The organism is Streptomyces sp. NPDC014801 (assembly GCF_043082085.1).
GTDB lineage: Bacteria > Actinomycetota > Actinomycetes > Streptomycetales > Streptomycetaceae > Streptomyces.
Window position 1 is genome coordinate 1 of sequence record NZ_JBIBXG010000013.1, and the last position, 114,995, is coordinate 114,995.

The following is a 114,995-nucleotide window of genomic DNA, read 5'->3' on the forward strand; positions in this document are numbered from 1 at the left end:
CCGCTACGACAAACGCGCCCGCCACTACGAAGCCATGGTCACCCTCGCCTGCCTACTGCTCTGGCTGCCCTGACTTTGCGGACACGACCTAGGGCCCGCCGGTTGTGCGGCGGGTGCGGCCGTGTGGGTGGCTGGTCGCGCGGTTCCCCGCGCCCCTGAGGTCGCCACCGGCGCCCCGCGCTTCGAAGCCGACGCCGGCAGCAGCCGTCCGGCTGCCGCCGGCGTTCGCGTGTGTGCGTTCGCTCAGGGGCGTCCGCGTTGCGTTCGCAAGTGTTCCGCGATGGGCTTGAGGGCCTTGTCCAGCTCCGACAGGGCCTCCGGCGACAGCAGGTCGATGAAGTGGCGCCGGACGGAGTCCACGTGGTGCGGCGCGACCTTCCTCATCGTCTCCATGCCGTGCTCGGTGAGTACCGCGTACAGCCCGCGCCGGTCGGACTCGCAGTTCTCCCGGCGCACGAGGCCCGCGTTCTCCATGCGCGTGATCTGGTGCGAGAGCCGGCTCTTGGACTGCAGCGTGGCGGAGGCGAGGTCACTCATCCGCATCCGCCGCTCGTCCGACTCCGAGAGATTCACCAGGATCTCGTAGTCGTTCATCGTCAGGCCGAACGGCTGCAGATCCTTTTCGAGCTGGTACGTCAGCAGCTTGTTGACCTCCAGATGGGTACGCCAGGCACACTGCTCCGCATCCGTCAGCCACCGCGTGGCCGTCTCGGTCTCCATGAATGAAGTCTACCTAAGAAGTTGAAAGGCGAACTACTGGGGGCGGTGTGACGGTGCGCACGCGTTCGACCCGTCACACTCCGCAGACTACCGCTCACAGCCCGAAGCGACGCTGGAGGTCACCCAGCTGTCCGGGAAGGCGCGGTACCCCCGGTTGTCCCCCGGCCGGACTGTGCGCCCCACCGGAACCCGGTACTCCGGCCTCCGGCGGAACCGCCCCCGTGGGCTGCTCCGCCATCAGCGTCTCGGTGGACTGCAGCAGCACCGTTCCGGCGCCGACGAACTCGAACTGGTGCTCCTCACCGGAGGCCCCGCCGAGGCCCGTCATCGCACGTAGACCGCCCATCACACCCGTCAGGTACCCGTGGTCGTAGTGATGGCACGGGGACGGGCAGTCGGCCCACCCGACGAGCGCCTGCGGGTCCACCCGGATCGGGGGTTCCATGAACACCACCGGCCCGTTAGATGCGGCCACGAACTTTCCGGTTCCGATGAGGGTCAGAAAGCCCGGCACGATCGACTGTTTGAGCGAAAGACTTGGCTGAAAAGCGAGCAGATTGCCGGAGCGAATGGTCAAGTTGCCGTCGTCCAGGTCGTACGAGTTGACATCGAAGGCCCGGTCGGCGAGCAGCATCTTGCCCGAGCCCTCGGCCACGACCCAGTCGCTCGCGTGCAGAGGCGAATGGAAGGACGTGCGCACCAGACGGTCCAGCCGCCCGTGCCCGATCCCGTTGAACTCGATCGCCCCGTAGTAGGCGATCATCTTCCCCTTCTGCAGGAACCACTGGCTCCCCTTGAGCTCCACGCAGAAGGTGTACGCGTTGACGTTGTCGTCGACGGGCAGAGTCGCCGGGTCGTGCACGACCGGCCCGGCGCCGTACGGGGTGCTCACAGCTTCTCCTCCGAGGCCTGGACGTACACCGAGCCGCTGCCGCTGAGCTCCAGCTGGAAAGCCTCGCCGGAACCGCGGCCCACCATGTCCCGCCAGCCGAGCGCGGTCGACAGCTTGTTGCGCACGTCGCCGTGGTGGGCGACGTAGGCCTGCGGGTCCACATGCACCGGCCGCTGCGGGGTGATCGGGATCTCGAAGACCCCGCCGTGCGCCATCACGGCGACCGCCCCGTGGCCCTTCAGCGACGTGGTGAACAGCCCCTGGCCGCTCACCTGACCCCGGACCATGCCCATGACGCCGCCCTGCGCCCCCAGGAACACGGTGCCCTGCGTCAGGGTGCCCTCGAAGGCGAGCAGCCGGTCGGCCTCGACGTACAGGGTGTCGCCGGTGAGGTGGATGACCTGGACGTGGTGGCCGCCGTGCCCGAACAGCACGGTGCCGCTGCCCTCGACCGTCATCAGCGGCGTCGCCTCGTTCGCGATGCGCCGCCCGATCATCGACAGGACGCCGCCCTGGCCGCCCTGCACGTTCGGGGTGAAGGACACCTCGCCCCGGTAGGCGAGCATCGCGCCGCGCTGGCTGTACAGCCGCTGCCCCGGCACCACGGTCGCCTCGACCATCTTGGAGTTGATCTCGCGGAAGGCCATCTCAGACGTCCCCCGCGATCGTGTTGCGCTCGCTCGGCTGCACGTACACCAGCCCGTCCCCCTCGAAGCGGATCTGGAAGGCCTCGCCGCCGCCCTCGCCCAGGAACGTGCGGAACGTCACACCCGACTGGGCGGACTGGCGCAGGTTGCCCTGATGGGCCACATAGGCGCCCGGGTCGACGCTCAGCGGGTACTGCGGCGACACCCGCAGCACCACCGCCGGCCCGTCCGAGGTGATCGCCGCCTGCCCGTGCCCCTCCACCGTCGTGGTGAACAGCCCGTTGCCCTGCGAGGCGCCGCGCAGCCCGGTGAACGTCGTGCCCGTCCGCAGGCCCGCGTCCGTCGCGAGCAGATTGCTCGACTCGACGTACAGCTTGTCCCCCTGGAGCGTCACCAGGTTGATCTCCGCCGCCCGGTCGGCGAACCAGCAGGTCCCGTGCCCCTTCACCTCCATCACCGTCATCTGCTCACCGGTGAGGCGCCGGGTCACCATCCCCCGCAGGCCCTCACCGCCACCCGTCAGCTTCTTGAAGGCCATCTGTCCGTCGTACGCGACCATGGAGCCGTTCTTCGCCTTCACGGTGTCCCCGGTCATGTCGACGGCGAGCACCTTGCTGCCCTGCAGTCGGAACATCGCCACGCAAGGAAAGTAGCGGCCGGTGGGAAGGGCGGACAGAGCCCCTGGGCGGAGAACGACCCTGAGCGGACCCCTACGGGGCGTGTTTGCCACAATGGGCGCACGCTTGTGCTTCCGTTCACAAACCGCAGTGCCCCCACGACCGAAGGTGACCCGTGGACCTCAAGACCGCCACCGCCCTCCGACGCCTCCGCCTGGTCTCCGCGCCCGAGGCCGTGTCCTTCCTGATCCTGCTCGTCTGCTCGGTCCTGAAGCGGACCACGGACTTCGACGCGGTCCCCGTGATGGGCATGGTCCACGGCGTGCTGTTCGTCCTGTACGTGCTCTTCTGGGCGGACGCCTGGAACCGCGCCAAGTGGCCGCTGAAGACCGCCGCGCTCTACTTCGTGCTGTCGGTCCTGCCGACCGGCGGCTTCTTCGCCGAGCGCAAGCTGCGCCGTGAGGCCGAGGACGCCGTCATCGCCGCCCGCGCCCGCAAGGAAGGGGTCGTCAACGCATGATCGTCGCCTTCTCCGTGACGCCCCTCGGCGTCGGCGAGGACGTGGGGGAGTACGTCGCCGACGCCGTCCGTGTGGTCCGCGAGTCCGGGCTGCCCCACCGCACCGACGCGATGTTCACCTCGATCGAGGGCGAGTGGGACGAGGTGATGGACGTCGTCAAGCGCGCCGTCGCCGCCGTCGAGGCCCGCGCGCCCCGCGTCTCCGTCGTCCTCAAGGCCGACATCCGCCCCGGCGTGACGGACGGCCTCACCTCCAAGGTGGAGACGGTCGAACGCCACCTGTCGCCTGCGGCGCCTGACCGGGTGGATTCCTGATCATCGCCGGGTGCGGGCCGGCGGTGGGCCGGCCGCGCAGTTCCCCGCGCCCCTGAGGGGGTCGCCGTCACCCCCTGTCGCCGTGGCAAGGCGCCGGGCGCCCCGCACCCGCCTGCGTCAGTCGTGCGGGGTGCCCGCCGTCAGGGCCATGCCCAGCGGAGTGCGTTCGTACAGGACCTGATGGCCGTAGCGGCGGCCGACGAGCAGGCCCGCGTCGCGCAGGGTCGTCAGGTGGGCGGAGACCGAGGACGGGGCCAGGCCCAGCCGGTGGGCGAGGGCCGTGGTGCTCGCCGGCTCGGCCAGCGCGGTCAGGACGGCCGCCCGGCCCCGGCCCAGCAGCCGTACCAGCGCCCCGGGCGCGTCACCGGCGGGCTCGGTCCACAGCCCGCCGATCCCGCGCGCCGGATAGACGAGCGTCGGCTGCCACGGCGGCTCGAAGGTGGACACCACGTCCGGCCAGACGAAGACGCTCGGCATCAGGACCAGGCCCTGCCCGCCGAGGTGCCGCTCGTGCTCGCCCTGGTACTCCACGGTGAGCGTCCCCGCGTGCCAGCCGAAGCGCCGGTTGATCTCCGGCAGCAGCCCGCCGAGACCCACCTCGGCCAGCCGCCGGGAGTGAAAGGCGATGTCCGCCTCCAGCAGGGCCCGCAGCCGCGGCCAGTGCGGCTCCACCAGGGCGTGCCACACCGCCTCCAGCGCGTCCGCCAGCTCCCGCACCATCCGCTCCGGATCCGCCAGCCAGGCCCGGCCGCGCGCGGACTGAAGCGCGCCCGGGGTGTCCGCCAGGGAACGGGCCGTGTCCGCGCGGGCGGCCACCGGGTCGGCCGCACGGACCGCGGCGATCTCCTCCTCGAAGCCGGCCGCGGGGCCGATCGGCGGCGGGCACAGCCAGTCGGGGGAGTGGCCGCGCCGCGGCATCAGCAGCCACAGCGCGGACAGGTCCAGCCCGTCGGCCGCCGCGCCGATCCCGCGCAGCCACCGGACGTGGTAGCCGTGCCGCTCCGTCCGCTTGAGGGTGCGGACCACCTCCTGCGTCTCCCACAGCGGCGACAGCGCGAACCGGCAGCGCAGGAAGTCGTCCTCCCCGAAGTGCAGCAGAGACGGCACGGGCACCTCGCGAAGATTCGGCTGGAGCCGAAAGTCTAGAACCGCCCTTGCCGCCCGGCGACCCTGCTGCGCATGCCCGACCAGACCACCGCCCCGCCCGCCCCCACCGGCTATCTGCGCCTTTTCCAGGTCCGCGAGTTCCGCGCCGTCTTCGCGGCGCACGCCCTGTCCCTGCTCGGCCTCGTCGTCGCCGAGATCGCGCTGTCCGTCCTGGTGTACGACCAGACCGGCTCACCGCTGCTCAGCGCGCTCGCCTTCGCGCTCGGCTTCCTGCCCTACCTGATCGGCGGGACACTGCTCGCCTCCCTCGCCGACCGCCACCCGGCCCGCCGCGTGCTCGTGCTCTGCGACCTGGTGTGCGCGGCCTGCGTGGCACCCATGGCGGTGCCCGGCACCGGCATCGCCGTCCTGCTGGCGCTGCGCTGCGGTCTCGCCGTCGTCGCGCCGGTCTTCCAGGGCACCCGGATGGCCACGCTCGCCGACATCCTCGGCGACGGCGACCTGTTCGTGCTGGGCCGCTCCCTGCTGCGGATCGTCTCGCAGAGCGCGCTCCTCACCGGCTTCGGCCTCGGCGGCGTACTGCTCACCGCCGTGTCGCCGCGGCACGCGCTGCTCATCACCGTGGGCACCTTCCTCGGCTCGGCGGCCCTGCTGCGGTTCGGCACCCCTCGCCGGCCCGCGCGGACCCGCGCCGGCGGGGCGCTGGTCGCCGACTCGCTGCGCGGCGCCCGGCAGGTGCTGGCCCACCGGCGGGTGCGCGTCCTGCTGCTGCTCTTCTGGATCCCGCCGCTCTTCGCCGTCGTCCCCGAGGCGCTGGCCGCGCCGTACGCCGCCGGGCTGGGCGCCGGCTCGGCGGGCCTCGGCCTGCTGATGTGCGCGCTGCCCGTCGGCACGATCGCCGGCGAGCTGTTCGCGGGCGCCCGGCTGCGCCCCGCCACGCGCGAGAGGATCGCGCTGCCCCTGGTCTGCGTCACCCTGCTGCCGTACGCCGGATACGCCCTGCGGCCGGGCCTCGCGGTGTCCCTGCTGCTGCTCGTCCTCTCCGGGGCCGGCGCCGCCTACACCCTGGGCCTGGACCAGTGGCTGGTGCGGGACGTGCCCGGGGAGCTGCGCGGCCGGGCCATGACCCTGCTCACGGCGGGCCTGATGACGCTCCAGGGCGTGGGCATGGCGCTGGCCGGGGTGGTGGCGGAGTTCGCCGGGGTCACCGCCACCGTCGCGGGGGCGGGGCTGCTGGGGACGGCGGTGTGCGCGGTGCTGGCGGGGGAGGCCCGGCGCACCCGTCACGCGGCGCCGGCGACCGAAAGGCGAGACAGTGCTGACCGCCATATGACCGGCGGGTAGGGTCTGATGACGTGCCGAAGCCACTCAGCCTCCCGTTCGACCCCATCGCCCGCGCCGACGAGCTGTGGAAGCAGCGCTGGGGCAGCGTCCCGGCCATGGCCGCGATCACGTCGATCATGCGCGCGCAACAGATCCTGCTGTCCGAGGTGGACGCGGTGGTCAAGCCGTACGGGCTGACGTTCGCGCGGTACGAGGCGCTGGTGCTGCTCACCTTCTCCAAGGCGGGCGAGCTGCCGATGTCGAAGATCGGCGAGCGGCTGATGGTGCATCCCACCTCCGTGACGAACACCGTCGACCGCCTGGTCACGGCAGGTCTGGTGGCCAAGCGCCCCAACCCGAACGACGGTCGCGGCACCCTCGCCTCCATCACCGACAAGGGCCGCGAGGTCGTCGAGGCCGCCACCCGCGACCTGATGGCGATGGACTTCGGCCTCGGCGTCTACGACGCGGAGGAGTGCGCGGAGATCTTCGCCATGCTGCGGCCGCTGCGGGTCGCGGCGAAGGACTTCGACGAGGAGTAGGGTTTCCGCGGGTCAGCGCGCTGCTCTCCGCCGGTGCGGAGGTGTCCCGAAGAGGGTGCTTACCCGATGCCGGGTGATGGACCGCTCCCCCGCTGCCGCGGGGGTTTTTCGGGCGGTTACGCTCGTATGCATGAAACGAAGCGTGCTGACCCGCTACCGCGTCATGGCCTACGTCACGGGCGTGCTGCTGGTTCTGCTGACCCTCGGCTGCATCGCCAAGTACGGCGCCGACATGAACGGGGCGGACAGCTTCGTCAAGATCGTCGGTATCGCGCACGGCTGGCTCTACGTCGTGTACCTGATCTTCGCCTTCGACCTGGGCTCCAAGGCGAAGTGGCCGGTCGCCAAGCAGCTGTGGGTGCTGCTCGCCGGCACCATCCCGACGGCCGCGTTCTTCGTCGAGCGCAAGGTCAGCCGCGAGCTGGAGGCCAAGGTCGCCGACCCGGCCCCCGCGGTCGCCAAGGCCTGACGCCGCCGCGCCTCCCGGCGCCGGCCCCCACCGCCGTACACCTGTACGGCGGTCAGCCATCGACATTTACTAGGACGTCCTAGTAAATTCGAGGGTATGGACGCTGACGCCATCGAGGAGGGCCGCCGCCGCTGGCAGGCCCGGTACGACGCCGCACGCAAGCGCGACGCAGACTTCACCACGCTCTCCGGCGACCCCGTGGAGCCCGTGTACGGGCCCCGGCCCGGGGACACGTACGAGGGCTTCGAGCGGATCGGCTGGCCCGGGGAGTACCCCTTCACGCGCGGGCTGTATCCGACCGGCTACCGAGGGCGGACGTGGACCATCCGGCAGTTCGCCGGGTTCGGCAACGCCGAGCAGACCAACGAGCGCTACAAGATGATCCTCGGCAACGGCGGCGGCGGCCTGTCCGTCGCCTTCGACATGCCGACGCTCATGGGCCGCGACTCCGACGACCCGCGCTCGCTCGGCGAGGTCGGGCACTGCGGTGTCGCCATCGACTCCGCCGCCGACATGGAGGTGCTGTTCAAGGGCATCCCGCTCGGGGACGTCACCACCTCCATGACCATCAGCGGGCCCGCCGTGCCCGTCTTCTGCATGTACCTGGTGGCCGCCGAGCGCCAGGGCGTCGACCCGGGCGTGCTCAACGGCACGCTCCAGACCGACATCTTCAAGGAGTACATCGCCCAGAAGGAGTGGCTCTTCCAGCCGGAGCCCCATCTGCGCCTCATCGGCGACCTGATGGAGTACACCAGCGCGAGGATCCCCGCCTACAAGCCGCTGTCCGTCTCCGGCTACCACATCCGCGAGGCCGGCGCGACGGCCGCGCAGGAGCTGGCGTACACCCTCGCGGACGGCTTCGGATACGTCGAGCTGGGGCTGTCGCGCGGGCTGGACGTGGACGTGTTCGCGCCCGGCCTGTCCTTCTTCTTCGACGCGCACGTCGACTTCTTCGAGGAGATCGCCAAGTTCCGCGCGGCGCGGCGCATCTGGGCGCGGTGGATGCGGGACGTGTACGGCGCGAAGTCCGAGAAGTCCCAGTGGCTGAGGTTCCACACGCAGACCGCGGGTGTCTCGCTGACCGCCCAGCAGCCGTACAACAACGTCGTGCGCACGGCCGTGGAGGCGCTCGCCGCCGTCCTCGGCGGCACCAACTCGCTGCACACCAATGCCCTCGACGAGACCCTCGCCCTGCCCAGCGAGCAGGCCGCGGAGATCGCGCTGCGCACGCAGCAGGTGCTGATGGAGGAGACCGGCGTCGCCAACGTGGCCGACCCGCTGGGCGGTTCGTGGTACGTCGAGCAGCTCACCGACCGGATCGAGGCCGACGCGGAGAAGATCTTCGACCAGATCAAGGAGCGGGGGCTGCGGGCGCACCCGGACGGACAGCACCCGATCGGGCCGATCACCTCGGGCATCCTGCGCGGGATCGAGGACGGGTGGTTCACCGGGGAGATCGCGGAGTCCGCGTTCCGGTACCAGCAGGCGCTGGAGAAGAGCGAGAAGCGGGTCGTGGGCGTGAACGTCCACACCGGGTCCGTGACCGGGGACCTGGAGATCCTTCGGGTGAGCCACGAGGTGGAGCGCGAGCAGGTGCGGGTGCTCTCCGAGCGGAAGGCGGCGCGGGACGAGGCCGCGGTGCGGGCGGCTCTGGACGGGATGCTGGACGCTGCGCGGTCCGGGGCGAACATGATCGAGCCGATGCTGGACGCGGTGCGTTCCGAGGCCACGCTCGGGGAGATCTGCGGGGTGCTGCGGGACGAGTGGGGGGTGTACACGGAGCCGGCGGGCTTCTAGGCGCCCGGCGCCTGGGTGAACGCCGTGGGGTGCGCGGCCCGGCGTTGCGGGGTGCCGCTGCGCCCACCCGTGCCGCCCCAGCGGCACGACTGCCCGCGTCTACGGCGCTGGCGCGTCTACGGCGCTGGCGCGTCTACGGCGCAGACGCAGCTACGACGCTGACGCAGCTACGTCGGGGCGGCGGCCCGGGCGGCCCGCGGCTGCGTCGGCTGGGCGCCCCGGCGTCACGGGAGTTGGGTCAGGCCCAGGAGCAGGATCTTCGTGAAGTTGTGGACCCACGTTTCGTCGGCGGGTTCCGCGCTGAAGAGGGTGCGGTGGACCACCGCGCCCGCCACCACGTCGAAGATCAGGTCGGCGGTGCGGGCCGCCTCCGCGGGATCCGTCTCGGGGGGCAGCTCGCCGCGTTCCCTGGCCCGCGCCCGGCCCTCCGTCACCAGCCGCTTCTGACGCTCCACGACGGACTCGCGGATGCGGGCGCGCAGGGCGTCGTCCCGGGTGGATTCGGCCACCACCGCCATCAGGCCGCTCTTGGCCTCCGGGCGGGCCAGGATCGCCGCGAACTGCAGGACCACGCCCTCGATGTCGGCGGCCAGGCTGCCGCGGTCGGGCAGCTCCAACTCGTCGAAGAGTTCCGCGACCGCGTCGACGACCAGTTCGTTCTTGCCCGACCAGCGGCGGTACAGCGTCGTCTTGGCCACCCCGGCCCGTGTCGCCACGTCCCCCAACGTCAGCTTGGACCAGCCCAGTTCGACCAGCGCCTCGCGTGTCGCGGCCAGGATCGCGGCGTCCGCGGCGGCGCTGCGCGGGCGGCCGGGGCGGGCGGCGGGGCTGCGGCTGTGCATGCCTCGACCATATCCGGCCGTTTCCGCGGCGTCGTGAGGGAGATCACCGGGAGGTGGTGTCGCGCGGCGCCCCGATGCCATTACGCTACGACTCGTAGCGAAAGCCCGTGAGGGACGTACACGGGCGACGACCACAGACGCGTGGGTGGGGACCCGGCGTCACCGTACACAGGGGCCGGGCCCGGGGCCGGGACCGGCTTTTCGGATCGTTTTCACGCAGGCGCGCGGACGGGGGAGGATAGACGCATGCAGCCACGGAACATGTCCATGAGCGGCGTCGTCGACCTCGCCGCGGTGAAGGCGGCCCAGGAGGCCAAGGCCAAGGCCGAGCAGGCGCGCGCCGAAGCGGCCCGGCAGGGTGGGGCCGGCGCCGTATCGCCCGCTGATCTCGTCATCGACGTCGACGAGGCCGGCTTCGAGCGCGATGTCCTGCAGCGCTCCGCCGAGGTGCCCGTCGTCATCGACTTCTGGGCCGAGTGGTGCCAGCCCTGCAAGCAGCTGAGCCCGGTGCTGGAGCGGCTCGCCGTCGAGTACAACGGGCGGTTCCTGCTCGCCAAGATCGACGTCGACGCCAACCAGATGCTGATGCAGCAGTTCGGGATCCAGGGGATCCCGGCCGTCTTCGCGGTCGTCGCGGGGCAGGCGCTGCCGCTCTTCCAGGGGGCGGCCGGCGAGGAGCAGATCCGCCAGACCCTCGACCAGCTGGTGGCCGTCGCCGAGCAGCGCTTCGGTCTCACCGGCCTGACCGTCGACCCGGAGGCCGAGCCGGGCGGCCCGGCCGCCGACGCCGTGCCGGCCGGTCCCTACGAGGCCGCGCTGAACGCGGCCGCGCAGGCGCTGGACGCGGGCGACCTGGGCGGTGCGATCCAGGCGTACAAGAACGTGCTGGCCGACGACCCTGCCCACCCGGAGGCCAAACTGGGCCTCGCCCAGGCCGAGTTGCTGCAGCGGGTGCAGAACCTGGACCCGCAGCAGGTGCGCAAGGAGGCCGCCGAGAAGCCCGCCGACCCGCAGGCGCAGATCGCCGCCGCCGACCTGGACCTGGTGGGCGGTCACGTCGAGGACGCCTTCGGCCGGCTGGTGGAGACGGTGCGGCGCACGGCGGGCGACGAGCGCGAGGCCGTACGGCTGCGGCTGCTGGAGCTGTTCGAGGTCGTCGGCGCGGAGGATCCGCGGGTGGCGGCGGCCCGGCGGGCGCTCGCGCGGGCGCTGTTCTGAGCCGCGCGGGGACCCTCGCCGCGACCAGTCGCTAAACGCCCGGGCATGTGATGCCCGAGTGAAACATTCGGCCAGACGGCTTCACTGCGGCCGCGCTTTACCAAATCTTGGTAATCGCGGCCGCTGTTACTGCGAGTAAGTCCAGGCAGTGGTTCTGTCGGATTCTGTCCAACGATCAATCGTTTTGTCCGGGCCCTCGGAGACACCGTCCGTCGCCGCCCGAGACCTCTGGGTCGCCGGGCGGTGATCCGGCCGTTACTAGCGAGTAACGAACCCCCTTGTGTCGGCGGCGAGAATGCACCACGATCGGCGACGCTCGGTCCATTCCCGTAGCCCGACAGCCAATCGGGTGGCGGGACTTCCTGGGTCCCCACCGAGCAGAGCCGGCGGCAGTGGCGCCGGCTCTTGGACAGGGGGGTCTTCGCCCACCGCGAAGCCTGTCCAGCAAGGTTGTGCGTGATGCGTGTCAGGCGCGACCAGTGGTTGTCGCTCGGGGGTGATCGCCGGTGATTCGGGCGCGTTCCAGCGCCGCCGAGCTCAGGCGCTTCTTCCCGAGGACGTAGCACTTCTCCCATCCCTGCCCGGCTGAGCCGCCGTCGAGGGGCTGAGGCGGTCAGGAGATGTACGTCCGAGAAGGAGGAAATATGGAGTCCCAGGTGCGTGGCGGGACCAGATGGAAGCGGTTCGCCGTCGTCATGGTGCCCAGCGTGGCAGCCGCGGCGGCGATCGGGGTCGGCCTCGCGCAGGGCGCGCTCGCCGCGTCCTTCAGCGTGTCCGGCCAGGAGTTCAAGGTGTCGGCCGGTCACCTGCACGGTGAGGGCTTCGCCCAGTACGGCGGCATCGACACGGGCTACACCACGACCGAGGGCAAGGACAAGACCGTCCGCCCGGTCGCGATCTCGTCGTTCCAGGACGCCGAGATCACCAAGATGTGTCAGTCCGTGAAGACGGAGATCCCCCTCATAGGGAAGACGATCTACCTCCGTCTGGACGCCGGCCCCGACGACGACCACAAGGTCGTGGCGAAGAACCTGTACATCGACGTGGCCCAGCTCAAGGCCGACGCCACGTTCAACAACATCGACATCGGTGTTGCGGTCAAGGACCAGACCAAGGGTCCGAAGGTCAAGGCGGGCGACAACGTGCTGCCGGGCGGCTTCGCCCAGCAGGCGGACTCGGCCGACCTCTACGGCGTCGAGCAGACGGCCTGGGCGACCACGGCCGGCACCTTCAAGCTGAGCGGCCTGCAGATGCATCTTGGCACCGACCCCAAGATGGAGTGCTACTGACGGTCGCCGCCGCAGGGTGACCTGGCACAGCTGAGCTGACCAGGTGGGGCGGGGGAGTTCCCGCTTCTCCGCCCCGCACCACCCGGCCCGGCGCCGCCCCGCCCCGACTCCACCTTCCGGCTTCTGCACGCCCGCGGCCGAGCCGGTACGTACTTCCACCGGACCCAGGGAGCTGTTTTCCATGAGTGCCGAGACTCCGGTCCAGAGCGCCGGGAACCTCACCCGGCTGCGTCTGCGATTCCGTGACTGGCGGCGCACCCGGCCGTTCTGGGCAGGCCTGTTCACCCTGCTCGGTGGGGTGCCGATCGCCTACTTCCCCTACGCCACGCTCAAGCTGGGCACCATGTCGATCGCCATGGCGACCACCGCCGGCGCCGGCTCCCTCATCATCGGCGTACTGCTGATCACGCTGGGCCTGACCATGTGGTTCCAGAAGGCGACACGGGTCTTCGCCGGTGTCGCGGCGATCCTGCTCGCGCTGGTGTCCCTGGTCGTCTCCAACATCGGCGGCTTCCTGATGGGCTTCCTGCTCGCCCTGATCGGCGGCGCGCTCGCCGTCTCCTGGGCGCCGGCCAAGCCGCGGCCCGCGGCCGCCGAGACCGACGCCGCGCCGCTGGACCCGGACGCGCCGCAGCCGGCGGAGCTGCCCGACGGGGGGCGCCGTGTCGGCTGACGAGGTCCGCACCGAGCGTGCCGCCGCGTCCGACGCCACGGGCCCGCGCCACGCCGCTCCCCGCAAGCCGCTGTTCACCCGCTTCCACCTGCCGGCCGGCAAGGCGATAGCCGTGGCCGCGATGCCGACCGCGGTCCTCATGGCGATGGGGATGACCCCGACGCTGGCCGTCGCCGACGACCACGCGCCCAGTTCGACGTCCAAGCTGGCCGACGACTACAAGGACTGCGTCGACGCGCTGGGCAAGGACGGCAAGGACGCCTCGGCCACCGCGTCGCCGTCCGCCTCGCCGAGCGAGACGGCCCAGGGCACGAAGGACGACGCGACCCCGTCGCCGTCCGCCACCGGCGGCTCCTCCGGCACGTCCTCTTCGTCGGGTTCAGGTTCCGACGACAAGGGCGGCGCCACCGGGAGCACGCCGACCGCCCCGACCTCCTCCGCGCCGAAGTCGGGCGGGAGCGGCGCCTCGACGCCCACCCCGACGCCGTCGCCGTCCGCCACGGACAAGAACCTGCTGGACGGCATCGGCGACGCGCTCGGCGGACTGCTCGGCGGCGGGCAGAAGGACACGCCCTCGCCGTCCGCCTCCGCCACCCCGTCCGCTTCCCCCTCGCCCTCGGCCTCCTCCGCCGGCACGGTGAAGGACACCACCGACAAGGTCACCGGCACCGTCAAGGACACGACCGACAAGGTCACCGGGACGGTCAAGGACACGACCGACAAGGCGACCGGGACGGTCAAGGACACCACCGACAAGGTGACCGGCACCGTCGAGGACACCACCGACGCGGCCGGCAAGGCCGCCGGCGAGGCCACCGCGAGCCCCTCGGCGAGCGCCACGCCGGACGACTGCAAGGTGGCCACCGACGCCGAGGGCGGCGTCGACAACAAGATCCCCGTGGCCGAGGCGCCCTGGCGCCTGGAGGCGAGCTCGCTGCTGCTGAAGGGCGCCGACTACCAGGGCGTCGTCGAGGTGCGGACGAGCAGCGGCAAGACCAAGAAGGTGCTCAAGTACGTCATCTCCGGCGGCACCGACATCGGCGACCTGCACCAGATCGTCAAGGACCCGGGCTCCAGCACGACCTACCACGTGCAGGCGGCCAAGGGCTCGACGTCGACCATCCGCAACGGCGACACGGTGATGTACACCGAGTCCATCTCCGGCAACCTCTTCGGCCTGATCCCGATCACCTTCAGCCCGGACAGCCCGCCGCCGCTGAACATCCCGCTGATCTACTTCACCAACGTGAAGGTCACCCAGGCCGCCCAGTTCGGCGGCACGCTGCACGTGCCCGGCATGCACCTCTACACGGACTGACCGGGCACCCGGACCCCTCAGGCGCGCGCACGCCGGGCGAGCGCGCCCACCAGCCCGTCCGGGAGCCGCACAGACGCCGAGGGCGCCCCCTGTCGCAGGGGGCGCCCTCGGCGCCGTACAGCGGTGTCCGCGGGGATCAGTCGCGGTGGGTGGTCTCGCCGAGGTGGTGGACCCGGACCATGTTGGTGGTGCCGGGGACGCCGGGCGGGGAGCCGGCCGTGATCACGACGACGTCGCCCTCGTTGAAGCGGCCGAGCTTGACCACTTCCTGGTCGACCAGCTCGACCATCTCGTCGGTGCTGTTGACGAACGGCACCACGTACGGGTCGACGCCCCAGCTCAGGGTGAGCTGGTTGCGGGTGCTCTCGTCCGTGGTGAACGCCAGGATCGGCTGGGCCGCGCGGTAGCGGCACAGACGGCGGGCGGTATCGCCGGACTGGGTGAAGGCGATCAGGCCCTTGCCGCCGAGGAAGTCGGCGATCTCGCAGGCCGCGCGGGCCACCGAACCGCCCTGGGTGCGCGGCTTCTTGCCCGGCACCAGCGGCTGCAGGCCCTTGCTCAGCAGCTCCTGCTCGGCCGCCCCGACGATCTTCGACATCGTCTTGACGGTCTCGATCGGGTACGCGCCCACGCTGGACTCGGCCGACAGCATGACCGCGTCCGCGCCGTCCAGGATGGCGTTGGCCACGTCGGAGGCCTCGGCACGGGTCGGGCGGGAGTTGGTGATCATCGACTCCATCATCTGGGTCGCCACGATCACCGGCTTGGCGTTGCGCCGGCACAGCTCGATCAGGCGCTTCTGCACCATCGGGACCTTCTCGAGCGGGTACTCGACGGCCAGGTCGCCGCGGGCGACCATCACGCCGTCGAACGCCATCACGACGTCCTCCATGTTCTGCACCGCCTGCGGCTTCTCCACCTTGGCGATGACGGGGACGCGGCGGCCCTCCTCGTCCATGATGCGGTGGACGTCGGCGACGTCCTTGGCGTCCCGGACGAAGGACAGCGCGACCAGGTCGCAGCCCATGCGCAGCGCGAAGCGCAGGTCCTCGATGTCCTTCTCGGACAGGGCCGGGACGTTGACGGCCGCGCCGGGCAGGTTGATGCCCTTGTGGTCGGAGACGACACCGCCCTCGATGACGATCGACCGCACCCGCGGACCCTCGACCTCGATGACCTTCAGCTCGACGTTGCCGTCGTTGATGAGGATCTGGTCGCCCTTGGCTACGTCGCCGGGCAGGCCCTTGTAGGTGGTGCCGCAGATGTGCTTGTCACCCGGGACGTCCTCGGTCGTGATGACGAACTCGTCACCGCGCTCCAGCTCGACCGGACCCTCGGCGAAGGTCTCCAGGCGGATCTTCGGGCCCTGCAGGTCGGCGAGGACACCGATGGCCCGGCCGGTCTCCTTCTGCGCGGCACGCAGCCGGTCGTACCGGCCCTGGTGCTCGGCGTGGGTGCCGTGGCTGAAGTTGAAGCGGGCCACGTTCATGCCGGCTTCGATCAGCGAGACGAGCTGCTCGTGGGAGTCGACCGCGGGGCCGAGAGTACAGACGATTTTCGAACGGCGCATGGGGCGATCCTATCGGTTTGTTTCGCTCCGGAATATTCCGTCTGGCGGAAAGTACAAATGAGTGCCCTATTGCTCAGGTGCGCTCAGTTGTTGTTCTTTCCGACCAGTGCGTAGGTCTGCGTCGCGATCTCCAGTTCTTCATCCGTGGGTACCACCGCGACCGCCACCCGTGCCCCCGGGGGCGAGATCAGCCGCGGCTCGTCGCCGCGCACCGCGTTCAGCTCCTCGTCGACCGCCAGCCCCAGGCCCGCAAGGCCCTCGACGGCCGCCTGCCGCACCGGCGCGGCGTTCTCCCCGACCCCCGCGGTGAAGGCGACCGCGTCCACCGTGCCGAGCACCGCGTAATAGGCGCCGATGTACTTCTTCAGCCGGTGAATGTAAATGTCGAAGGCGAGTTCCGCCTGCTGGTCGCCCTCGTCGATGCGGCGCCGGATCTCCCGCATGTCGTTGTCCCCGCACAGTCCGAACAGACCGCTCCTCTTGTTGAGGAGAGTGTCGATCTCGTCCATGGACATTCCGCCGACACGAGCCAAATGGAAGATGACGGCCGGGTCGAGATCACCGGAACGCGTACCCATCACGAGCCCCTCCAAAGGCGTCAGCCCCATGGAGGTGTCCACGCACACCCCGCCCCGCACGGCCGAGGCCGACGCCCCGTTGCCCAGGTGGAGCACGATGACGTTCACCTCCTCGGGGGACTTGCCCAGCAGCTTCGCCGTCGCCCGGGAGACGTAGGCGTGCGAGGTGCCGTGGAAGCCGTAGCGGCGGATGCGGTGCCGGTCGGCGATCTTCGGGTCGATCGCGTAGCGGGCCGCCGCCTCCGGCATCGTCGTGTGGAACGCCGTGTCGAAGACCGCCACCTGCGGCAGGTCCGGACGCAGCGCCCGCGCGGTGCGGATCCCGGTGAGGTTGGCCGGGTTGTGCAGCGGCGCGACCGGGATCAGCCGCTCGATCTCGGCGATCACCTCGTCGTCGATGACGGTGGGCTCGGTGAAGAACATCCCGCCGTGCACCACGCGGTGCCCGATCGCGGCCAGTTCGGGGGAGTCGAGGCCGAGCCCGTCCTTGGACAGCTCCTCGGCGACGGCCTTCAGCGCGGCGTCGTGGTCGGCGATCGGGCCGTTGAACTCGCGGGTCTCGCCCCCGGCCAGCGGCGTGTGCCGCAGCCGGGAGGTCTGCTCGCCGATCCGCTCGACCAGCCCGACCGCCAGCCGGCTCTCGTCGCGCATGTCGAGCAGTTGGTACTTCACCGACGAGGAGCCGGAGTTGAGGACGAGGATGCGGGTGCCGGTCACTGCTGGTGTGCCTTCTGGACGGGGGACTGGGCCTGGATCGCCGTGATGGCGACGGTGTTGACGATGTCCTGGACGAGCGCGCCCCGGGACAGGTCGTTGACGGGCTTGTTCAGGCCCTGCAGCACCGGCCCGACCGCGATCGCGCCGGCCGAGCGCTGCACGGCCTTGTAGGTGTTGTTGCCGGTGTTGAGGTCCGGGAAGATCAGCACGCTGGCCTGGCCGGCGACCTCGGAGCCGGGCAGCTTGGTCGCGGCGACCGACGGCTCGACGGCGGCGTCGTACTGGATGGGGCCCTCGATCTTCAGGTCCGGGCGGCGCAGCCGGGTCAGCTCGGTCGCCTCGCGCACCTTGTCCACGTCGGCGCCGGAGCCCGAGGTGCCGGTGGAGTACGACAGCATCGCGATCCGCGGCTCCACGCCGAACTGCGCGGCCGTGGTCGCCGACTGCATCGCGATGTCGGCGAGCTGCTCGGCGTCCGGGTCCGGGTTGACCGCGCAGTCGCCGTAGACGAGCACCTTGTCGGCCAGGCACATGAAGAACACCGACGACACGATCGAGGCGTCCGGCTTGGTCTTGATGATCTCGAAGGCGGGACGGATGGTGGCCGCGGTGGAGTGCACCGAGCCGGACACCATGCCGTCGGCCAGGCCCTCGGCGACCATCAGGGTGCCGAAGTAGTTCACGTCGGAGACCACGTCGTAGGCCAGCTCGACGGTGACGCCCTTGTGGGCGCGCAGGGTCGCGTACTTCTCGGCGAACCCGTCGCGCAGCTCGCTCGTCGCCGGGTCGATCAGCTGCGAGTCGCCGAGGTCGATGCCGAGGTCGGCGGCCTTCTTGCGGATCTGGTCGACCGGGCCCAGCAGCGTCAGGTCGCACACCCCGCGGCGCAGCAGCACCTCGGCGGCGTGCAGCACCCGCTCCTCGGTGCCCTCCGGCAGCACCACCCGGCGCTTGTCGGCACGGGCCCGCTCCAGCAGCTTGTGCTCGAACATCATCGGCGTGACGCGGTCGCTGCTGGGCGCCGAGACCCGCTTGTTCAGGTCGGCGGTGTCGACGTACCGCTCGAACAGGCCGAGCGCGGTCTCCGCCTTGCGCGGGGTGGCCGCGTTCAGCTTGCCCTCCAGGGAGAACAGCTGCGCGGCGGTCGGGAAGCTGTTGCCGGACACCGACAGCACCGGGGTGCCCGGGGCGAGCCGGGCGGCCAGGGTGAGGATGTCCTCGCCGGGCACCTCGTCCAGGGTGAGCAGCACCCCGGCTATCGGCGGGGTGCCGGCGCTGTGCGCGGCCAGTGAGCCGACGACCAGGTCGGCGCGGTCGCCGGGGGTGACGACCAGGCAGCCCGGGGTCAGAGCGGCGAGGAAGTTCGGCAGCATCGCGCCGCCGAAGACGAAGTCCAGCGCGTCCCGGGCGAGCCCGGAGTCGTCGCCGAGCAGCACCTTCGCGCCCAGCGCGTGCGCGATCTGCGACACGGTCGGCGCGGACAGCGCCGGCTCGTCCGGGACGACGTAGCACGGCACCGGCAGCCGCCCGGCGAGCCGTTCGGCGATCGTGTCGCGGTCCTCGCGGGCCACCCGGTTGGTGACCATCGCCAGCACGTCGCAGCCCAGGCCGTCGTAGGCCCGGTAGGCGTTGCGGGTCTCGGCGAGCACCGAGTCCGCGGCCTGCCCCCGGCCACCCACGACCGGGATCACCGAGGCGCCGAACTCGTTGGCCAGGCGCGCGTTCAGCGACAGCTCGTCGGGCAGCTGGGTGGCGGCGAAGTCGGTGCCGAGGACCAGGACCACGTCGTAGTCGCGGGCCACCAGGTGGAAGCGGTCGACGAGGGCGGCGACCAGCTCGTCGGTGCCGCGCTCGGCCTGCAGCGCGGACGCCTCGTCGTAGCCCATGCCGTAGACGGTCGCCGGGTCCTGGGAGAGCCGGTAGCGGGCGCGCAGCAGCTCGAAGAGCCGGTCGGGCCCGTCGTGCACGAGCGGGCGGAAGACGCCCACCCGGTCGACCTGCCGGGTCAGGAGTTCCATGACCCCCAGCTCGACGACCTGGCGGCCGTCGCCGCGGTCGATACCGGTCACGTACACGCTGCGCGTCACGTGTGCTCTCCGTTTCGTCTGTGGGATCTACGGCTGGTTCGTCGGTGGGATCCACGGCCGTCTCCGGCGGCGGGAGCCGCGGCTGCGCGGTCCCCGTCCGCGTCGTCCGTCCCAGGCTTGCACCACCGTGTACAAAAATCGCCCACGGAGGTGAGCGGAACCCTCTTGACAATACCCCTGGGCACAGATAAGGCGCCCGTCAGGACGTTCCGTGGCCGGGGACGTGGAACAATCGGGAGGAGCTCACCGGTACCCACAGCGAGCAGGAGACACAGCACGATGCGCATCGGAGTTCTCACCGCAGGCGGCGACTGCCCCGGCCTGAACGCCGTCATCCGGTCGGTCGTGCACCGGGCGGTGGACAACTACGGCGACGAGGTCATCGGCTTCGAGGACGGCTACGCCGGCCTGCTCGACGGGCGCTACCGCGGCCTCGACCTGAACGCCGTCAGCGGCATCCTCGCCCGCGGCGGCACGATCCTCGGCTCCTCCCGGCTGGAGCGCGACCGGCTGCGCGAGGCCTGCGAGAACGCCGCCGACATCGTCAGCGACTTCGGCATCGACGCGCTCATCCCGATCGGCGGCGAGGGCACGCTGACCGCGGCCCGCATGCTCTCCGACGCGGGCCTGCCGGTCGTCGGCGTCCCCAAGACCATCGACAACGACATCTCCTCCACCGACCGCACCTTCGGCTTCGACACCGCCGTCGGCGTCGCCACCGAGGCCATGGACCGGCTGAAGACCACCGCCGAGTCCCACCAGCGCGTGATGGTCGTCGAGGTGATGGGCCGGCACGCCGGCTGGATCGCCCTGGAGTCCGGCATGGCCGCCGGCGCCCACGGCATCTGCCTGCCCGAACGCCCCTTCGACCCGGGCGACCTGGTGAAGATGGTCGAGGAGCGCTTCGCGCGCGGCAAGAAGTTCGCCGTCGTCTGCGTCGCCGAGGGCGCCCACCCGGCCGAGGGCACCATGGACTACGGCAAGGGCGAGATCGACCAGTTCGGCCACGAGCGCTTCCAGGGCATCGGCACCGCGCTGGCCCACGAGCTGGAACGGCGCCTGGGCAAGGAGGCCCGCCCGGTCATCCTCGGCCACGTCCAGCGCGGCGGCACGCCCACCGCGTACGACCGCGTCCTCGCCACCCGCTTCGGCTGGCACGCCGTGGAGGCCGCGCACCGCGGCGAGTTCGGCAAGATGACCGCGCTGCGCGGCACGGACATCGTGATGGTGCCGCTGGCGGAGGCGGTGACCGAGCTGAAGACGGTCCCCAAGGACCGCATGGACGAGGCAGAGTCGGTCTTCTAGGCCCCCTAGGGGGTGTCTCGTCGATCACGCCGGGCTCGCGGCGCCTGGCACCGCACCTCGCCGCGTTGTCGTCGGTCCCCGATGCTCCGCATCGACTCCCTCCTCCGCCTTGCGATGCACGGCACCAGACGCCGCTCCCTGATCCGCCCTGATCGACGAGACACCCCCTAGGCGGTCCTCTTCCGCACGGCCGCCCAGAAGTGGTCCACGATCGCGTCCAGGAAGGCACGCCCGCTCTCCTGGGAGTCGCTGCTGCCGCCACCCCAGCTGAGGGTGGCGGCCATGTGGCCCTGGTAGTCCTCGTGCAGTTCCTGCAGGACCTCCTCCAGGACGCCCTTGTCCAGCGGCGCGATCTTCGCGACCGGGCGGACGTACGCCTGCCAGCGGGTGGTCGCGGCGCTGCGCAGCAGCTCGGCGAGGCGCTCGACGCGCCCGGTCACCGCCACGAAGTCCGGCAGCGACAGCCGCAGCACGTCGGCGAGCGCCGCGGCCTGGCGCTCGTTGCCGCGCCAGTCCCCGCTGTCCTCCATGCGCAGGTAGGAGCGCAGGTCCAGGCCCACCGCCCGGGCCACGTCCTCGGGGGCGACGCCCCGGGCCAGGCGGTGCTCGCGCAGGGTGCGCGGGCTGCCGAGGAGTTCGGCCGGAGAGGCCCACAGCACGCCCGCCAGCGCGGTGAGTTCGGGGTTGCTGGGGGCCGCGATGCCGCGTTCCCAGGCGATGACGAGGTCCGGGGTGACGTAGGGCAGTCCGTAGGAGACCCGCATGCCGTGGGCGACGTGCTCGGGACCCATGCCGAGGGCGGCGCGCAGCCGCCGCGCGGCGAGGGCGTCGAACGGGGGGCCGGGCTGGTACGAGGGGTTCGAGGGGTGCACGCGGCACAACCTAGAGCGGCGCTCAAGCGGTGACTACGGTCGGTTCGGACAGGATCACGGATCGTACGAAGCTACGGTTCCGTAGGTTTTACCGTTCTGGGCACGTGTCACCCCTTGACGGCCCCGGCCAGCGCGAAGCCGCCGCCCAGCCGGCGCGCGATCAGCACGTACAGCAGGATCACCGGCGTCGAGTACACCACCGAGAACGCGGCCAGCTGCCCGTAGGCGACCATGCCCCGGTTGCCGAAGAACTCGTTGATGCTCACCGACGCCGGCATCTGGTCCGGGCTGAGCAGCAGCATGAACGGCACGAAGAAGTTGCCCCACATCATCACGAACGAGAACACCGTCACCACGGCCAGTCCGGGGCCCATCAGCGGCAGCACGATCCGCACCAGCGACTGCGCCGAGGACGCCCCGTCCGTCCAGGCGGCCTCCTCCAGCTCCTTCGGCACGCCGTCCATGAAGTTCTTCATCAGCCAGATGGCCATGGGCAGCTGGGACGCGGCGAAGAAGAGGATCGTCCCCTGCATCGTGTCGATCAGGTTCACCTGCACGAAGAGGGCATACACCGGCACCATCACGGCGGTGATCGGCAGACAGGTCGCGAACAGGACGGTGAGCAGGAACGGCCCGGCGAAGCGGGAGCGGAAACGGGAGAGCGGGTAGGCGGCGAGCGCGGCGCACACCACGGTCAGGGCGGTCGCCCCGCCGCACAGGATCAGGCTGTTCAGCAGCGGCGTGAAGGTGATCTCGGGGGTGAGGACCGCGTCGAAGTGGGCGAACGTCACGCCGCCGGGAGCCTTCACCCGCAGCCCGGCGTCCGGGTCCACCGAGGACAGCACCACCCATACCAGCGGCAGCGCGAAGGCCGCGGCGGCGACCAGCAGCGCGAGGTCGGCGGCGAGCCGGTGCCGGGCCCGGCGGACGGCGAGGGTGCGGGAGACGACGGTGCGGCGGGAGGGGGCGGTCCGGGGCCGGGCGGCGCCGACAGCGGTCCTGGCCATGGGCGCTACACCTCCGTCCGCAGCAGCCGCAGGTACACGACGGAGAACAGCGAGCCGACGACGAGCAGCAGCAGCGCGACCGCGGTGCCGTAGCCGATCATGCTGTTCTGGAAGGCCTGCTCGTACATGAACAGCGGCAGGGTCTCGCTCTTCCCGCCGGGCCCGCCGCGGGTCATCACCCAGATCAGCCCGAAGACGGACAGCGTCTGCAGGGTGTTGAGCATCAGGTTGGTCGCGATGGACCGCCGGATCATCGGCAGCGTGATGTGCCACAGCCGGCGCGGGCCGCCGGCGCCGTCGACCTCGGCGGCCTCGGTGATCTCCTGCGGGATCTCGGCGAGCGCGGCCGAGTACACCAGCATGGAGAACGCCGTGCCGCGCCAGACGTTGGCGAAGGACACGGCGAGGATCGGCAGCGTGAACAGCCAGTTCTGCGACGGCAGATGCAGCCAGTGCAGCACGGCGTTGAGCGTCCCCTCCTTCCGGAAGAACGCGTACAGCAGGAACCCGGCCACCACCTCCGGCAGCACCCACGCCGTCACCACGATCCCGCCGGTGAGCGTGCGCACCGGCTTCGACGCCCGCCGCATCAGCGCGGCCAGCGCCAGGCCCAGCGTGTTCTGCCCGAGCAGCGACGACACGACGGTGAACACCAGGGTCAGCCATACGGCGTTGAGGAACTCCTCGTCGGCGAAGGCCCGGCGGAAGTTGTCGAGGCCGACGAAGGAGGAGTGGGCCTGGCCGGTGAGCTGGAGGTCGGTGAAGGCGATCCAGGCGCAGTAGGCGATCGGCCCGGCGAGGAAGAGCAGCAGCAGGGCCAGGGCGGGGACCAGGGGCAGCGTGCGGGGCAGCAGCCGCGCGTTCATTTCCGGACCACGCGGTTGCCGGTGACGTCCGCCAGGGCCTCGTCGTAGGCGGCCGCCGCCTTCTCCACGCTCGCGTCACCGGTCGTCACGCTCTCCATCGCCTCCTGGATCGCCGTCGACACCTTCGGGTACGCCGGGTAGGCGGGCCGGTAGTGGGTGCTGGCGACGAGGTCGGTGAAGAACTTGATGCCGGGCTGGGCGGTGGCGTACGCGGGGTCGGCGGCGACGTCCTTGCGCACGGCGATCCCCGAGTTGGCGATGTACCACTTCTGCGCGTTGGCCTTGGTCTGCATCGTCTTGACGAACTCGAAGGCGAGGTCGGGGTTGCCGGCCTTGGCGGGGATCGCCCAGGTCCAGCCGCCGGACATGCTCACCTTGCCCGGTGCCTGCCCGGCCTGCGTCGGCATGGCGGCGAGCCCCAGCTTCTGCGACCACTGCGGCCACGCGTGTCCCGCCCCCGGCAGCCAGTCCTGCGGCAGCCAGGAGCCGTCCAGGTCGATGCCGAGCTTGCCCTGGGGCAGCAGCTCACCGCGCACGATGGTCTGGATGTTGGGGTCGAGGGCGGTGGAGACGTCGGGGCCGAGCTTCTCCCGGTAGACGGTCTCGACGAACTTCAGCGCGTCCTTGAACCCCTGGCCGCCCGCGATCCACTTCTTGCTGCCCGCGTCGTACAGCGGGTCGGAGCTGCCGTCGTTCGTGCCGTACAGCAGCATCTCGAAGCCCTGCATGGTGGCGGCCTCGCCGGCCGGTTTGCCGGTGTAGACGTTGAGCGGGGTGACGTCCGGGACCCGCTCCTTGATGGCGCGGGCGGCGGCGAGCACGTCGTCCCAGGTCCTCGGCTGCCAGGGCACGGGCAGGCCGGCCTTGCGGAAGATGCCCTTGTCGTACCAGAGTCCGCGGGTGTCGGTGCCGTCCGGGACGCCGTACGTCCTGCCGTCCTCGCCCTTGGCGGCGGCCTTGGCCGTGTCCAGGAACTGCTGCCAGTCGGGCCACTGCGCGAGATAGGGGTCCAGCGGCTTCAAGTACCCGCTGGTGATGTCGGAGTTGATGAGGAAGGTGTCCTCGTAGACCAGGTCGGGCGCGGTCTTGGGGGAGCGGAGCATCTGCTGGAGCTTGGTGTAGTACTCCGAGTCCGGCGCCTTGACCGGAACCAGCTCGACCTTCTTGCCGGGGTGGCTCTTCTCGAACTGCTTCTTGATGTCGGCGAGATAGTCGTCCATCACATGGACGGAGTTGTCGGTCGACTGCTTGAAGGAGACCTTGACGGTGTCGGGACCGCTGCCGGAGCCGCCACCGCACGCGGTGAGCGCGGTCGCGGCGAGGGTGGCGGTCAGCAGGGCACGGACGGCGGCGGTGGGGCGCACGGGCATGACCTCCAGCGGGCTCACGATGCTGTGACGCGGAGATTGCTGCGGTGCGAACGTAAGTTGAGTGGTCTAGTCAGGTCAATGCGTGTGCGCCGGTTCGCCCGCGAGCGGCGGGCCCGGTCACCGGCTCGCGGTGCGCACCCACTGGTACACCAACTCCGGTCGTCCCACCGTCCCGTACTGGGGTCTGCGGGCCGCACGGCCGGTGTCGACCAGGTGTTCCAGGTAGCGGCGGGCGGTGATGCGGGAGATGCCGACCGTCTCGGCGAGGGCCGTCGCCGTCAGGCCGTCCGTGACCTCCCGCAGGGCCGAGGTGACCCGCTCCAGGGTCGGTGCGCTCAGGCCCTTCGGCAGGGACGCCGGGGCCGGGGCGCGCAGGGCTGCCAGGGCGCGGTCGACCTCCTCCTGGCCGCTGGCCTCGCCGGCCGCGGCGCGGAAGTCGGCGTACCGGACCAGCCGGTCGCGCAGCGTGGCGAAGGTGAACGGTTTCAGCACGTACTGGACCACGCCCAGCGACACGCCCTCGCGGACCACCGCCAGGTCCCGCGCCGACGTCACCGCGATCACGTCCGCGTGGTAGCCGGCGGCCCGCAGCGTCCGCGCCAGCTGGAGGCCGTGCACATCCGGCAGGTGCAGGTCCAGCAGGAGCAGATCGACCTGCGTGCGCTCCAGCGCGCGGCGGGCCTCCGCCCCGGTGTGCGCCTTGCCGACGGCGACGAACCCCGGCACCCGGCCGACGTACATCACGTGCGCGTCCGCGGCGACCGGGTCGTCCTCGACGACCAGGACCCGGATCGGCGGCCGGCCGGCGCTCATGCCTCGCCCCCCTGGGCCACGGCGCTCGTCGGGGTGCCCGCGTCCGCGCGCAGCGGCAGCCGCACCTCGAACTCCGCGCCGCCCCCCGCGGCCTCCCTCACCGTCAGCGTGCCGTCGTGGCGGTGCACCGTCTGGTGGACCAGGGCCAGGCCCAGCCCGCGGCCGCCCGGGCCCGCGGGCTTGGTGGTGAAGCCGCGCTGGAAGACCAGACCGGCGTGCTCGGGATCCACGCCGGGGCCGGTGTCCGCCACCCGCAGCACCAGGTCCGTGGCGTCCGCGTACGCCGTCACCGTCACCCGCGCCGGCACCCCGCCCTGTGCCGCGTCCACCGCGTTGTCGATCAGGTTGCCGAGGACGGTCACCAGGTCCCGGGCCGACAGGGCCGGCGGCAGCAGACCGTCGTCGAGGCGGCTGTCGTCCGACACCACCAGCTCCACGCCCCGCTCGTTGGCCTGGGCCGTCTTGCCCAGCAGCAGCGCGGCCAGCACCGGTTCGCTCACCGCCGCCACCACCTGGTCGGTCAGCGCCTGCGCCAGCTCCAGTTCGGCCGTGGCGAAGTCCACCGCCTCCTCGGCCCGGCCCAGCTCGATCAGCGACACCACCGTGTGCAGACGGTTCGCCGCCTCGTGCGCCTGGGAGCGCAGGGCCTGGGTGAAGCCCCGCTCCGAGTCCAGCTCGCCCATCAGCGACTGGAGCTCGGTGACATCGCGCAGGGTGACGATCGTGCCGCGCCGCTCCCCGCCGGACACCGGTGAGGTGTTCACGACGACCACCCGCTCCGCCGTCAGATGCACCTCGTCCACCCGCGGCTCCGACGCCAGCAGCGCGCCCAGCAGCGGTGGCGGCAGCTCCAGCTCCGCCACCGGCCGGCCCACCACGTTCCCGCTCACGCCCAGCAGCTCCCGTCCGCCGTCGTTGATCAGCGCCACACGGTACTGCCCGTCGAGCAGCAGCAGCCCCTCGCGTACGGCGTGCAGCGCGGCCTCGTGGTAGGCGTGCATGCGGCTCAGCTCGGTGGCGTTCATGCCGTGGGTGTGCCGCCGCAGCCGGGCGTTGATCACGTACGTGCCGATCGCGCCCAGCGCCAGCACGCCCGCCGCGACGCCGAGCAGTGCCGTCACCTGGTCCTGCACGCGCGCGCTGATCGCCTCGACCCGGATGCCGGCGCTGACCAGGCCGACGATCCGCTTGTCGTCGTCCTCGACCGGTGTGACCGCGCGGACGGAGGGGCCGAGCGTCCCGGTGTAGGTCTCGGTGAAGGTCACCCCGCGCAGGGCGGGCGCGGTGTTGCCGAGGAACCGCTTGCCGATCTGGTTCGGGTCGGGGTGGGTCCAGCGGATGCCCTGCGGATTCATGATCGTGACGAAGTCGACGTCGGTGTCCCGCATGATCCGCAGCGCGTACGGCTGCAGCTCGGCCGTCGGGTCGGGGGAGCGGATCGCCGAGCGGACGGACGGCGAGTCGGCCACCGACCGGGCCACCGCGGTGGCCTGCCGTCCGGCCGCCTCCTCGGCCTGGCCGCGGTCGCTGACGTAGGAGAACAGCGCGTAACCGGCCACCACGACCGCGAGCAGCACGGCCTGCATGGCGAAGAGCTGGCCCGCCAGGCTGCGGGGTCTCGGCAGGGTGAGGCGCATGCCGCCAGTCTGCCTCCCGGTTCGACGGTGAACTAAATGAACGGAAGGGTGACCGCTCTCACAGGGCGGGAGATAGTCACGGCAATCCCCCAAAAGCCCGGACGTGAGCCGCACGCCGGTGATGCCGACGAAGACGTCAAGGAGGGCAGCCGTGGCCGCCAGCACATCCCCAACGGCACCTGCCGCGCCCGCTGCGAAGCGGGACCGCACCCACTACCTGTACATCGCGGTGATCGTCGCGGTCGCCCTCGGCATCGTCGTCGGGCTGGCCGCGCCCGACTTCGCCGTCGAGCTGAAGCCCATCGGTACGGGCTTCGTGAACCTGATCAAGATGATGATCTCGCCGATCATCTTCTGCACGATCGTGCTCGGCATCGGCTCGGTGCGCAAAGCCGCGAAGGTCGGCGCGGTGGGCGGCATCGCCCTCGTCTACTTCCTGGCGATGTCCCTGGTCGCGCTCGCGATCGGCCTGATCGTCGGCAACATCCTGGAGCCCGGCTCCAGCCTCGCCGTCACCGACGCCGTCAAGAGCGTCGGCCACGCTCAGGTCGACGCGGAGGCCAAGGACACCACCGACTTCCTGCTCGGGATCATCCCCAAGACGATCGTGTCCGCCTTCACCGAGGGCGAGGTGCTGCAGACGCTGCTGGTCGCGCTGCTGTGCGGGTTCGCGCTGCAGGCCATGGGCAAGGCCGGGCAGCCGGTCCTGCGCGGCATCGAGCACATCCAGCGGCTCGTCTTCCGCGTCCTGGCGATGGTCATGTGGGCGGCGCCGATCGGCGCGTTCGGCGCGATGGCCGCGGTCGTCGGCTCGGCGGGCGTGGACGCGCTGAAGTCGCTGGCCGTGCTGATGCTCGGCTTCTACGTCACCTGTGCGCTGTTCGTGTTCGTCGTCCTCGGCGCGCTGCTGCGGATCGTCGCCGGGCTGAACGTCTTCTCGTTCTTCAAGTACCTGGGCCGTGAGTTCCTGCTGATCCTGTCGACGTCCTCCTCCGAGTCCGCGCTGCCGCGGCTGATCGCGAAGATGGAGCACCTGGGCGTCAGCAAGCCCGTCGTCGGCATCACCGTGCCGACCGGCTACTCCTTCAACCTCGACGGCACCATGATCTACATGACCATGGCGTCCCTGTTCATCGCCGACGCGATGGGCACGCCGATGTCGGTCGGCGAGCAGATCCCGCTGCTGCTGTTCCTGCTGGTGGCGTCCAAGGGCGCGGCGGGCGTCACCGGCGCGGGCCTGGCCACGCTGGCCGGCGGTCTGCAGTCGCACAAGCCGGCGCTGGTCGACGGCATCGGGCTCATCGTCGGCATCGACCGCTTCATGAGCGAGGCCCGCGCGCTGACCAACTTCGCGGGGAACGCGGTGGCGACGGTCCTGATCGGGACGTGGACGAAGGAGATCGACACGGTGCGCGTCCGCGCGGTGCTGGCCGGTGAGATCCCGTTCGACGAGAAGACCCTGCTGGACGACGGCGAGCCGGAGCCGGCGGTGGAGAAGGAGCTGGCCAGCGCATAGCGCCGCGGGGGCCGGGGCGGTTGCGCGGGAGCGGGCCGTCCGTGGCCCGTCGCGCCCACGCGGCGGAGCCGCATATCGCTACCGCCCCGCGCCCCCCAGGGGACCGCACCCCCGCCTTCGACCAGGGCACCCGGCATCGCCTGAACCTTTGCCGGGTGCCCTTCGCGTTTCTCAGGCCTGTGCCGTCAGCTTCTGCACCAGCTCCGTCGCCCTCGCCGCCGGTACTCCCACCGCCGTCAGCACCGTGACCGCCGCCGAGGGGCCCGCGTCGGCGGGCGGAACCAGACCGTCGTTCACGGCCTCCATCAGGCCGAAGAGGATCTGCTCGTGGACGTACGCCAGCGCCGGGGCGGGCAGGGCTGAGGCGAAGACGCCCTCGTCCAGGCCCCGCTGCAGCAGCCGGACGCCGTTCTCGCGGACGGGGGCCAGGCGCTCCCGGATGCCCTGCATGGTGACCGTGCGCTGGGCCAGTGCGACGAGCAGGCGGTAGCGGTCGGCGATCTCCCACACCGCGAGCACCGAGCGGGCCACGGCCTCGGCCGGGTCCTCCACGCCCTCGCGGCCCTCGGCGTGCGCGGTCGCCAGTGCCTCGACCGCGTCGTCGACCAGCGTGCTGATCAGCGCCTCCCGGCTCGGGAAATGGCCGTACACGGTCCGCCGTACGACGCCCGCGGCGCGCGCGATGTGGTCCATGGAGGCGTCGGGGTCGCGCAGCAGCTCCGCGAGAGCGACGTCGAGGATGCGGCGCCGGTTGGCGTCGGCGCGGCTGTTACCCGTGGTCATGGCAGCCATTCTGCCCTCCTCCCGTACGCCCGCTTCCCGTCGACTTGCACAGCGCTGTGCAACGGACGTACATTGCACATGGTTGTGCATTTGCACTCCGTTGTGCAAGTTTCGACGTCGAGGAAGGCGATCCCTGCCATGCGACTCGTGAAGAACGAACCGGTCGAGAGGATGGAGGGCCCCTACCCCCGGCGCTGGTGGGCGCTCCTCGTCCTGTGCCTGAGCCTGCTGATCATCGTGATGGCGAACACCGCCCTCACGGTGGCCGCGCCCGACATGACCCGCGACCTCGGGCTGTCCAGCGCCGACCTGCAGTGGGTCATCGACGGCTACACCGTCCCCTACGCCGCGCTGATGCTGCTGCTCGGCGCGATCGGCGACAAGTACAGCCGGCGCGGCGCGCTGGTCCTCGGGCTCGTCGTCTTCGGCGGCGGCGCGGTCGCCGGCTACCTCGCCGGCAGCGCCGGCGCGGTCATCGCCGCCCGTGCCGTCATGGGCGTCGGCGCCGCGCTGATCATGCCCGCCACGCTGTCCCTGCTCGCCGCGACCTTCCCGCGCCGGGAGCGGGCCAAGGCGATCACCCTGTGGACGGCCACCGCCGGTCTCGCCATCGCCGCCGGCCCGGTCGTCGCGGGCGCGCTGCTGCGCGACCACGGCTGGGCCTCCACGTTCCTGATCAACGTGCCCATCGCGGCCGTCGCGATCGTCGCCGCGTTCGTCCTCGTGCCGCCGTCCAAGGCGGGACACCACGACCGGATCGACTACGTCGGCGGTCTGCTGTCGGTGATCTGGACCGGCGCGCTCGTCTACATGATCATCGAGGGTCCGCACTTCGGCTGGGGCGCCAAGGCCGTCACCGCCGCGGTCGTGGCCGGGGTCGGGCTGATCGCCTTCGTCCTGTGGGAGCTGCGCCACCCGCGTCCCATCCTGGACGTGCGCCGCTTCACCGAGCGCCGCTTCGCCGGCTCCAACCTCGCCGTGGCCCTGTTCTTCCTGGCCGTCTTCGGCGCCTTCTACTACCTCACCCAGCACCTGCAGTTCGTCCTCGGCTATGACGCCCTGGACACCGGCGTGCGCATGCTGCCGCTGGCCGGCGCGGTCTTCGTGGGCTCGGCGCTGACCGGGTACCTCACCCCGCGGGTCGGCATGAAGTGGACGGTGAGCGCGGGCATGGTCGGCGGCACGGCCGCGCTGGCCCTGCTGACGCGGGTCGACGCCGGTTCCTCGTACGGCGACTTCGTGGCGCCCCTGATCATCCTCGGCCTGGCGATCGGGCTGGCCCTCTCGCCCTGCACGGACGCCATCATGGGCTCCTTCCCGGAGGCGGAGCTGGGCGTGGGCGGCGCCGTGAACGACACCTCGCTGGAGCTGGGCGGCTCGCTCGGCATCGCGATCCTCGGCTCGCTGCTCGGCACCTCGTACTCCGACCACCTCGCCGACGCCACGCGCGGCGGCAGGCTGCCCGCGGACGCGCTGGCCACCGCGCAGGACTCCGTCGGTGCCGGGTACGCCGTCGCGCAGGGCATCGGCGACAAGGCCCGCGCGCTCGCCGAGCAGGCGGCGCACGCGAGCAGCCCCCAGCAGGCCGCGCAGCTCAAGGCGCAGGCGCAGCAACTGGCCGAGGGCGCCGGGCAGATGAGCCACGCCGTCGGTTCCTCCTTCGCCGACGCGGTCGCCCACACCAGTCTGGTCGGCGCGGTGATCCTCGGCGCCGGCACGGTGCTCGTCGCGGTGCTGCTGCCTCGCCGGGACAAGGCCCGGGCCGAGCAGCCCGAGCAGGAGAAGGAGCCGCAGCTCAGCGACGCCGGCTGACTCTCACCGAACTCTTAACCGACTCCACTAGCGTGCCGCGCCGATCATTGGGTGCGGCACGTTCATACAGGAGGCTCGGGGGATGAGGATCGACTGGAACCGGCGCACGTGCGCCCGACGAGGGCACGTCACGTACGCGCCGGACGACCCCCGGCTCAGGGTGCGGCTGCACGCCGAGACCGCGCTCGGCGAGGTGTGGCGGTGCCTGCGCTGCGGCGACTTCGTGCTCGGCGAGCCGCGCGGCGCGGGGCCGGCCGCCGACGCCCCGCTGGTGCCGCGCGGCAAGGTGCTGCGGGACCTGTTCATCCTGCGCTTCCTCGCCATCGAGCGGGTGCTGCGCGGGGTGTTCATCGTGCTGGTCGCGGCGGCCGTGTGGAAGTTCTCCAACAGCCAGGACGCGGTGCGGCGGCTCTTCGACGAGAACCTCGACGTCTTCCGCCCGGTCTTCCGCCACTTCCACTACGACCTCGACCACTCTCCGGTCGTCGGTTCCGTGCAGAAGGCGTTCGGCTACAAGCACTCCACGCTGCTGCTCGTCGCCGGGCTCCTCCTCGCCTACGCGCTGATCGAGATCGTCGAGGCGGTCGGCCTGTGGTACGCCAAGCGCTGGGCGGAGTACCTGACGGTGGTCGCCACCGCCGCGTTCCTGCCGCTGGAGGTCTACGAACTCACCGAGCACGTCAGCGCGCTGAAGATCGCCACCCTGGTCCTCAACATCCTCGCCGTCCTCTACATCGCCCTGGCCAAACGCCTCTTCGGCCTGCGCGGCGGCCGCCGCGCCTTCGACGAGGAACGCCGCAGCGAGTCCCTGCTGGAGGTGGAGGAGGCGGCCGAGGTCGCCCCCGGCGCGAGGGGCCGGTGATCCCGCGCGGCGGGGCCGGGGCCGCGCGCGCTTGCCTTGACGTCGGCGTCAAGCCGTACGGTCGAGGACATGCGAATCGGCGAGCTGGCCGCACGGGCCGGGACCACCACGCGGACGCTGCGGTACTACGAGGCGCGGGGGCTGCTGCCCGCGCGCCGGGACGAGCACGGGCACCGGGCCTACGACGAGCACGACCTCAGGCTGCTGGAGCAGATCCGGACCCTGCAGGACTTCGGGTTCGAGCTGGAGGAGACCCGGCCGTTCGTGGAGTGCCTGCGCGCCGGGCACCCCGCGGGGGACGCGTGCCCGGCGTCGGTGGCGGTCTACCGCAGCAAGCTGGCGGAGCTGGACGCGCTGATCGGCGAGCTGAGCGGGGTCCGGGCGACGGTCGCCGCGCAGCTGGCGAAGGCCGAGCGGGCCATGGGCGAGCTGGCCGCCGACGCGCTGGTTCCGGGGGGTCCGGAGCCGCGGTGCGAGCTGGGAGGACAGGAACAGTGATCAAGGCCGACGGTGTGACCGAGGTGACGGACGGCAGTTTCGGGGCGGAGGTGCTGGCGTCCGACCTGCCGGTCCTGGTGGAGTTCACCGCCGACTGGTGCCCGCCGTGCCGGCAGATGGGCCCGGTGCTGAGCGCCCTCGCCGAGGAGGAGGGGGAGCGTCTGAAGGTGGTGCAGCTGGACGTGGACCACAACCCGGAGACGACGAACGCGTACAAGGTGCTGTCGATGCCGACCTTCATGGTCTTCCGCGCCGGTGAGCCGGTGAAGGCGATGGTGGGCGCGCGGCCGAAGCGCCGGCTGCTGGAGGAACTCGCCGACGTGCTCTGAGGGCCCGTCCACGGCCGTACTCCGCGGTCCGCCACAGCAGAAATCCCCCGGGCAATTGCGCCCGGGGGATTTCTTTGCGTATATTCGTTCATTCGTGACTTCCATGAAAAGAGGTCACGAAGAAGATTGGTGAGCACAGTATATCCGGGCGGGAGCGGAATTGTCAAACACCGAATTTCCGGACGATGAATTGCGGCGGGAACAGGAATTCATCGACGGGCTGTACGCGCGCGTGGACGCGCTGCGCGGGGACACCGAGGCCGCCGTCCACGACGCGCTCGCGCAGGGCGACAAGCCCATGCAGGCCCGGCTGGAGCGGGACATCCTGGTCGCCGAGCGCTCGGGGCTGCTCGCCGCGCTGAACGCGGTCGACGGCTCGCTGTGCTTCGGCCGGATCGACTTCACCGACGGCTCCAGCCACCACATCGGCCGCATCGGGCTGCGCGAGAACGACACCGAGCGCACCCCGGTGCTCATCGACTGGCGCGCCGAGGTCGCCCGGCCCTTCTACGTGGCCACCGGGCACACCCCGATGGGCCTGCGCCGCCGCCGGCACATCTCCACCGAGGGCCGCCGGGTCACCGATCTGCACGACGAGTTCCTCGACGTCGGCGACCGGGAGCGCACCGGCCACGAGGACCCGAGCGGCGACGCCGTGCTGCTGGCCGCGCTGAACTCCGCGCGCACCGGCCGCATGAGCGACATCGTGCAGACCATCCAGGCCGAGCAGGACGAGATCATCCGGGCCCCGCACCGCGGGGTGCTGGTCGTGGAGGGCGGCCCCGGCACCGGCAAGACGGCCGTCGCCCTGCACCGGGCCGCCTACCTGCTCTACGAGCACCGCGAACTGCTCGCCAAGCGGGCCGTGCTGATCGTCGGCCCGAACCCGGCCTTCCTCGGCTACATCGGCGAGGTGCTGCCCTCCCTCGGCGAGACCGGCGTGCTGCTCGCCACGGTCGGCGAGCTGTTCCCCGGCGTGAAGGCCACCGCCGCGGACACCCCCGAGGCGGCCGCGGTCAAGGGCCGCGCGGACATGGCCGACGTGCTCGCCGCCGTCGTCCGCGACCGGCAGGCGCTGCCCGACCCGGTCCTCGCCGTCGAGCACGACCGCGAGGTGCTGATGCTCGACGACGGGCTGGTGAACGTCGCCCGCGAGAAGACCCGCGCCACGAAACTGCCGCACAACACGGCCCGCGAGTACTTCGAGGGCCACATCCTCAACACCCTCACCGAGCTGTACGCCGAGCGCGTCGGCACCGACCCCTACGACGGCTCCAGCCTGCTCGACGCGAGCGACATCACCCAGATCCGCGACGAGCTCGCCGAGAACCCCGAGGTCTGGTCGGCGATCGACCGGCTGTGGCCGGTGCTCACCCCGCAGCGGCTGGTCGCCGACTTCCTCGCCGAGCCCGAGGGCTTTCTGGGCGAGGAGGACGCGGCCGCGATCCGCCGTCCGGTCACCCGGCACTGGACCACCGCCGACGTCCCGCTGCTGGACGAGGCCGCCGAACTCCTCGGCGAGGACGACCGGCAGGCCCGCGCCCGCGCCGAGCGGGAACGCGCCACGCAGATCGCCTACGCGCAGGGCGTCCTCGACGTCTCCTACGCCTCCCGGACCTACGAGTTCGAGGACAAGGAGGAGGACGACCCGGAGGCGTCCGAGGTGCTGTCCGCGCACGACATCATCGACGCCGAGCGCTTCGCCGAGCGCCAGGAGGAGGCCGACCACCGCTCCGCCGCCGAGCGGGCCGCCGCCGACCGCACCTGGGCGTTCGGGCACATCATCGTCGACGAGGCGCAGGAGCTGTCCCCGATGGCGTGGCGGCTGCTGATGCGGCGCTGCCCCACCCGCTCGATGACCCTGGTCGGCGACCCGGTGCAGACCGCGGAGGCGGCCGGCGTCGGCTCCTGGGAGGGCATCCTCGCCCCCTACGTCGAGGACCGCTGGGAGCACACCCGGCTCGGCGTCAACTACCGCACACCGGCGGAGATCATGGAGCTGGCCGCAGCGGTCGTCCGCGCCGAGCAGCCCGGCTTCGAGCCCCCGCAGTCCGTGCGCTCCACCGGCGTACGGCCGTGGGTGCGCGGCACCGACGACCTGCCCGGCGCGGTGGAGAAGGCCGTCGCCGAACTCACCCCGGCCGAGGGCCGTCTCGCGGTGATCGCGCCGCGCGCGCTGCACCGCCGGCTCGCCGCCCGGCTGGACGGCGTGACGGCCGGCGCCGAGCCCGACCTGACGCGGACCGTCGTCCTGCTCGACCCGCGCCAGGCCAAGGGCCTGGAGTTCGACTCCGTCCTGGTCGTCGAACCCGCCCACTACGGCACGAGCGACCTGTACGTCGCCCTCACCCGCGCCACCCAGCGCCTCGGCATCCTGCACACGGGGGAGCTGCCGCCGGGGCTCGCCACGACGGCCGCCGGGTGACGCACGCGGTGGGGTGACGGGGGCGGCGCAGGACGTCCGGAGGCGCGGCGGACGGGCGACCACACTGCCCAGGGGCGCGGCGGCCGCGTGAGGCACGCGGCGGGGTGGCACGCCCGGCGCCCGGTGCCGCTGCCGCGGCGACTGGTCGGCCCGCCCGGTCAGGCCGGCCATGGCGACTGGTCGGCCCGCCCGGTCAGGCCGGCCGCGGTGCCCGGTCGGCCCGCCCGGTCAGGCCGGCCGCAGCCACACCGTGGCCAGCGGGGGCAGGGTGAGGCGGATGCTCGCAGGGCGGCCGTGGCGGCCCTGGGGCTCCGGCTTGACCGGGTCGGGGCCGGTGACGTCGCTGCCGCCGTAGCGGGCCGCGTCCGTGTTGATGACCTCGTGCCAGGCCGGTATGTCGTCGGGGACGCCGAGGCGGTAGTCGGGGCGCACCACGGGGGCGAGGTTCGACACCGCCAGCAGGGGGCTGCCGTCGGCGTCGTAGCGCAGGAACGCGAAGACGTTGTCCTCGGCGGCGTCGCCGACGATCCACTGGAAGCCGTCGGGGTGGATGTCCCGCTGCCACAGCGCCGGCGTCTCCCGGTAGCGGGCGTTCAGGTCGCGGACCAGGTCCAGGACGCCCCGATGGTCGGGCTCGGCGCCGTAGGACGGGTCCAGCAGCCACCAGTCCGGGCCGCGCGCCTCCGACCACTCCGAGCCCTGTGCGAACTCCTGCCCCATGAACAGCAGCTGCTTGCCGGGGTGCGCCCACATGAAGGCCAGATAGGCGCGCAGGTTGGCGCGCTGCTGCCACCAGTCCCCGGGCATCTTCGACACCAGCGACTTCTTGCCGTGCACCACCTCGTCGTGCGAGATCGGCAGCACGTAGTTCTCGCTGTAGGCGTACACCATCGAGAACGTCATCTCGTGGTGGTGGTACTTGCGGTGGACCGGGTCGTGGCTCATGTACTGCAGCGAGTCGTGCATCCAGCCCATGTTCCACTTCAGCCCGAAGCCGAGCCCGCCGAAGCCGCTCGGGCCCTTGTGGTGGGTGGCCCGGGTGACCCCGTCCCATGCGGTGGACTCCTCCGCGACGGTCACCACGCCCGGCACCCTGCGGTACACGGTCGCGTTCATCTCCTGCAGGAACGCCACCGCGTCCAGGTTCTCCCGGCCGCCGTACCGGTTCGGCGTCCACTGGCCCGACTCGCGCGAGTAGTCCAGATAGAGCATGGAGGCGACGGCGTCCACGCGCAGGCCGTCGATGTGGAACTCCTCGCACCAGTACACCGCGTTGGCGACGAGGAAGTTGCGGACCTCGGTGCGGCCGTAGTCGAATTCCAGCGTCCCCCAGTCCGGGTGCGCGGCGCGCAGCGGGTCGGAGTGCTCGTACAGCGGCCGCCCGTCGAACTCGGCCAGCGCCCACTCGTCGCGCGGGAAGTGCGCCGGCACCCAGTCCATGATCACGCCGATGCCCGCCTGGTGCAGCTTGTCCACCAGATAGCGGAAGTCGTCCGGCGTGCCGAGCCGGGCCGTCGGCGCGTAGAAGCCGGTGACCTGGTAGCCCCAGGAGCCGCCGAAGGGGTGCTCGGCGACCGGCATCAGCTCCACGTGCGTGAACCCGAGGTCCTTGACGTACGCCGGAAGCTGCTCGGCGAGCTGATGGTACGTCAGCCCGGGGCGCCAGGACGCCAGGTGGACCTCGTACACGGAGAACGGCGCCTCGTGCGCGGGCACCTGCGGCCGGCGCTCCAGCCACTCCGCGTCGCCCCACTCGTAGTCCGAGGACGTGATGATCGACGCCGTCTCCGGCGGGACCTGGGTGCGCCGCGCCAGCGGGTCCGCGCGCAGCGTCTTGGAGCCGTCCGGGCGGGTGATCTCGAACTTGTACAGCTCGCCGTCGCCGATGCCGGGCACGAACAGCTCCCACACCCCGGTCGAGCCCAGCGAACGCATGGGGAAGGCCGTGCCGTCCCAGAGGTTGAAGGTGCCGGCCACCCGCACCCCGCGCGCGTTCGGCGCCCACACCGCGAAGCGGGTGCCCGGGACGCCCTGGTGGGTCATCGGGTGCGCGCCGAGCGCCTGCCACAGCTGCTCGTGCCGGCCCTCGCCGATCAGATGCAGGTCCAGGTCGCCGAGCGTGGGCAGGAAGCGGTAGGCGTCCTCGGTCTCCAGTTCGGTGTCCTCGTACGCCACCAGCAGCTTGTACGCCGGGACCTCCCGCAGCGGCAGCAGCCCCGAGAAGAAACCGTCCCCATCGGGGTGCAGCTCGGCGCGCACGCCGTCGGCGACGACCGTCACCGACCGGGCGTACGGCCGCAGCGTCCGCACGACGACGCCGCTCTCCGCCGGGTGGGCGCCGAGCACGCCGTGCGGGTCGTGGTGCGTGCCGGCCAGCAGCCGCTCCCGGTCACCGGCGTCCAGCGGGGGCGCGAGCGGCACGGGGACGGTGACGGGCGGCTCGGGGACGGTGGCGGGCGGCTCGGGGACGGTGGCGGGCGGCTCGGCGGGAGCGGACGCCGCGGGGCGGACCGTGGCCTTCTTGGTCACCGCCTTCTCGGCCGCGGTCTTCTTGGCGGCCTTCTTGGCCTTCTTCGGATCCGAACCGCTGGGCTGTCGACGGGGGGTCACGGGCGGAGCCTCCTGGAAGGGACGTCGGTCGGAAGGCGCATCGGGTCAGCTGGGCTGGGACGCGGCGGCGAGGTCCTCGATCGCCGCCATCGGCACCGGCAGCCAGTCGGGGCGGTGCCGGGCCTCGTAGACGACCTCGTAGATCGCCTTGTCGGTCTCGTAGGCGCGCAGCAGCACCGGGTCGGTGCGCGGGTCGAAGCCGCTCGCCTCGGCGTATCCGGTGCAGTACGCGGCGCGGCAGGCCCGCGCCCACTGCGGCGCCGGCGGTGTCGCCGAGTGCGCCGCGTAGTCGAAGGAGCGCAGCATGCCCGCCACGTCCCGCACCGCCGGCTGCGGCATCCGCCGCTCGGCGAGCGGCCGGGCCGGCTCGCCCTCGAAGTCGATCAGGGACCACTCACCGGCGGGCGAGCGCAGGCACTGCCCCAGGTGCAGATCGCCGTGCACGCGCTGCGCGGTCCAGGTGTGCCCCTCGGCGGCCAGGGCGGCCAGCGCCTCGAACGCCGTGCGCAGCCCCGGCGCGTACGGGCCGAGCGCCGGCACCTGCTGGACGGCGCTGTCCAGCCGCTCGATCATGCCGTGCACCATCGGCTCCAGCTGGGCGTGCCCGAGGGTGACCGTGGGCAGCGCGCGGGCCAGCGCCGTGTGCACCTCGGCGGTGGCCCGCCCCAGGGCCCGCGCCTCGGCGGCGAAGTCCTCGCCCTTGGCCAGCTGCCGCAGGGCCAGCTCCCAGCCGTCGGCCGCGCCCTGCACGAAGGGCTGCAGCACCCCGAGGACGTACGACTCGCCGGCCGGGCCGGCCGCGTCGTGGGTGTCCGCCTCGATCCAGGCGGTCGGCGCCGGCACCCGTGCGCAGCCCTCGCGGGCCAGGGCCAGCGGCAGCTCCAGGTCGGGGTTGATCCCGGGGACGACCCGGCGCAGTACTTTCAGGATGAACGTGTCCCCGTAGACGACGGAGGAGTTCGACTGCTCCGCCGTCATCACGCGGGGCACCAGGTGGGGCCGTATCTCCGCGTGCGGGGCCTGCTCGAAACGCAGCCCGCCGATGCGGGCCTGGGAGCGCAGGGCCTCCAGGAGCACATCGGCGGGCCGGGGGTCGTACAGGGCGTCGTACACCGTGCGTCCGGTGAGCGGGCCCTCGGTCACGTGGCCTATCAGCGCGGGCGCCAGCCGGGGCGGCAACGCCTCGCGCACGCCTATGAGCAGCTGGTAGCAGTCCCCGGGGTGGGTCTCGGCGGACCCCAGGGTGAGCGGCTGGTGGGCGCGCACGAGCAGGTGGTACAGGCCCAGGCGGCCGCCGGACGGGAGCAGCTCGGTGGCCTCGACCAGGGAGAACCCGGTCACCGGGCGTCCCTTGCCCGCGAACCAGCGCTGCCTCGGCAGCCACTCGCGCAACAGTGGATCCAGTGACGCGAGCAGGCCGGGGCTGGTGGTGCCCGAGACGGTGACCGTTTCCGCCATGGCGTCACGTCCTTTCCCCGGGGGAGGGGGCTGGGGCGGGGGGCTTACTGTTGCGTGCCCCGGGCGGGGCGGGGGAAACCGACCCGCCCGGGGTTGCGGTGTGCTTCTAGGCGCCTTCCCTGCGCAGCCGGAACCAGTAGAAGCCGTGCCCGCCCAAGGTCAGCAAGTACGGCAGGTCCCCGATGGCCGGAAAGCGCACCCCGCCGAACAGCTCCACCGGATGGCGCCCGGCGAAGGCCTGCAGATCCAGCTCGGTGGGCTGGGCGAACCGGGAGAAGTTGTTCACGCACAGCACGAGGTCGTCCTCGTACTCGCGCAGGAACGCCAGCACCGCCGGGTTCGACGACGGCAGCTCGATGTACGAGCCGAGGCCGAAGGCGGGGTTCTGCTTGCGGATCTCGATCATCCGGCGGGTCCAGTGCAGCAGCGACGAGGGCGACGCCATGGACGCCTCGACGTTGGTGACCTGGTAGCCGTAGACCGGGTCCATGATCGTGGGCAGGAACAGCCGCCCCGGGTCGCTGGAGGAGAAACCGGCGTTGCGGTCCGGGGTCCACTGCATGGGCGTGCGGACGCTGTCGCGGTCGCCGAGCCAGATGTTGTCGCCCATGCCGATCTCGTCGCCGTAGTAAAGGATCGGCGAGCCGGGCAGGGACAGCAGCAGCGCGGTGAACAGCTCGATCTGGTTGCGGTCGTTGTCCAGCAGCGGCGCGAGGCGGCGGCGGATGCCGATGTTCGCGCGCATCCGCGGATCCTTGGCGTACTCCGCGTACATGTAGTCGCGCTCTTCGTCGGTGACCATCTCGAGCGTGAGCTCGTCGTGGTTGCGCAGGAAGATGCCCCACTGGCAGCCCGACGGAATGGGCGGGGTCTTCGCCAGGATCTCGGAGACCGGGTAGCGGGACTCGCGGCGCACGGCCATGAAGATGCGCGGCATGACGGGGAAGTGGAACGCCATGTGGCACTCGTCGCCGCCGGCGGCGTAGTCGCCGAAGTAGTCGACCACGTCCTCGGGCCACTGGTTGGCCTCCGCCAGCAGCACCGTGTCCGGATAGTGGGCGTCGATCTCCTTGCGGACCCGCTTCAGGAACTGGTGCGTGGCGGGCAGGTTCTCGCAGTTCGTGCCCTCCTCCGCATAGAGATACGGCACCGCGTCCAGCCGGAAGCCGTCGATGCCGAGGTCCAGCCAGAACCGCAGCGCGGAGATGATCTCCTCCTGCACGGCCGGGTTCTCGTAGTTCAGGTCCGGCTGGTGGGAGAAGAACCGGTGGAAGAAGTACTGCTTGCGCACCGGGTCGAAGGTCCAGTTCGACACCTCGGTGTCGACGAAGATGATCCGCGCGTCCTGGTACTGCTTGTCGTCGTCGGCCCACATGTAGTAGTCGCCGTAGGGCCCGTCGGGGTCCTTGCGCGACTCCTGGAACCACGGGTGCTGGTCGCTGGTGTGGTTCATGACGAAGTCGATGATCACGCGCATGCCGCGCTGGTGGGCGGCGTCCACGAACTCCACGAAGTCCGCGAGGTCCCCGAACTCGGGCAGCACGGCGGTGTAGTCCGAGACGTCGTAACCGCCGTCCCTCAGCGGTGACTTGAAGAAGGGCGGCAGCCACAGGCAGTCCACGCCCAGCCACTGCAGATAGTCGAGCTTGGCGGTCAGCCCCTTGAGGTCGCCGACGCCGTCGCCGTTGCTGTCCTGGAAGGACCGGACGAGGACCTCGTAGAAGACGGCACGTTTGAACCAGTCGGGGTCCCGGTCCTTCGCCGGGGTGTCCTCGAATTTGTCCGGGACGGGTTCGTTGACGATCATTGTGTGGGTGACCCTCCGATCTGCGGGGTGGACGGTCGCAGGACGGTGAAGACATGCGCGGGCCTGAAGCCCGGTTCGAGTCGCACGTAGTTGGTCCTGCCCCAGTGATAGGTCTCGCCGGTGAGCTCGTCGCGCACCAGCACCGACTCGTGCCAGTCCAGGCCGAGTTGCGGCATGTCCAACGAGACCGTGGCCTCCTGGGTGTGGTGGGGGTCGAGGTTGGCCACCACCAGAACCGTGTTCGAACCGCTTCGCTTCGAGTATGCGATGACCGCGTCCTGGTCGGCGTGGTGGAAGTGCAGGCCGCGCAGCCGGCGCAGGGCGGGACTGCGGCGCCGGATGTCGTTCAGCCGGGTGATCAGCGGGGCGATGGTGCGACCCTCGCGCTCGGCCGCCGCCCAGTCCCGGGGCCGGAGCTGGTACTTCTCCGAGTCCAGGTACTCCTCGCTGCCCTCCCTGAGCGGCGTGTTCTCGCACAGCTCGTAGCCGGAGTAGATGCCCCAGGCGGGGGAGAGGGTCGCGGCGAGCACCGCGCGCACCTCGAACGCCGGACGGCCGCCGTGCTGGAGGTAGGCGTGCAGGATGTCGGGGGTGTTGGTGAAGAAGTTCGGCCGCATGTAGCTCGCCGCCTCACCCGAGAGTTCGGTGAGGTACTCCGTCAGCTCCTCCTTCGTATTGCGCCAGGTGAAGTACGTGTACGACTGCTGGAAGCCGATCTGGGCGAGGGTGTGCATCATCGCCGGCCGGGTGAACGCCTCCGCCAGGAAGATCACGTCCGGGTCGCTCGCGTTGATGTCCGCGATCACCCGCTCCCAGAAGACCACCGGCTTGGTGTGCGGGTTGTCCACGCGGAAGATCCGCACCCCGTGGTCCATCCAGTGCCGCAGCACCCGCACCGTCTCCGCCACCAGGCCGTCCATGTCGGCGTCGAAGGCGATCGGGTAGATGTCCTGGTACTTCTTCGGCGGGTTCTCCGCGTACGCGATCGTCCCGTCCGGCCGGTGGTGGAACCACTCCGGGTGCTTCTGCACCCACGGATGGTCGGGGGAGCACTGCAGAGCGAAGTCCAGGGCGATCTCCAGGCCGTGCGAGCGCGCCTCGGACACGAACCAGTCGAAGTCCTCGATCGTCCCCAACCGGGGGTGCACCGCGTCGTGCCCGCCCTCCGGCGAGCCGATCGCCCACGGCACACCGACGTCGTCCGGCTCGGCGGTGAGCGTGTTGTTCTTCCCCTTGCGGAACGTCGTGCCGATCGGGTGGATGGGCGGCAGGTAGACGACGTCGAAGCCCATCTCGGCGATCTTCGGCAGCCTGCGGGCGGCCGTGCGGAACGTGCCGTGCGGCTGCTCGGGCGTCCCCTCCGAGCGCGGGAAGAACTCGTACCAGGAGCCGAACAGCGCCCGCTCCCGCTCCACCAGCAGCGGCAACGGCTCGGAGGCCGTGACCAGGTCGCGCAGCGGATGCGCGGCCAGCACCGCGTCCACCTCCGGCGTCAGCGCGGCCGCCAGCCGGGACGCCGAGGGCCGGGACTCGTCGCGCAGCCCGGCCACCGCCTCCAGCAGCACCTGCCGCTGCCGCTCGCCCAGGGGCTCGGCGGCCCGCTCGTACAGCCGCGCGCCCTCCTCCAGCACCAGCTCGGTGTCCATGCCGGCCGGGATCTTGATGGTGGCGTGATGACGCCAGGTGGTGACCGGATCGCTCCAGGCCTCCACCGTGTACGACCACCATCCCGGCTCCCCGGCGGTCACGGTGGCCCCCCAGCGGTCCGTCCCGGGTGCCAGCTCACGCATCGGCGTCCACGGGCCCGGACGGCCCTCGGGGTCCCTGAGGACGACGTTGGCGGCCACGGCGTCGTGGCCCTCGCGGAACACGGTGGCCGAGATCTCGAACGACTCGCCGGTCACCGCCTTCGCCGGCCGGCGGCCGCGCTGCACGACCGGCCGGACGTCCAGGACGGGTATCCGGCCGACGACCGGGCCCGGCGGCGCGGCGGGGGCGGCGGCCGGTGGTGGCGCGGGCGGGGTGCCGGCGGCCGTGCGCGCCGCGGACGGAGGCGCCGCGGTGCTCGGGGTCGGGGGTGCTGACGAGTGGTGCGTGGCGGGCATGACCGCTCCTGTCCGCGTCAACGTGGGTGGGCGGATGGCTGTGGGATGTGGTCCTGCGGTTGTGCCTCAAGGGGTACCCCGGGGCTACCGGAGGAGCCTTCCCACACTCTTCGGGTGGGCAATCCGGCACGTTGTTAACTACTCACGCGTATGTCTACACACAATCCCGGCCTGGTCCAAGACGGCGGCGATCGGTATCCCCGTGGTCCGGATCGGGCCGATCGGGGGTCTGCGCGCCAAGTCCCCGGCGAGGTGGGCACCCGCGCCGGTACCGTCGTAAGGGACGAGCCGGTACATCTCGTGGGTGTGCCGGCGGCAGCCACTCGCGTCGAGGTGACTTGTGAAGGCGATCCGTCGATTCACCGTCCGACCCGTCCTCCCCGAACCGCTCCGGCCGCTCAGCGACCTGGCGCGCAATCTGCGCTGGTCCTGGCACACGGAGACCCGTGACCTGTTCCAGTCCGTGGACCCCGAGCAGTGGGCCGCATCCGGCGGCGATCCGGTGCGGCTCCTGGGCAGCGTGCGCCCGGCACGGCTCGCGGAGCTGGCCGAGGACCGCCGCTTCCTGCGCCGGCTCGCCGCGGCCGCCGGCGACCTGCACGACTACGTGAGCGGAGAGCGCTGGTACCAGGCCCAGACCGGGGACCTGCCCGCCGCCGTCGCCTACTTCTCGCCCGAGTTCGGCATCACCGCCGCGCTGCCGCAGTACTCCGGCGGCCTCGGCATCCTCGCCGGGGACCACCTGAAAGCGGCCAGCGACCTCGGCGTCCCGCTGATCGGGGTGGGCCTGCTCTACCGGCACGGCTACTTCCGGCAGTCCCTGTCCCGGGAGGGCTGGCAGCAGGAGCACTACCCCGTGCTCGACCCCAACGAACTGCCCGTCACCCTCCTCGAGGAGGCCGACGGCACGCCCGCGCGGGTCACCCTCGCCCTGCCCGGCGGCCGCTCGCTGATCGCCCGGATCTGGGTCGCGCAGGTGGGCAGGGTGCCGCTGCTGATGCTGGACTCCGACGTCGAGGAGAACGACCTCGGCGAACGCGGGGTGACCGACCGGCTCTACGGCGGCGGCAGCGAGCACCGGCTGCTGCAGGAGATGCTGCTCGGCATAGGAGGGGTGCGCGCGGTCCGGACGTACTGCCGGCTGACCGGGCACCCCGAGCCGGAGGTCTTCCACACCAACGAGGGGCACGCCGGGTTCCTCGGCCTGGAGCGCATCGCCGAGCTGTGCGACACCGGCCTGGACTTCGACGCCGCGCTGGAGGCGGTGCGGGCGGGCACGGTGTTCACCACGCACACGCCCGTGCCGGCCGGCATCGACCGCTTCGACCGGGAGCTGGTCGCCCGGCACTTCGGGCCCGGCGCGGAGCTGCCGCGCATCGACGTGGACCGGGTGCTGCGGCTGGGCATGGAGACCTACCCCGGCGGGGAGCCCAACCTGTTCAACATGGCCGTGATGGGACTCCGGCTCGCCCAGCGCGCCAACGGCGTGTCCCTGCTGCACGGGCGGGTGAGCCGGGAGATGTTCTCCGGACTCTGGCCGGGATTCGACCCCGAGGACGTGCCGATCACCTCCGTCACCAACGGGGTGCACGCCCCGACCTGGGTCGCCCCCGAGGTGTTCCGGCTCGGCGCCCGGCAGATCGGCGCGCAGCGCGCCGAGGACGCGCTGACCGTGGGCGGCTCCGACCGCTGGGACTCCGTCGCGGACATCCCCGACCAGGTGATCTGGGACCTGCGCCGGGATCTGCGCGAGCAACTGGTGACCGAGGTGCGGCAGCGGCTGCGGGCCTCTTGGCGGCAGCGGGGCGCGGGCGAGGCGGAGCTGGGCTGGGTCGACGGAGTCCTCGACCCGGACGTGCTGACCATCGGGTTCGCCCGGCGGGTGCCGTCGTACAAGCGGCTGACGCTGATGCTGCGGGACCGGGACCGGCTGATGGAGCTGCTGCTGCATCCCGAGCATCCGATCCAGATCGTGGTGGCGGGCAAGGCCCACCCCGCCGACGACGGCGGCAAGCGGCTGGTGCAGGAGCTGGTCCGGTTCGCGGACGACCCGCGGGTGCGGCACCGGATCGTGTTCCTGCCGGACTACGGCATGGCGATGGCGCAGAAGCTGTACCCCGGCTGCGACGTGTGGCTGAACAACCCGCTGCGGCCGCTGGAGGCGTGCGGCACGTCCGGGATGAAGGCCGCGCTGAACGGCTGCCTGAACCTGTCCGTGCTGGACGGCTGGTGGGACGAGTGGTTCCAGCCCGACTTCGGCTGGGCGATCCCCACGGCCGACGGCGCCGGCACCGACGTGGACCGGCGGGACGACCTGGAGGCGGCCGCGCTGTACGAGCTGCTGGAGCAGCGGATCGCTCCGCGGTTCTACGAGCGGGGGCGCGGCGGGCTGCCGGACCGCTGGATCGAGATGGTGCGGCAGACGCTGACGCATCTCGGGCCGAAGGTGCTGGCGGGCCGCATGGTCCGGGAGTACGTCGAGCGGCTGTACACGCCGGCCGCCCAGGCGCACCGCGCGATGACCCCGGACGTGGCGCGGGAGCTGGCCGAGTGGAAGTCCCGGGTGCGGGGCGCCTGGCCGGCGGTGTCCGTGGACCACGTGGAGACGTCGGCGACGAGCGCGACCGCCGAACTGGGGACGACGCTGACGTTGCGGGTGCGGGTGGCGCTCGGCGCGCTGGACCCGGACGACGTGGAGGTGCAGGCGGTGTCCGGCCGGGTGGACGCGGAGGACCGGATCCGGTGCGGGGCGGCGGTGCCGCTGAAGCCGGTGGGCGGGCCGGACGGGGAGGGCCGCTGGAGTTACGAGGGGCCGCTGTCCCTGGACCGGACGGGACCCTACGGGTACACGGTGCGGATCCTGCCGGACCACCGGCTGCTGGCGTCGGGGGCGGACCTCGGTCTGGTGGCGGTGCCGGCGGAGGAGATGGGGGAGGGGGCGGGCGTACTGCTCCGGTGACCCGGGCGCGCCGCCGCCTGAGGGGCCGGGGCGTGGGTGCGGGGCCGGGCGGGCCGGGCGGGTGCGGGTGGATTGTGGCTGGTCGCGCAGTTCCCCCGCGCCCCTCAGGGGCGCCCCGCCCTAGGACTCGTCCTGGGGTGCGCAGAGTTTGCGGAGGACCGTGCCGCAGCGGCGGGCGTAGGCGTGCTGGAAGCCTCGCGTGGCGGCGCCGCCGGCCTTGGCGTACCACTTGGCGGGGCGGCTGAAGGCGGCCACCGTCAGCCAGACCGTGCCGTCCCCCGTGCGGTCGACGACGAAGGCCTCCTCGCCGCATTCGGGGTGGCCGGGCAGGGTGCCGTAGGCCCAGCCGGCCCGGCGGGGTTCCTCGACGGCCCACACGACGCGGCAGGGGGCCTTGATCATGCCGGCGAGGGTGACCGTGACGTCGACACCCTCGGCGGCGCGGTCCGCGCTCGCGTCGATGCCCACGCCCATGGCCCGGTGCATCTCCCAGGTGAGGACCGCGTCGGCGGCCCGGCGGAAGAGGGCCTCACCCTCGCCGAGGCGGGTGGGCACGTACAGGGAGCGGAAGCCGGGCGGACAGGCGGCGAGGTCCTCGCGGGTCGCGCCCACCGCGTCGTACGTGAAGGACATGGGGCCCAAGAGTACGGCGGCACCCGGGACGCCTCCTTCCCGGGTGCCGCCGTGTCCGTGTGGCGTCAGCTGACGTTGACCGCGGACCAGGCGGCGGCGACCGCCTTGTACTCGGTGCTGGTGGAGCCGTACAGCGCCGACGCCGCGTTCAGGGTCGCCGTGCGGGCGCCCTTGTAGTTCGTCGTGGACGTCATGTACGTGGTGAGCGCCTTGTACCAGATCTGCAGCGCCTTGGCGCGGCCGATGCCGGTGACCGTGGAGCCGTTGTACGTCGGCGAGTTGTAGGTCACGCCGTTGATCGTCTTCGAACCGCTGCCCTCCGACAGGAGGTAGAAGAAGTGGTTCGCGACGCCGGACGAGTAGTGCACGTCCTTGGTGCCCACGGTGGAGGACCAGTAGTCGGCGGAGCCGCCGTCCTTGCTGGGCTTGTCCATGTAGCGCAGCGGGGTGCCGTCGCCGTTGATGTCGATCTTCTCGCCGATGAGGTAGTCACCGGGGTCGGAGGCGTTGTTGGCGTAGAACTCCACGCCGGTGCCGAAGATGTCGGAGGTGGCCTCGTTCAGGCCGCCCGACTCGCCGGAGTAGTTCAGGCCGGCGGTGTTGGAGGTGACGCCGTGGCTCATCTCGTGGCCGGCGACGTCGAGGGAGGTCAGCGGGTCCGCGTTGCCGGCGCCGTCGCCGTAGGTCATGCAGAAGCAGCTGTCGTCCCAGAAGGCGTTCACGTACGCGTTGCCGTAGTGGACGCGGGAGTAGGCGCCGACGCCGTTGTTCTTGATGCCGTTGCGGCCGAAGGTGTTCTTGTAGAAGTCCCAGGTCTCGGCCGCGCCGTAGGCGGCGTCGGCGGCCGCCGTCTGGTCGGAGGACGAGGTGGAGGCGGTGCCGGTGCCGAAGACGTTGGTGGAGTTGGCCACCAGGGTGCCCGTGCCGGACGTCTTGCGGGCCAGGTTGTACGTCTTGTGGTTGCCCCGCGCGGTGTCGGTGAGCTGGTACGTCGAGCCCGACTGCACCGAGTTGAGGGTGACCGTGCCGGAGTAGAGCGTCTTGCCGGTCGCGTTCTCGATGCCCTGGTACTCGAAGAGCTTGGCGCCGGTGGCGGCGTCGGTGATGACGTGCAGCTGGTTCGGGGTGCCGTCGTCCTGCAGGCCGCCGACGACCGTCTCGTAGGCCAGGACCGGCTTGCCGGTCGCCGCCCAGATCACCTTGCGCGAGGAGTCGGCCGCCGTCTTCTGCGAGCCGGCCGCCCGGGCCGCGGTCAGCGCCTGCGTCTCGGCCTTGGCCGGGGTCAGGGCCGGGGTGAGGGAGGCCACCTTGATGGCCGCGTTGACGGCCTTGGTGACACCCTTGGCCGCACCGGAGGGCGCCTGGTGCACGACGAGGTCGCCGCCGAGGACGGGCAGTCCGCCGTAGGTGCGCTCGTAGCGGGTGTGCGTGGTGCCGTCGGCGTCCTTGACGACGTCCTTGACGACCAGCTTCTCCTGGGCGCCGAGGCCTATCTGCCGGGCCGTCTCGGCGGCGTCGGCCTGCTTCTGCTGCAGCAGGGAGGTGCGGGCCGCGGCGGAGAGCTGGACGGGCGCGGCCGCGGGTGCGGAGGAGTCCGCCGGGGTCTGGGCGGCCGCGGAACCGGTGGTCAGACCGGTGGTGAGGAGAGCTCCGGCCGCGACGGCGGTGGCGATGGCCAGAGTGGTGCGCTTGTGACGCGCGAAGCGGGGTGTCACACAAGCTCCTTGTGGGGGAGACCGGCGGGTTGTGGGGCAACCGGCCGGGGTGGTCGTGAGGTTGTGCGGCGGGTGAGGGAAGACTGGCACTTAGGGCGCGTACATGTCATGCCCTCGACGTGATGTTGGCCGAAAGTTGACTGTCCGGGAAACGTTGCAGGAATGTAAAAAGCGGGCGCCGCCCCGGGAGTTGCACCACCGGGGCGGAACCCTGCTCGTGCGACGGCGGTTTACGGGAAGGTCAGCTTCCAGCCGTCGATGTAACCCGTGTCGTAGGTCGCCACGTCCTGGACACGCAGCTTCCAGGTGCCGTTGGCCACCTCGGACGAGGCGTTGACCGTATACGTCGCGTGGACGTCGTCCGCCGAGTCCGAACCGCTGGAGTTCTTCAGGCGGTAGGCCGTCCCGTCGGGCGCCAGCAGGTCGATCACCAGGTCACCGCGCCAGGTGTGCACGATGTCCACCGTCACCTGGAGGTTGGACGGCGCGTTGCCGGTGCGCCCGGTGACGTTGATCGAGGACGTGACCGCCGGGCCGTTGTCCGGGATGGAGACGTCGGTGGTGTTCTCGAAGGAGGTGCCGGTGCCGCCGCCACCGCCCGAGCGGGAGCCGACCGCGACGGCCGCCCACGCGTCCTGCACCGCCTTGTACTCCGCGGAGGTGGTGCCGTACAGCTCGCCGGCCGCCGCGAGGGTGCCGGTGCGGGCCGCCGCGTAGTTGGTGGTGGAGGTGAACTTCGTGGTCAGCGCCCGGTACCAGATCTGCAGCGCCTTGTCCCGGCCGATGCCGGTGACCGGAAGCCCGTCCGCGGTCGGCGAGTTGTAGCTGACGCCGTTGATGACCTTGGCGCCGCTGCCCTCCGAGAGCAGGTAGAAGAAGTGGTTGGCGACGCCGGACGAGTAGTGCACGTCCAGGTTGCCGACGCCCGAGTACCAGGAGTCGGCGGAGCCGCCGTCCTTGCTGGGCTTGTCCATGTAGCGCAGCGGGGTGCCGTCGCCGTTGATGTCGATCTTCTCGCCGATGAGGTAGTCGCCGACGTCCGAGGAGTTGTTGGCGTAGAACTCCACACCGGTGCCGAAGATGTCGGAGGTGGCCTCGTTCAGGCCGCCCGACTCGCCGGAGTAGTTCAGGCCGGCCGTGGCGGAGGTGACGCCGTGGCTCATCTCGTGGCCGGCCACGTCCAGGGAGGTCAGCGGGTCGGCGTTGCCGGACCCGTCGCCGTAGGTCATGCAGAAGCAGCTGTCGTCCCAGAAGGCGTTCACGTAGGAGTTGCCGTAGTGGACGCGGGAGTAGGCGGCCTTGCCGTCGTTGCGGATGCCGCTGCGGCCGAAGGTGTTCTTGTAGAAGTCCCACGTGGTCGCGGCGCCGTAGTGCGCGTCGGCGCCCGCGGTGGCGGCGTTCGACGTGGTCCCGTTGCCCCAGGTGTTGGAGGTCTGCGAGAACAGCGTGCCGGTGCCGGACGTCCCGTGGTTCAGGTTGTACGTCTTGTGGCCGCCGCGGTCGCCGTCGGTGAGCGTGTACGTCGAGCCCGACAGGGTCGTGGTCAGCGAGACCGTGCCGCTGTACTGGGTGTTGCCCGTACCGGTCGCGTTCTCGATGCCCTGGTACTCGAAGAGCTTGGCGCCGGTGGCGGCGTCGGTGATGACGTGCAGCTGGTTCGGGGTGCCGTCGTCCTGCAGGCCGCCGACGACCGTCTCGTAGGCCAGGACCGGCTTGCCGGTCGCCGCCCAGATCACCTTGCGCGAGGAGTCGGCGGTGGTCTTGGCCGAGCCCAGGGCCTTGGCGCGCTGCACGGCCTGCCGCTCGGCGGTCGCCCGGGCGACCTTGCCGGTGAGGTCGGCGACCTTCAGCTGGGCGTTCGTCGCCTTGATCACACGCTGCGTCTGTCCGGACGGCGCGCTGTCGACGACCAGGTCGCCGCCGAGCACGGGCAGCCCGCCGTAGGTGCGCTCGTAGCGGGTGTGCGTGGTGCCGTCCGCGTCCTTCACGACGTCCCGGACGACCAGCTTCTCCTGGGCGCCGAGACCGATCCGCGCGGCGGTCTGCGCCTTGGCGGCGTCGGCGTCGCGCAGCAGCTCGGCGCGCTGCGACGGGGAGAGCTTGACGGCCATGTGGGCGGGGTTCGCCTTGCCGGCCACGGGGGCGGCGGGGGCGGCGCTCGCGGCGCCCGACTGGACCGCGGCGGCGAGCAGGGCGGAGACGCCGACCAGGGCGACCGAGGCCGCCCGGCGGTGCAGGGTGTGGGAGGTGCGTCTGCGCGAGGAACTGCTTCTCAACACTGACTCCTTCTGCATGACCGCGGGTCGCGCGGCCAGGGGGAGACCGGGCGGCCGATCGAGCCGTCCGGGCAGAACAGGGAGGTGCGCGTTTCAGGTGCAGGCAGTGCGGTCGCCGACGGCACAGCGAGGAACTGTGGGGTTGCTGTGCAGTGGCCGTGGGAAGAGTGGCAGGAGATCTCGACCCTTGTCAGGAGCGCGTCAGCAACTTGGCTGGAAATCGTCCGTTGTCCGGATGTTCATGTTCGGTATGCGAACCGGCGAGGTGCGGGCCACCTGCGAGGGGCGGTGCAGACCACCTGCCGGGGGGCGGTGCAGACCACCGGCGGGGGCGGTGCGGGCCGTCTGCGGGGCGGACTCAGGCCTCCCACCGCGCGGGCAGCCGCCGCTGCGCGCGCAGCGGTGACAGCAGGAGCAGCACCAGCGGTACGGCCATGACCAGCGCACCCGTCCACAACGCCGCACCGGTGGACCAGTGCCCGGCGACCAGCCCGCCGGCCAGCGCGCCCAGCGGGGTCACCCCCTGCACGACCACGCCGTAGGCGGCCGTCACCCGGCCCAGGTACGCGTCCGGGGTGACCCGGGCCCGCAGCCCCGCGGTGGACACCGCCCGGCCCACCACGGCCACCCCGATGAGGACTTCCGCCGACGCCATCAGCGGCACCGCGGCCCCCCGGAAGACCTCCGCGAGCGGCGCCGCCACGACCGCGAGCGGGGCCAGTGCGGAGAACAGCAGCGTCATCCGGATCTCCCCGTACCGGCGCCGCAGCCGGGGCGCCAGCAGGGAGGTGGCGAACCCGGCCAGCGCCCCCAGCGAGGACAGCAGGCCGAACATCCAGGCCGCCAGACCGAGTTGATCGAGGAGGAACACCGGCAGCATGGCCAGGACTGCCCCCGCGCCGAGGTTGTTCAGCGCCGCCTGCTGCAGCAGCAGGCGCAGCAGCGGCTGCCGGAACAGCAGCCCCAGCCCCTCGGCCACCTCCCGTCCGAACCGCAGCTCCTGCCCGTCCCCGCCCCGGGCCACGTCCCCCTGCGGCTCCAGCCGCCGCAGCAGCAGCACCGACACCAGCTGGCCCAGCGCGGCGACGCCGTACAGCACCGGCGCGGCCACGCCCTGCGTGAGCGCGCCCGCGACCCCCGGCGACACCGCCCTGAGCGCGGTCTCCGAGGACTGCAGACGGGCGTTGCCGTCCGCCACCCGCCGGCGCGGCAGCAGCCGCGGCAGCACACTGCTGTGCGCCACGTCGAAGAAGACCCCGGCCACACTCACCACCAGCGCCACCACCGCCAGCTGAGCCACCGTCAGCACACCGAGCCCGTGGGCCACGGGGATACTGGCGAACGCGGCGGCGCAAGCCACGTCCGCCCCCACCAGCACCGGCTTCTTGCGCAGCCGGTCGACCCACACACCGGCGGGCAGGCCCACCGTGAGATAGCCGGCCCGGCCGCACACGAAGACCACGCTCATCGCGAGCGGCGAGGCGTGCAGCAGCACCAGCGCCGTCACCGGCAGCGCGAAACCGGCCACCTCGGACGCCGCGAACCGGAAGGTGTTGGCGGCCCACAGGCGCCGGAAGCCCGGCGCCCGTAACACCTCGGAGTCGTCCGTGACCGGGTCCTGGCCGGTGGCCGCCGTCACGCCAGGCTGTCTCGCCAGGCCCGGTGCAGGGCGGAGAAGCGGCCGGTGCCCTCGATCAGCTCGGCCGGGGTGCCGTCCTCCACGATCCGGCCATGCTCCATCACCAGCACCCGGTCGGCGATCTCCACCGTCGACAGCCGGTGCGCGATCACCACGGCCGTGCGCCCCTGGAGCACCGTCGCCATCGCCCGCTGCACCGCCCGCTCCCCGGGGATGTCCAGCGAACTGGTCGCCTCGTCCAGGATCAGCACCGCCGGATCGGCCAGCAAGGCCCGAGCGAACGCGACCAGTTGCCGCTGCCCCGCGGAGATCCGCCCGCCCCGCTTGCGTACGTCGGTGTCGTAGCCGTCGGGCAGCGCGCTGATGAACTCGTGCGCGCCGATCGCCTTCGCGGCCCGCTCGATATCCTCCCGGCTCGCCTCCGGACGCCCCAGCGCGATGTTCTCGGCGACCGTCCCGGAGAACAGGAACGCCTCCTGGGTCACCATCACCACCCCGCGCCGCAGCTCCGGCACGGCCAGGTCACGCAGGTCCACGCCGTCCAGCAGCACCCGCCCCTCGGTCGGGTCGTAGAACCGGGCGAGCAGCTTGGCCAGCGTCGACTTGCCCGCGCCGGTCGAGCCGACCACCGCCACCGTCTGCCCCGCCGGCAGCGTCAGATCGAAGCGGGGCAGCACCTCGCCGCCGGTGCGGTAGGCGAAGCGCACCCCGTCGAAGACGACCTCGCGGCCGGGGTGCTCACCGGCGAGCGGCGGCAGCTCCCTGGGCCGCTCCGGCTCCGGCACGGTCGGCGTCTGGGCGAGAAGGCCCGCGATCTTCTCCAGGGACGCGGCCGCCGACTGGTAGGAGTTGAGGAACATCCCCAGCCGGTCGATCGGGTCGTACAGCCGCCGCAGATACAGCACCGCCGCCGCCAGCACCCCGAGCTCCAGCGAGCCGCCGGCCACCCGGTAGGCGCCCCACAGCACGATTCCGGCCACCGCGGTGTTGGCGACCAGCCGGGAGCCGACGACGTAGCGGGCCATCTCCAGCAGCGCGTCGCCGTTGGTGCGCTCGTGGCGCCGGTTCAGCACCCGGAACTCGGCGTCGTTGGCCGCCTCGCGGCGGAACGCGCGCACCGGGCGGATGCCGTTCATCGTCTCCACGAACTTCACGATCACCGAGGCGATCGCGGTCGAGCGCCGCCGGTACACCTCGCCCGCCCGCCGCTGGTAGACGCGCACCAGCAGGTACAGCGGCACGAACGAGGCCACCGCGACCGCGCCGAGGCCCAGATCCAGCCACAGCAGCATGGCCGAGATGTACACGAACGACAGGATGACCGTGACCAGCTCCTGCAGGCCCTCGCTGAGCAGCTCCCGCAGCGACTCCACGTCCGTGGTGGAGCGGGAGATCAGCCGGCCCGAGGTGTACCGCTCGTGGAAGTCGATGCTGAGGGCCTGGGCGTGCCGGAAGATCCGGCCGCGCAGATCCAGCAGCACGTCCTGGTTGACCCGCGCCGAGGCGGTGATGAACACGAACTGCAGCGCCCCCGAGACCGCCGCGCACAGCAGATAGCCGACGGCGACCGCGACCAGCGGACCGTGGTCGCCGGCCCGGAACGCCGGAACGGCCCGGTCGATGGCGTACGCCACCAGCAGCGGGCCCGCCTGCACGGCCGCCTGCTGGAGCAGCAGCACCAGCGTGGTCAGCGCGACCCGCGCCCGCATCGGCGCCAGCAGGGAGCGCAGCAGCGCGGCGGTGGCGCCCGGCGGGGAGGGCAGGACGTCCCGGTCGAAGGGGTCGCCGTCCCCCTTGCGGCGGGGCGGCTCGTCCTCGCCGGCGGCGGGGACGGACGTCGTGGGGGCCGTCATTCCTGATCCTCCTCCGGGCCGTCCAGGCCCGACATCAGATGCGCGTACTCGGCGTTGGTGTGCAGCAGTTCCTGGTGGGTGCCGACCGCGGCGATCCGGCCGCCCGACAGCAGGGCGACCCGGTCGGCGAGCAGCACCGTGGAGGGGCGGTGCGCGACGATCAGCGCCGTGGTGCCGTCGAGCACCTGGCGCAGCGCCGCCTCCACCGCGGCCTCCGTGTGCACGTCCAGCGCGGACAGCGGGTCGTCCAGCACCAGGAAACGGGGCCGGCCGACGACCGCACGGGCCAGCGCGAGACGCTGACGCTGACCGCCGGACAGGCTCAGGCCCTGCTCGCCGACCTGGGTGTCGGTGCCCTCGGGGAGCGCGTGCACGAAGTCGGCCTGGGCGACGGCCAGGGCGCGCTGAAGATCGTCGCGGCCGGCGGCGTCGCCGGCGCCCATGAGGACGTTCTCGCCGACGCTCGCCGAGAACAGGGTGGGCTCCTCGAAGGCGACGGCCACCTTGGCGCGCAGCTCCTCGCGGTCCATCGCGGTGATGTCCTCGCCGTCCAGGGTGATCCTGCCGGAGGTCACCTCGTGCAGCCGGGGGACCAGCGCCGTGAGGGTGGTCTTGCCGCTGCCGGTGGCGCCGACCAGGGCCATGGACTCGCCGGGGCGGATGTGCAGGTCGACGCGGTCCAGGACGGGCGGGGAGTCCGGCGGCGCGTCCGGGTAGCGGAAGGTGACCTGGTGCAGCCGCAGGCCCTCCTCGTCGTACCGCCTGCGCGCGGCGGCCGCGGTGGAGGACTCCGGGACCTCGTCCATCACCTCGAAGTACCGCTCGGTCGCCGTCGCCGCCTCCTGGCTCATCGCCAGCAGGAAGCCGATGGACTCCACCGGCCAGCGCAGGGCCAGCGCCGTGGACAGGAAGGCCACCAGCGTGCCCGCGGACAGCCCGCCGTCCGCGACCTGCACGGCCCCCACGACCAGCGCCGCCCCGATCGCCACCTCCGGCAGCGTCACGATGACCGCCCAGATCACCGCCAGCAGCCGCGCCTTGTGCAGCTCGGTGCCGCGCAGGGTGCGCGAGAGGTCGCGGAAGGCACGGGCCTGGCTGCGGTGGCGTCCGAATCCCTTGATGATCCGGATGCCGAGCACGCTCTCCTCGACGACCGTCGTCAGATCGCCGACCTGGTCCTGCGCGCGGCGCGCCACGTCGGCGTACCGCTTCTCGAAGACCACGCACATCACCATCAGGGGCACCGCCGGACCGAGGATGACCAGGCCCAGCGTCCAGTCCTGGGCCAGCATGATCAGCACGCCGACCAGGATCGTCACCCCGTTGACCAGCAGGAACGTCAGCGGGAAGGCGAGGAACATCCGCAGCAGCATCAGGTCGGTCGTGCCGCGCGAGAGCAGCTGCCCGGACGCCCACCGGTCGTGGAAGGCCACCGGCAGCCGCTGCAGATGCCGGTAGAGGTCCGCCCGCATCTCCGCCTCGACGTGCGACAGCGGCCGCGCCACCAGCCACCGCCGCAGCCCGAACAGCAGCGCCTCGGCGAGCCCGAGCAGCAGCAGGTACAGCGCGCCGAGCCACACCCCGGCCGGGTCCCGGTCCGCGATCGGGCCGTCCACCATCCACTTCAGCACGAGCGGGATCACCAGCCCGACCAGGGAGGCGAGGATCGCGACGAAGGCCGCGGTGAACAGCCGCGCCCGCACGGGCCGCACATACGGCCACAGGCGCAGCAAGGTCCGCACGGCGGACCGGTCCCGGGTGGTTGCACGTGTCGTGGACATCAGCAGCGAGCCTACGGATCGCCACTGACATCGCCCACCGAGTTTCGGCCGGACCCCCCTCGGCCGCTGGTCCTACGACCGGCCGGACGACGTCGCCGGGCGGCCGGTTCGTACCGGCCGGAGGACGCGCCGGGCGGCCGGGTCGTACCGGCCGGGGGACGTCGCCGGGCGGCCGGGTCGTACCGGCCGGGGGACGTGGCCGGGCGGCCGGGTCGTACCCGCGCATCAACCGATCGGCTGATGCCGTTTCGAGCGCGACGGCCGATGCCGCGCACGGCGCCGCGCCGCGACGCTGGTGCCATGCCCGACATCCCCGTCATCGAGGTCACCGACCTGCGCAAGTCCTACGGCGGCCGCCCGGTCGTCGACAACGTCTCCTTCACCGTCCAGGAGGGCGAGATCTTCGGGATCCTCGGCCCCAACGGCGCCGGCAAGACCACCACCGTCGAATGCGTGGAGGGCCTGCGCGTCCCCGACGCCGGCCGGGTCCGCGTCGCTGGCCTCGACCCGGTCGCCGACCACGAACAGGTCGCCCGCCTGCTCGGCGCCCAGCTCCAGCAGAGCGAACTGCAGCCCAAGCTCACCGTCCGCGAGGCCCTGGAGCTGTACGCCGCCTTCTACGACCGCCCGCTCGACTGGCGGCCGCTCGCCGAACGCCTCGCCCTGACCGAGAAGCTCACCACCCGCTTCGCCAAGCTGTCCGGCGGGCAGAAGCAGCGGCTGTTCATCGCGCTCGCCCTGATCGGCAACCCCCGCGTCGTCGTCCTCGACGAGCTCACCACCGGCCTCGACCCGCGGGCCCGCCGCGACACCTGGCAGCTGATCGAGGACGTGCGGGCGAGCGGGGTCACCGTCCTGCTGGTCACCCACTTCATGGAGGAGGCCCAGCGGCTGTGCGACCGCATCGCGGTCATCGACCGCGGCCGCGTCGCCGCCCTGGACACCCCCGACGGGCTCATCCGCCGCTCGGCCGGCGCCACCGTCATCAGCTTCACCCCGTCCGCGCCGCTCGACGAGCACGCCCTCGCCGCGCTGCCCGGGCTCGCCGCCGTCGAGCACAAGGACGGCCGGGTCACCCTCTCCGGCACCGACGCCACCGTCAACGCCGTGATCACCCTCCTCGCCCGCCACCACATCACCGCCCACCAACTGCGCGTCACCGACGCCACCCTCGACGACGCGTTCCTGGACCTGACGGAGGCCGCCCGATGACCGCCCTGAACCCCGCCGTGCTGCGCACCGAGGTCCGCCTGTTCCGCCGCGAACCCGGCGCCGTCTTCTGGATCCTGCTCTTCCCGACGCTGCTGCTGGCGATCCTCGGCTCCGTCCCGTCCTTCCGCCGGCCCGACGACTCCCTCGGCGGCCTGCGCACGGTCGACGTCTACGTGCCGGTGGCGGTGCTGCTCGGCCTGATCGTCGGCGGGGTGCAGAGCATGCCGCAGACCCTCACCGGCTACCGCGAACGCGGCATCCTGCGCCGCATGTCCACCACCCCGGTCCGCCCCGCCGCCCTGCTCGCCGCCCACACCGTGGTGTACGGCGGTGCCGCCCTGCTGTCCGCGCTGCTCGCCCTGGCGGTGGGCCGCATCGCCTTCGGCGTGACCCTGCCCCGGCAGGCCGCCGGATACCTGCTCGCGCTGCTGCTCGCGGTCCTGGCCGCCCTCGCGATCGGCGCGGTGGTCTCCGCCCTGTCGCGCACCACGAAGATCGCCGGAGCGATCGGGTCGGCGGTGTTCTTCCCGATGATGTTCTGCGCGGGCGTCTGGGTGCCCGTGCAGGCCATGCCGGACACCCTCGCCCGCATCGTGGGCTGGACGCCGTTCGGCGCGGCCGCGCAGGCCCTGAACCAGGCCGCCGCCGGCCACTGGCCCGGCTGGGGCCACCTCGGGGTGCTCGCCGCCTGGACCGTCCTGCTGACGGGCGCGGCGACGCGCTGGTTCCGCTGGGAGTAGGCGGGCGCATGCGAGGCAGGAGCGGCGGCCACGGGCAGACTGAGGGCATGGCCGCCAAGGACACCCAGCTCGACCAGCGGTGGGACCAGTTCCACCGCTGGGGCCCCTACGGGATGCTCGCCATCGCCACGCTCATCGCGGCGGCCACCCAGGAACTCATGGCCGGACCCGGCCGGCGGTACGCGGCCGCCGCGCTCGTCGGCGCCGCGCTCATCCTCCACCTGTACTGGGACCACCGCGCGCACACCCCCGCCGCTCCCGCGGGCGGCCGCCGCCGCCGGGTCCCGTCCCGCGCGGGCACCGTGTTCTACGCGGTGCGCTGGGCGATCGCCTTCGCCCTGACCTGGCTCAACCCGTTCTTCGCCCTGTACGCCGTCACCGGCTACTTCGACGCCGACGAGCTGATCCCCGGCCGGCGCCGGCACCGGATCGGCCTGTTCGCCACCTCCCTCACCCTGGCCGGCTCCCAGTCGGGCGGCATGCCGCCGAAGAACGCCTCGCAGTGGGGCGTGTTCTTCGGGATGCTGGTCGTCAACAACGTGCTGTGGATGGTCGTCGGCCACCTCACCCACCAGGAGGAGGAACGCTCCCGGGCCCGCGCCGACACCATCGTCGCACTCGAACGCACCAACACCGCGCTCCAGCAGGCCCTCGACGAGAACGCCGCCCTGCACGCCCAGCTCCTCGTCCAGGCCCGCGAGGCCGGCGTCGCCGACGAACGCCGGCGGCTCGCCGCCGAGATCCACGACACCCTCGCCCAGGGGCTCACCGGGATCATCGCCCAGCTCCAGGTCGTCGTGAACACCCCCGACGCGGACCTCGCCCGCGCCCACGCCGTGCGCGCCATGGACCTGGCCCGGCACAGCCTCGGCGAGGCGCGCCGCTCCGTGCACAACCTCGCGCCCGCCGCGCTGGACCGCGACGACCTGCCCGAGGCGCTGAAGAAGACGGTCGCCGCGTGGGGCGAACGCACCGGGATGCGCGCCGAGTTCACCGTCACCGGCACCGCCGAGCCGCTGCACGACGAGGTGTCCGCGACGCTGCTGCGCATCGCCGAGGAGGCCCTCGCCAACACCGCCCGGCACGCCGGCGCCACCCGCGCCGGGGTCACCCTGTCGTTCATGGGCGACGAGGTCGTCCTCGACATCCGCGACGACGGCCGCGGCTTCGACCCGCTCACCGTGCCCGAGCACAGCGACACCGGCGGCTTCGGCCTCGGCGGGATGCGGGCCCGCGCCGAACGCATCGCCGGCTCCCTCACGGTGGAGTCCGAGCCGGGGTACGGCACGGCGCTGTCGGCTCGCGTACCGTTGGTCCGCCATGACCGATGAGACGTCCATCTCCCTGCTGATCGTCGACGACCACCCGGTGGTGCGGGACGGCCTGCGCGGCATGTTCGAGTCCGCGCCCGGCTTCACGGTCCTCGGGGAGGCCGCGAACGGGGTGGAGGTCGTCGAACGGGCCGCCGCCCTCGACCCCGACGTGATCCTGATGGACCTGCGCATGCCGGGCGGCGGGGGAGTGGACGCGATCCGCGAGCTGACCCGGCGCGGCGCCCGCGCCCGGGTGCTCGTGCTGACGACGTACGACACGGACTCGGACACCCTGCCGGCGATCGAGGCGGGCGCCACCGGCTACCTCCTCAAGGACGCCCCGCGCGAGGAGCTCTTCACGGCGGTCCGCGCCGCCGCCGAGGGCCGCACGGTCCTCTCCCCGGCGGTGGCCTCCCGCCTGGTCTCCGCGGTCCGCGCCCCGAGAACCCCCGGCAACGAACCCCTCTCGGCACGCGAACGCGAGGTACTGGCCCTGGTCGCCAAGGGCACCTCCAACAAGGAGATCGCCCGCGAGCTGTTCATCAGCGAGGCCACGGTGAAGACCCACCTCACCCACCTCTACGGCAAACTCGGCGTCAACGACCGCGCGGCGGCGGTGGCAGCGGCGTACGACCGGGGGATTTTGGGCTAGGTGACGCCAGCAGGGCCGCGCCCGCCTGCCACGGCGAAGCCCCGCCGGGTGACACCCGGCGGGGCTTCGTGTCGGCGGCGGGAACACCGTCGCCGTCAGATCTCCTCCGACTTCAGGTCCCACGGGAGACGGTCCCCCGCGGCGGCCTGAACCGCGCGGAGCCGGTCCAGGTCCTCCTCGATCAGCATCAGCGCTTCGAAGGCGTAGGCGGCGCCGGCCAACGACTCACCGTGCATCACTTCGGCGTACAGGACCCACAGACCCTGCCGTGCCGCCGTCACACATGCCTCGGCGACAGCGCTGTCCGAGTCCACGGCGGGCCCGACGATCCGCAGGATCCAGCCGAGTGTCTCCCTCCGGGCGGGTTCGGACAGCGTCCCCGTCAGGGCGGCACAGGCCACCGAGACGAAGGCGGCGGACACCGGCAGCAGTCCGTCGGCCGGAGTCATCACATGGTCGTGCAGTGCGGTGAGGAACGCCTCTCCGCGGCCGTGCCCCTCGTCGAGGCTGATCAGTTCCCTGATCCTGGCCGGAAGATGCGCGGCGCTCTCACCACAGCCGCACTCCATCTGCTCCCAGTCGAACCTCTGGAGTTCGATCTCGAGGAGATTCACTGCTTCTACCTTCCCCACGCGCCACCCGGTTCGGCGGTGATACCGGGTACGAAGTTGCCGAGGTTGGGATAGTCCACCTGGCAGTTGACGCACACCGGCTTCAGGACGGCCTGCCAGTTCCGCTGCGCGTCACGCTCCAAGGTATACGCATGGGTGAAGATCACCTCGTCCACGTTCCCGCCCAGGGCGAGCAACGCGTTGCCCTCCGCGCAGTACCCACCGCCGGAGGAGGCGAGCACCGTGTCTCCGGTCCGGGTGTTGATGGCGCCGACGTAGGTACGGCTCCTGGTCCGGGCGCTGGAGGCGAACAGGGCGAAGGTCGGCACACGCTGCGAGACCTCCTCGAGGCGTTCCGCCTGGTTCCAGTTCGCCGGGGCGCGGTCGACCTCGACGACCGGAGGCCGGTCACCGGCTTCACCGCGTGTGCTGGGCACCTTGCCGGAGCCGCCGCCTCCGCTGGATCCTCCGTTGCTGTGCGAGGAGCCGCCGGCCGAGCCGCCCGGCTTGGAGCCGCCGCCCTTCGAGGAACCGCCGCCCTTGGAGCCGCCGCCCTTGGAGCCGCTGCCACCGCCGCCGGATCCGTGGGAGGAAGCGTGCGGAGCGGCCTTGGCCTGGGCCCGCTTCTGCACGGGATTGCCGGTCTTCTTGGTGACGCTGACGGCCTTCTCGGTCGTCCGTTTCGCGGCTTCGGCCGCCCTTTTCTTGGCCCGTTGCGCGGCTGCCTTCTTGGCCTTCTCGATCGCGAGTTTCTTCGCTCTCAGAGCCGCTGCCTCGGCTGCCTTCGCCGCCTTGAGGACGATCTCCGCGGCCTTCTTCGCCGCCTTGAACGACTCGATGGCGCTGATGGTGCGCTTGACCGCCTTGATGACGGACGGGATCTTGCCGAGCTTCGTCCACGGGATGGCGTCGACCACGATGCCGACGCACGACCACATGTCACCGCCGAAGCAGGCGAGTGCGTCGTTGATCCCGATGAAGTCCTTCAGCGTCTCCCACGCCACGGCCAGGATGACCGAGGTCAGCGACTTGCCCTGCATCGCCTGCGCCTGGGCGACCTGCGCCGCCGACAGACCCGCGCCCGCCAGGGCCGCGGCCCGCTCGGATGCGGTCAGCGAGATGGCGAGGCCCGACGGGTCGGACATCGTCACCGGGTTGTTGTGAGCGTAGGCGTACCCGTTGGACTGCAGGACGTCGTTCAGGTTGAGCACCGGGTCCGCGGACAGGAACCGTCCGGTCACCGGGTCGTACAGACGGGCGCCCAGCGGCTGGAAGCCGGAGGCGTCGTCCCTGGTCGCACCCAGGAAGCCGGTGTGGCTCTGGGTGTTGACGCCGGTCGTGTCCGCGCCGCGCTGGTTGCCGAACGGGTCCTGCTTGCGGATCCGCACCGCCATGCCGCCGCTCAGCGCGACCTCGGTGTAGGTGCTGCCCTGGTGGTCGGCGGTCAGGGCGACGAGGCTCTCGCCGCCGTTGCCGTAGGCGTAGCGCATGACCGCCCCGCCGGGCGAGGTGTACGTGCGCTGCGTGTTGACCAGGACGCCGCCCTTCTGGACGGTGACCTCGGCCTCACCCAGGCTGAGCGTGGCCTGCTTGCCCTTGATCGACAGCAGGCGCGCGCCGTCGGGGCCGTAGATGTAGCGGGTGTCGTTCTGCGGCTCCCACAACTGCTCGGCCTTGGTGGCGTCACAGCCGGCGAGCACGATCGGGGTCGAGTTCGCCGAGTTGGCGCCCTGGACCGACAGGCACAGGCCCGAGGCCACGTGGGTCAGCTGGCCGGAGGCGTTGCGCTTGAGCTCCTGCCCGGCCGAGCCGTCGCACTTCTGCAGCTGGACGGCGGACCCGGCGGTGTTGCCGGCGGGCTGGACGCACCACTTGTCGTAGACGTTCAGCGTGCCCTGGTCGGGGTTGGTCCCGCCCGGGGTCTGGCTGAAGCGCCAGTTCTGCGCCGGGGAGGCGTTGCAGCCGTAGAGCTGGATCGCCGTCCCGGCGACCGCGAGGCCGCTCTTGAGGTCGAGGCACTTGTCGGCCAGACCCACGTACGGGGTCTTGCCACCCGAGCCCGCGCCGGTGATCCGGTCGATCTGCCCGTCGTAGGTCCAGCTCAGCGACTGCTTGTCGCCGTTCTGGAGCGAGGTGATCGTCTTGGTCTCACCGGTGAGCTCGTACAGCCGCTCCACCTCGGCCTTGACCTGCGCGCCCTGCGGGGTCGTGTAGGTCTTGGACACCTTGGTCAGCGTCTGCGGCTGGGAGCCGTCGGCCTTGCCGTAGGCGTAGGTGGTCGTGGCGTCCTTGGCGGTGTTGCCGGTCAGGTCCTTCTCGGTCAGCTTGGTGCGGTTGCCGAGCAGGTCGTACTCGTACTCCTGCCAGTAGCCGGAGTTGTCCTTCCCGGGCACCACGTTCAGCGAGCCGTCACTGTTCTTCGGAGCGGTGCAGGCGTTCTGGTCCTTGGAGGTCCAGGCCGTCTTCAGCTGGCCCAGCGGGTCGTAGGCGAAGCACTGGCGCTCGTCGATGCCGGTCGCCGACTCCTTGATGGAGGTGACGTTGCCGGACGGGTCGTAGGTGTACGACCGCTTGGAGACCAGGTTGCCCCCGACCAGGGACTGGTCGTCGCTCTTCTCCCGGTAGACCTGCTGGTCCTTCAGCTCACCGCTGGACTCGTCGTACGTGTTCTGCGCCCACACCCGGTAGGGCTGTGCGCCGAGCGTGGAGCGCAGCACCTGGCCGTAGGGGTCGTAGACCGTCTCGGAGCCGTACCAGTCCTTGCCGGAGATGGAGAGCGGCTTGCCGTCCTTGTTGTAGCGGACGACCACCTTCTCCTCGGCGAACTTGCCGACCTTCGGCAGCGTCGACTCCTCCAGCATGCCGTTGTCGGCGTACTTGTAGGAGTACGTGTACGACGCGTCCAGGCCCCAGGTGGAGGCCAGGGTGGACGGCAGCGTCAGCGTCGTCGACGTGGGTTCGTAGTCCTTGGTGTAGCCGTTGACCTGCTGGGTGTAGGCCTCACCGTCGGTGTAGCGGGTGGCGGTGTAGGGCATGCCCTTGCCGCCGGGCGCCAGGTCGTAGGTGAAGTTGGCCAGCAGCGTGCCGTTGGCGTCGTTCAGGCGCTGCTCGGTGGGCCGGGACAGCTGGTCGTAACCGTTCCACACCGTGATGCCACGGGCGTTGGTGGTGGTCAGCGGCCGGTCGTGGTTGTCGAAAGTCATCCGCGTCGTGCCCGTGTCCGGGTCGGTGGCGGAGTCCTGACGGCCACGGTGGTCGTACGTCCACGTCCACGGGTGGGCGGTGTCGGCGGAGTTGGTCGCCTTCACGAGCTGACCGCGCGGGTCGTACTCGTACTTCATCGAGGTGAAGCCGGCGGGCGCCGCCGGGTTGAAGGTGTCGACCCGCTGGGTGCGGCCGAGGGCGTCGGTGTAGACGCGGTAGTCGGAGGCACCGGTCGGGTTGTCGACCTTCGACCAGTCCAGGCCGTACTCGTACTTGGTGGCCCGCTCCGGGACCTCCTTGGAGACGGTCTCGTTGGTCACCGGGTCCGTGACCTTGAGGACCGGGGTCTCCTGGATCACGCGGCCGGAGCCGTCGTAGGTGTAGCGGGTGATGTTCGGGACCTGGGTGTCGGCCTCCGGGGTGAACAGCTCGCCCGGCGTGGCCTCGTACGTCAGGTAGGCGTTGTTGGTCTGCCAGACCTCACCCGAGCTGTTGTACAGCGTGTCGGTGATCAGCCAGCCGCCGCCGTCGGCCTGCTCCTGCTGCTGCCGCTCGCGGCCGAGGCCGTCGTAGAGGGTGACCGAGGTGTCGATGCGGTCGTTGTAGCCGCGCGTGTACGTGGTGACGTAGGACGGCTTGCGGTCCTTGCCCTCCTCGTACTTCGGCACGGTGTAGACGGCCTTGAAGTCCGGCACGGCCGTGTCGGACGGGGCGCGATCCGCCGCCCAGGCCTTCTCGAGGCGACCCAGCGGGTCGAACTCGGCCTGCGTGACGTGGTTGTTCGCGTCCGTGGACTTCAGCGTCGTGCCACGGCCCGGCTCGATCTCACGGATTTCGGACTGGCCGACGGCGTTGGTCTCCGTGATCTTGAAGACCTGGCCGGTGGCCGGTTCGTAGGTGAGCAGACCCGAGGTCTTGTAGTCCTGATCGGTCGTGCGGGTCACGCGTCCGATCGCGTCGAACTCGGTGGTGCCGTTCGTCTGCCAGCCCGTGCCCGCGCCGTTGATCGACCAGGTCTCCGATGCCTCGCCCTTGGTGGTGTCGGCGAGCGCGACGCCGTATGCCTGGCCGTCGTAGGCGGTCCGGGTGCCACCGCTCAGGGTGGACAGATTCGCGAAGTCGGCGGCGGCACAGGTGGTCGGGGAGACCAGGACCTGCTTGGACAGGCCGATCAGGTTCTTCGCGGTGTTGTGGACGTACTCCGACTTGGTGCACGACTCGTCGCCGGTCTTGCCGGTGTCGCCGAGGGACTCCACCAGCACGGGCAGGCCGTAGGTCGGCTCGTACGTGGTGTGGGTCTTGACGATCCGCTCGGTGCGGGGGTCGTCGCTGTTGCTGCCGGAGGACTTGGTGTAGGCGATCTCGTCCGGCTCGGTGACGCGCCAGGCGCGCAGCGGGTCGAGGCCGTCGTCACGGTCGCGGTGGGCCAGCTCGGTGGCCTCCGGGACGGTGATCGAACGCGACACCCAGGCGGTGTCGGCGTCGTCGGCCTCGTTGTAGTCCAGCTCCTCCGCGATGCGGCCGGCGAAGGCCTCGCGGTCCTTGGCGATCTCCGCGCCGGTGATGTCCTTCACCGAGACGGTGTCGCCCATGCCGCGGAAGTACCGCGTCACGGCCTTGGACCGCTTGGAGCCGATGGACGCGTCGTCGGTGCCGGTGATCACCGTGGTCTGCTCGACGCCCGCGAACGTGGAGTACGTCCGCGTGGACTTCTTGGTGAACTCCTGGTCGGAGAGCTTCCAGCCCGGGTTCTTGTACTCGTACGCCGTCTTGGTCGCGAACGCGCCGTCGACGTTGGGGAGTTCCTCGATGGTGTCCACGACGTACTTGTGGAACCAGTCGATGTCCTCGACCTCGGGGTCCGGGGACCAGAACGCGGGGTAGCACAGCCGCGTGTTGGCCTTCAGGGCCGCCTTGTCGGTCTTGCCGGGCAGGCCGGTGCCGGTCGCGCAGTCGCCCTCGGGCTTCTTGTACGTGACGACGGTCTCGCCGCCGTACTCGTTGATGACGCGCGCGATGCGCAGCCGGGAGAAGCCCGGGCGCGGGTCGTTCGGGCGCATCACCCGGTTGGGCATGTCCTCGGCGTTGGACTCGAAACGCACCGCGTTCATGGTGACGCTTCGGTCCGTGCTGCCGTTGCGGGCGTAGCCGGTGCGCTGGACGGACTCCAGCCACAGCGCGGTGTTCGGGCCGGTCTTGAGGACCGGGAAGCTCTGGGTGAGCGTGTAGCGGTCCACGACCTGGCGGGCGGTGGTGTCGGTGCGGCGCTGCGCGGAGGTCTGGATCTCCACCAGCCGCTTGCGGCTCCAGAACGAGGGGCCGGCGTTCCAGCACTTCGTCTTGTAGGTGTCCGTGACCTTCTTGCAGTTCAGGTCGGCCGGGGTGTCGTACCAGATGCGGTACTTGCCCGGGTCCTTGTCCTCGAAGTTGGCGTCCGAGCAGGTCAGCGTGCCCTCGGGCAGGCAGCGCTCGGCGACGGTGAAGTTGACGCGGGCCGGGGCGGTCGCGGAGAACAGCGTGCCGGCGCGCTGACCGTAGTCGATGTGGTCGAGCCAGCCGTCGCGGTCGTAGACGACCGGCGCCTTGAAGTCGAAGTTGCGGGCGTAGTAGTTCTGCGCCTTCTTCCACCACAGGGACATGGCGTTGCCGTGGATGTCCTCGACGTAGTCGAGGTTCCAGCGCCAGCCCTGGGTGCAGGCGGAGCCCTTCCAGTCGCCGGCCTTGTAGCAGTCCTCGCCCTCGTGGTTGCCGTACACCGGCACGGTCAGCACCGAGTCGGTGGTCGGCTGGCCCGAGGTCCAGCCCGGCAGCTTGTTGAGGCCGAAGTAGTAGCGGGTGCCGTCCTTGGTGGTGACGCGCCAGTGCTCACCCTTGTAGGCGCCGTTGTCGGCGTCGGACAGCCGCTCCACCTTGGAGCCGTCGCCGTTGGCGGTGAACCACTTGCCCTGGTCCTTGTCCCAGACCAGCTCGGTGGTCATGCCGCCCAGCGACAGCGTGGCGTTCATCGAACCCCAGCACAGGTCCGCCGTGCGGTGGGTCTTGTTGTTGGACCCGTCCTTCTTGGAGTCCTCGCGGCAGTTGGCGTACGTCCGGGTGATGGAACCCGGGTTGTAGTCCCAGCCGTCGCCGATCCAGGAGGCCTGGTTGTTCGTCGCCGAGGTACGTCCGTCCACGGACTGCGAGGAGTAGCCCAGCGAGATCTTCGGCATCAGACCGCCGGCGGTCTCGGGCACCTGCACGTCGTAGTTGTAGGTGAACGCGCCGGAGGACGAGCCCGCCGCCCACGCGCCGGACGACAGCAGCGGAGTGGCGGTGAAGTCGCCCGAGGACGAGGCGCCGGTGTCCATGGCGCCGACGACCTGGGGGCCGGAGGCGTCCACGACGGGCAGCACGTCACCGCTGCGGTAGGCCGCGGTGCGCGCACCCGAGGGGGTGGCACCGGCGTCGCCGCCCAGCAGGTCGCCGACCGGCACCGAACCGGTCAGGATCTTGCGGCTCTTGGCCTTGGCGGCGGCCTTGTTCTTAGTGGGCGCCTTGTCGGCGGAGACGACCTTGACCGAGGAGCGCAGCCGCTCGGGCTGGACCTCGGTCTTGCCCGCCATGGTGGTCGTGCCGGCGTCGGGGGCGCAGTCACCGGTGTCCGGGGCGTCCATGACGCAGTTCGGCAGCAGGACCAGGCCGAAGCGGTCGGCGGCCTGCGGGCCGTACAGGTCGGCGAAGCTCGTGGTGTCGACGGCGATCGCGACCTGCGCGGTCGGGTCGGCGTCGGCCGGCGGCGTGACTTTCATGATCAGGCCGGAGACGTTCGCGTCCTGGGACGCGGCCGGCGCGGCCAGGTCGACCTTCCAGGTGCCGTCGATCGCGGCCGGGTCGGTGCCGGCCGGCACGCCGACGGCGATCGGCAGATCGTCGACCGGGACCGTGGTGCCCGGCTGGGCGTCGGCCGCCAGGGTCGCGACCCCGCTGTCCGCCGCCCAGGGCGTGACGGCCTGGGGCGCATAGGGGTCGACCGGTACCTCGGGCGCGGTGGTGAGGTTCTTCTCGGCTTCCTCGTCCGCCGGCAGCGCGGTGGGCTCGGGCAGGTCGGGGAGCTTGACCTCCTCCCGGCTCATGCCGGGGCCGGGTATCGCCCAGGCCTCCGTGCCGAGACTGCTCACCAACAAGGCCGTGGACAGCAAAAGGACGGTCGCCACGCGGCTTTGCCGGCGGCGCCGTCGTTGTGACTCCGTCGTGACCGGGCGTATCAACCCAGGCCACGGCGGTGGACTTTGAGCGCGCATATGCGTCGACCCCACCCAGGCATGCAAGGAAAAACGACAGATGGACTCCGCACCCTCTGTCATGACCCGCACACGCTTCAACAGCGATTCCGGGAGGTTCCCGGGAGTGCCGTGATCTCTGTCACGGAACAGGGCTGACGCATCGTCACCTTCATGTACAACTCGACAAGAGCGGATGACTCACCCGTACGGACGCACTTCCGGTGCTCAAAAGCCGCACTTGAGACATCGTCAAGGCGGAGTCAAGCATTCCCCACTCAATCGTCACAGCTTCATAAATTCTTCATCTGTGGACTGGGTGTGGCGAACGTGTGATCGTGTGCGCGACCTTGCCCCGCGGCCCGCCGAACGGGGCTGTTCGTGCTGTCCGTATCCGCCTGGTTCACACGGGAGTAGACCGCCGCCGTGTCCGCGCCGCCTCGTTTTCTCAGCCCCTTCGTGCGCACGCGCACCAGGCTGGCTGTCACCCTCGGCCTCGTCCTGGCCGCCCTGACCGCAGCTCTGTTGCCCTGGTGGCAACCCGACGACACCTCACCACCCGAAGCCGGCAAGGCCACGGACGCGCGCCAGGCCTCGACCGGCCCGCGCGACGAGAAGGCCGCGCAGGCCGAAGCCAAGCGCACCCGCAAGGAGGTGCTGGTCGACACCGCGACCACCGCCACCTCCCAGACCTGGGCCCTGCCGGACGGCAAGCTCCGCACCCGGATGACCGCCACACCGGCCCGCGCGAAGACCGCCACGGGCAAGTGGGCGCCGATCGACAACCGGCTGCGCCGCGTGCAGAACGCCCCGCGCAACCTGGGCGTCCAGCCCGTCAACGCCGCCCAGCCGATCCGCTTCGCCAGCGGCACCAAGGCAGCCCACGCCGACCGCTCTCTCGCCCGCGCGCCGCTGACCGCAAACGCCCAGGACACGGTGCTGGCCGAGGTCGACATCGACGGGCACACCGTCGCCTACACCTGGCCCGGCACCCTGCCCGAGCCCGTCCTCGACGGCCCCCGCGCCCTGTACCCCGAGGTGCTGCCCGGCGTCGACCTGCTGCTGGTCGCCCGTGAGGAAGGCGGCTTCGCCCAGCTCCTGATCGTCAAGAACAAGGAGGCCGCGCAGTCGCAGGCGCTGGCCACCGTGGCCTACGGCCTGCGCTCGCGGACCGCCGTCTTCCGCCACGACGAGAGCACCGGCCGCATCCTGGTCCAGGACAAGGCCGGCAAGGAGATCGGCTCCATCCCGACGCCGTTCGCGTGGGACTCCGCCGGCCGTGACCCCGAACTCGACGAGGGCAAGGGCGCCCCGCGCACCTCGGTCGACACCCCCGCCGACGTGCTGAAGCTGTCCGGCCTGACCGGCATCGAGCCCGGCGCCCACAGCGCGCCGATGCCGGTGAAGCTGAACGGCGACGGCACCGGGGAGACCCGCCTGGCACTGAACGCCGCCACGACCGGCCTGTTCACGGCGGCGGACACGAAGTTCCCCGTCTTCGTCGACCCCACCCTGAACAGCGCCTGGCTGGCCTGGACGGTCGCCTACAAGCCGTACCCGAACACCAGCTTCTGGAACGGCACCAACTTCTCCTCCGGCACCTCCGACGCCCGCGTCGGCCACGAGAACGACACCGGCGGCACCGCCCGCTCCTTCTGGCGCATGAACTACAGCACCAGCCTCAAGGGCGCGACGATCTCCTCCGCCAGCTTCAAGGTGCTCAACAACCACTCCTGGTCCTGCACCGAGCGCGAGTTCCAGTTCGCCATCACCGGGGCGATCTCCTCCGGCACCACCTGGAACAAGCAGCCGAGTTGGTCCACCGTGCAGGAGAAGAAGTCCTTCGCGCACGGCTGGTCCTCCACCTCCTGCCCGGACGAGTACGAGTCCTTCAACGTCAAGGACGCCGCCCAGAAGGGCGCCGACAGCGGCTGGTCGAACATCACCTTCGGCATCCGCGCCACCACCGAGACCGACACGCAGACCTGGCGCAAGTTCAAGGCCACCAGCGCCGCCATGGAGGTCGTCTACAACCGGCCCCCGTCCGAGCCCACCGGCGGCAAGTCCACCCCCGGCGGCACCTGCTCCGTCGGCGGCAGCGGCCCGACCGTGGGCAAGACCAACATCGTGCTCTCGGCCACCGCCAAGGACGCCGACGGCAACCTGAGCAAGCTGCGCTTCCGCTTCTGGAAGACCGGCGGCACCGTCCCGTCGGGCACCCTGGTCACCCCCAACTCCAGTGGCACCGCCACCCTGACGATCCCGTCCACGTTCCCGCTGGAGGACAAGGCCACCTACTCCTGGGACGTGCGCGCCGAGGACTCCGGCGGCCTGGTCTCCTCCTACTTCCCGCCCGGCACCGACCCCTGCCGGCTCAACGTCGACGCCAGCGCCCCGCCGCAGCCCACCGTCGACAGCGACGTCTTCCCGGAGGCCACGCCCGACGGGCAGACCTGGTCCACGGTCAAGTTCGGCGGCAAGGGCGCCGTCACCTTCACCTCCGAGGGTGCCGCGAAGTTCCGCTGGTCCATCGAGGGCAACAACCCCGTCTACGTCACCGCGACGAACAACACCGCCACGGTGCCCGACCTGGCCCCGGCCCACGCCGGCCCCAACACCCTCCAGGTGTACGCCTACGACGCCAACGGCAACGCCAGCAAGCGCACCGACTACAGCTTCTTCGTGCCCCCGCGGGACACCGCCGACGCCCCGATGGACACCACCGGTGACTCCACGCCCGAGGAGGCCAAGCCTGACCTGCTGATCGTCAACGCGGACGGCAACCTGCGCAACTGCGTGGGCGGCCCGGACGGCGACCTGTACAACTGCCTGGCCGCCTCCTACGGCGCCGACAAGAAGCCCGACCCGGCCGGCCACTGGTTCGACGCGGCCACCGGCAAGGCGGCCCTGATCACGCACTACCAGGACGCCTACCCCGGCGACGGCTCCACCGACCTGTTCGCGGTCACCCCCGACGGTCACTTCTGGCTCTACCCCGGCGACGGCTACGGCAGCTTCGACGTCACCCAGCGCCTGGAGGTCCGCCTCCCGTCCAACGCGCCCGCGCCCTCGACGTGGACGCAGATCAAGGCCGTCGGCGACATCACCGGCGACAAGCTGCCCGACCTGGTGCTGCGGGCCGGCCCCGCGTTCTGGACGCTGTCCGGCTACACCGGCGCCACCTTCCAGACGGCGACCCTGATGGAGGGCACCGCCTGGGCCCGCCGGGACATCGTCAACGTCGCCGACATCAACGGCGACAACACGCCCGACCTGCTGTGGCGCAACCTGGACAACGGCAACATGTACCAGCGGGACGGCAAGCCCGGCTCCGTGGCCGGCAGCGTCGACCTGGAGTCGATCAAGGTGGCCGCCAACAGCCTCACCGGCAAGGACGAGGCCTACGGCACCAGCTGGACGGAGGCCAACGTGCCCACCGCCATCGGCATCCCCGACGTCAACAACGACGGGATCCCCGACATCTGGGCCCGCCTCGCCTCCGACGGCTACACCCGGATCTACCACCCGTCGCGGACCAACACCAACGCGCCCGTGCGCGTGGTCCTCACCGTGGACTGGAACGCGGTCAAGTCCTTCGGCTGACCGGCACGGCACCACCGGGCCCCGGTCACCCCTCAGGGGGTGGCCGGGGCCCCGCCGTACCCGGACACGCCACCGCTCAGTGCACCCGCAGCAGCAGCACCGAACGCCCCGGCACCCTGATCGGCGCCCCCGCCTCATGCGTCAGGGCCGGCGCCGCCGCCTGCTCCTCCCGCGAGGTGTCCACGACCACCTCGTACCGCTCCGCCCACGGCGGCCCCGGCAGGACGAAGTCCACCGGAGCCTCCCCGGCGTGCAGGACGGCGAGGAAGCTGTCGTCGAGGATCGGCGCGCCCCGCTCGTCACGGCCCGGGATGTCCCGGCCCGAGAGGTACATGCCGAGCGTGGCGGCGGGCGCGTACCAGTCCCCTTCGGTCATCTCGGTGCCGCGCGCGGTGAACCAGGCCAGGTCCCGCAGCCCGTCCGCCGCCTGCGGCCGGCCCGAGAAGAAGGCCCGGCGGCGCAGCACCGGGTGGCGGTGGCGCAGGGCGATCAGGCGGGAGGTCAGGTCGAACAGCGCCTTCCAGCCCGGCTCGTCCAGCAGCCGCCAGTCCACCCAGCCGATCTCGTTGTCCTGGCAGTAGGCGTTGTTGTTGCCGCCCTGGGTGCGGCCCATCTCGTCGCCCGCGACCAGCATGGGCACGCCGGTGGACAGCAGCAGCGTGGTCAGGAGGTTGCGCAGCTGGCGGCGGCGCAGGGCGTGGACCGCGGGGTCGTCGCTCTCGCCCTCCGTGCCGCAGTTCCAGGAGCGGTTGTCGTCGCTGCCGTCACGGTTGCCCTCGCCGTTGGCCTCGTTGTGCTTGCGCTCGTAGGTGACCAGGTCGCGCAGGGTGAAGCCGTCGTGCGCGGTGATGTAGTTGACCGAGGCGTACGGCCGGCGCCCACCCCAGGCGTACAGGTCGCTGGAGCCGGACAGCCGGTAGCCCATCTCGCGCACGTCGGGCAGCGCGTGCCGCCAGAAGTCGCGCACGGCGTTGCGGTAGCGGTCGTTCCACTCGGTCCACAGCGGCGGGAAGGCGCCCACCTGGTAGCCGCCGGAGCCCACGTCCCACGGTTCGGCGATCAGCTTCATCCGCCGCAGCACCGGGTCCTGGGCGATGACCGCGAGGAACGGCGAGAGCATGTCGACGTCATGCATGGAGCGGGCGAGGGCCGCCGCGAGGTCGAAGCGGAAGCCGTCCACGCCCATCTCGGTCACCCAGTAGCGCAGCGAGTCGGTGATCAGGCGCAGCACCTGCGGCCGGACGACGTGCAGGGTGTTGCCGCAGCCGGTGTAGTCGGCGTACCGGCGCGCGTCGGACTGCAGGCGGTAGTAGCCGCGGTTGTCGATGCCCTTCAGCGACAGGGTGGGCCCGTACTCGCCGGCCTCGGCGGTGTGGTTGTAGACCACGTCGAGGATGACCTCGATCCCGGCGGCGTGCAGCGCGCGCACCATCCGCTTGAACTCGCCGACCTGCTCGCCCGTGGTGCCGGAGGCGGCGTAGGCGGCGTGCGGGGCGAAGTAGCCGATGGAGTTGTAGCCCCAGTAGTTGCGCAGGCCCCGCTTGAGCAGATGGTCCTCGTGGGCGAACTGGTGCACCGGCAGCAGCTCCACCGCCGTCACCCCGAGCCGTGTCAGGTGCTCGATCGCCGCCGGGTGGGCGAGCCCGGCGTAGGTGCCGCGCAGTTCCTCGGGGATGCCCGGGTGCAGCTTGGTGAAGCCGCGCACGTGCAGCTCGTAGATCACCGAGTCGGCCCAGGGCGTCTTCGGTCGCCGGTCGTCCGCCCAGTCGTCGTCGTCGTGGACGACGACCCCCTTCGGGACGTACGGCGCCGAGTCCCGGTCGTCGCGGACCGTGTCGGCGACCTGCTGGTCCGGCCAGTCCCGCACGTGCCCGTACACCTCCGGCGGCAGCCGGAACTCTCCGTCCACCGCCCGCGCGTACGGGTCGAGCAGCAGCTTCGCCGGGTTCCAGCGGCCGCCGGTCCACGGGTCCCAGCGGCCGTGCACCCGGTAGCCGTAGCGCCGGCCGGGCAGCACCCCCGGCACGAACCCGTGCCAGATCTCGTGCGTCAGCTCGGTCAGCCTCAGCCGCGTCTCGGCACCGTCGTCGTCGAACAGGCACAGCTCGACGCCCTCCGCCCCGCCCGCCCACAGCGCGAAGTTCGTCCCGGCCACCCCGTCCGGGCCGACCCGGAACCGGGCGCCCAGCGGCGTGGGCGTGCCCGGCCACACGGGCGGACGCCGCGTCCCGTGCACGGCGGCGGCCGCGCGCCCCTGCTCGGCGGCGCGCCCCGCCGCCACCGCCTCCTGCTCGGCTGCGCTGGACACCGTTCAGCCTCCCGCGGCTCGTGCCGACAACCCGCCGGCAGGGGCGTACGGCGTCCCGGACCGTGCTCCCCGTCGTGTCGTCCTCCCACAGTTCTGCCCAGAGCGCGGCTCGCACTCACGTTTCCCCGGGGTGACCCCGCTCGTTGGACTGCTCGTGAGGCATGCACACGGGCGCGCGCGGCGCGCGGGGGCCGCGCTGGCGGCCGTACTGACATGGGCAGGACTGCTGGCGGGAGCCGCCGGCTGCACCTCGGACGGCTCCGGCCCGGGCGGCGTCTTCGGCAAACCCGGCGCCGCCCAGGACACCATCCGGATCTCCCCCGACGACGGCGGCAAGGGCGTACGGCCCGAGAAGAAGCTGCGCGTCACGGTGCCCGACGGCCGGCTGGAGTCGGTCAAGGTCGTCGTGTCCCAGGACGCCCAGGACACCCCCGTACCCGGCCGGCTGTCCGCCGACGGCCGGACCTGGCGCCCCGACGACGACCGGCTCGCGCTGGCCGCCCGCTACACCGTGGACGCGGTCGCCGTCGACGGTGACGGCGACCGCTCGGCCCGGCACGCCACCTTCACCACCTTCGTCCCCGGCGAGCGCTTCATCGGCTACGTCACCCCGGAGAACCGCTCCGTCGTCGGCACCGGGATGATCGTCTCGATCCAGTTCAACCGGGAGCTGGAGCACCGGGCCGCCGTCGAGCGGGCCATCCGGGTGCGCGCCGAGCCGCCCGTGGAGATCCGTCCCCACTGGTTCGGCAAGGACCGCGTCGACTTCCGTCCCGAGCACTACTGGAAGCCCGGCACCAAGGTCACCGTCGATCTGGCGCTGCGGGACGTGGAGGGCGCCCGCGGGGTGTACGGGCTGCAGTCCCGGACGTTCTCCTTCACCGTCGGCCGCAGCCAGGTGTCGCTGGTGGACGCCGCCGACCACACCATGGAGGTGCGCCGCGACGGCGAGCTGGTGGCGACCGTGCCGATCACCGCGGGCGCGCCGAAGAACACCACCTACAACGGGAAGATGGTGGTGATGGAGATGCTCGAGGTGACCCGCATGAACGGGGCGACGGTCGGCTTCCGGAAGACCGACGGCAAGAGCGAGTACGACATCCCGGACGTACCCCACGCCATGCGGCTGACGGACTCCGGCACCTTCCTGCACGGCAACTACTGGGCCGACGAGGACGTCTTCGGCCGCACCAACGTCAGCCACGGCTGCGTGGGCCTGCGCGACAGCAAGGGCGGCGGCTCCGACACCCCGGCCGGCTGGTTCTTCGACCGCAGCCTCGTCGGGGACGTCGTCGAGGTGGTCAACAGCAAGGACAAGCAGGTGGCTCCCGACAACGGTCTCGGCGGCTGGAACATGGAGTGGAGCCGGTGGAAGGCGGGCTCCGCGGTCCGCTGACCGCCGTCCACCTGCGACTTGGGACGGAACGGTGACATTCCGGAGTCTCCGGCGCTCCTGACCGGGCAGTTAATATGCGCCGTACGCGCGTGCGACGTGCGGCGCGTGGGGCCTGTCCGGCCCGGGGGAGGGGAGACGCAAAGTGAACATCCGGCCGATATCGGGGGCATCGGTTGCGGGGCGCGGCAGGGGCCGCGCGGGGCTGGCGCTGACCGCCGGCGCCCTGCTGTTCGCCGTCACGGCGTGCGGCGGGGGCGGGGGCGGCTCGGACGCGGAGGACGGCAAGGGGGGCGACGCCTCCGCCGCCGCGAGCAAGCAGTCCGAGGCGGTCGTCACCGTCGCGCCCAAGGACGGCGCCACGGCCGTCGACACCAGCGGCGCGCTCAAGGTCAGCGCCGCCAAGGGCAAGCTGACCGAAGTGGTCGTCCAGGACGCCAAGGGGACGAAGGTCGACGGGACGCTGGCCGCCGACGGCGCCTCCTGGACGCCCGCCACGCACCTGGCCGCCGCCACCCGTTACCGGGTGCACGCGGTCGCCAAGGACGCCGAGGGCCGTACGGCGGCCGAGGACTCCTCCTTCACGACGCTGACCCCGAAGAACACCTTCACCGGCATCTTCACGCCGGAGGACGGCTCCACCGTGGGCGTCGGCATGCCGTTCTCGCTGCGTTTCTCGCGGGGCATCACGCACCCGCAGGACGTGGAGAAGGCCATCAAGATCAAGACCGAGCCGGCGGTCGACGTCCAGGGGCACTGGTTCGGCAACGACCGCCTGGACTTCCGGCCCGAGCACTACTGGAAGTCCGGCACCAAGGTCACCGTCACGCTCAACCTGGACGGCGTCGAGGGCCGCCCGGGCGTGTACGGCAAGCAGAAGAAGACGGTGTCCTTCACCATCGGGCGCAACCAGGTCTCCTACGTGGACGCCAAGAAGCACACCATGCAGGTCACCCAGGACGGCAAGGTCGTCAAGACCCTGCCCGTCACCACCGGCAAGCCCGGCTACGACACCTGGAACGGCCAGATGGTCATCAGCGAGAAGCTGACCGTGACCCGGATGAACGGCGAGACGGTCGGCTACGGCGGCGAGTACGACATCAAGGACGTCCCGCACGCCCTGCGCCTGACCACCTCCGGCACCTTCCTGCACGGCAACTACTGGGGCGGCGACGCCTTCGGCAACTACAACGCCAGCCACGGCTGCGTCGGCCTGCGCGACGTGCGCGGCGGCTACGACAGCTCGGTGCCGGCGGCCTGGTTCTTCAACCACTCGCTGATCGGCGACGTGGTGGTCGTGAAGAACTCCCACGACGCGACGGTCGCCCCGGACAACGGGCTCAACGGCTGGAACATGCCGTGGGCGGAGTGGACGAAGTAGTTCCCCCGCGCTGCGGACCCGGTGCTGTGACCTACGGCACCGGGTCCGATGCCGTTAGTGGTGGTTAACCTGCTGGCATGACCGTACATCTCGAAGTCGCCGAAGGCGTCGGCACGCTGCGCCTCGACCGCCCGCCGATGAACGCGCTGGACGTCGCCACGCAGGACAGGCTCAAGGAACTCGCCGAGGAGGCCGGCCGCCGCGACGACGTACGCGCGGTCGTCGTCTACGGCGGCGAGAAGGTGTTCGCGGCGGGCGCGGACATCAAGGAGATGCAGGCCATGGACCACACGGCGATGGTCCTGCGCGCCCGCGCCCTGCAGGACGCCTTCACCGCGGTCGCCCGCATTCCCAAGCCGGTCGTCGCCGCGGTCACCGGCTACGCCCTCGGCGGCGGCTGCGAGCTCGCGCTGTGCGCCGACTACCGCATCGCCGGCGAGAACGCCAAGCTCGGCCAGCCGGAGATCCTGCTCGGCCTGATCCCCGGCGCGGGCGGCACGCAGCGGCTGTCGAGGCTGATCGGCCCGTCCAAGGCGAAGGACCTCATCTTCACCGGCCGTATGGTCAAGGCCGACGAGGCGCTGGCGCTCGGCCTGGTCGACCGTGTGGTGCCGGCCGCCGACGTCTACACCGAGGCGCACGCGTGGGCGGCGAAGCTGGCCCAGGGGCCGGCGATCGCGCTGCGCGCGGCGAAGGAGTCGATCGACACCGGTCTGGAGACGGACATCGACACGGGCCTGGCGGTGGAACGCAACTGGTTCGCGGGGCTGTTCGCCACCGAGGACCGGGAGCGGGGGATGAAGAGCTTCGTGGAGGAAGGTCCGGGCAAGGCGAAGTTCCTCTGAACACGCCGCCGGACACTTGCAATTGACGCGGTGTCTGATCCGGGGTCCCTCGATGGGGCGGTTTATGGGAACCTTAAGGCGACCTTAAGCCTGCCTTGTCGAGGGAGCCTGTCGATTGCCTCCGGCCGAGCCGTCGCCGCAGGTCAGACCGTCTGCAGCGGCCTCCGAAATGCCTTTGGCATATGCCGATCACACCCTGGGAATCGGGGGCGTCCGGGGGGCGTATTCCAGCAGAACGCCCCCCGGCGAGGCCGCCGACGGCCATGATGGGGGCATGGCGGGGCTGGAGGGCATCGAACAGCCGCGGGGACACGGCCGTGCTGTGGCTGCGGCGCGCTGGTCGCCCGCGGTGGAGGACGAACGAGCGCTCAAGGCACTGGAGTTGTTCGGCAACCCGGCGGAGCAGGACGTGCCGCTGCCGTCCCGCCCGGAGTCCGCGGCCACCGCGCGCCGGCTGGCCCAGGTGGTGATCCTGCGCCACTGGGGCCTGACCCCCAAGCTCACCGAGGACGCCGTCCTGCTGGTCTCCGAACTCGTCGGCAACGCCGTACGGCACACCGGCGCCCGCGTCTTCGGCCTGCGCATGCGCCGCCTGCGCGGCCGCATCCGCGTCGAGGTCCGCGACCCCTCCCGCGGCCTGCCCTGCCTGATGCCCGTCCGGGAGACCGACATCAGCGGCCGCGGCCTGTTCCTGGTCGACAAGATCGCCGACCGCTGGGGCGTGGACCTCCTGCCCCGCGGCAAGACCACCTGGTTCGAAATGCGAACAGGCGACCGCTGACACCTGGCCACGGCCGGTTACCCCGCGCATCCGTACGCCTGGGCGACCGAACTTGGCCACGCCACCCCACGCGCTCACCGCCCGGTGAGGGTGATCGTGCCCCGCATCGCCCCACGCACCCGCCGGCCGCTGCCGGTCCCCGGCACACCGGCTGTTGCGGGCCGGCTCCGGCGTACTCGCCTGCCGCTGTCCGGCCCGCCCCATGCGCCTGTCGGCCGCCTGCCGCCGGGGGCGCCGACTGCTGCGCGCCTCCCCTCCCCGCCGCGAGCGGCACCCCGTATCGCCGGGCCGCGCACCCCCGGCGTTCACCCCGGCGCCGGGCGCCTCACCACGCGGGCACCGTCCCGGTTCTGGCGTACTTGCCTGACGCCGGCCCGTGCGCGCCCGCCCCCTGGACCGCCCGCCGCAAGTTGCCTGGTGCGACCGGCTCGTCCGGACCCCGCGACCCGTCCCCCGGCGCCGACTGGGTGAATCGCCTGATTTTCTGCCGTTTGCCCCTTTAAATGGTGAGGTGACCGCACCCGACCGCCGTACCGCCCTGCGTACCGGCACCGGTCTTCTCGCCGGTGCCGCCTTCGGTTCCGCCTGCTCCGCGCAGGGCGGTGCCGTGCATCCCGTCGCGGCCCGCCCCGCGCCCTCCTCGTCGACGTCCAGCGCCTCGCCGCACGCCGCGGCGCCCGCCCCGCGCCGCTACCCCGGCGTGCCCGCCCAGATCACCCACGGCCCCCGCACCCGGCCCCGGGTCGCGCTCACCTTCCACGGGCAGGGGGACCCGGCGATCGCCCGCGCCCTGCTCACCGAGGCCGAGCGGCGCGGGGCGCGGGTGACCGTCCTCGCCGTCGGGACCTGGCTCGACCAGCACCCCGAGATGGCCCGCCGCGTCCTCGACGGCGGCCACGACCTCGGCAACCACACCCAGCGCCACGTGGACATCAACGCGCTGCCGGAAGCCGAGGCCCGCGCCGAGATCACCGGCTGCGCCGACCGGCTGAAGAAGCTCACCGGCTCCATCGGCACCTGGTTCCGCCCCTCGCGCGCCCCGCGCGCCTCCGCGCTCGTCACCCGGCTCGCCGCCGAGACCGGCTACCCGCACGTCCTGTCCTACGACGTCGACTCCCTCGACTTCACCGCGCCCGGCGCCGCCGCCGTCACCCGCACGGTCCTCGGCGGGGTCCGCAACGGATCCGTGGTGAGCCTGCACTTCGGCTACCGGGACACGGTCGCCGCGCTCCCCGCCGTACTCGACGAACTCGACCGCCGCGGGCTGCGCGCGGTCACCACCACGGAGCTGATCGGCTGATGCACCTGAAGCGAACGACCCGCACCCTGATCGCCGCCGCCGTGCTCGCCGCCCTCGCCGCCTGCGGCGCCCCGGGCGGCGGGCACCCCGCCGACGAGACCACCAAGGCGGCCCACCCCGCCCCGGCGAAGAAACAGAACACCGTGCCCGGCCTGCCCGGCATGCCGCCCGTCCTCGACCCCAAGGACGTCTACGCCGCCGACCGGCCGAACAAACTGTCGCCGGTCGTCAAGGACTTCCCCTCCCGGGTGTACGTGCCCAACACCGAGTCCGACACGGTCACCGTCATCGACCCCAAGACGTACAAGGTCATCGAGACCATCCCGGTCGGCCGCCAGCCGCAGCACGTCGTGCCGTCCTGGGACCTGAAGACCCTGTGGGTCAACAACGACCGGGGCAACACCCTCACCCCCATCGACCCGCGCACCGGCAAGGCCGGCAAGACGGTCGACGTCCACGACCCGTACAACCTGTACTTCACGCCCGACGGCAAGTACGCCGTCGTCATGGCCTCGCTCGACCGGGAGCTGGTCTTCCGCGACCCGCACACGATGAAGCGGATGAAGACCGTCCCCGTCTCCTGCTACGGCGTCAACCACGCCGACTTCTCCACCGACGGCCGCTACTTCATCGTCTCCTGCGAGTTCAGCGGCGAACTGCTCAAGGTCGACACCGCGAAGATGCAGGTCGTCGGCCAGCAGAAGCTGCCGTTCCGCGGCGCCATGCCGCAGGACGTCAAGATCTCCCCCGACGGCAAGAGGTTCTACATCGCCGACATGATGGCCGACGGCATGTGGGTCCTCGACGGCGACAAGTTCACCACGCCCACGCTGCTGCCCACCGGCAAGGGCGCCCACGGCCTGTACGTCAGCCGCGACTCCCGCGAGATGTACGTCTCCAACCGCGGCGAGGGCACCATCTCCGTCTTCGACTTCCGGCAGAACAAGCTCACCAAGAAGTGGCGCCTGCCCCAGGGCGGCAGCCCCGACATGGGCGGCGTCTCCGCCGACGGCAAGGTGCTGTGGCTGTCCGGCCGCTACGACGCCGAGGTGTACGCCATCGACACCCGCACCGGCGAACAGCTCGCCCGCATCAAGGTCGGCAGCGGCCCGCACGGCCTCGCCGTCTACCCGCAGCCCGGCCGCTACTCCCTCGGCCACACCGGCATCTTCCGCTGACCCGCCCTCACCGCGGGCGCAGCAGAGCCTCCGCGCCGACCTGCCGGTAACCGGCCGCCTGGAACGCCCGCGCACTGCGGGCGTTCCCCGGCGCGACCTGCGCCCACAGCGGCTCCCCGGCCAGCTGCCGCGCCGCCCGCACCAGCGCCCGGCCCAGCCCCCGGTGCCGTACCCGCTCGTCGATCTCCACCGACACCTCCAGGCGCCCCGCCACGCCCCGGCCCGTCACCAGCACCCCGCCGTCCGCCGCCCAGGCGCGCACGTCGTCCCGCCGCCGGCGCGCGTACGCGACGCGGGGATGGTCACCCGCCATCTCCGTCAGCGCGATCTCCGGTTCCCCCGGCAGCGGCGTGCCCACCAGCAGCGCGTCGATCGTCTCGGCGGTGCGCCCGGTGCGCTCCATGAGGGCGGCGAGGAAACGCGGGTGCATCGTCGCGGCCAGGGCGTCGCAGTCCAGGGCCCGCAGGGTGTGGTGCACCCACGCCGGGTCCTCGTCGGTGAAGACCACCGAGTGGGCGGTGAAGGACAGCACCCCGGCGTCCCGGGCACTCTCCTGCGGTACGACCCGGGTGGTGCCGTCCGGCGGCGGGAGGACTCCGCGCGCCGCCGCGTCGAGTACGTCCCGCAAGGTCCCCATCGCCGTGCTCCTTGAGTCTCCACCCGCTGGAGGGCCCAGACTCGCAGACATGATCGAAGAGAGCACCGGTCTTTTCACCATCGGCGAGCTGGCCCGCGCCACGGGCCTGACCGTGCGGACCATCCGCTACTGGTCCGACGAGGGCGTCCTGACCCCCGTCGCCCGGTCCGCCGGCGGCTACCGGCTCTACGACGCCGCATCCGCCGCCCGCCTGGAGCTGATCCGCACCCTGCGCGAACTGGGCCTCGGCCTGGACGACGTCCGCAGGGTGCTGGCCGGGGAGCGGACCGTCGCCCAGGTCGCGGCCGCGCACGTGGTCGCGCTGGACGCGCAGATCAGGTCGCTGAAGGTGACCCGGGCGGTGCTCTCGAGCGTGGCCCGCAGGGACTCGAGCGCACAGGAGATGACCTTGATGAACAAACTGGCGCGGCTGTCGGCGGCCGAGCGCAGGCGGATCGTCGACGACTTCATGGCGGAGATCTTCGACGGGCTCGACGCGGCGGACCCGGACATCAAGAACCGGCTGCGGTTCATGACGGCCGACCTGCCCGACGACCCGACGCCCGAGCAGGTGGACGCCTGGGTGGAGCTGGCCGAGCTGATCCAGGACCCGGAATTCAGGGCGCTGATGCGCCGGATGGTCGCGTTCAACGCCGCCGATCGCGGACCGGACGTGCCCGCCGGCTCGTCCCTGTGGTTCATGAGCCGTCTGGTTCAGCTCGCGGGGGAGGCGCTGCGGGCGGGCATCGCCCCCGAGGCGCCCGAGGCGGAGGACGTATTGCGCGGCCTGCTCGGCGACGCCGACCCGGCGGCGGTCCTGGAACGCCTGACGGCAGCCGCCAACGAGCGGGTCGCCCGGTACCGCGAACTGTCCCTGCTCGTGAACGGACTGGACCCGCAGCCGGCCCATAGGGAGGAGTTCGCGTGGGTGGTCGCCGCACTCCGTGTCCGCGCAGGCCGTTAATCTGACCTGCGGCACTACGCCGGAACGAGTAAGAAACGCGACATAAAGGGGCGGATCGGTGGCGGACATCGAGGAAGCACGCAAGCAGTTCGAGCGGATCGACGCGGACGGTGACGGGTTCATCACCGCCGCGGAGTTCAAGTCCGCCCTGGCCCAGCAGGGTGACTGGAACGTCACCGAGTCGGTGGCCGAGGCCATCATCAAGTCCCGTGACCTCAACGGCGACAAGGTGCTGTCCTTCGACGAGTTCTGGGCGCACCTCAACAAGTGACGTGACGCACACGGGGGCGCCCGCCGGTCACCGGCGGGCGCCCCTTCGTCATGCCCGGCGCCGGATGCGCACGCTCCAGCGCCCGTCGCGCCGCTCCAGCACCAGCGGCAGGTCGAAGCACTTGCCCACCTGGTCCCCGGTCAGGACCTCGGCGGCCGGCCCCTGGGCGAGGGCGCGGCCGTCGCGCAGCAGCAGGGCGTGCGTGGTGTGCCCCGGCAGCTCCTCCAAATGATGGGTGACCAGCACCGTCGCCAGCTGCGGATGCTCCCGGCGCAGCGCGTCGAGCGCCTCGATGAGCTGCTCCCGGCCCGGCAGGTCCAGCCCGGTGGCGGGCTCGTCGAGCAGCAGCAGCCGCGGCTCGGGCATCAGCGCCCGGGCGATCAGCGTCCGTCCGCGCTGGCCCTGCGACAGCGTGGGCCAGCGGGCCTCGCGCAGCTCGCCGAGGCCCAGGGTGGCGATCAGCCGGTCCGCGTGCGCCTCCTGCGCGGGCGTCGGGCTCCAGCGGGGCAGCGGCGCCGCCGAGTTGGTCACGCCGGTCAGCACGACGTCCCGCACCCGCAGCGGCCCCGCCGGCGCATGGCGCGGGTCGACGTGGCCGACCCAGGCGCGCAGCTCGCGCAGGTCCACCCGGCCCAGGCGGCGGCCGAGCACCTCGACCGTGCCGTGGGTCGGGTGGACGCGGGCGCCGAGCAGGCTGAGCAGGGTGGACTTGCCGGCCCCGTTGGCGCCGAGCAGCGCCCAATGCTCGCCGGCGCGGACGGTGAGGGAGACCTCCTGGAGGATGGGCCGCCCGTCGCGGACCACATGGACGTCCTCGGCGCGCAGGACCTCGCTCACACGGCCACCGCCCGGTTCGTGGTCGCCGGTACCGCCCGCACCCGGGCCGTGGTTCCGGGCGGTGCGTCGGGCCGGCCGCTCCCGGCGCCAGGGCCGCGGGAGGGGCAGGGGGAGAAGTCGTGGCGGTGGTGCGGCGTCCCGCGCGGCGGGTGCGGACGGGGTACGGCGGTCAGGGTCATCGTCGGCTGCCTCTCGGCCCGGTCGGACGGTGACCGGCAGCACGGCGTCCCGCGGCGGGGCGCCGGTCGTGTCAGACCCCGCCGCGGCGGCCGAGGAGAAGAAGACGGCGCAGCACGGCCGTCACGCTAGCGCCCGGCTCCCCGGACAAGTGGGGCCGTCCGCACTCTGGACGGCCTGCGCGACGGCCCCCGGAACGGCGCGCCCCCGCGCCCACGGCGCCCTTACGAGGCCTGCTTGCGGTACTGCCCCGGCGCCACCCCGTACTCCCGCTTGAACGCCTTGGCGAAGGCGAACTCCGAGGTGTACCCGGCCCGTTCGGCGACCTGGCGCAGCGGCAGGTCCTCCGTGCGCAGCAGCCGCCCCGCCGTCGTCATCCGCCACCACGTCAGATACGCCAGCGGCGGCCTGCCGACCAGGGCGGTGAACCGGCGCGCGAACGCCGCCCGCGACAGGCCGCCCTCGGCGCCGAGCTCCTCCACCGTCCAGGCGCGGGCCGGGTCGGAGTGCAGGGCGTGCAGCGCGGCGCAGACGGCAGGGTCGGCGAGCGCGGCCGCCCAGCCGCCCCGGGGGACGGCGTCGCGCGGCTCGCGCTCCCACCAGGCGCGCAGGATGTACAGCAGCAGCGTGTCCAGCAGCGAGGCGATGATCGTGTACGAGCCGGGCCGGCACCCGGTCAGCTCCTGCCCGAGCAGTTCCACGGCCGCCCGCAGGCCGCCGGTGTCCCCGACCCGCGCCGGCAGATGGACCACCTCCGGCAGCTCGGTGAGCAGAGGGTGGGCACGGCTGCGGTCGAGCAGATACGCCCCGCACAGCATCAGGGTGTCCGGCTCGGGCGCGCCCGGCGGGGGAGGCGGCGGGTCGGGCCAGCGGCCGTCGGGGCCGACCGTGAAGTCCTCCAGCGGGACGTCCGGTGCGCTGGCCAGCGCGTGTCCGCGTCCGTGGGCGAGGAAGACCACGTCCCCGGGGCCGAGCGCCACGGGCTCGCCCTGGGCCGGCAGCAGCCACGCCGACCCGCGCAGCACCACGTGGAATCCGGCCCCGTCGGTGGCCTGGAAGCGGGTCCCCCAGGGACCGTACTTGTACCGCAGGCCGGAGTGCGGCCGCCCGGCGCGCATCGCGGCGACGGCGTCGCTGAGTACGTCCATGCCCGGCACCGTAGCGCGGGACGGGCGTGGGCGAGACGTACGGACAGAAAACCGAGACAGACGGGCATGGATCGTCTCGCCGCGTGGCCGTAGCGTCGACGGCATGTCAACTTCCGCACACAGCGTGCTCTTTCACGAGACCGGCGGTCCCGACGTCCTGGTCGTCGAGGAGACCGAACTGCCCGACCCCGGCCCCGGCGAGGTTCTCGTCCGCGTCGCCGCCGTCGCCCTCAACCGGGCCGAGGCCCTGCTGCGCTCGGGCGGCTACTTCTACCAGCCCACCCTGCCCGCCGCCCGCAACGGCTACGAGGCCGCCGGCACCGTGGAGGCCGTCGGCGAGGGCGTCACCGCCTTCGCGCCCGGCGACCCGGTGCTGAGCGCGGCCAATTTCAGGCTCGACACCCACGGCGTCTACGGCGACCTCGTGCTCCTCCCGCAGGACTCCCTGGTCCCGCGCCCCGAGGGTGTCGACGAGGTCACCGCGGCCGCCGCCTGGCTGACGTACACCACCGCGTACGGCGCGCTGATCGAGCGGGCCCGGACGGCACCCGGCGACCATGTGCTGATCACCGGGGCCTCCAGCGGGGTCGGCACGGCCGCCCTCCAGGTCGCCCGGCGGGCCGGTGCGGTGCCGCTGGCCACCACCCGCACCGAGGCCAAGCGGCAGCGGCTGCTCGACCTGGGCGCGGAACACGTCATCGTCACCGACGGCGAGGACGTGGTGAAGGAGACCCGAAGGCTCACCGGCGGCAAGGGCGCCGAGGTCGTCCTCGACGCGATCGGCGGCCCCGGCTTCGCCACGCTCGGCGCGGCGGCCGCCGAGGACGGCTACCTGATCTGCTACGGCTGGCTGGAGGGGCAGCCCACCGTCCTGCCGATGCAGTGGCCGCTCACCGTCCACGGCTACAGCAACTTCGCCCTCACCGGCACCGCCGAGGGCCGCCGCCGCGCCGCCCACTACCTGGGGTCCGGCCTCGCCGACGGCTCGCTGCGCCCGGTGATCGGCGAGGTCCTCGACGGTCTGGAACGCGTCCGGGACGCCCATCGGCTGATGGAGCGCAACGCACACACCGGGAAAATCGTTGTACGGGTCTGACGGCGCCACCCGTTCGGCCCCCCTTGCGGGGGAATAGCCGGGCAAACCACCGGGTTGTGGCCCGCAAAGCGAACCAGGCGCATCGAACGCGAAGGGCTGAGCAATGAAGATCGGCATCATCGGCGCGGGCAACATCGGCGGCAATCTGACCCGGCGGCTCAGCGCGCTCGGCCACGACGTCTCCGTCGCCAACTCGCGCGGCCCGCAGACGCTCGCCGAGCTGGGCGCGGAGACCGGGGCGACCCCGGTGCGGGTGGAGGAGGCCGCCCGCAACGCCGAGGTCGTCATCGTCACGGTGCCCCTCAAGGCGCTCGCCGACCTGCCGAAGGGCCTGTTCGACGAGGCCGCCGACGGCGTCGTGGTCATCGACACCGGCAACTACTACCCGCAGCGCGACGGGCGGATCGCCGAGATCGAGGACGAGGGCGTCACCGAGAGCCGCTGGACCGAGCGCCGGCTCGGCCACCCGGTCGTCAAGGCCTTCAACGCCACCTTCGCCCAGGACTTGCTGGAGCGCCCGCGGCCCGCCGGCGACCCCGACCGCATGGCGCTGTCCGTCGCCGGGGACGACGAGGCGGCCAAGGCGAAGGTGCGGGCCCTGATCGACGAGCTGGGCTTCGACACCGTCGACACCGGCGGCCTCGACGACTCCTGGCGCCAGCAGCCCGGCACCCCGGTCTACGGCATGCGCGGCGACGTCGAGGCCGTGACGCGGGCCCTGGAGGCGGCGACCCCGGAACGCCCGGCCGACTTCCGCGCCTGAGCCCCGGCGGCGCCGGCCGCGCGGTGCTGGAGACACCCCCTAGGGGGTGGCCCAGTCCCGCAGCGCCGCGCGGTCGGCGAAGCGGGCCACGTCCTGGTCGTGCGGATCGTCGGTGTACTGGTGGAAGCGCCACGAGGCCTTGATGCGGGGCTTGCCCGCGGTGACGTAGTCGGCGATCCACAGGCCGTCGCCGGCGTAGGACGTGGTGTCGACGTTCAGCCAGAAGTGCCGGTTGCAGTAGAGGAGCACCCGGTTGTGCGGGCGCATCTGCTTCAGCGTGCGGAGGAAACGGTCCTTCTCCGCGTTGCTCGCGTGGGTGCCCTCACCCGTCGTCTCCCAGTCCACGGCGAGCAGGTCGCCGGGCCGGTCCGGGGCCTTGCTCAGGAAGTACTCGGCCTGGGCCGTCAGGTTGCCCGGCCACAGGAAGTGGTAGAAGCCGACGACCAGGCCCGCGTCCCGGCCGTGCTTGGTCTGGGCGGCGAGCTTCGGATTGACGTACGAACGCCCCTCCGTCGCCTTGACGAAGACGAAGGAGAGGCCGTCCGTGCCGTACGTGGAGGACTGGTAGGCGCTCACGTCGATGCCGCGCAGCATGGGGGCTCCCGACAGGGTGTGGGGGATCGGGAGGGGATGATGCCCCGGATCCGCTCCCGCTCAACCGCCTGACCGCAAGCGCTCGTTCAGCACTCGATGATGTTCACGGCGAGACCGCCGCGGGCCGTCTCCTTGTACTTCACGCTCATGTCCGCGCCGGTGTCCTTCATGGTCTTGATGACCTTGTCCAGGGACACCTTGTGCGAGCCGTCGCCGCGCAGCGCCATCCGGGCCGCCGTGACCGCCTTGACCGCGGCCATGCCGTTGCGCTCGATGCACGGGATCTGCACCAGGCCGCCGACCGGGTCGCAGGTCAGGCCGAGGTTGTGCTCCATGCCGATCTCGGCGGCGTTCTCCACCTGCTCGGGCGAGCCGCCCATGACCTCCGCGAGCGCGCCCGCGGCCATCGAGCAGGCCGAGCCGACCTCGCCCTGGCAGCCGACCTCGGCCCCGGAGATCGAGGCGTTCTCCTTGAAGAGCATGCCGATCGCGCCCGCGGCCAGCAGGAAGCGGACCACGCCGTCCTCGTCGGCGCCGGGGACGAAGTTGATGTAGTAGTGCAGCACCGCCGGGATGATGCCGGCCGCGCCGTTCGTGGGCGCGGTGACGACCCGGCCGCCGGCCGCGTTCTCCTCGTTCACGGCCATCGCGTAGAGCGTGATCCACTCCATCGCCAGGGCCTTCGCGTCGCCCTCGGAGCGCAGCTTGCGCGCGGTGGTCGCCGCCCGGCGGCGCACCTTCAGCCCGCCCGGCAGGATGCCCTCGCGGGTCATGCCGCGCTCCACGCACTCCCGCATCACCCGCCAGATCTCCAGCAGCCCGGCGCGGATCTCGTCCTCGGTGCGCCAGGCCCGCTCGTTCTCCAGCATGAGGGAGGAGATGGACAGGCCGGTCTCCTTGGTCAGGCGCAGCAGCTCGTCGCCGGTGCGGAAGGGGTACTTCAGCACCGTGTCGTCCAGCTTGATCCGGTCCGCGCCGACCGCGTCCTCGTCGACGACGAACCCGCCGCCGACCGAGTAGTACGTCTTGGACAGCAGCTCCGTGCCCGCGGCGTCGTAGGCCCAGATGGTCATGCCGTTGGCGTGGTAGGGCAGGGCCTTGCGGCGGTGCAGGACAAGGTCGTCGTCGAAGGAGAAGGCGATCTCGTGCTCGCCGAGCAGGTTCAGCCGGCCGGCCGACTTGATCGCCTCGACCCGCTCGTCGGCGGTCTCGACGTCCACCGTGCGCGGGGAGTCGCCCTCCAGGCCGAGCAGGACGGCCTTCGGGGTGCCGTGGCCGTGGCCGGTCGCGCCGAGCGAGCCGTACAGCTCGCAGCGCACGGAGGCGACCGAGGCCAGCACGTCCTCGTTGCGCAGCCGGCGGGCGAACATGCGCGCCGCGCGCATCGGGCCGACCGTGTGGGAGCTGGACGGGCCGATGCCGATCGAGAACAGGTCGAAGACCGAGATGGCCACGGGGAGACTCCTAAGGACGGGGGTGGTGCGGGGGCGCGGGCACCGCGCACGCCGGGTACCCCCAGTGTGCGCGGTGCTTCGCGATGTGTGACTTAACCGTTCAGACCGGGGTAGAGCGGGTGCTTCTCCACCAGCGCCCGGACCCGGCCCTTGAGCGCCTCGGCGTCGTAGGACGGCTTGAGCGCCTCGGCGATCACGTCCGCGACCTCGGCGAAGTCCTCGGCCGTGAAGCCGCGGGTCGCCAGGGCCGGCGTACCGATGCGCAGGCCCGAGGTGACCATCGGCGGGCGGGGGTCGTTCGGGACCGCGTTGCGGTTGACCGTGATGCCCACCTCGTGGAGGCGGTCCTCCGCCTGCTGTCCGTCCAGCTCGGACTCGCGCAGGTCGACCAGGACCAGGTGCACATCGGTGCCGCCGGTCAGGACGTTCACGCCCGCCTCACGGGCGTCCGGCGAGGTCAGCCGCTCGGCGAGGATGCGGGCGCCCTCCAGCGTACGACGCTGGCGCTCCTTGAACTCCTCGGTGGCCGCCAGCTTGAAGGAGACCGCCTTGGCCGCGATCACGTGCTCCAGGGGACCGCCCTGGAAGCCCGGGAAGACGGAGGAGTTCAGCTTCTTGGCGAAGTCCTGCTTGGCCAGGATGATGCCGCCGCGCGGGCCGCCGAGGGTCTTGTGCGTGGTGGAGGTCACGACGTCCGCGAACGGCACCGGGTTCGGGTGCAGCCCGGCCGCGACCAGACCGGCGAAGTGCGCCATGTCGACCCACAGGTAGGCCTCGACCTCGTCGGCGATCCGGCGGAACTCGGCGAAGTCCAGCTGGCGCGGGTACGCCGACCAGCCGGCGATGATCACCTTGGGGCGGTGCTCCTTGGCGAGCCGCTCGACCTCGGCCATGTCGATCAGGCCGTCGTCGCCGACGTGGTACGGGACGACCTCGAACTGCTTGCCGGAGAAGTTCAGCCGCATCCCGTGGGTGAGGTGGCCGCCGTGCGCCAGGTTCAGGCCGAGGATGGTGTCCCCGGGCTGGGCGAGCGCGAACAGCGCGGCCTGGTTGGCGGAGGCGCCGGAGTGGGGCTGCACGTTGGCGTACTCGGCGCCGAACAGCTCCTTGACCCGGTCGATCGCGATCTGCTCGGTGACGTCGACGTGCTCGCAGCCGCCGTAGTAGCGGCGGCCGGGGTAGCCCTCGGCGTACTTGTTGGTCAGCACCGAGCCCTGCGCCTCGAGAACCGCCAGGGGCGCGAAGTTCTCGGAGGCGATCATCTCCAGGGTGGACTGCTGGCGCTGCAGCTCGGCGTCGACCGCGGCGGCCACGTCCGGGTCGAGCTCGTGCAGGGGCGTGTTCAGGGAAGACATGGTGGCGTGGACGACCTCTCAGCCGGCGATGTGGGCGTCGTACTCGTCGGCGGACAGCAGGTCGGCCGGCTCGTCGGAGACGCGCACCTTGAACAGCCAGCCGCCCTCGAAGGGGGCCGAGTTCACCAGGGACGGGTCGTTGACGACGTCCTCGTTGACCTCGGTGATCTCACCGGTCACGGGGGAGTACAGGTCGGAGACGGACTTGGTCGACTCCAGCTCGCCGCAGGTCTCGCCCGCGGTCACCGTGTCGCCGACCTCCGGGAGCTGGACGAACACGACGTCACCGAGCGCGTTCGCGGCGTGCTCCGTGATGCCGACCGTCGACACGCCGTCCTCGGCGGCCGACAGCCACTCGTGCTCCTTGCTGTAACGCAGCTGCTGGGGGTTGCTCATGGCCTGAATTCTCCTGTACGCGCGGGAGTGCTGATGAATGGGGGACTGCTGAAGACGTACGTGACCTGCGGCGATGTGCCCCATGTCACGTCCAGGGCGGACGCGTCGCGGCGCGGGCCCACGACGGGGTCACGGGCGCGGGCCTTACGACAGTGTCACTTCTGGCGCTTGTAGAACGGCAGTGCCACCACCGCGTACGGCTCGTGGCTGCCCCGAATGTCGACGCCGACGCCGGGCGTGCCGGGCGCGGCGTGCGCCGCGTCCACGTAGGCCATGGCGATCGGCTTGCCCAGGGTGGGGGAGGGGGCGCCGGAGGTCACCTCGCCGACGACCCGGCCCTCGGCGACGACCTGGTACCCGGCGCGCGGGACCCGGCGGCCCTCGGCGACCAGGCCGACCAGGACGCGCGGCGGGTTGTCCGCGGCGCGCTCGGCGGCCGCGGCGAGCGCCTCGCGCCCGACGAAGTCGCCCTCCTTGTCGAACTTGACCACGCGGCCCAGCCCGGCGTCGAAGGGGGTGAGCTCGGCGGTCAGCTCGTGTCCGTAGAGCGGCATGCCCGCCTCCAGGCGCAGGGTGTCCCGGCAGGACAGCCCGCACGGCACCAGGCCCGCGGCCTCTCCGGCCTTGGTCAGCGCCTGCCACAGTTCCACCGCGTGCTCCGGCTTCACGAACAGCTCGAAGCCGTCCTCGCCGGTGTAGCCGGTGCGCGCGATCAGCGCGGGCACCCCGGCCACGGTGCCGGGCAGCCCGGCGTAGTACTTCAGGCCGTCCAGGTCGGCGTCGGTGAGGCTCGCCAGGATGCCCGGCGACTCGGGGCCCTGCACGGCGAGCAGCGCGTACGCGTCCCGGTCGTCGCGCACCTCGGCGTCGAAGCCCGCGGCGCGCTCGGTCAGCGCGTCGAGGACGACCTGTGCGTTGGAGGCGTTGGCGACGACCATGTACTCGGTCTCGGCGAGCCGGTAGACGATCAGGTCGTCCAGGATGCCGCCGTCGGCCTGGCAGATCATGGTGTAGCGGGCGCGGCCGGTCTTGACGGCGCCGATGTTGCCCACCAGCGCGTAGTCCAGCAGGGCGGCGGCCTGCGGGCCGGTGACGGTGATCTCGCCCATGTGGGAGAGGTCGAAGAGCCCGGCCTTCGTGCGGACGGCGTTGTGCTCGTCGCGCTCGGAGCCGTAGCGCAGCGGCATGTCCCAGCCGGCGAAGTCGGTCATCGTGGCGCCGAGCGAGCGATGCACGGCATCGAGCGCGGTGTGACGGAGTTCGGTACTGCTCATCGGTCGGTCGTCTCCCAGGGGGCAGGACAGGCGAGGAAGTTCCTCCCCATCTGTCATCGGAACCTGAGAGGTTCGCCCTGACCACTCGAGCGGTCCTGGCTTGCACCTTGGGTGGGACCGCCGGGATGGGCGGCCCGCTTTTCAGATGTGCCTCGCCCGCGCGGTAACGGGGCCTGAGAGATTCAAGGGAGGGACTTGCTCCTTCGGCGCCCCAGCCTCGGGCTGGGAACTCTCCCGCGCGGATTCAAACGGCCGGTATGCAGTTGGCGCGCTCATCATTGCATGCCCGCGCCCGTTTCCGGCAGGCCGCATCTGTAACCGGGTTGTGGCGGTACGCACACGAAAACGCGAGCATCCCGCATTACCTTCTCTTTACGTTAGGTGGGCAGGCCCTACCTGACCCCAGGGGAGGACGATGACGGTGGACAGGACGACGGCGTACGCGACGACCTCGGGCCTCGCGCTGCCCCGGCAGCCCGCCGCGCCCGCGCTCACGGCACGGCCCGCACCCGTGGTGCGGGACCTGCGCGAGCGCGCCGGCCACGGCCCGCACGCCCTGCTCTTCGGCCCCCGCGACGTGGTCGTCGTCACCGGGCTGCCCGGCAGCGGCAAGTCCACGCTGATGCGGCGCGCCGTGCCCGGCGTCCGCGTCGACTCCCAGGACACCCGGGACCGCTTCGACGCGCGCGTGCCCCGCCTGCTGCCCTACGCGCTCTACCGCCCCCTGGTCCGCCTCGCCCACTACGCCGGGCTGCGGCGCGCGCTGCGCGGCGAGGAGGGCGTCGTCGTGCACGACTGCGGCACCCAGCGCTGGGTGCGCGCCTGGCTCGCCCGCGCGGCCCGCCGCCGCGGCGGCACCCTGCACCTGCTCCTGCTCGACGTGCCCCCGCACACCGCGCTGAGCGGCCAGCGCGAGCGCGGCCGCGGCGTCTCCCGTTACGCCTTCCGCCGCCACCGCCGCGCCACCGCCCGGCTCCTCGCGGCCGTCGGGCGCGGCGAGCTGCCCCCGGGCTGCGCCTCGGCCGTCGTCCTCGACCGGGACGCCGCGGACGCCCTGCGCCGGATCGCCTTCACACGCTGAACGGCCGTGCGGTTAGCCTTTTCAGCCACAGCAGCAGCGGTTCGAAGCAGATGGTGGAGAGATGGACTTCCCGGCCGATCTTCCGGCGGACTTCCCGGCCCAGGCGCACCCCCACCCGCACGGCGGATGGCCCGGCAACGAGCTGGAGGAGGTGCTGTCGGCCTCCCTCGGCGTGCCGGGGGCCGGCGGCCGGATCGTGGAGGTCCTCGGCCGCAGCTTCCTGTGGGTGCCGCTGCCCAACGGCGGCGGCCCGCACAGCGGCCCCCTCGACCTGCCCACCACCGAGATCGCCGGCCAGGCCTACGTCCCCGTCTTCAGCTCCGAGGAGCAGTTCCGCCAGGTCGCCGGCTCCCACATGTCGTACACCGTGGCGCCCGCCGTGGAGTTCGCCCGCGGCCTGCCCGCGCAGGTCGGCATCGCGGTGAACCCGGGCGGCGTGGTCGGCGTCCCGCTGCCGCCCGAGGCGGTGGCCGAGCTGTGCCGGGCCGGGCGCACCCCGCTGGACGGCCCCGCGAGCGGCGGCCGGGTCCGGCTGTTCGAGCCGGACTGGCAGGACGACCCCGTCGACTTCCTCGCCGCCGCCTCCGCCGAGTTCGAGGCGACCGGCATCGTGCTCACGGCCCGCCGGTGCCTGGCCGCGATCGAGACGGCCGACCCGGTGATGTTCGTCGGCGTCGAACTCTCCCAGTGGGAGGGCGACCTGAGGAACGCTCCCCTCGACGCCCTGGGCCGGGCCCTGGGCACCACCCCGGCCCCCTGGCCGGTCAACCTGATCCTGCTGGACCTCGCGGGCGAGGACCCGGTGGCGCTCTGGCTCAAGGAGAAGATACGGCCCTTCTACACGAGGGTGGGCTGACCGCCCCCGGCCCCCGGGCCGGGCGCACCGCTCTCCCCGGTCCTCCCCCCGCACCACTTAACCTGGTTTCATAGCTCGGTCGAGGGTGTTGTACGAAAGGGCGATGCGAAGTGAGCGCGAGCGGCACCGCCGCGACCGGCCAGGTCGAGCACATGCTGCGCCAGGTGACGCCCGGGCGGTACGACGCCTATGAGGCGCTCCTCCGCGCCCTCGCCACGCCCGCCGGCGGGCAGGTCTGGATGCTGCTGTGGCACGGCCAGGCCGGCTCCCCGGACGCCCAGTACGGCCTGATGCGGGTCGGCGAGCACGGCTACGCCCCCTGCGTCACCTCCGCCCAGGAGCTGAGCGCCAGCGGCTGGAACCGCTCGTACGAGGTGGTCGACGGCCTGGAGGCGGCCCGCGCCCTCTACCCCGACCGCCACGGCCTGTGGCTCAACCCGCACGCCCCCGGCGGCGGCGTCGGCATCCCCTGGCTGGACCTGCGCCGCATCGCCACCGGCCTGGACCGCCAGCCGGCCGGCCCGCTGCGGCTGTCCGAACCCGGCATCGAGATCCCGCAGTTCTACGCCCTGCTCGCGCAGAACGCGCACCGCACCCCGGCGCTGCGCTCGCTGCGCCGCGCCTGGGTGCAGCCGGCGCTGGGCGCGCCGTACCTCGCCATCGGCCTGGACGTCTACGACACCTCGCCGCCGGCCGTCGACGCCGTACGCGCGATGATGCAGCAGTCGCTCGGCGCGGTGCCGGACGGCCTGCCGGTGTCGACCGTGGTGATGAGCGACGACTACGACCCGGTCGTGCTGTGGATGCGGGCCAACGCCCGCCCCTTCTACGACCGTGAGGCGCACGTCGCCGCGCCCGCGCCCGCCCAGGCGCCGGCGGCCGGCTACGGCTACCCGCCCCCGGCGCCCGGCCGCTACTGACCCCCTCGCGGCCCCTCCCTCGCCCGACGGTCCGTGAGGCGTCCCGCGGGGATCTCCGTGCCGGTCCGTGGAGCCTCCCACTGGGCTTCACCGTGCCGGTCCGTGGAGCCTCCCGCGGGGCTCCGTGGTGACGGACCGTGGGGATGTCGCGGGCCCCGGCGTGACGCACCGTGAATCACCCCCGCGGGCCTCCGCGCGGCGGACCGCGGAGCGCCCCGTGCGCTTCTGCGCGCGTAGATCACAACGGATCGGACACGCGTGTCCGACTCGACCCGGCTTGTCCCCGTCCGGCCCGCGCCACCCGCTGTCCGGATAACGGAAGTCCCCAGACCGCATCACGTTTACGCATCCTTTCATCACCAAGTCTGGTAACCGATCGTCGATGCGTTGAAGACTCCCGCTCCAAGGGGCGGACTCGCCCCTGTGTACGACTGAGTACGACTGAGTACGACGGACTGACCATGCCGCCACCGCGGCAAGTGCGGGCCGGCTACCGCCGGTTGAGAGGGGTCCCTGCCAGATGACGGCACCATTGCACGAGCCGACCGCGGAAGCGGCCCCGAGCGCGGCCGAGGAAGCGGCGGTTGCGACCTCCGGCGCCAAGGCCGTCCAGGGCCGGTCCCTGGGACGGATCGCCTGGGAGCGCCTGAAGCGGGACAAGCTCGCCCTCGCGGGCGGCGTCGTCGTGCTGCTCCTCATCGTCGTCGCCCTGCTCGCCCCGGTGATCACCAGCGTGGTGGGCCAGGACCCGAACGACTATCACGAGAACCTGATCGATCCGCTGTTCGGCACCCCCAAGGGGTCCCTGGGCGGGATGAGCGGGGAGCACTGGCTGGGCGTCGAGCCCGTCAACGGCCGCGACATCTTCGCCCGTATCGTCTACGGCGCGCAGATCTCCCTGCTGGTCGGCTTCCTGTCCGCGATCGTCGCCGTCGTCCTCGGCACGGTCCTCGGCATCCTCGCCGGCTTCTTCGGCGGCTGGGTCGACTCGGTGATCAGCCGCGTGATGGACGGCCTGCTGGCCTTCCCGCAGCTGCTGTTCACCATCGCGCTGGTCTCCGTCATGCCGAACAAGATGCTGGGCCTGTCCGGCACCGGCGTGCGCGTGTTCATGATGGTCGTGGTCATCGGCTTCTTCGGCTGGCCCTACATCGGACGTGTGGTGCGCGGCCAGACGCTCTCGCTGCGCGAGCGCGAGTACGTGGAGGCCGCCCGATCGCTGGGCGCCGGACGGCTGTACATCCTGTTCAAGGAACTGCTGCCCAATCTCGTGGCGCCGATCATCGTCTACACGACGATGATGATCCCCACCAACATCCTCACCGAGGCGGCACTCAGCTTCCTGGGCGTGGGCGTCAAGCCGCCCACGGCCTCCTGGGGGCAGATGCTTTCGAGCGCGATCGACTACTACGACTCCGACCCCATGTACATGGTGGTCCCCGGCGTGGCGATCTTCATCACCGTTCTTGCCTTCAACCTCTTCGGCGACGGCGTGCGCGACGCCCTCGACCCGAAGGGCTCCCGCTGAAGTGCCGTACCCCAAGCGACCCGTGGCAGCACCTGGCACGGGGTCTCTCATCAAATCCGGAGGATCCGAGATCGTGACTACGCAACGCACCTCAGGGCGGCGCAAGCAGGCCATGGCCGCTGCCTTCGTGGTCGCCGGGCTGCTGACCACGGCGGCGTGCGGCGGCGGTGGCAGCGACGACGGTGGCTCGAAGTCCGGTGCCGCCGGCTTCGACGCCGCCAACAACAAGGTCGCCCAGGCCTCGCTGGCCAAGAAGGGCGGCACGCTGAGGTTCGGCGCCGCGCAGGACGCCGACTCCTGGGACACCACGCGCGGCTACTACGGCTTCATGTGGAACTTCTCCCGCTACTACAGCCGCCAGCTGGTCACGAACAAGCCGGCCCCGGGCAAGGAGGGCGCCACCCTCACCCCGGACCTCGCCACCGGTCTGGCCAAGGTCACCGACGACGGCAAGACCTACACCTACACGCTGCGCGACGGGGTCACCTGGGAGGACGGCAAGCCGATCACCTCCAAGGACCTCAAGTACGGCATCGAGCGCATCTGGGCGCAGGACGTCCTCTCCGGCGGCCCGACCTACCTCAAGGACGTGCTCGACCCCAAGGGCGAGTACAAGGGCCCCTACAAGGACACCTCCGCCGACCACCTCGGCCTGAAGGCGATCGACACGCCGGACGACAAGACCATCGTCTTCCACCTGCCGAAGGCCAACTCGGACTTCGAGGAGATGCTGGCCCTCACCTCGGCCTCCCCGGTCCGCCAGGACAAGGACACCAAGTCCAAGTACGGCCTGAAGCCGTTCTCCTCGGGCCCGTACAAGTTCCAGTCGTACAACCCGGGCAAGGACCTCACCCTCGTCCGCAACACCAACTGGAAGCAGGCGTCCGACCCGATCCGCAAGGCGTACCCGGACAAGATCACGGTCACCTTCTTCTCCAACGCCAACGAGCTGGACCAGCGCCTGATCAACGGCGACCTGGACCTGGACATCAACCAGACCGGCATGTCGCCGCAGGGCCGCCAGACGGCGCTCAAGCAGCACAAGGCCAACCTGGACAACCCGACGTCCGGCTACATCCGCTACGCGGTCTTCCCGCAGAGCGTGAAGCCGTTCGACAACATCCACTGCCGCCTCGCGGTGATCTACGGCGCCGACCACGTCTCGCTGCAGACCGCGCGCGGTGGCCCCCTGGCCGGCGGTGACATCGGCACCAACATGCTCCCGCCGTCCGTCGCGGGTGGCGAGGGCCAGAAGTACGACCCGTTCGAGCTCGCCGGCGCCAACAAGAACGGCAACGCCGCCAAGGCCAAGGAAGAGCTGAAGGCCTGCGGCCAGCCGAACGGCTTCAAGACCACCATCGCGGTGCGCAACAACAAGCCGGTCGAGGTGGCCACCGCCCAGTCCCTGCAGGCGTCGCTGAAGAAGGTCGGCATCAACGTCGACATCGACCAGTACGACGGCTCGCAGACCACCGGCATCATCGGCAGCCCCTCGAACGTGCAGAAGAAGGGCTACGGCATCATCATCATGGGCTGGGGCCCGGACTTCCCGTCCGTGCAGGGCTTCGGTCTGCCGCTGTGGGACAGCAAGTACATCCAGCAGAGCGGTAACAACAACTACGCCCTGATCAACGACAAGACGATCGACGGGCTGTTCGACCAGTACGTGAACACGCTGGACGACGCGGGCAAGACCAAGATCGCCACGGAGATCAACCACAAGGTGATGGAGGGCGGCTACTACCTGCCCTTCGTCTTCGAGAAGTTCATCAACTGGCGGAGCGACAACCTGGCGAACGTCTACACCACCGACGGCTACAGCGGTATGTACGACTTCGTCAACCTCGGCCTGAAGAACGCGAAGTAAACCCGGCACACCCGCCGAACGGCACGAAAGGCAGGTGAAGGCCGGCGCGGCGTGATCGCGGGCTCCCGGAAGACCTCCGGGGCCCGCGGTCCCGCGGCGGGCCGTAAGCTGTGCTCGCTTACCTCATCAGGCGGTTGTTCGCCGCCGTAGTGATGCTCGTGGTCATCATCCTGGCCGTGTTCTGCATCTTCTTCCTGATCCCCAAGTGGGCGGGCGTCGACATCGCCCTGAGCTTCGTGGGCAAGCAGGCCGACCCGGCGGCCGTGGAGGGCGTGCGGGAGAAGCTCGGCCTCGGCGACCCGGTCTACCTCCAGGTGTGGGAGTTCTTCAAGGGCATCATCGCCGGCCGCACGTACTCGGGCGGCGGCGACGTGATCCACTGCTCCGCACCGTGCTTCGGTTACTCGTTCAAGAGCGAGCAGGCGGTCTGGCCGGTGCTGACCGACCGCTTCCCGGTGACCCTGGGACTCGCGCTCGGTGCCGCCGTGGTGTGGCTGATCTTCGGTGTCGCCGCCGGTGTCCTCTCCGCCCTGAAGCGGGGCAGCCTGTGGGACCGCGGCGCGATGGTCGTCGCCCTGTCGGGTGTCTCCCTGCCCATCTACTTCACGGGTCTGCTCAGCATCGCGGTCTTCGACATCGGACTGCACTGGGTCAACTCGCAGTACGTGCCGTTCGCTGACAACCCGGCCCGCTGGTTCGAGAGCATGATCCTGCCCTGGGCCACGCTCGCCTTCCTGTACGCGGCGATGTACGCCCGGATCACCCGCGCCACCATGCTGGAGGTCCTCGGCGAGGACTACATCCGCACGGCGCGCGCGAAGGGCCTGAAGGAACAGACGGTCATCGGCAAGCACGCCATGCGCTCCACGATGACCCCGCTGCTGACCATGCTCGGCATGGACCTGGGCGCGCTCATCGGCGGAGCCATCCTGACCGAGTCCACGTTCAATCTGCCCGGCCTCGGCCGTGCCGTGCTCGACGCCATCAAGAACCAGGATCTGCCCATCATCCTCGGTGTCACCCTGATCACATCTCTCGCGGTGCTCCTCGCCAACCTCGTGGTGGACGTCCTGTACGCCGTGATCGACCCCCGAGTGAGGCTGTCATGACCGAACTGAGCAAGACCGGGGCGGCCGTGGGCGAGCCCACCCCCGCCTCGGCGCCGCCGTCGGCCTTCCTCGAAGTGCGCGACCTGAAGGTGCACTTCCCGACCGACGACGGCCTGGTGAAGTCCGTCGACGGGCTCAGCTTCCAGCTGGAGAAGGGCAAGACCCTCGGCATCGTCGGCGAGTCGGGCTCCGGCAAGTCGGTGACCTCGCTCGGCATCATGGGCCTGCACACCGCCGGCCAGTACGGCAAGCGCAAGGCGCAGATCTCCGGCGAGATCTGGCTGGACGGCACCGAGCTGCTGTCCGCCGACCCCGACCACGTGCGCAAGCTGCGCGGCCGGCAGATGTCGATGATCTTCCAGGACCCGCTGTCCGCGCTGCACCCGTACTTCACGATCGGTCAGCAGATCGTGGAGGCGTACCGCGTCCACCACGACGTCGACAAGAAGACCGCCCGCAAGCGCGCGGTCGAGATGCTCGACCGGGTGGGTATCCCGCAGCCCGACAAGCGGGTGGACAGCTACCCGCACGAGTTCTCCGGCGGTATGCGCCAGCGCGCGATGATCGCGATGTCGCTGGTCAACAACCCCGAGCTGCTCATCGCGGACGAGCCGACCACCGCCCTGGACGTCACCGTCCAGGCGCAGATCCTGGACCTGATCCGCGATCTGCAGACGGAGTTCGGCTCCGCGGTCATCGTCATCACCCACGACCTGGGCGTCGTCGCCGAGCTGGCCGACGACATCCTGGTGATGTACGGCGGCCGCTGCGTGGAGCGCGGACCGGCCGAGAAGGTCTTCTACGAGCCCCGCCACCCCTACACCTGGGGCCTGCTCGGCTCGATGCCGCGCCTGGACCGCGAGCAGCAGGAGCGCCTGATCCCGGTCAAGGGCTCCCCGCCCTCCCTCATCAACGTCCCGTCCGGCTGCGCCTTCAATCCGCGCTGCCCGTACGCCGACGTCCCCAAGGACAACGTCACCCGCACGGTCCGCCCCGAGCTGGCCGAGGTCGGCAGCAAGCACTGGGCCGCCTGCCACATGAGCAGGGAGCAGCGGGAGCGTATCTGGACCGAAGAGATTGCGCCGAAGCTGTGAGCGAGAACTCCAAGGACACGGACGTGACCCTGCCCGCCCAGAGCGACGGCACGAAACCGCGGGCCGCCGGTGCGGCCACCCTCACCAAGGACGCCGCCGAGGGCGACATCCTGCTGAAGGTGACGGGGCTGCAGAAGCACTTCCCGATCAAGAAGGGCCTGTTCCAGCGGCAGGTCGGCGCGGTCCACGCGGTGGACGGCATCGACTTCGAGGTGCGCCGCGGCGAGACCCTGGGCGTGGTCGGCGAGTCCGGCTGCGGCAAGTCGACGATGGGCCGGCTGATCACCCGGCTGCTCGAACCGACCGGCGGCACCGTCGAGTTCGAGGGCAAGGACATCACGCACCTCGGGGTGGCGGGCATGCGCCCCATGCGCCGCGACGTGCAGATGATCTTCCAGGACCCGTACTCGTCGCTGAACCCGCGCCACACCATCGGCACCATCGTCGGCGCCCCCTTCAAGCTCCAGGGCGTCACGCCCGAGGGCGGCGTCAAGAAGGAGGTGCAGCGGCTGCTGTCGGTGGTCGGGCTCAACCCCGAGCACTACAACCGCTACCCGCACGAGTTCTCCGGCGGCCAGCGCCAGCGCATCGGCATCGCCCGCGCGCTCGCCCTGAGCCCCAAGCTCGTGGTGGCCGACGAGCCGGTCTCCGCGCTGGACGTGTCGATCCAGGCCCAGGTGGTGAACCTGCTGGACGACCTCCAGCAGGAGCTGGGCCTGACGTACGTGATCATCGCGCACGACCTGTCCGTCGTGCGGCACGTGTCGGACCGGATCGCGGTGATGTACCTCGGCAAGATCGTCGAGCTGGCCGACCGCGACCAGCTGTACCGGTCGCCGATGCACCCGTACACCAAGGCGCTGATGTCGGCGGTGCCGATCCCGGACCCGCGGCGCAAGAACGCCAAGAGCGAGCGCATCCTGCTCAAGGGCGACGTGCCCTCGCCGATCTCGCCGCCGAGCGGCTGCCGCTTCCACACCCGGTGCTGGAAGGCGACGCAGATCTGCGCGACGACCGAGCCGCCGCTGGCCGAGCTGCGGCCGGGGCAGCGGGTGGCCTGCCACCACCCGGAGAACTTCGAGGACCAGCAGCCGCAGGACACCGTCCTGCTGACCGTGGCCAAGGAGGCCGCGGAGCTGGTGGCCGACGAGGTCCTCGCCGAGTCGGCGGAGACGTCGGCGGCGGTGGCGGCCGAGGTGGCCCAGGACACCGCCGGTGAGGAGGCGACGGAGACGTCGTCGCCGGCCGCTGCGGACGCGGTCGAGCCGGAGGCCGCCGCGGAGGCCGCCCCGTCGGAGGCCGGGGAGCCGGAGGCCGCGGAGGCGGACGCCGGGGAGCCGGCCGCCGCGGAGACGGACGGCGAGGAGCCGGGCGCCGCAGAGCCGGGCGCCGCGGAGCCGGGCGCCGCGGAGGCGGACGCCGCGGAGACGGACGGCGACGCGCCGCAGGCCGCCGCGGAGTCCGGCGGGGACGCCCCGGCCGCCGGCGGGCAGGACGCCACGGGGAAGTCCGGGAAGCCCGAGGGCAAGTCCCAGGGCAAGTCCGACACGTAGCCGCTCAGGGGGCGTGCGCCTTGCTTTGCCAGGTGCACGCCCCGCGGCACGTCAGAATGTTCGGGTGATCCCGCAGCTTTTCAGCCCCTCCGTCCAGCACACGCTCGACCTGGTCGGCATCTTCGTCTTCGCCATCTCCGGTGCGCTGCTGGCCGTGCGCAAGAACTTCGACGTGTTCGGCATCGCCGTCCTCGCCGAGGTCACCGCGCTGGGCGGCGGACTGTTCCGGGACCTGATCATCGGCGCGGTGCCGCCGGCCGCCTTCACCGACCTCGGCTACTTCCTCACCCCGCTGCTCGCCGCGCTCGTGGTCGTCTTCCTGCACCCGCACGTCGAGCGGATCCAGGCGGCCGTGCTCGTCTTCGACGCGGCCGGCCTCGGCCTGTTCTGCGTCGCCGGGACGACGAAGGCGTACGCCTACGGGCTGGGCCTGACCGCCTCGGCCACCCTGGGACTGGCGACCGCCGTGGGCGGCGGCGTGCTGCGCGACGTGCTCGCCAACGAGGTGCCGTCGCTGCTGCGCTGGGACCGCGACCTGTACGCGGTCCCGGCGATCGTCGGCTCCACCATGGTCGCCCTGTGCATCCGCTACGACGCGCTCACCCCCCTGGCCAGCGGCCTCGCCGCCCTCACCGCGTTCGTCCTGCGCCTGCTGGCGATGCGGTTCCACTGGCGGGCGCCGCGCGCGTGGAACCGCCGGTCGACGGTCACGGAGGAGTAGGGGAGCGGGGGAGCCGGGGCGACCGGGGCCGGGGCTACTCCTTGCGCCCGGCGGCAGCCCGCGACGGGCTCCCGCTGGCCAGCTCCGCCCGGGTGGAACCGGCGCCGCCGGACTTCGACGGGGGAGCGGGCGGCGTGTGGTCCCGGACGCCGTGCTTGCCCATCTGCACCGACAGCCAGCGGAAGACGGTGTCCACCTGGGGCTTCCACAGCGCCATCGTGTGCCCGCCGGCGGTCCGCGGCAGGTAGACCACGTGCACGGTCGTGGGCGCCTTCGCGGCCTGCTTCAGCGCCAGGGCGGCCTCGTAGCCGTCGCGCGGCTGGCCGGAGAGGTAGAGGGCGATCTGCGGCGGCACCTTGGCCCTGCGCAGCAGCACCAGCGGGTTGTTCGCGGCGCGCAGCGCGGGCGTCTGCGCGGCGAGGGAGTTGCTCTCGCCGATCGGGTCGTTGTAGCCGGACAGACTCACGGCCGCCCGGTAGCGGTCGGGGTGGGCGACGGCGAGCTTGGCCGCGCAGTGCGCGCCCGCGGAGTACCCGGCGACCGCCCAGCCGCCCGGCGCCGGCTGGGTGCGGAAGTTGTCCATGACCATCTTCGGCACGTCGACGCTGAGCCAGGTGTCGGCGTTGACGGTGCCGGGGATGTTGGCGCAGCCGGTGTCGACGCCGGCCAGCAGGTTGGTGCGCGGCGCGACCAGGATGAACGGAGCGACCTCGCCGGAGCGCATCAGCGGCAGCAGCTGCTCGTGCGCCTTCATCGAGCCGAACCAGGCCTTCGCCGAGCCGGGGTAGCCGGGCAGGACCTCGACGACCGGGAACCTGTAGTGCCGCCAGTTGGGCAGGCTGTACTGCGGCGGCAGCCAGACGTAGACCTCGGCGTCCACCCCGGACACCTGTCCCTTGAGCTGCGTGACCTGCACCCCGCCGGCCGCGCGCATCCCGGGCCCGGTCGCGGGGCTGAACTTCTGCTTCACCTTGGGCAGCTTGTCCAGGGCGATGTTGCCGGTGCCGTTCGCGCCCAGGTCGGCGGCCTGGTGGACGTGGTCGCCGGTGCCGAGCAGGTCGTCCCAGTTGTCGTACAGGTTGTTGGAGTTGTTGACCAGGACGAACACCAGGGCCACGGCGGTGCCCTGGGCGAACAGCAGCATCAGCAGCCGGGCCGCGGCGCGCAGGGCCTTCGGTCCGCGCAGCCGTGACCACAGGACCAGAGGAACGAGCACGGCCACCACGGCCAGCACGATCAAGAGGTAGAGGAACGGAGTCCCGGTGAGGCTCATATCCCTAGAGAGGGCGATAACGCCCAGAAGGTTTACGGACCAGTACGGACACTTACCGTTTAATTGCCGAAGCCTCACCTGGGCGGCGGTGCGTCAGGCCGTTCGAGCGGAGAAAAGCTACCGCTTAGTAGTTAGCTGTTGTACCGTTCATGGCATGCCAGAAGCAGCTTCCGAAGCCGCCCGCCGGGCCACGATCGGCGACAGCGAGTTCGACCGCGACACCGCCGTCACCCGCCGCGCCCCCGGTGTCCACGACATCGACCTCTCGGCCGGCTGGACGATCATCAACGCCGTCAACGGCGGCTATCTGCTGGCCGTGCTCGGCCGGGCCCTGGCCGACACCCTGCCGCACCCGGACCCCTTCACCGTCTCCGCGCACTACCTCACCGCCTCCCAGCCCGGCCCCGCGGTCATCCGCACCGACGTCGTGCGCGCCGGGCGGACCCTGTCCACCGGGCAGGCCTCCCTCTTCCAGTACGACGACGAGGGCCGCGAGGTGGAGCGCATCCGCGTCCTCGCCTCCTACGGCGACCTGGCCGCGCTCCCCGACGACGTGCGCACCACGGCGAAGCCGCCGTCCCTGCCGCCCATGGAGCACTGCTTCGGACCCGAGGACGGCCCGGCCCCGGTCGAGGGCAGCTCCGCCATCACCGACCGGCTGATGCTGAAGCTGGACCCCGCCACCCTCGGCTGGGCGCTGGGGCAGCCGTCCGGCAAGGGCGAGATGCGGGCCTGGTTCGGCCTGGCCGACGGCCGCGACCCCGACCCGCTCTCCCTGCTGCTCGCGGTGGACGCCCTGCCGCCCACCGCCTTCGAGATGGGCCTCAAGGGCTGGGTGCCCACGGTCGAGCTGACCGTCCACGTGCGCGCCCGCCCGGCCTCCGGTCCGCTGCGGGTGGCCATCACCACCCGCAACCTCGCCGGCGGCTTCCTGGAGGAGGACGCCGAGGTCTGGGACAGCGCGGACCGCCTGGTCGCCCAGTCCCGCCAGCTGGCCCGGGTCAGGCTCGGCTGAGCGGGTCCCGGCCCAGCCAGGCCGCGAGACGGGTGTAGTCGTCCGCCCCCTCGGGAGCCGGCCGCACCCGCTCGAACGGCGTGTCGCCGCCGCGGGGCTCCTCGGGCAGCACCCGCCGGGCCGTGGCCAGCGCGAAGGCGGCCGGCTCCGGGTCGAGCGGGAGCGGGTGCCCGACGGCCTCGGACAGGTCCCAGGTGTGGGTGACGATCTCCATGACGTACCCGGACAGCGCCTGCCACCCGGGCACCTCGCCCCACGGCACCCGCACCGCCGACGCCATCCGCGCGTCGGGCTCCCAGGCCTTCAGCGCGCGGCTGCGCACCTCGTCGTAGGCCTCCGGCCAGCCGGCGTCCTCCACCCCCTCGGCGAACGGGTGCACGGCCATGCCGTCGCCGCCCTCGCCGATCACCGCGATCCGCAGCGTGCCGCCGACCATGTGGCTCAGCAGCCGCCGTACGTCGAACTCGGTGCACGGGGTGGGCCCGTCCAGCTGCCCGGGCCGGACGGTGCGGATCAGGGCGGCGGCCTGCTCGGTGGCGCGGGCGTAGACGGGGCGCGGGTCGATGGCGTTCATCGCATACCTCTCTGTCGGTCGGTACGCCGATGCTCGGCCCCTAACCTGACAGTTCCCGTCAGCATTTGCAGGCGGCTCTCCCGGGGCGCGATCCTGGGGCCGTGAAGTCCGACCGCCTGCTGTCGATCCTGCTGCTGTTGCAGACCCGCGGCCGTGTCCCCGCGCACGAACTCGCCGAGCGGCTGGAGGTGTCGGTGCGCACGATCTACCGCGACATCGAGGCGCTGTCCGCCGCCGGCGTCCCCGTCTACGCCGACCGCGGCCGGCACGGCGGCATCCGGCTGCTCGCCGGCTTCCGCACGGACGTCACGGGCCTGACCGCCGACGAGTCCCGGGCCCTGTTCATCCTGGCCGCCCAGGGCGCGCACGCGGCGCTCGGGCTGGACGCCGCGCTGGGCTCGGCCCTGCGCAAGGTGATGGCCGCGCTGCCGGCCCCGCACCGCCCGGCCGCCGAGGTGACCAGCCGGCGCATCCTGGTCGACGCCACCCGCTGGCGCGGCGGCCCGCGGCAGGCCTCCGACCTGGACGTGCTGCAGGACGCCGTGTTCGCCGACCGCCGCCTCAGGCTGCGCTACCGGCACAGCGGCGCGAGCGAGCCGCGCACCTACACCGTCGACCCCTACGGCCTGGTGTCCAAGGCGGGCGTCTGGTACCTCGTCGCGGACCGGCGGGGCGCGCCCCGGCTGTTCCGCGCCGACCGGGTGCGCTCGGCGACCCTGCTGGACGATCCGGTGCGGCGGCGGCCCGGGGTCGAACTCGCCGACGTCTGGGAGGTGCTGCGCCGCCAGGTGGAGGAGCGGCCGGGCGGCCTGGAGGTGGTCGTCCGGGTCCGGCGCGACCGGCTCGACATGTTCCTGCGGCTGACGGCCTCCGCGCTCGTCGCGCTCCCCGACGACGACGGCCGCGGCGACTGGGTGACGGCCCGCCTGTCGTACGGCGTCGTCGCCGAGACCCGCCAGCTGCTCGCCTTCTCCGACCGCGTCGAGGTCCTCTCCCCGCCCGAGGCCCGCGAGGAACTGGCCCGGGCGGCACGGTCCGTGGCGGCCCTGTACGACGGCGGCTGAGCCCGGCCGGGCGGGCCGGTGCCGGAGCCCGGCCGCCGGTCGGCCGGGCCGGTGCCGGCGGCTGAGTTCCGGTCAGTCGAGCCAGTGCCGGCGGCCGATGGTGATGAGCCGCATCTGCCGGGTCGCGACCTCGGTGACCCGCTCCCGTTCCCCGGCGGGCCCCTCCAGGGACTCCAGGAACAGGGAGGCGGTGATGAGCATCTGGTCGACGTAGAGCGTGGCGAGCATCAGCAGGTCGTCGTCGCTCCAGCCCCGCGAGACCGGGTCCTTGGCCAGCTCGGCCTTCACCTCCTCGGCGAACCGGGCCAGTTGGTCACGGATGGCCTCCCGCACCGGCTGCACCCCGCCGTGTCGTTCCCGGGCGATAAACCGGACATGTGCGGGGTACGCGTCCACATGACGGGCGATCAGTTCTACGGCGCGCACGATGCGTTCCTCGTGGTCGCCCGCCGTGGACACCGTGGTCCGGATCATCGGATGGAGGCTGCCCAGCGCCTCCTCGACCAGCGCCACGCCCAGATCCGCGATGGAGCGGAAGTGGCGGTAGAAGGCGGTCGGGGCGACGCCGACGGCGCGGGTGACCTCACGCAGACCCACGCTGCTCAGGCTCTGGTCCGCCAGGAGTCCGAGCGCCGCGTCCAGGAGCGCCTGCCGGGTCTTCTGTTTCTGGGCCTGCCGGATGCCGAGGGTGTGACTCATGCCATGCAGTTAACAACTGTTCTCCGGAATTGGAAAGCCGTCCGGCGCGCTAGACTAAGGAGTCAGTGAACAACTGTAACTACAACCGTTCACCGAAACTTCACGAGAGCATCTCGGAGGGGGATTCATCCCATGCTCTTCCTCGTAGCGGCCCTTCTGCTCCTCGGTGTGGTCATGGGCACCGTGGCCCACGCGCCGCTGTCCTTCACCGCCGTCGCGGCCGTCGTCATCGCGGTCTGGCTGGCCGTCTTCGCCGTCCGCGAGCGCCACGCCCGCCGGCGCGGCACACCGACCCGGTGACCGCCCGCCCGTCCGCCACCACCGCCAACTCCGATCGTCGGGAGCCCACCATGCAACTGACCGCACCGGCCGAACGCCGCACCGGGACCCGCGACACCGAGGGCATGGCCGTCGCCTCGTTCGTCCTCGGCCTGCTGGGTCTGCTCGTCCTCAACCTCTTCCTCGGCCCCATCGCCATCGCCCTGGCCTCCGTCGCCCTGTGGCGCGGCACGCCTCGCCGCGGCCGCGCGTACCTGGGCCTGGCCCTGGGTGTCGCCGACCTGATCGTCCTCGTCGCCTTCATGCAGGCCGACCACTCGGTGTCCTGGAGCTTCTAGCGGACGCAGGGCACGGCCGTGGAGCCGTGAGCGGGCGTACGGCACGGTCGCGCGCCGCCGGCGCCCTGCGTGGCCGTGGCGCGACGCACCGCTGAAGCCGGCCGGGGCGGCCCCGTAGAATCGGCGTCACCATGGCTTACCTCGACCACGCCGCGACCACGCCGATGCTCCCGGAGGCGGCAGAGGCCCTGACCGCCCAGCTGGGCGTCACGGGCAACGCCTCGTCCCTCCACGCGTCCGGCCGCCGGGCACGCCGCACCGTCGAGGAGGCCCGCGAGACCCTCGCCGAGGCCCTCGGCGCCCGCCCCAGCGAGGTGGTTTTCACCTCCGGCGGCACCGAGGCCGACAACCTCGCGGTCAAGGGCCTGTACTGGGCTCGCCGCGACGCCGACCCGGCCCGCACCCGGGTCCTCGCCAGCCCCGTCGAGCACCACGCCGTCCTGGACGCCGTGCACTGGCTCGGCGAACACGAGGGCGCCACCGTCGAGTACCTCCCGGTGGACCGCTACGGCCGGGTCCACCCCGACGCGCTGCGCGAGGCGATCGCCCGCAACCCCGGCGACGTCGCCCTGGCCACGGTCATGTGGGCGAACAACGAGATCGGCACCCTGCTGCCGATCCGTGAACTCGCCGAGGTCGCCGCCGAGTTCGGCGTCCCGCTGCACTCCGACGCGGTCCAGGCCTTCGGCCAGGTCCCGGTCGACTTCGCCGCCTCCGGCCTCGCCGCGATGACCGTGTCCGGCCACAAGATCGGCGGCCCCTACGGCATCGGCGCGCTGCTGCTCGGCCGCGAGTACAGCCCCGTGCCCGTCCTGCACGGCGGCGGCCAGGAGCGCCACGTCCGCTCCGGCACGCTCGACGTCCCCGCGATCGCCTCCTTCGCGGTCGCCGGCAGGCTCGCGGCCGAGCAGCGGGAATGGTTCGCCCGCGAGATCGGCGCCCTGCGCGACCAGTTGATCGAAGCGGTGCGGGCGGCCGTGCCGGACGCCCTTCTGGGCGGCGACCCGGCGCCCGAGGGCCGGCTGCCGGCCAACGCCCACTTCACCTTCCCCGGCTGCGAGGGCGACTCCCTGCTGCTCCTGCTGGACGCCCAGGGCATCGAGTGCTCCACCGGCTCCGCCTGCACCGCGGGCGTCGCCCAGCCCAGCCATGTCCTGCTCGCCACCGGCGCCGACCCCGACCTGGCCCGCGGCACTCTGCGCTTCTCCCTCGGCCACACCTCCACCGAGGCCGATGTCGAGGCGCTGGCGAAGGCCATCGGCCCCGCGGTGGAACGGGCCCGCGCGGCGGGCCTCACCTAGGACCGGCCCCGGACACGCGAGCCGGCCCGGACACGCGAGCGACCTACGAGACGGGTTCCCTTCGCCGGTATTGCCCGGATCAGGTGCTGGGGGTCGCCTTCCGGTCGGAAACCTTCCGGCCTCTCAGCCCGACCGTCGACGTCGGCCTCAGCGGAAGCCGGGGCTTCACGCTCAAGTCGGCTACTCCGGTCGGACTCCCTCACTCGCCTCGTAGGCCTGTATTCAGAATAGAACGCCCGAAGCGGGGCGGAAGGGGTGAAGTCCGGCTTTTTTCGCCGCTCATGCCGGAGCGGTGCTCGCCCGTCGCACCAGCCCCAGATAGCGCTCCCAGTCCCAGTGCGGCCCGGGGTCCGTGTGGTCCGTGCCCGGCACCTCGACATGGCCGATGATGTGCTCCCGGTCGACGGGTATGCGGTACCGCCGGCAGATCCCGGCCGTCAGCCGCGCCGACGCGGCGTACATCGCGTCCGTGAAGTCCTGCGGGCGGTCCACGAACCCCTCGTGCTCGATGCCGACGCTGCGCTCGTTGTACTCCCGGTTGCCCGCGTGGAAGGCCACGTCCAGCTCGCGGATCATCTGCGTGACCCGCCCGTCCTTGCGGACGATGTAGTGCGCTGCCGCCTTGTGGCCCGGGTCCTGGAACACCTTCACCGCGCTGCCGTAGCCGCCCTGTGTGACATGCACGACCACCCGGTCGATCGGGTAGTCGTCGGGGCGGTCGGCCCGGCGGTAGTTCGCCGTGGACGCCGCCACCCACAGGGCGCCCCGGAAGTCCACCGCGCCCGCCACCCGCGGCTTCTCCACCCCCGGCAGCCGCCACCACAGATGCGCCAGCTCGTCCCGGGCCAGCAGCCCGGTGCCCACGGCGGCCGCCGCACCGCCGAGGAGCAGGGCGCGCCGCCCGATCCGCCGGTCCGTGTCGCTCTTCGCCTCCCCCATATGAGCGTGAACGCATATCCGGCGGTCCCGGTTCCCGCGCCCCCGTACCCTGGAGGGGCTATGACTGACACCCCGCAGCGCACCCGCCCCCTCCGCGTCCTGGCCGCCATGTCGGGCGGCGTCGACTCCGCCGTCGCCGCGGCCCGTGCCGCCGAGGCGGGCCACGACGTCACCGGCGTGCACCTCGCGCTCTCCGCGAACCCGCAGTCCTTCCGCACGGGCGCGCGGGGCTGCTGCACCATCGAGGACTCCCGGGACGCCCGCCGCGCCGCGGACGTCATCGGCATCCCCTTCTACGTGTGGGACCTCGCCGACCGCTTCCGCGAGGACGTCGTCGAGGACTTCGTCGCCGAGTACGAGGCCGGCCGCACCCCGAACCCGTGCCTGCGCTGCAACGAGAAGATCAAGTTCGCGGCGCTGCTCGACAAGGCGCTCGCGCTCGGCTTCGACGCCGTCTGCACCGGCCACTACGCCAAGGTGATCGTGCGCGAGGACGGCACCCGCGAGCTGCACCGCGCCTCCGACATGGCCAAGGACCAGTCGTACGTGCTCGGTGTGCTGGACGACCGGCAGCTGGCGCACGCGATGTTCCCGCTCGGCGACACGGTCACCACCAAGGAGGAGATCCGCGCGGAGGCCGAGCGCCGGGGCCTGGCCGTCGCCAAGAAGCCCGACTCGCACGACATCTGCTTCATCGCCGACGGCGACACTCAGGGCTTCCTCGCCCGGCGCCTGGGCAAGGCCGAGGGCGACATCGTCGACGAGTCCGGCACCAAGCTCGGCACGCACGAGGGCGCGTACGGCTTCACCATCGGCCAGCGCAAGGGCCTGCGCATCGGCACCCCGGCGCCCGACGGCAAGCCCCGGTACGTCCTCGACATCTCCCCGGTGACCAACACCGTGACGGTCGGCCCGGCCGACGCCCTCGACGTCACCGCGCTCACCGCGATCAAGCCCCGCTGGTGCGGCACCGCGCCCTCCGGCCCCGGCACGTACACCGCCCAGCTGCGCGCCCACGGCGGCGAGACCGAGGTGAGCGCGGAACTCGTCGACGGCGAGCTGCGGGTCACCTTCGCCGAGCCGGTCCGCGGCGTGGCCCCCGGCCAGGCCATCGTCCTGTACGACGGCACGCGCGTGGTGGGCTCGGCGACGATCGCCGCGACCACGCGCGCGACGGCGGACGTGGCCTGACCCGCACGCACGGCGAGCCTGACGCGGGCGCACGGGACGGCCCGCGAGGTTCCGACGCCGCCGCGCGGCCGCCTAGGCGCAGAAGAACTCCGTCAGCACCGGGCCCAGGACGTCCGGCTCCACCATGTGGGTCTGGCCCTCCAGGACGCGGAAGTCGCCGCCGGGTGCCGCCTCGGCGACCGCGCGGTTCGCCTCGCGCATCCACGCCGGGCTCGCCCCGCCGGCGACCACCAGCAGGGGCGTGGTGACCTCGGCGACCCGGTCGTGGGGGAGCAGCCCGTCGCCCATGACCTCGGCGTCGTGGGCCAGGCTCGGGGCGATCGCCTCCATCCCGGCCCACATCGGGGACTGCCGCGCACCCCGGATGACCTCCTCGCCGAGGCCGGTCAGCCGCAGGAACAGCTCCACCGCGTCCCCGCGCCGCCCGTCCGACAGCGCCGCGGTCAGGTCGCGCCGGTACGCGGCGTGCCGCTCCGCGCCGCCCTCCAGGAAGTCCGCGAACGGCACCTCGTAGACCCCGGCCTGACGCACCGGCAGTCCGCTCGCCGCCGCCCGGAGCACCAGCGCGCCGCCCGAGGAGACGCCGAACAGGGCCGCCTCGCCGCCCAGAGCGTCGATCAGCGCGGCGAGGTCCTCGACCTCCCGTTCCACCGCGTACGGCTCCGTGTCGCCGCTCTCGCCGCGGCCCCGCCGGTCGTACACCACCGCCGTGCAGTGCCGCGCCAGTCGCTCGGCGAGCGGGGCCAGCGTGCCGCCGGTGGACATCGCGCCGCTCACCAGGACGACGGCCGGGCCGTCGCCGTAGCGCGTGCCGGCGATGCGGGTTCCGTCGCGCGACACCACCGTCAGCCCGGTCCGGCCGTCCTGATTCTCCTTCTCCTTCTTCTCCATGGCAGAGCAGACTGCCGCAGAAGGAGCGGTCAGACGGTCACGACACTTCCACCTCGTAGAAGCAGAGGTGGTTCGCGATCTGCGCCACGTCCGGTTTCGGGTCCGGGTAGGACCACACGAGGTCGGGCGCGCCGGGCAGCGACCAGTAGGACGCCGTGCCCTTGAACGGGCAGTAGGTGTGCGTGTCGGAGGGGGTCAGGAGGTCCAGCCGGACGTCCTCGGCGGGCAGGTAGTAGCGCGGCGGGCAGCCGGTCTCCCGCAGCACGAGCGCGCGGTCGCTCTCCGCCAGGACGTGACCGTCGTGCACCACGCGCACGTGCCGGTCGCTGAGCTCGATGGTGATGGTGTGTCCCTGGGCCATACAGGGGGAGCGCTTCCCGGGCGCCGCTTCTTCCCGCGTACGGTGGACGGCATGCGTATCTGCGTCTTCCTCTCCGCCGCCGACCTCGACGACCGCTACACCACTCCCGCCCGGCAGTTCGCCGAACTGCTCGGCAAGGGCGGCCACACCCTCGTCTGGGGCGGCTCGGACGTCGGCCTGATGAAGGTCGTCGCCGACGGCGTGCACGAGGCCGGAGGACGGCTGTGTGGGGTCTCCGTGGACTTCCTGGCGGCCAAGGTCCGCCCGGGCGTCGACGACATGGTGATCGCGAAGGACCTCGCGGAGCGCAAGCGGCTGCTGCTGGAGAAGGCCGACGCGGTGGTGATCATGGTGGGCGGCACGGGCACGCTCGACGAGGCCACCGAGATCCTGGAGCTGAAGAAGCACGGCCACACCGACAAGCCGGTGGTGCTGCTGAACACCGAGGGCTTCTACGACGGCCTCAAGGAGCAGTTCCGCCGCATGGAGGACGAGGGCTTCCTGCCCCGCCCCCTCAACGAGCTGGTCTTCTTCGCCGAGGAGCCGGTGGGCGCCCTGGCCTACCTGGAGGAGAGCCAGGGCATCGCCTGACCCGGCGCGCCCCGGCGCCGCCCGGCGGGTGCGGCGGCCGGCTGGCGCCGCCCGCGGGCGAGGCCGCCCGGCCGGGCCTCCAGCAGCGCCCGTACCGGCGTCGCGCGGAGCCGCCCGGCCCGGCGTCGGGCGGTGGCCGCGGGATGCGAGCATGGCGGGCATGGCTACACATGTGATCACCGGGGCCGGTTCCGGCATCGGCGCGGCCGTCGCCCGCCGGCTGCACGCGCGCGGCGACGAGCTCGTGCTGCACGCGCGCGACGCGGGCCGCGCCAAGGAGCTGGCCGCCGAGTTCCCCGGCGCGAAGACCCTGGTCGGCGACCTCGCGGACCCCGACAAGCTGTCGTGGGCGCTGTCCCACCAGTCGCTGCCGGACCGCGTGGACTCGCTGCTGCACATCGCGGGCGTCGTCGACCTCGGCCCGGTCGGCGACCTCACCCCGAAGTCCTGGCGCCACCAGCTGAACGTCAATCTGATCGCGCCCGCCGAGCTGACCCGGCTGCTGCTGCCCCAGCTGCGCGCCGCCCGCGGCCACGTGATCTTCGTCAACTCCGGCGCCGGCCTGAACGCCCACGCCGAGTGGTCGGCGTACGCCGCCTCCAAGCACGGCCTGAAGGCCCTCGCCGACTCCCTGCGCCAGGAGGAGCACGGCAACGGGGTGCGCGTCACCTCCGTCTACCCCGGCCGCACGGCCAGCCGCATGCAGGCCAAGGTCCACCAGCAGGAGGGCAAGGAGTACGACCCGCAGCGCTGGATCGACCCGGAGTCGGTGGCCACGACGATCGTCATGGCCCTCGACCTGCCCCGCGACGCGGAGGTCAACGACCTGACGGTGCGACCCGGGCGGTGAAATCACCGGCGGCCGCTGCGTAGGCTTCCGGCGTGAGCGAAAACAGCCAGTTCAGCTTCGGTGCCGCCACCGGGGTCGGGTCGATGCCCGGCGGGGACGCCCGGGAGGCCGTCAAGACCGTCACCGGTTCCTTCGAGGACTTCCCCCATCTGCCCGAACTGCCCGGTCGCGGGCCCGGCGCGGACATGATCGGGCGGACCGCCGGGATGCTGGTCGAGCTGTACGCGCGGGTGGAGCCCAGCGGCTGGCGCCTCGGCGACCGGCCGGGCCGTGACACCAAGCGGGCCCGGTCCTGGCTCGGCGAGGACCTCGACGCGCTGGAGGAGTACACGCAGGGCTACGAGGGCCCGCTGAAGGTGCAGGCGGTCGGCCCGTGGACGCTGGCCGCCGGCCTGGAGCTGAGGAACGGCGAGGCCGCCCTCTCCGACCCCGGCGCCTGCCGGGACCTGGCCGCCTCCCTCGGCGAGGGGCTGCGCCTGCACCTCGCCGAGGTCCGCCACCGCGTCCCCGGCGCGCGGATCGTGCTCCAGCTGGACGAGCCGTCCCTGACCGCCGTCCTGCGCGGCCGGGTGCGGACCGCGAGCGGCTACCGCACCCACCGCGCCGTCGACCGGCAGATCGTCGAGGCCACCCTGCGCGACATCGTCGGCGTGCACGCCGACGGCCCGGTCGTGGTCCACTCCTGCGCCCCGGACGTCCCCTTCGCCCTGCTGCGCCGGGCGGGCGCCGCCGCCGTCTCCTTCGACGTCTCGCTGCTCACCGAGCGTGACGACGAGGCGATCGGGGAGGCCGTGGAGAGCGGCACCCGGCTGTTCGCCGGTGTCGTGCCGGGCACGGACGGCCCGTTGTCAGACCCTGCCGGTAGCGTCATGGGTGTCAGGACGCTGTGGCGCAGGCTGGGGCTGGCTCCGGGGCTTCTCGCCCGGGCCGTCACGATCACGCCCGCGTGCGGGCTCGCGGGCGCCTCCCCGGCGTACGCGCGC

The 114,995-nt window shown here is 71.8% G+C and carries 93 protein-coding genes, 2 pseudogenes and 2 riboswitches (1 of these 97 running past the window's edge); of the genes and pseudogenes, 51 read left to right on the plus strand and 44 right to left on the minus strand.

Annotated elements, in window-relative coordinates; translation table 11 throughout:
• Positions 1-243: 243 nt before the first annotated feature.
• The 4 genes from ACF1AL_RS29560 to ACF1AL_RS29575 form a co-directional block, all read right to left on the minus strand.
• The gene (locus ACF1AL_RS29560) at positions 244-720 is read right to left on the minus strand and encodes a MarR family transcriptional regulator (RefSeq protein WP_366841195.1); all 477 of its coding nucleotides are present in this window, start codon (positions 718-720) and stop codon (positions 244-246) included.
• Positions 721-814: 94 nt separating this feature from the next.
• Complete coding sequence (locus tag ACF1AL_RS29565; RefSeq protein ID WP_384206762.1) at positions 815-1,612, minus strand: AIM24 family protein; 798 nt, start codon at positions 1,610-1,612, stop codon at positions 815-817.
• Positions 1,609-2,259, minus strand: a complete 651-nt coding sequence (locus ACF1AL_RS29570; protein ID WP_391657139.1) for an AIM24 family protein — start codon at positions 2,257-2,259, stop codon at positions 1,609-1,611. The genes ACF1AL_RS29565 and ACF1AL_RS29570 overlap by 4 nt, the downstream gene beginning before the upstream one ends.
• Before the next feature lies 1 nt (position 2,260).
• Positions 2,261-2,893, minus strand: a complete 633-nt coding sequence (locus tag ACF1AL_RS29575; RefSeq protein ID WP_391828306.1) for an AIM24 family protein — start codon at positions 2,891-2,893, stop codon at positions 2,261-2,263.
• Between the two features lie 158 nt (positions 2,894-3,051).
• Between ACF1AL_RS29575 and ACF1AL_RS29580 the strand changes: the two genes are divergently transcribed.
• Positions 3,052-3,396, plus strand: coding sequence for a DUF3817 domain-containing protein (locus ACF1AL_RS29580; RefSeq protein ID WP_366841200.1), 345 nt, complete (start codon positions 3,052-3,054; stop codon positions 3,394-3,396).
• Complete coding sequence (locus ACF1AL_RS29585; RefSeq protein ID WP_391828151.1) at positions 3,393-3,710, plus strand: MTH1187 family thiamine-binding protein; 318 nt, start codon at positions 3,393-3,395, stop codon at positions 3,708-3,710. The genes ACF1AL_RS29580 and ACF1AL_RS29585 overlap by 4 nt, the downstream gene beginning before the upstream one ends.
• A 117-nt stretch (positions 3,711-3,827) precedes the next feature.
• Here ACF1AL_RS29585 and ACF1AL_RS29590 read toward each other — a convergent pair whose 3' ends face one another.
• Positions 3,828-4,817 carry a DUF5937 family protein gene (locus ACF1AL_RS29590; RefSeq protein ID WP_391828308.1) on the minus strand — a complete coding sequence of 330 codons (990 nt, stop codon included), beginning with the start codon at positions 4,815-4,817 and terminating at the stop codon, positions 3,828-3,830.
• Between the two features lie 72 nt (positions 4,818-4,889).
• Between ACF1AL_RS29590 and ACF1AL_RS29595 the strand changes: the two genes are divergently transcribed.
• The 4 genes from ACF1AL_RS29595 to ACF1AL_RS29610 all read left to right on the plus strand — a co-directional run bounded on the left by ACF1AL_RS29595 (position 4,890) and on the right by ACF1AL_RS29610 (position 8,948).
• The gene (locus ACF1AL_RS29595) at positions 4,890-6,161 is read left to right on the plus strand and encodes an MFS transporter (RefSeq protein WP_391828153.1); all 1,272 of its coding nucleotides are present in this window, start codon (positions 4,890-4,892) and stop codon (positions 6,159-6,161) included.
• Between the two features lie 11 nt (positions 6,162-6,172).
• The gene (locus ACF1AL_RS29600) at positions 6,173-6,682 is read left to right on the plus strand and encodes a MarR family transcriptional regulator (protein ID WP_366841204.1); all 510 of its coding nucleotides are present in this window, start codon (positions 6,173-6,175) and stop codon (positions 6,680-6,682) included.
• Between the two features lie 130 nt (positions 6,683-6,812).
• On the plus strand, positions 6,813-7,151 hold the full coding sequence (locus ACF1AL_RS29605; protein ID WP_366841205.1) for a DUF3817 domain-containing protein: 339 nt from the start codon (positions 6,813-6,815) through the stop codon (positions 7,149-7,151).
• A 96-nt stretch (positions 7,152-7,247) separates the two neighbouring features.
• Positions 7,248-8,948, plus strand: coding sequence for a methylmalonyl-CoA mutase (locus ACF1AL_RS29610; RefSeq protein WP_391828155.1), 1,701 nt, complete (start codon positions 7,248-7,250; stop codon positions 8,946-8,948).
• A 224-nt stretch (positions 8,949-9,172) separates the two neighbouring features.
• On the opposite strand, the gene ACF1AL_RS29615 is transcribed toward ACF1AL_RS29610, so the two are convergent.
• Positions 9,173-9,790, minus strand: a complete 618-nt coding sequence (locus ACF1AL_RS29615) for a TetR/AcrR family transcriptional regulator (protein ID WP_366841207.1) — start codon at positions 9,788-9,790, stop codon at positions 9,173-9,175.
• Positions 9,791-10,036: 246 nt separating this feature from the next.
• Here ACF1AL_RS29615 and ACF1AL_RS29620 point away from each other — a divergent pair, with 246 nt between their 5' ends.
• The 4 genes from ACF1AL_RS29620 (at position 10,037) to ACF1AL_RS29635 (ending at position 14,288) form a co-directional block, all read left to right on the plus strand.
• On the plus strand, positions 10,037-11,008 hold the full coding sequence (locus tag ACF1AL_RS29620; protein ID WP_366841208.1) for a tetratricopeptide repeat protein: 972 nt from the start codon (positions 10,037-10,039) through the stop codon (positions 11,006-11,008).
• Between the two features lie 644 nt (positions 11,009-11,652).
• A complete protein-coding gene (locus ACF1AL_RS29625) occupies positions 11,653-12,297 on the plus strand; it encodes a DUF6230 family protein (protein WP_366841209.1) in 645 nt (214 codons plus the stop codon).
• Between the two features lie 181 nt (positions 12,298-12,478).
• The gene (locus ACF1AL_RS29630; protein WP_391657136.1) at positions 12,479-12,970 is read left to right on the plus strand and encodes a DUF6114 domain-containing protein; all 492 of its coding nucleotides are present in this window, start codon (positions 12,479-12,481) and stop codon (positions 12,968-12,970) included.
• Positions 12,960-14,288, plus strand: coding sequence for a hypothetical protein (locus tag ACF1AL_RS29635; protein WP_391828157.1), 1,329 nt, complete (start codon positions 12,960-12,962; stop codon positions 14,286-14,288). The genes ACF1AL_RS29630 and ACF1AL_RS29635 overlap by 11 nt, the downstream gene beginning before the upstream one ends.
• 136 nt (positions 14,289-14,424) lie before the next feature.
• Here the strand turns inward: ACF1AL_RS29635 and pyk are convergent, their stop codons facing one another.
• The 3 genes from pyk to pta form a co-directional block, all read right to left on the minus strand.
• Positions 14,425-15,858: a pyruvate kinase gene (gene pyk / locus ACF1AL_RS29640; RefSeq protein ID WP_391828159.1), complete on the minus strand. Its 1,434-nt coding sequence runs from the start codon at positions 15,856-15,858 to the stop codon at positions 14,425-14,427.
• 83 nt (positions 15,859-15,941) lie between these two features.
• A complete protein-coding gene (locus tag ACF1AL_RS29645) occupies positions 15,942-17,153 on the minus strand; it encodes an acetate kinase (RefSeq protein WP_391698041.1) in 1,212 nt (403 codons plus the stop codon).
• Complete coding sequence (gene pta, locus ACF1AL_RS29650) at positions 17,150-19,240, minus strand: phosphate acetyltransferase (RefSeq protein ID WP_391698044.1); 2,091 nt, start codon at positions 19,238-19,240, stop codon at positions 17,150-17,152. The genes ACF1AL_RS29645 and pta overlap by 4 nt, the downstream gene beginning before the upstream one ends.
• A gap of 279 nt (positions 19,241-19,519) precedes the next feature.
• Between pta and ACF1AL_RS29655 the strand changes: the two genes are divergently transcribed.
• A complete protein-coding gene (locus tag ACF1AL_RS29655) occupies positions 19,520-20,545 on the plus strand; it encodes an ATP-dependent 6-phosphofructokinase (protein WP_366841215.1) in 1,026 nt (341 codons plus the stop codon).
• Between the two features lie 167 nt (positions 20,546-20,712).
• On the opposite strand, the gene ACF1AL_RS29660 is transcribed toward ACF1AL_RS29655, so the two are convergent.
• From ACF1AL_RS29660 to ACF1AL_RS29685, 6 genes are all read right to left on the minus strand, one after another.
• A complete protein-coding gene (locus ACF1AL_RS29660; RefSeq protein WP_391828161.1) occupies positions 20,713-21,426 on the minus strand; it encodes a helix-turn-helix domain-containing protein in 714 nt (237 codons plus the stop codon).
• A gap of 98 nt (positions 21,427-21,524) precedes the next feature.
• Positions 21,525-22,424: a carbohydrate ABC transporter permease gene (locus ACF1AL_RS29665; RefSeq protein WP_384206781.1), complete on the minus strand. Its 900-nt coding sequence runs from the start codon at positions 22,422-22,424 to the stop codon at positions 21,525-21,527.
• A gap of 5 nt (positions 22,425-22,429) precedes the next feature.
• The gene (locus ACF1AL_RS29670; RefSeq protein ID WP_384206783.1) at positions 22,430-23,290 is read right to left on the minus strand and encodes a carbohydrate ABC transporter permease; all 861 of its coding nucleotides are present in this window, start codon (positions 23,288-23,290) and stop codon (positions 22,430-22,432) included.
• Positions 23,287-24,660: an extracellular solute-binding protein gene (locus ACF1AL_RS29675; RefSeq protein WP_391779429.1), complete on the minus strand. Its 1,374-nt coding sequence runs from the start codon at positions 24,658-24,660 to the stop codon at positions 23,287-23,289. Before ACF1AL_RS29675 ends, ACF1AL_RS29670 begins: the two co-directional genes overlap by 4 nt.
• A 117-nt stretch (positions 24,661-24,777) precedes the next feature.
• Positions 24,778-25,473, minus strand: a complete 696-nt coding sequence (locus ACF1AL_RS29680; RefSeq protein WP_391828163.1) for a response regulator — start codon at positions 25,471-25,473, stop codon at positions 24,778-24,780.
• Entirely contained in the window at positions 25,470-27,110 is a 1,641-nt protein-coding gene (locus ACF1AL_RS29685; protein WP_391779430.1) for an ATP-binding protein, read from the minus strand. The genes ACF1AL_RS29680 and ACF1AL_RS29685 overlap by 4 nt, the downstream gene beginning before the upstream one ends.
• Before the next feature lie 121 nt (positions 27,111-27,231).
• Here ACF1AL_RS29685 and ACF1AL_RS29690 point away from each other — a divergent pair, with 121 nt between their 5' ends.
• Positions 27,232-28,626 (plus strand): cation:dicarboxylate symporter family transporter, encoded by a 1,395-nt coding sequence (locus tag ACF1AL_RS29690; RefSeq protein WP_366842037.1) that lies wholly within the window; start codon positions 27,232-27,234, stop codon positions 28,624-28,626.
• A 171-nt stretch (positions 28,627-28,797) separates the two neighbouring features.
• On the opposite strand, the gene ACF1AL_RS29695 is transcribed toward ACF1AL_RS29690, so the two are convergent.
• Positions 28,798-29,418 carry a TetR/AcrR family transcriptional regulator gene (locus ACF1AL_RS29695; RefSeq protein ID WP_384206792.1) on the minus strand — a complete coding sequence of 207 codons (621 nt, stop codon included), beginning with the start codon at positions 29,416-29,418 and terminating at the stop codon, positions 28,798-28,800.
• Positions 29,419-29,547: 129 nt separating this feature from the next.
• Here ACF1AL_RS29695 and ACF1AL_RS29700 point away from each other — a divergent pair, with 129 nt between their 5' ends.
• The 5 genes from ACF1AL_RS29700 to ACF1AL_RS29720 all read left to right on the plus strand — a co-directional run bounded on the left by ACF1AL_RS29700 (position 29,548) and on the right by ACF1AL_RS29720 (position 35,335).
• Positions 29,548-31,221, plus strand: coding sequence for an MFS transporter (locus ACF1AL_RS29700; RefSeq protein WP_366842030.1), 1,674 nt, complete (start codon positions 29,548-29,550; stop codon positions 31,219-31,221).
• Between the two features lie 82 nt (positions 31,222-31,303).
• Positions 31,304-32,083, plus strand: coding sequence for a DUF2127 domain-containing protein (locus ACF1AL_RS29705; protein WP_391698059.1), 780 nt, complete (start codon positions 31,304-31,306; stop codon positions 32,081-32,083).
• A 69-nt stretch (positions 32,084-32,152) separates the two neighbouring features.
• On the plus strand, positions 32,153-32,581 hold the full coding sequence (locus ACF1AL_RS29710) for a MerR family transcriptional regulator (RefSeq protein ID WP_366842032.1): 429 nt from the start codon (positions 32,153-32,155) through the stop codon (positions 32,579-32,581).
• Positions 32,578-32,910: a thioredoxin family protein gene (locus ACF1AL_RS29715; RefSeq protein ID WP_391698062.1), complete on the plus strand. Its 333-nt coding sequence runs from the start codon at positions 32,578-32,580 to the stop codon at positions 32,908-32,910. Before ACF1AL_RS29710 ends, ACF1AL_RS29715 begins: the two co-directional genes overlap by 4 nt.
• Before the next feature lie 190 nt (positions 32,911-33,100).
• Positions 33,101-35,335, plus strand: a complete 2,235-nt coding sequence (locus ACF1AL_RS29720; RefSeq protein ID WP_391828310.1) for a HelD family protein — start codon at positions 33,101-33,103, stop codon at positions 35,333-35,335.
• A gap of 228 nt (positions 35,336-35,563) precedes the next feature.
• Here ACF1AL_RS29720 and glgB read toward each other — a convergent pair whose 3' ends face one another.
• The 4 genes from glgB to ACF1AL_RS29740 all read right to left on the minus strand — a co-directional run bounded on the left by glgB (position 35,564) and on the right by ACF1AL_RS29740 (position 43,315).
• On the minus strand, positions 35,564-37,756 hold the full coding sequence (gene glgB, locus ACF1AL_RS29725; protein WP_391828312.1) for a 1,4-alpha-glucan branching enzyme: 2,193 nt from the start codon (positions 37,754-37,756) through the stop codon (positions 35,564-35,566).
• Positions 37,757-37,990: 234 nt separating this feature from the next.
• Positions 37,991-39,403 carry a phosphotransferase gene (locus tag ACF1AL_RS29730; RefSeq protein ID WP_391698068.1) on the minus strand — a complete coding sequence of 471 codons (1,413 nt, stop codon included), beginning with the start codon at positions 39,401-39,403 and terminating at the stop codon, positions 37,991-37,993.
• Between the two features lie 106 nt (positions 39,404-39,509).
• The gene (treS, locus tag ACF1AL_RS29735) at positions 39,510-41,210 is read right to left on the minus strand and encodes a maltose alpha-D-glucosyltransferase (protein ID WP_384206805.1); all 1,701 of its coding nucleotides are present in this window, start codon (positions 41,208-41,210) and stop codon (positions 39,510-39,512) included.
• Entirely contained in the window at positions 41,207-43,315 is a 2,109-nt protein-coding gene (locus tag ACF1AL_RS29740; protein ID WP_391828165.1) for a maltotransferase domain-containing protein, read from the minus strand. The genes treS and ACF1AL_RS29740 overlap by 4 nt, the downstream gene beginning before the upstream one ends.
• Before the next feature lie 340 nt (positions 43,316-43,655).
• On the opposite strand from ACF1AL_RS29740, the gene ACF1AL_RS29745 reads away from it, so the two are divergent.
• Positions 43,656-46,274: a glycosyltransferase family 1 protein gene (locus tag ACF1AL_RS29745; protein WP_391828167.1), complete on the plus strand. Its 2,619-nt coding sequence runs from the start codon at positions 43,656-43,658 to the stop codon at positions 46,272-46,274.
• 120 nt (positions 46,275-46,394) lie between these two features.
• On the opposite strand, the gene ACF1AL_RS29750 is transcribed toward ACF1AL_RS29745, so the two are convergent.
• The 6 genes from ACF1AL_RS29750 to ACF1AL_RS29775 all read right to left on the minus strand — a co-directional run bounded on the left by ACF1AL_RS29750 (position 46,395) and on the right by ACF1AL_RS29775 (position 56,171).
• Positions 46,395-46,907, minus strand: a complete 513-nt coding sequence (locus ACF1AL_RS29750; RefSeq protein ID WP_366839400.1) for a DUF1990 domain-containing protein — start codon at positions 46,905-46,907, stop codon at positions 46,395-46,397.
• 65 nt (positions 46,908-46,972) lie between these two features.
• Entirely contained in the window at positions 46,973-48,622 is a 1,650-nt protein-coding gene (locus ACF1AL_RS29755) for a M4 family metallopeptidase (protein WP_391828169.1), read from the minus strand.
• Between the two features lie 230 nt (positions 48,623-48,852).
• Complete coding sequence (locus ACF1AL_RS29760) at positions 48,853-50,898, minus strand: M4 family metallopeptidase (protein WP_366839403.1); 2,046 nt, start codon at positions 50,896-50,898, stop codon at positions 48,853-48,855.
• 358 nt (positions 50,899-51,256) lie between these two features.
• Entirely contained in the window at positions 51,257-52,537 is a 1,281-nt protein-coding gene (locus tag ACF1AL_RS29765) for an MFS transporter (RefSeq protein ID WP_391828170.1), read from the minus strand.
• Positions 52,534-54,390 (minus strand): ABC transporter ATP-binding protein, encoded by a 1,857-nt coding sequence (locus ACF1AL_RS29770; protein ID WP_391698082.1) that lies wholly within the window; start codon positions 54,388-54,390, stop codon positions 52,534-52,536. Before ACF1AL_RS29770 ends, ACF1AL_RS29765 begins: the two co-directional genes overlap by 4 nt.
• Entirely contained in the window at positions 54,387-56,171 is a 1,785-nt protein-coding gene (locus ACF1AL_RS29775) for an ABC transporter ATP-binding protein (protein ID WP_391698085.1), read from the minus strand. The genes ACF1AL_RS29770 and ACF1AL_RS29775 overlap by 4 nt, the downstream gene beginning before the upstream one ends.
• Before the next feature lie 300 nt (positions 56,172-56,471).
• On the opposite strand from ACF1AL_RS29775, the gene ACF1AL_RS29780 reads away from it, so the two are divergent.
• Genes ACF1AL_RS29780 through ACF1AL_RS29795 form a run of 4 tightly spaced genes read left to right on the plus strand, consistent with a single transcriptional unit; the run spans position 56,472 to position 60,088 of the window.
• Positions 56,472-57,383: an ABC transporter ATP-binding protein gene (locus tag ACF1AL_RS29780; protein WP_391828172.1), complete on the plus strand. Its 912-nt coding sequence runs from the start codon at positions 56,472-56,474 to the stop codon at positions 57,381-57,383.
• A gap of 5 nt (positions 57,384-57,388) precedes the next feature.
• Positions 57,389-58,123 (plus strand): ABC transporter permease, encoded by a 735-nt coding sequence (locus ACF1AL_RS29785; RefSeq protein ID WP_391819814.1) that lies wholly within the window; start codon positions 57,389-57,391, stop codon positions 58,121-58,123.
• A 47-nt stretch (positions 58,124-58,170) separates the two neighbouring features.
• Positions 58,171-59,454, plus strand: coding sequence for a sensor histidine kinase (locus tag ACF1AL_RS29790; protein ID WP_391819622.1), 1,284 nt, complete (start codon positions 58,171-58,173; stop codon positions 59,452-59,454).
• Positions 59,444-60,088, plus strand: coding sequence for a response regulator (locus ACF1AL_RS29795; RefSeq protein ID WP_391819624.1), 645 nt, complete (start codon positions 59,444-59,446; stop codon positions 60,086-60,088). Before ACF1AL_RS29790 ends, ACF1AL_RS29795 begins: the two co-directional genes overlap by 11 nt.
• Before the next feature lie 95 nt (positions 60,089-60,183).
• Here ACF1AL_RS29795 and ACF1AL_RS29800 read toward each other — a convergent pair whose 3' ends face one another.
• The gene (locus ACF1AL_RS29800; protein ID WP_366839408.1) at positions 60,184-60,702 is read right to left on the minus strand and encodes a hypothetical protein; all 519 of its coding nucleotides are present in this window, start codon (positions 60,700-60,702) and stop codon (positions 60,184-60,186) included.
• Between the two features lie 5 nt (positions 60,703-60,707).
• Positions 60,708-68,015 (minus strand): ricin-type beta-trefoil lectin domain protein, encoded by a 7,308-nt coding sequence (locus tag ACF1AL_RS29805; RefSeq protein ID WP_391828314.1) that lies wholly within the window; start codon positions 68,013-68,015, stop codon positions 60,708-60,710.
• 573 nt (positions 68,016-68,588) lie between these two features.
• Here ACF1AL_RS29805 and ACF1AL_RS29810 point away from each other — a divergent pair.
• Complete coding sequence (locus tag ACF1AL_RS29810; RefSeq protein ID WP_391819626.1) at positions 68,589-71,765, plus strand: DNRLRE domain-containing protein; 3,177 nt, start codon at positions 68,589-68,591, stop codon at positions 71,763-71,765.
• A 76-nt stretch (positions 71,766-71,841) separates the two neighbouring features.
• Here the strand turns inward: ACF1AL_RS29810 and glgX are convergent, their stop codons facing one another.
• Positions 71,842-74,073 (minus strand): glycogen debranching protein GlgX, encoded by a 2,232-nt coding sequence (glgX, locus tag ACF1AL_RS29815; protein ID WP_391828174.1) that lies wholly within the window; start codon positions 74,071-74,073, stop codon positions 71,842-71,844.
• A gap of 154 nt (positions 74,074-74,227) precedes the next feature.
• Here glgX and ACF1AL_RS29820 point away from each other — a divergent pair, with 154 nt between their 5' ends.
• The 6 genes from ACF1AL_RS29820 (at position 74,228) to ACF1AL_RS29845 (ending at position 80,951) form a co-directional block, all read left to right on the plus strand.
• Positions 74,228-75,469 carry an Ig-like domain-containing protein gene (locus ACF1AL_RS29820; RefSeq protein WP_386584402.1) on the plus strand — a complete coding sequence of 414 codons (1,242 nt, stop codon included), beginning with the start codon at positions 74,228-74,230 and terminating at the stop codon, positions 75,467-75,469.
• A 142-nt stretch (positions 75,470-75,611) separates the two neighbouring features.
• Complete coding sequence (locus tag ACF1AL_RS29825; protein ID WP_391698103.1) at positions 75,612-76,847, plus strand: Ig-like domain-containing protein; 1,236 nt, start codon at positions 75,612-75,614, stop codon at positions 76,845-76,847.
• Positions 76,848-76,924: 77 nt separating this feature from the next.
• Positions 76,925-77,692: an enoyl-CoA hydratase-related protein gene (locus ACF1AL_RS29830; RefSeq protein ID WP_366839412.1), complete on the plus strand. Its 768-nt coding sequence runs from the start codon at positions 76,925-76,927 to the stop codon at positions 77,690-77,692.
• Positions 77,693-77,861: 169 nt separating this feature from the next.
• Entirely contained in the window at positions 77,862-78,473 is a 612-nt protein-coding gene (locus ACF1AL_RS29835) for an ATP-binding protein (protein WP_384213034.1), read from the plus strand.
• 511 nt (positions 78,474-78,984) lie between these two features.
• Positions 78,985-79,773 carry a polysaccharide deacetylase family protein gene (locus tag ACF1AL_RS29840; protein ID WP_391698109.1) on the plus strand — a complete coding sequence of 263 codons (789 nt, stop codon included), beginning with the start codon at positions 78,985-78,987 and terminating at the stop codon, positions 79,771-79,773.
• The gene (locus ACF1AL_RS29845) at positions 79,773-80,951 is read left to right on the plus strand and encodes a YncE family protein (protein WP_366839415.1); all 1,179 of its coding nucleotides are present in this window, start codon (positions 79,773-79,775) and stop codon (positions 80,949-80,951) included. The genes ACF1AL_RS29840 and ACF1AL_RS29845 overlap by 1 nt, the downstream gene beginning before the upstream one ends.
• 7 nt (positions 80,952-80,958) lie before the next feature.
• On the opposite strand, the gene ACF1AL_RS29850 is transcribed toward ACF1AL_RS29845, so the two are convergent.
• On the minus strand, positions 80,959-81,588 hold the full coding sequence (locus tag ACF1AL_RS29850) for a GNAT family N-acetyltransferase (protein ID WP_391828176.1): 630 nt from the start codon (positions 81,586-81,588) through the stop codon (positions 80,959-80,961).
• Positions 81,589-81,637: 49 nt separating this feature from the next.
• Between ACF1AL_RS29850 and ACF1AL_RS29855 the strand changes: the two genes are divergently transcribed.
• Both ACF1AL_RS29855 and ACF1AL_RS29860 read left to right on the plus strand, forming a co-directional pair.
• Positions 81,638-82,552, plus strand: coding sequence for a MerR family transcriptional regulator (locus tag ACF1AL_RS29855; protein ID WP_391657108.1), 915 nt, complete (start codon positions 81,638-81,640; stop codon positions 82,550-82,552).
• 58 nt (positions 82,553-82,610) lie between these two features.
• The gene (locus ACF1AL_RS29860; protein WP_366839418.1) at positions 82,611-82,823 is read left to right on the plus strand and encodes an EF-hand domain-containing protein; all 213 of its coding nucleotides are present in this window, start codon (positions 82,611-82,613) and stop codon (positions 82,821-82,823) included.
• 48 nt (positions 82,824-82,871) lie between these two features.
• Here the strand turns inward: ACF1AL_RS29860 and ACF1AL_RS29865 are convergent, their stop codons facing one another.
• Positions 82,872-83,660 (minus strand): ABC transporter ATP-binding protein, encoded by a 789-nt coding sequence (locus tag ACF1AL_RS29865; protein WP_391828178.1) that lies wholly within the window; start codon positions 83,658-83,660, stop codon positions 82,872-82,874.
• A 401-nt stretch (positions 83,661-84,061) separates the two neighbouring features.
• Positions 84,062-84,985: an AraC family transcriptional regulator gene (locus ACF1AL_RS29870; protein ID WP_386584406.1), complete on the minus strand. Its 924-nt coding sequence runs from the start codon at positions 84,983-84,985 to the stop codon at positions 84,062-84,064.
• Positions 84,986-85,088: 103 nt separating this feature from the next.
• Here ACF1AL_RS29870 and ACF1AL_RS29875 point away from each other — a divergent pair, with 103 nt between their 5' ends.
• Both ACF1AL_RS29875 and ACF1AL_RS29880 read left to right on the plus strand, forming a co-directional pair.
• Positions 85,089-86,081: a zinc-dependent alcohol dehydrogenase family protein gene (locus ACF1AL_RS29875; protein ID WP_391819631.1), complete on the plus strand. Its 993-nt coding sequence runs from the start codon at positions 85,089-85,091 to the stop codon at positions 86,079-86,081.
• 103 nt (positions 86,082-86,184) lie between these two features.
• Positions 86,185-86,844, plus strand: a complete 660-nt coding sequence (locus ACF1AL_RS29880) for an NAD(P)-binding domain-containing protein (protein WP_366839422.1) — start codon at positions 86,185-86,187, stop codon at positions 86,842-86,844.
• A gap of 39 nt (positions 86,845-86,883) precedes the next feature.
• Here ACF1AL_RS29880 and ACF1AL_RS29885 read toward each other — a convergent pair whose 3' ends face one another.
• The 5 genes from ACF1AL_RS29885 to gcvT all read right to left on the minus strand — a co-directional run bounded on the left by ACF1AL_RS29885 (position 86,884) and on the right by gcvT (position 91,917).
• A complete protein-coding gene (locus ACF1AL_RS29885) occupies positions 86,884-87,438 on the minus strand; it encodes a glycoside hydrolase family 25 protein (protein WP_386584408.1) in 555 nt (184 codons plus the stop codon).
• 86 nt (positions 87,439-87,524) lie between these two features.
• A complete protein-coding gene (locus tag ACF1AL_RS29890; RefSeq protein WP_391657104.1) occupies positions 87,525-88,892 on the minus strand; it encodes an L-serine ammonia-lyase in 1,368 nt (455 codons plus the stop codon).
• A gap of 92 nt (positions 88,893-88,984) precedes the next feature.
• Positions 88,985-90,247 carry a serine hydroxymethyltransferase gene (gene glyA, locus ACF1AL_RS29895; RefSeq protein ID WP_391828181.1) on the minus strand — a complete coding sequence of 421 codons (1,263 nt, stop codon included), beginning with the start codon at positions 90,245-90,247 and terminating at the stop codon, positions 88,985-88,987.
• 18 nt (positions 90,248-90,265) lie between these two features.
• A complete protein-coding gene (gcvH, locus tag ACF1AL_RS29900) occupies positions 90,266-90,643 on the minus strand; it encodes a glycine cleavage system protein GcvH (RefSeq protein WP_366839426.1) in 378 nt (125 codons plus the stop codon).
• 155 nt (positions 90,644-90,798) lie between these two features.
• On the minus strand, positions 90,799-91,917 hold the full coding sequence (gene gcvT / locus ACF1AL_RS29905) for a glycine cleavage system aminomethyltransferase GcvT (protein ID WP_366839427.1): 1,119 nt from the start codon (positions 91,915-91,917) through the stop codon (positions 90,799-90,801).
• A 151-nt stretch (positions 91,918-92,068) separates the two neighbouring features.
• Positions 92,069-92,164, minus strand: a riboswitch (glycine riboswitch).
• 168 nt (positions 92,165-92,332) lie between these two features.
• On the opposite strand from gcvT, the gene ACF1AL_RS29910 reads away from it, so the two are divergent.
• The 8 genes and pseudogenes from ACF1AL_RS29910 to ACF1AL_RS29945 form a co-directional block, all read left to right on the plus strand.
• Positions 92,333-92,998, plus strand: a complete 666-nt coding sequence (locus ACF1AL_RS29910) for an AAA family ATPase (protein ID WP_391657102.1) — start codon at positions 92,333-92,335, stop codon at positions 92,996-92,998.
• A 61-nt stretch (positions 92,999-93,059) separates the two neighbouring features.
• A complete protein-coding gene (locus tag ACF1AL_RS29915; protein WP_366839429.1) occupies positions 93,060-93,854 on the plus strand; it encodes an enhanced serine sensitivity protein SseB in 795 nt (264 codons plus the stop codon).
• Positions 93,855-93,964: 110 nt separating this feature from the next.
• A complete protein-coding gene (locus ACF1AL_RS29920) occupies positions 93,965-94,774 on the plus strand; it encodes an enhanced serine sensitivity protein SseB C-terminal domain-containing protein (protein ID WP_391828183.1) in 810 nt (269 codons plus the stop codon).
• Between the two features lie 520 nt (positions 94,775-95,294).
• The gene (locus tag ACF1AL_RS29925; protein ID WP_391819635.1) at positions 95,295-96,302 is read left to right on the plus strand and encodes an ABC transporter permease; all 1,008 of its coding nucleotides are present in this window, start codon (positions 95,295-95,297) and stop codon (positions 96,300-96,302) included.
• 73 nt (positions 96,303-96,375) lie between these two features.
• Positions 96,376-98,169 (plus strand): ABC transporter substrate-binding protein, encoded by a 1,794-nt coding sequence (locus tag ACF1AL_RS29930; RefSeq protein WP_391698136.1) that lies wholly within the window; start codon positions 96,376-96,378, stop codon positions 98,167-98,169.
• 110 nt (positions 98,170-98,279) lie between these two features.
• Positions 98,280-99,278 (plus strand): ABC transporter permease, encoded by a 999-nt coding sequence (locus tag ACF1AL_RS29935; RefSeq protein ID WP_391657099.1) that lies wholly within the window; start codon positions 98,280-98,282, stop codon positions 99,276-99,278.
• Positions 99,275-100,372 (plus strand): ABC transporter ATP-binding protein, encoded by a 1,098-nt coding sequence (locus ACF1AL_RS29940; RefSeq protein ID WP_391779445.1) that lies wholly within the window; start codon positions 99,275-99,277, stop codon positions 100,370-100,372. Before ACF1AL_RS29935 ends, ACF1AL_RS29940 begins: the two co-directional genes overlap by 4 nt.
• Positions 100,373-100,491: 119 nt before the next feature.
• Positions 100,492-101,403: pseudogene (locus ACF1AL_RS29945) on the plus strand (ABC transporter ATP-binding protein); the annotation flags it as partial.
• Between the two features lie 336 nt (positions 101,404-101,739).
• On the opposite strand, the pseudogene ACF1AL_RS29950 reads toward ACF1AL_RS29945, so the two are convergent.
• Positions 101,740-101,907 (minus strand): annotated as a pseudogene (locus tag ACF1AL_RS29950) (pentapeptide repeat-containing protein); the annotation flags it as partial.
• A gap of 82 nt (positions 101,908-101,989) precedes the next feature.
• Between ACF1AL_RS29950 and ACF1AL_RS29955 the strand changes: the two are divergent.
• Positions 101,990-102,646, plus strand: coding sequence for a trimeric intracellular cation channel family protein (locus ACF1AL_RS29955; RefSeq protein ID WP_366839435.1), 657 nt, complete (start codon positions 101,990-101,992; stop codon positions 102,644-102,646).
• Between the two features lie 34 nt (positions 102,647-102,680).
• Here the strand turns inward: ACF1AL_RS29955 and ACF1AL_RS29960 are convergent, their stop codons facing one another.
• Positions 102,681-103,919, minus strand: a complete 1,239-nt coding sequence (locus ACF1AL_RS29960; protein ID WP_366839436.1) for an alpha/beta hydrolase-fold protein — start codon at positions 103,917-103,919, stop codon at positions 102,681-102,683.
• 154 nt (positions 103,920-104,073) lie between these two features.
• Here ACF1AL_RS29960 and ACF1AL_RS29965 point away from each other — a divergent pair, with 154 nt between their 5' ends.
• Positions 104,074-104,934, plus strand: a complete 861-nt coding sequence (locus ACF1AL_RS29965; RefSeq protein ID WP_391828185.1) for a thioesterase family protein — start codon at positions 104,074-104,076, stop codon at positions 104,932-104,934.
• Here the strand turns inward: ACF1AL_RS29965 and ACF1AL_RS29970 are convergent.
• On the minus strand, positions 104,921-105,508 hold the full coding sequence (locus ACF1AL_RS29970) for a TIGR03086 family metal-binding protein (protein ID WP_391698142.1): 588 nt from the start codon (positions 105,506-105,508) through the stop codon (positions 104,921-104,923). The genes ACF1AL_RS29965 and ACF1AL_RS29970 overlap by 14 nt on opposite strands.
• A gap of 101 nt (positions 105,509-105,609) precedes the next feature.
• On the opposite strand from ACF1AL_RS29970, the gene ACF1AL_RS29975 reads away from it, so the two are divergent.
• The gene (locus tag ACF1AL_RS29975) at positions 105,610-106,572 is read left to right on the plus strand and encodes a helix-turn-helix transcriptional regulator (RefSeq protein ID WP_391828187.1); all 963 of its coding nucleotides are present in this window, start codon (positions 105,610-105,612) and stop codon (positions 106,570-106,572) included.
• Between the two features lie 72 nt (positions 106,573-106,644).
• On the opposite strand, the gene ACF1AL_RS29980 is transcribed toward ACF1AL_RS29975, so the two are convergent.
• On the minus strand, positions 106,645-107,271 hold the full coding sequence (locus ACF1AL_RS29980) for a TetR family transcriptional regulator (protein ID WP_386419419.1): 627 nt from the start codon (positions 107,269-107,271) through the stop codon (positions 106,645-106,647).
• A gap of 132 nt (positions 107,272-107,403) precedes the next feature.
• On the opposite strand from ACF1AL_RS29980, the gene ACF1AL_RS29985 reads away from it, so the two are divergent.
• The 3 genes from ACF1AL_RS29985 (at position 107,404) to ACF1AL_RS29995 (ending at position 109,189) form a co-directional block, all read left to right on the plus strand.
• Positions 107,404-107,571 carry a hypothetical protein gene (locus ACF1AL_RS29985; protein WP_366839441.1) on the plus strand — a complete coding sequence of 56 codons (168 nt, stop codon included), beginning with the start codon at positions 107,404-107,406 and terminating at the stop codon, positions 107,569-107,571.
• Between the two features lie 50 nt (positions 107,572-107,621).
• Positions 107,622-107,888, plus strand: a complete 267-nt coding sequence (locus ACF1AL_RS29990; protein ID WP_366839442.1) for a DUF4190 domain-containing protein — start codon at positions 107,622-107,624, stop codon at positions 107,886-107,888.
• A 131-nt stretch (positions 107,889-108,019) separates the two neighbouring features.
• A complete protein-coding gene (locus tag ACF1AL_RS29995; RefSeq protein ID WP_391698145.1) occupies positions 108,020-109,189 on the plus strand; it encodes a cysteine desulfurase family protein in 1,170 nt (389 codons plus the stop codon).
• Positions 109,190-109,228: 39 nt separating this feature from the next.
• Positions 109,229-109,400: riboswitch (TPP riboswitch) on the minus strand.
• Positions 109,401-109,468: 68 nt separating this feature from the next.
• Here the strand turns inward: ACF1AL_RS29995 and ACF1AL_RS30000 are convergent.
• The gene (locus ACF1AL_RS30000; RefSeq protein ID WP_391828189.1) at positions 109,469-110,128 is read right to left on the minus strand and encodes an N-acetylmuramoyl-L-alanine amidase; all 660 of its coding nucleotides are present in this window, start codon (positions 110,126-110,128) and stop codon (positions 109,469-109,471) included.
• 60 nt (positions 110,129-110,188) lie between these two features.
• Here ACF1AL_RS30000 and mnmA point away from each other — a divergent pair, with 60 nt between their 5' ends.
• Complete coding sequence (gene mnmA, locus ACF1AL_RS30005; protein ID WP_366839445.1) at positions 110,189-111,319, plus strand: tRNA 2-thiouridine(34) synthase MnmA; 1,131 nt, start codon at positions 110,189-110,191, stop codon at positions 111,317-111,319.
• Positions 111,320-111,391: 72 nt separating this feature from the next.
• Here mnmA and ACF1AL_RS30010 read toward each other — a convergent pair whose 3' ends face one another.
• Positions 111,392-112,210, minus strand: coding sequence for an alpha/beta fold hydrolase (locus tag ACF1AL_RS30010; RefSeq protein ID WP_391828191.1), 819 nt, complete (start codon positions 112,208-112,210; stop codon positions 111,392-111,394).
• A gap of 37 nt (positions 112,211-112,247) precedes the next feature.
• Positions 112,248-112,571, minus strand: a complete 324-nt coding sequence (locus tag ACF1AL_RS30015; protein WP_384212966.1) for a DUF427 domain-containing protein — start codon at positions 112,569-112,571, stop codon at positions 112,248-112,250.
• Positions 112,572-112,622: 51 nt separating this feature from the next.
• On the opposite strand from ACF1AL_RS30015, the gene ACF1AL_RS30020 reads away from it, so the two are divergent.
• The 3 genes from ACF1AL_RS30020 to ACF1AL_RS30030 all read left to right on the plus strand — a co-directional run.
• A complete protein-coding gene (locus ACF1AL_RS30020; protein ID WP_366839447.1) occupies positions 112,623-113,162 on the plus strand; it encodes a TIGR00730 family Rossman fold protein in 540 nt (179 codons plus the stop codon).
• 151 nt (positions 113,163-113,313) lie between these two features.
• Positions 113,314-114,012, plus strand: coding sequence for an SDR family oxidoreductase (locus tag ACF1AL_RS30025; protein ID WP_366839448.1), 699 nt, complete (start codon positions 113,314-113,316; stop codon positions 114,010-114,012).
• A 32-nt stretch (positions 114,013-114,044) separates the two neighbouring features.
• Positions 114,045-114,995 carry the 5' portion of a methionine synthase gene (locus ACF1AL_RS30030; RefSeq protein ID WP_391819641.1) on the plus strand. 57 nt of this gene lie beyond the right edge of the window, so only the first 951 of its 1,008 coding nucleotides appear in the window; the start codon lies at positions 114,045-114,047; its stop codon lies beyond the right edge, outside the window.

Excerpts from the sequence above, each read along its gene's own strand:
- ACF1AL_RS29965 (WP_391828185.1), top strand. The coding sequence starts at position 104,074 with ATGCCAGAAGCAGCTTCCGAAGCCGCCCGCCGGGCCACGATCGGCGAC.
- ACF1AL_RS29620 (WP_366841208.1), top strand. The coding sequence starts at position 10,037 with ATGCAGCCACGGAACATGTCCATGAGCGGCGTCGTCGACCTCGCCGCG.
- ACF1AL_RS29925 (WP_391819635.1), top strand. The coding sequence starts at position 95,295 with ATGACGGCACCATTGCACGAGCCGACCGCGGAAGCGGCCCCGAGCGCG.
- mnmA (WP_366839445.1), top strand. The coding sequence starts at position 110,189 with ATGACTGACACCCCGCAGCGCACCCGCCCCCTCCGCGTCCTGGCCGCC.
- ACF1AL_RS29940 (WP_391779445.1), top strand. The coding sequence starts at position 99,275 with ATGACCGAACTGAGCAAGACCGGGGCGGCCGTGGGCGAGCCCACCCCC.
- ACF1AL_RS29805 (WP_391828314.1), bottom strand. The coding sequence starts at position 68,015 with ATGAGCCGGGAGGAGGTCAAGCTCCCCGACCTGCCCGAGCCCACCGCG.
- ACF1AL_RS29680 (WP_391828163.1), bottom strand. The coding sequence starts at position 25,473 with ATGAGCGCCGGCCGGCCGCCGATCCGGGTCCTGGTCGTCGAGGACGAC.
- ACF1AL_RS29880 (WP_366839422.1), top strand. The coding sequence starts at position 86,185 with ATGAAGATCGGCATCATCGGCGCGGGCAACATCGGCGGCAATCTGACC.
- ACF1AL_RS30000 (WP_391828189.1), bottom strand. The coding sequence starts at position 110,128 with ATGGGGGAGGCGAAGAGCGACACGGACCGGCGGATCGGGCGGCGCGCC.
- ACF1AL_RS29740 (WP_391828165.1), bottom strand. The coding sequence starts at position 43,315 with ATGCCCGCCACGCACCACTCGTCAGCACCCCCGACCCCGAGCACCGCG.
- ACF1AL_RS29730 (WP_391698068.1), bottom strand. The coding sequence starts at position 39,403 with ATGGCGGAAACGGTCACCGTCTCGGGCACCACCAGCCCCGGCCTGCTC.
- ACF1AL_RS29630 (WP_391657136.1), top strand. The coding sequence starts at position 12,479 with ATGAGTGCCGAGACTCCGGTCCAGAGCGCCGGGAACCTCACCCGGCTG.
- ACF1AL_RS29585 (WP_391828151.1), top strand. The coding sequence starts at position 3,393 with ATGATCGTCGCCTTCTCCGTGACGCCCCTCGGCGTCGGCGAGGACGTG.
- pyk (WP_391828159.1), bottom strand. The coding sequence starts at position 15,858 with ATGCGCCGTTCGAAAATCGTCTGTACTCTCGGCCCCGCGGTCGACTCC.
- ACF1AL_RS29790 (WP_391819622.1), top strand. The coding sequence starts at position 58,171 with ATGGCCGCCAAGGACACCCAGCTCGACCAGCGGTGGGACCAGTTCCAC.
- gcvT (WP_366839427.1), bottom strand. The coding sequence starts at position 91,917 with ATGAGCAGTACCGAACTCCGTCACACCGCGCTCGATGCCGTGCATCGC.
- ACF1AL_RS29670 (WP_384206783.1), bottom strand. The coding sequence starts at position 23,290 with ATGAACGCGCGGCTGCTGCCCCGCACGCTGCCCCTGGTCCCCGCCCTG.
- ACF1AL_RS29870 (WP_386584406.1), bottom strand. The coding sequence starts at position 84,985 with ATGGACGTACTCAGCGACGCCGTCGCCGCGATGCGCGCCGGGCGGCCG.
- ACF1AL_RS30010 (WP_391828191.1), bottom strand. The coding sequence starts at position 112,210 with ATGGAGAAGAAGGAGAAGGAGAATCAGGACGGCCGGACCGGGCTGACG.
- ACF1AL_RS29990 (WP_366839442.1), top strand. The coding sequence starts at position 107,622 with ATGCAACTGACCGCACCGGCCGAACGCCGCACCGGGACCCGCGACACC.
- ACF1AL_RS29795 (WP_391819624.1), top strand. The coding sequence starts at position 59,444 with ATGACCGATGAGACGTCCATCTCCCTGCTGATCGTCGACGACCACCCG.
- ACF1AL_RS29690 (WP_366842037.1), top strand. The coding sequence starts at position 27,232 with ATGCCGACGAAGACGTCAAGGAGGGCAGCCGTGGCCGCCAGCACATCC.
- ACF1AL_RS29970 (WP_391698142.1), bottom strand. The coding sequence starts at position 105,508 with ATGAACGCCATCGACCCGCGCCCCGTCTACGCCCGCGCCACCGAGCAG.
- ACF1AL_RS29575 (WP_391828306.1), bottom strand. The coding sequence starts at position 2,893 with ATGTTCCGACTGCAGGGCAGCAAGGTGCTCGCCGTCGACATGACCGGG.
- ACF1AL_RS29700 (WP_366842030.1), top strand. The coding sequence starts at position 29,548 with ATGCGACTCGTGAAGAACGAACCGGTCGAGAGGATGGAGGGCCCCTAC.
- ACF1AL_RS29960 (WP_366839436.1), bottom strand. The coding sequence starts at position 103,919 with ATGAGCCTCACCGGGACTCCGTTCCTCTACCTCTTGATCGTGCTGGCC.
- ACF1AL_RS30015 (WP_384212966.1), bottom strand. The coding sequence starts at position 112,571 with ATGGCCCAGGGACACACCATCACCATCGAGCTCAGCGACCGGCACGTG.
- ACF1AL_RS29750 (WP_366839400.1), bottom strand. The coding sequence starts at position 46,907 with ATGTCCTTCACGTACGACGCGGTGGGCGCGACCCGCGAGGACCTCGCC.
- ACF1AL_RS29610 (WP_391828155.1), top strand. The coding sequence starts at position 7,248 with ATGGACGCTGACGCCATCGAGGAGGGCCGCCGCCGCTGGCAGGCCCGG.
- ACF1AL_RS29885 (WP_386584408.1), bottom strand. The coding sequence starts at position 87,438 with ATGCTGCGCGGCATCGACGTGAGCGCCTACCAGTCCTCCACGTACGGC.
- ACF1AL_RS29705 (WP_391698059.1), top strand. The coding sequence starts at position 31,304 with ATGAGGATCGACTGGAACCGGCGCACGTGCGCCCGACGAGGGCACGTC.
- glyA (WP_391828181.1), bottom strand. The coding sequence starts at position 90,247 with ATGTCTTCCCTGAACACGCCCCTGCACGAGCTCGACCCGGACGTGGCC.
- ACF1AL_RS29980 (WP_386419419.1), bottom strand. The coding sequence starts at position 107,271 with ATGAGTCACACCCTCGGCATCCGGCAGGCCCAGAAACAGAAGACCCGG.
- ACF1AL_RS29665 (WP_384206781.1), bottom strand. The coding sequence starts at position 22,424 with ATGGCCAGGACCGCTGTCGGCGCCGCCCGGCCCCGGACCGCCCCCTCC.
- ACF1AL_RS29845 (WP_366839415.1), top strand. The coding sequence starts at position 79,773 with ATGCACCTGAAGCGAACGACCCGCACCCTGATCGCCGCCGCCGTGCTC.
- ACF1AL_RS29995 (WP_391698145.1), top strand. The coding sequence starts at position 108,020 with ATGGCTTACCTCGACCACGCCGCGACCACGCCGATGCTCCCGGAGGCG.
- ACF1AL_RS30020 (WP_366839447.1), top strand. The coding sequence starts at position 112,623 with ATGCGTATCTGCGTCTTCCTCTCCGCCGCCGACCTCGACGACCGCTAC.
- ACF1AL_RS29775 (WP_391698085.1), bottom strand. The coding sequence starts at position 56,171 with ATGTCCACGACACGTGCAACCACCCGGGACCGGTCCGCCGTGCGGACC.
- ACF1AL_RS29595 (WP_391828153.1), top strand. The coding sequence starts at position 4,890 with ATGCCCGACCAGACCACCGCCCCGCCCGCCCCCACCGGCTATCTGCGC.
- ACF1AL_RS29710 (WP_366842032.1), top strand. The coding sequence starts at position 32,153 with ATGCGAATCGGCGAGCTGGCCGCACGGGCCGGGACCACCACGCGGACG.
- ACF1AL_RS29835 (WP_384213034.1), top strand. The coding sequence starts at position 77,862 with ATGCCTTTGGCATATGCCGATCACACCCTGGGAATCGGGGGCGTCCGG.
- ACF1AL_RS29915 (WP_366839429.1), top strand. The coding sequence starts at position 93,060 with ATGGACTTCCCGGCCGATCTTCCGGCGGACTTCCCGGCCCAGGCGCAC.
- ACF1AL_RS29850 (WP_391828176.1), bottom strand. The coding sequence starts at position 81,588 with ATGGGGACCTTGCGGGACGTACTCGACGCGGCGGCGCGCGGAGTCCTC.
- ACF1AL_RS29985 (WP_366839441.1), top strand. The coding sequence starts at position 107,404 with ATGCTCTTCCTCGTAGCGGCCCTTCTGCTCCTCGGTGTGGTCATGGGC.
- treS (WP_384206805.1), bottom strand. The coding sequence starts at position 41,210 with ATGATCGTCAACGAACCCGTCCCGGACAAATTCGAGGACACCCCGGCG.
- ACF1AL_RS29655 (WP_366841215.1), top strand. The coding sequence starts at position 19,520 with ATGCGCATCGGAGTTCTCACCGCAGGCGGCGACTGCCCCGGCCTGAAC.
- ACF1AL_RS29615 (WP_366841207.1), bottom strand. The coding sequence starts at position 9,790 with ATGCACAGCCGCAGCCCCGCCGCCCGCCCCGGCCGCCCGCGCAGCGCC.
- gcvH (WP_366839426.1), bottom strand. The coding sequence starts at position 90,643 with ATGAGCAACCCCCAGCAGCTGCGTTACAGCAAGGAGCACGAGTGGCTG.
- ACF1AL_RS29560 (WP_366841195.1), bottom strand. The coding sequence starts at position 720 with ATGGAGACCGAGACGGCCACGCGGTGGCTGACGGATGCGGAGCAGTGT.
- ACF1AL_RS29675 (WP_391779429.1), bottom strand. The coding sequence starts at position 24,660 with ATGCCCGTGCGCCCCACCGCCGCCGTCCGTGCCCTGCTGACCGCCACC.
- ACF1AL_RS29695 (WP_384206792.1), bottom strand. The coding sequence starts at position 29,418 with ATGGCTGCCATGACCACGGGTAACAGCCGCGCCGACGCCAACCGGCGC.
- ACF1AL_RS29875 (WP_391819631.1), top strand. The coding sequence starts at position 85,089 with ATGTCAACTTCCGCACACAGCGTGCTCTTTCACGAGACCGGCGGTCCC.
- ACF1AL_RS29855 (WP_391657108.1), top strand. The coding sequence starts at position 81,638 with ATGATCGAAGAGAGCACCGGTCTTTTCACCATCGGCGAGCTGGCCCGC.
- ACF1AL_RS29605 (WP_366841205.1), top strand. The coding sequence starts at position 6,813 with ATGAAACGAAGCGTGCTGACCCGCTACCGCGTCATGGCCTACGTCACG.
- ACF1AL_RS29770 (WP_391698082.1), bottom strand. The coding sequence starts at position 54,390 with ATGACGGCCCCCACGACGTCCGTCCCCGCCGCCGGCGAGGACGAGCCG.
- ACF1AL_RS29685 (WP_391779430.1), bottom strand. The coding sequence starts at position 27,110 with ATGCGCCTCACCCTGCCGAGACCCCGCAGCCTGGCGGGCCAGCTCTTC.
- ACF1AL_RS29910 (WP_391657102.1), top strand. The coding sequence starts at position 92,333 with ATGACGGTGGACAGGACGACGGCGTACGCGACGACCTCGGGCCTCGCG.
- ACF1AL_RS29780 (WP_391828172.1), top strand. The coding sequence starts at position 56,472 with ATGCCCGACATCCCCGTCATCGAGGTCACCGACCTGCGCAAGTCCTAC.
- ACF1AL_RS29830 (WP_366839412.1), top strand. The coding sequence starts at position 76,925 with ATGACCGTACATCTCGAAGTCGCCGAAGGCGTCGGCACGCTGCGCCTC.
- ACF1AL_RS30025 (WP_366839448.1), top strand. The coding sequence starts at position 113,314 with ATGGCGGGCATGGCTACACATGTGATCACCGGGGCCGGTTCCGGCATC.
- ACF1AL_RS29625 (WP_366841209.1), top strand. The coding sequence starts at position 11,653 with ATGGAGTCCCAGGTGCGTGGCGGGACCAGATGGAAGCGGTTCGCCGTC.
- ACF1AL_RS29570 (WP_391657139.1), bottom strand. The coding sequence starts at position 2,259 with ATGGCCTTCCGCGAGATCAACTCCAAGATGGTCGAGGCGACCGTGGTG.